Raw genomic sequence first — 112,948 nt, forward strand, 5'->3', positions numbered from 1 at the left:
GATCTGCCTGCCACCGTCGCATCTACGCCGCCCGGCCATCGGCACCGCACCCAACCAGGACAAGCCGCGACGCCGCCGCGGCCGCGCCAGGTGGTTGCTACGCGCGTAGACGCCCTTTCGCCCGACCTGGTGCGTGCATGCTGAGGCTGTCAAACCGCTTCGATGTCTGACCTGCCACCTGCAAGCAATAAGGCGATGGGCGCGCGCGCATCGAAGGCGGGAGAATTTCAGCCCTGCACCGCTATTGGAAATGGCCTGCGTCACCACCGCATCATGGCAGGGCGCGACGGCGGGTATCTCCGTCCAGCAATCAATGCGCGTTTGAGCAACGCCGGCGAACTCCAGCACACCATCTCCGATCTACCACACGGCAGCTTTCACGCGTTGCAGCGGCGGAGCGCCTCAACAACGACGCTGGGTCGGATTACGAAGTCCCCAACGGCAGATACAGTGTCATCGCACTCTCAGCAGCCTCACGGAATCCGTAGCTCTTGTAGAACCCGGCTGCCTTCGTATGCAAGGCATCCACCAGCAGCACCCGCACGCCCAACTGCTCTCGCAGACCCAAGCAGCGAGCGACCGCATGTGCCAGCAGGTAATCCCCATACCCCTTACCCTGCTCTGCTGATGAAACCGCCAAGCGTCCCATCCGGATCGCGGGCACCGGGTAGTTGGGCAGGCGCTTGCGATCCTGCTCCTGTAACGCTGTCAGCAAGAGCTGAGCCGCTGACAAGGTGGAGTAGCCCAGAATGTTGCCAGCAACCTCATCATTCGCCAGGACATGGGTCGTGCTGATGCCATCGCGATGGTGCTGCACCGCCTGCCGTCGCAGATAAGCATCCAGTGTCGGCTCCCCACAGCTGAAGCTGTTACGGTCATGCCGCTTTGCCTGGAGTTGCTCAACGATGAGCACGCACTCAGCCCTGTGCAACGCGGGCGAGCGCCTTCCTCAACTTGGCGTTGGGCTGGAAGGGTGCATCCAATGCTTTCAGGAATCGCCTGGACTCCTCTGCCGACAACGTCACCGTCAACTCGGCAGCCATGACGCTCTCGGCCTCGCGCATGACCGCATCGCGCACAAAGACCGAAAGCGGCACGCCACGCAGATCGGCGGCACGGGAAATCCGCGCCTTGTCGGCAGGGTCTAAGCGCAGATCGAGGCGGGCAGCGGCGTTGGCCATGGCAGGCTCCTATTTGTACGGAATATTACCGTACATGCCATTCATGTCAAATGACCTCCCTGCCCCTGGCGGGCGTTGTGGTTGACCTTCAACGACCTGGGCAGCTTGGACAAGACAGCAGACAAGCGTTGCGCGTGACAGCCGTTAGCGGCAAAAGGCGCTTCGGCCAACGCTTGGCACAAGAGTTGGGCGAGACGGCTGTCTGCGTTGAACTGCGCCGCGCGTGCTCGCTCGCCGGCTACAGCGTCCAGTCTGAAAGAGCGTCAGGCACGACCACGTCGTGCCGGAGATTCTCGAAATGAGCTACGCCGACTCCAAAGCTTTCCCGTTGACACGCGCCAAGAGCTGGAGCGAATATGCGTGTGTCGCCGCATATTCGGCGACCGGGATTGGTCTCCCGATTACTCAGGCGCACCAGCGCCCATCGATCGATGCAAGGCGCTTTTTTGTTGCCCAGCATCGCGCGGGGTGCGTGCTTGCCATCTTTATGGCGGGCGGTACGCGGGGGGCTTCGGCCCCGCCGGTCCCTGAGTCCGGTAGACCAACCCGTGCCGTCCGCCACCCCGCTTGGTCTCGGGTTGGCGGGCTCCAATTTACTCAGGAGTCCTACATGTTTTACGACACCCAAGAAACACCCGCACTTGCGGCGCGCGCGATCACCCACGATGTCGGCCTGATCGCAAGCACCCTCGAATGCAGGCATGCCGTGTGGCTAAGCCTGATGCCGCGCCATGAAAGTACAGGCGGGGCCATCTACCAGTTCACGTGTACCGACGATGATGCAGCAACCGCTGCTTTCGATGCTATGTCTGCGCAGGTGCGGCGATGAGTACGAGCAAACACTTCCGCGTCTGCACCGGCATCACCCTCAGCTTCGAGATCATGCAAGGCTACGTGCTGGCCATGCTGCATTCCGATGCGCAGCCCGATCTACCGCCGGTCCTCATCGCCTGCGAAGCAACTGGCTTTGATAACGTCTTGCCGGGCGGGGATGCGCAGAGCGTCGTGCTAGGCCGGCTGCATGTCTGCATGCGCGTGGACCCGGCAATCGAGGTCCTCACGTGGCTGCGCAAGCAAGCGCATCGCGCTGACGCGCGACGATGAACCCCGCACACGCACTCGCTCATCGAGAACACGCCGACACCGCGATCAGCAAAACAAAAGACCGTTTTCGATAGGTCTCCGACGGCTCCCGACAGTGTTCCGAAGGACACAAAAAAGGCACTTGGGCGGGCATCCCAAGTGCCTGCTATCTATTGGTGGGCCCACCAGGATTCGAACCTGGAACCAAAGGATTATGAGTCCTCTGCTCTAACCGTTGAGCTATAGGCCCTGCTGCGCAGCGCTCGCTGGTGCCGCATGCAATGCGTCGGGCCCACAGGAGTGGGGCAAGTTTACCTGTCTGCCAACAAGGTTGTCTGCTGGATGCCTGCTACTACCTGCTTACTTGCTGCATCCTTCGTCCGCTTCCGAGTGCTCTACCTAACTGCGCTGCACGCGAACCGCGTTGCACACGCCCGCGGAGATAGCCGGGCCGCTCAAGCTGTACGTGCTGGTCGATCGGCATACATCAGCTGGCGGGAAAACCATCACGCATCCGCAGTCTGCTGCTGCCTGTCGATCAGCTGGCGACCTTCGCGGAAGCCTTGCGCGATGGCGTCCTGGTAGGTGTCCCAGGTCTGAGTCCGGTCGTTGATACGGGGCAGGCGCGTGCTGCCTCCGTCCGCGTAGACGTCCACCCAGAGCGTCCACTTGGCCGTTGGCGTGGCCTGTTCGGCACGTACGCGGATCTCGTGATCGCGGTACGTGGTGGTTTCGTAGCGGCTTTGTCTACTCATCGGATGGCCTCGTTTCCTTTCGTGCACCAACTTAGAAGCGATGGCTGGAATACCACGTGAGATTGAAAGAAACATCCACTTAATAGTGCGTTGCCGTGCGGCTTCGTCGCCAAGGTGTGAAGCCGATCTCCTCCATCCAATGCAGACTGCAGCGGCGTCGCCGGGCCGGTGCCTGAAACGCAACAGCCCCGCGTGTGCGGGGCTGTTGTGGGACCACCGTAAGGACGCGACTGACAGGTCAGTCGATATCCAGGAACGAGCGCAGCTGTTCCGAGCGGCTGGGGTGACGCAGCTTGCGCAACGCCTTGGCCTCTATCTGGCGGATCCGCTCACGGGTGACGTCGAACTGCTTGCCTACCTCTTCCAGCGTGTGATCGGTATTCATGTCGATACCGAAGCGCATCCGCAGCACCTTGGCCTCGCGCGGGGTGAGGCCCGCCAACACGTCGCGCACCGTCTCGGAGAGATTGATGTTGGTGGTGTTGTCGATCGGGGACTCCACATTGGTGTCCTCGATGAAGTCGCCCAGATGCGAATCCTCGTCGTCGCCGATGGGGGTTTCCATCGAGATCGGCTCCTTGGCGATTTTCATCACCTTGCGGATCTTGTCTTCCGGCATGTCCATTTCCTTGGCCAGTTCTTCCGGCGTGGCCTCGCGGCCGAACTGCTGGAGCATCTGGCGGGAAATGCGGTTCAACTTGTTGATCGTTTCGATCATGTGCACCGGAATACGGATGGTGCGCGCCTGATCGGCGATCGAACGGGTGATGGCCTGACGGATCCACCACGTTGCATACGTGGAGAACTTGTAACCGCGACGGTATTCGAACTTGTCCACGGCCTTCATCAGGCCGATGTTGCCTTCCTGGATCAGGTCCAGGAACTGCAGGCCGCGGTTGGTGTACTTCTTGGCGATGGAGATCACCAGGCGCAGGTTGGCCTCGACCATTTCCTTCTTGGCCTTGCGTGCCTTGGCTTCGCCGTAGGCCATCGCACGGCTGATTTCCTTGATCTCGGCCAGGGTCAGGTAGTTGGCCTTCTCCATCTCGATCGAGCCCTGCTGCTCGGACACGATCTGGTCCTTGACGTCGCGCAGCGCCGACGACCACTTCTGCTTGCGCTTGAGTGCGTCTTCCACCCATTCCAGGTTGGTCTGGTTGCCTTCCCAGGAACGGATGAAGTCCTTGCGCGGCATGCGTGCCACGGTGGTGGCCAGGTGCAGCACCTTGCGCTCGTGATCCTTGATGCCGTTGACCACGCCACGCAGCTGGGTGACCAGCGCGTCGGTCAGCGGCAGCGGCAGCTTGAGCGTGGTGAAGATGGCGGCCATGTCTTCGCGCGCCTTGACCACCAGCTTGTGCTCGGCGCCGTTCTTGGCATAGATCTTCTTAAACTTGGCGTATTCGTTGGCCAGGTTCTCCATGCGCGTGGCGACTTCGACCGGGTCCGGACCGGTCGGGCCGGCCTCTTCTTCGGCCGCGTCGTCATCGCCGTCTTCGTCGTCGTCTTCATCGACGGCGTCTTCGTCCACGGCGACAGGGCCGGCGGCGGCCAGTGCAGCGGCGGCAGCGTCGGCTTCTTCGATCAGGTCGTTGAAGCCGACCACGATCTCGGCCAGACGCTTCTTGCCTTCCTTGTGCGCTTCGTAATCGGCCAGCAGCATTTCGGTCGACAGCGGGAACACGCCCAGTGCTGCCTGGACCTGGCTCAGGCCTTCTTCGATACGCTTGGCGATGGCGATTTCGCCTTCGCGGGTCAGCAGCTCGACCGTGCCCATTTCGCGCATGTACATGCGCACCGGGTCGGTGGTGCGGCCACCTTCGGTGTCGAGCGCGGTCAGCGCGGCGGCGGCTTCTTCGGCGGCGGTGTCGTCAACCTCGCGGTTGCCGGTGTTGCCATCGTTGAGCAGCAGGGTTTCGGCATCGGGTGCAACTTCATGGACATCGATGCCCATGCCGTTGATCATGCTGATGATGTCTTCGATCTGCTCCGGGTCGACGAGGTCGTCGGGCAGATGGTCATTGACTTCGGCGTAGGTCAGATAGCCCTGTTCCAGGCCCTTGCTGATCAGTAGCTTGATGTCGGATTGCTGGGCAGGACGTTCGTTGGCCATGAGTGCTCGCGCCACCGGCTTTGAGATTGGAAAGAGAACCTAGCATTATACCAGCGTGAAGCCCGGTCTGCCGGATTCAAGACGGGACCGCTGGTGGACGTGTTGTATCTAGGGTCTGAGAAGGAAGGTCACCGGGCCGTCGTTGACCAGGTCGACAACCATATGGGCCCCGAAGCGCCCGGTTTCCACCCCGCCGCGATGTTTTTCGCGGCAGATCGCCACCAATTGATTGAACGCCCGTTCAGCCTCCTGCGGCGGCGCAGCCGTGCTGAAGCCCGGCCGGTTGCCGGAGCTGGTGTCCGCAGCCAGGGTGAACTGGCTGACCAGCAGCAGGCCGCCGCCGGTGTCGGTGAGTGAGCGGTTCATCTTGCCGGCGTCGTCGCCAAATACCCGGTAGCCGAGCAGGCGCTCGGCCAGGCGCCGGATCTGCGCATCGCTGTCGCCGGGCTCCACCCCGACCAGGGCCAGCAGGCCGGGGCCGATCTGCCCGACGCTCTGGCCGTCGACGGTGACCGAGGCCCGGGTAACGCGTTGGATCAAGGCAAGCATGGGCATCCCGGGCAGCAAACTGTGCCGCGCAGCATGCCCAGCGCTGCCGGCCGTGTCACCTGCGGGTCTTCACCGGCCGCGCTGTTTAGAATTGCGCGGATGACACCTGATCTTCGCGCTCGCCTGCTGTATGCCACCGCCGCCACCGTGGGCCGCCTGCCCTGGCCGCTGCTCAAACGCGTGGCCGATACGCTGGCCTGGAGCTGGCGCAAGCTCAATGCACGCGAGGCGCGCGTGGCATGGCGCAACCTGGAGCTGGCGTACCCGGAGTTGAGCGCGGCACAGCGCGCGCAGCTGCATGCACAGGTCCTGCAATCGACCGCACGCCAGACCCTGGAAGTGCTGCGCACCTGGACCCGCCCGCCGGCAGACAACCTGGCGCGTCTGCAGCGCAATGGCCAGGAGCTCTACGACGCAGCCCTGGCCTCCGGCCGCGGGGTGATCGTGGCCGCGCCACACTTCGGCAACTGGGAGCTGCTCAACCAGTGGCTGTCCGAACGCGGGCCGATCGCGATTGTCTACCGGCCGCCGGAGTCCGAGGCGGTGGACGGCTTCCTGCAGCTGGCACGCGGCGGCGACAACGTGCGCCAGGTGCGCGCCGAAGGCCCGGCCGTGCGGCAGTTGTTCAAGGTGCTCAAGGACGGCGGCGCGGTCGGCATCCTGCCCGACCAGCAGCCGAAGATGGGCGACGGCGTGTTTGCGCCGTTCTTCGGCATGCAGGCGCTGACCATGACCCTGGTCAACCGGTTGGCCGAACGCACCGGCGCCACGGTGCTGTACGGCTGGTGCGAGCGCGCCGGCGACGACCTGCAGTTTGCGTTGCATGTGCAGCCGGCCGACCCGGCCGTGGCCGACCCGGACCCGGTGCGCGCCGCCAGCGCGCTCAATGCCGGCATCGAACAGATCGCCCGGCGCGACCCGGCGCAATATCAATGGACCTACAAGCGCTACACGCTGCGCCCGCCGGGCAGTGGCGAAGCCAATCCCTACGCGACCGAGCGGCATCCGCATTAGGCCATCGATCGCCAGTGGCCACTCGCCTTGCGAGACGGGCGCCGGTGCTGCCTGCACACCCGTCCCCATCGGCGCCCGGGCCGTCCCGGCGGCGGGGCACAGCTGCCGGGCGTGGATGGCGACGTTGTGCCACATGCCGTGCAGCCACCGAAACGACGCTGCAATCGGGTCCGGCGCATCACGCGTCCTGCGGCCCCGCACGCGCAGGCGAACGCGCCACGACGCGCTCGTCCATCAACCGCTTACGGCAGGTTCGCGCGCAGAACGTGTCACGCCGCATCACCACCACGCTCAATCGTCGTGCGGGTCCGCTGGCGTGGCCAGGATGCGCTGATAGAAGGCCAGATCCAGCCAGCGCCCGAACTTGAAGCCGGCCTCGCGCACGGTGCCGGCGTGGGTGAAGCCGAACTGTTCGTGCAAGGCGATGCTGGCCTGGTTGCTGGCATCGATGCCGCCCACCAGCACATGCACGCCGCGCTGCTCGGCCGCGGCGATCAGGGCCTGCAGCAGCGTGCGCCCCAGCCCCTTGCCGCGATGGTCCTGGTGCACGTAGATCGAGTGCTCGACGCTGTATTTGAACGCCGGCCAGGCGCGGAAGGTGCCGTAACTGGCAAACCCCATCAAGGTGCCGTCGTCGTCTTCCACGCCGATCACCGGGAACCCGCCGGCGCGCTTGGTGGCGAACCAGCCGACCATGCTCTCCGGTGGCCGTGGCCGGTAGTCGTACAGCGCGGTCGAATGGGCGATGGCCTCGTTGAAGATGTCCAGAATCGCACTGGCATGACGCGCTTCGCTGCAGTCGATAAGACGCATGGGATCTGCTGGGCTGAAAGATCGCCCGATTAGAAAGCATTGCCGGGCGCTGAACAACGCGGCCGGTGCGCAACCAACCGGCACCCGCGTGGTCACTCATGCGCGGCCGCTGGATGCAGCGTTCCAGCCGGCGGTGGCAACTGGCGGCGGCGAACCACGCGACAATGGCGCCATGCGTCCGGTCGCGGCGCGGCGGCGTCCGCCTTGAAGCGGCCGTGGCAATCCCCATCTGGAGTCGTGCATGAGCAGCCCCGTCCCCTCCCCCAGCGCACAGGCCTTCGGCGATCCGGCGGCGATCCGCTGCGAGCGCGCCGCATCCGAACTGCGCGCCGGCCGGCCGGTGCTGCTGACCGCCGCAGGCGGGCGGTCGCGTGCGGTGCTGGCGCTGGACAGCAGCACGGCGCAGTCGTACGCCGCCTTCGCACGCGCCGCGCAGGGCCGCCACTATCTGTTTGTCACCCCGACCCGCGCCCAGGTGCTGGGGCTGACCGCGCCGCAGGGCGCACGGGTTGCGCTGGCTGACCAGAGCTACGACCAGCTGGCCGCGCTGGCCTATCTGCGCGACACCCCGGTGCCGACACAGTGGACCGCCGGCGATGCGCTGGATGCCGGTGGCGCGGAGATCGCGCGGCTGGGTTTGCTGCTGCCGGCCATGCTGGCGGTGGAGCTGCGCGATGTGCACGACCATGCCGCCTTCGCCGGCTGCCAGTCGCTGGCCCTGGACGATCTGGGCAGCGGTTGCGCCACAGCGGCCGCCGCCGGCTTCGAGCTGGTCACCCGCACCCCGGTGCCGCTGCGCGGCCTGGGCATGAGCGAATTTGTGGTGTTCCGCGGCGGCGTGGCGCAGCGCGACCAGGTGGCGATCGTGGTCGGCCAGCCGGATCTGACCGCCGCCGTACCGGTGCGCGTGCATTCCTCCTGTCTTACCGGCGACCTGTTCGGCTCGCTCAAATGCGACTGCGGCGACCAGCTGCGGCACGGGCTGGCCAAGCTCAAGGACCTGGGCGGCGGTGTGCTGCTGTATCTGGACCAGGAAGGCCGCGGAACCGGCATTGCCGCCAAGATGCGCGCCTACGGCTATCAACACGCCGGGCTGGACACCATCGACGCCGACGCGCAACTGGGCTTTGGCCCGGACGAGCGCCGCTACGGCAGTGCGGTGGCGATGTTGCGCGGCCTGGGCATCGGCCGGATCCGGCTGCTGACCAACAACCCGGCCAAGGCCGAGCGCCTGCGCGCAGCCGGCATCGCCGTGGAGGACCGCATTCCGGTCACCGGCGACATCACGCCGGAAAACGAACACTACCTGCGCACCAAGGCCACCCGTGCCGGCCATGCGCTGGATGTGGATGCGCTGATCCTGGCGGCGCAGTAGCGCGCCCGGCGCCGGGTGCGCCTGCACTCGGCGCCCGGCTATGCTTGCGAACCGCTTCTGCAGGCCCGCCTCGTGCACGACGTTCCACCGCCGCACCCCGACATCCTGGTCCCCGACGCGCCTGCCCAGCTTGCGGCCGCGGACCACGCGCAGTGGCAGCAACTGCCGCGGCGTGGCGCTTATGTGGCGGCGGCCAACGGTGTGCTCGGCGGCGGATGTGCCGGTTTGATTGCCACCGGCGTTGCGCTCACCGCGCTGCATGCCTGGCGCTATTGGCCGGTGGTGCCGGGCGTGATGCTGGTGCTCGCGTTGCTGTGCGCGTGGCTGGCGGTCAAACGGCATCGGCTCACGCTGTGGAAACTCGACCAGCATGGTCTGGCGCTGCAACGTGGCCACCTGTGGCAAAGCGATACGCGGGTGCCGATCTCGCGCGTGCAGCACGTGGACCTGCGCCGCGGCCCGATCGAACGCGCCACCCGGCTGACCACGCTGGTGGTACACACCGCCGGCAGCCGGCTCAACGCCGTGGCGGTGTCCGGGCTGGATCAGGCCGATGCCGAACAGCTGCGCGACCGCCTGGCCCGCCAGCTCGATCACCACGACGACGCGCTGTGAGCGCAGTGCAGCGCTCCGGCGATGACGAGCAGCGCCTGCATCCGCTGTCGTGGGTGTTCGTGCTGCTGCAGCAGATCCGCCAGTTCCTGATCCCGCTGGTGGCACTGATCGTGTTCGGCAGCCGCGATGGCAGCCGCGACGTTGCCGACCACATCGCCACCGGCGTGGTGATGGCCGTGCTGGTGGCGATCTCGGTGCTGCGCTATTTCACCTATCGCTACCGCATCGGCGAAGACAGCGTGGCGATCCGCAGCGGGCTGCTGGAGCGCAGCCGGCGCGATATTCCGTTCGCGCGCATCCATAACGTGGTGGTGCATCAGTCGCTGCTGCATCGGCTGGCCGGGGTGGCCGAAGTGCGGCTGGAGTCGGCGGGCGGGCACAAGCCGGAAGCGGAAATGCGCGTGCTGCGGCTGGATCAGGCCCTGGCCCTGGAAGACCTGATCCGCCGCCGTGCGCAGCACCCGGATACTACGCAGGCGCAAATGCAGGCGCAGGACCGCAGCACCCTGCTACGTCTGCCGATGGCCGAAGTGATTCGCCTGGGCCTGATCTCCAACCGCGGCATGGTGGTGGTGGCCGCCAGTATCGGTGTGATCTACCAGATGATTCCGCGCCGCGTGGCCTCCACGTTCATCGAGACCAATGGCGAACTGGCCTATCGCTACGTCAGTCAGGTCCATCCGGGCGCAGCAGTCACCGCCACGCTGGTGGTGATCGCCATGCTGGCCGTGTTGCTGGCCATGCGCGCGCTCTCGGTGGCGCTGGCGATAACGCAATACCACGGCTTTCATCTCAGCGAATCGGAGCGGCGCCTGACCGTGGAGCGTGGTCTGCTGACGCGCATCCGCAGCAGCGTGGCATTACGGCGCATCCAGTCGTGGACGCTGTACGAAAGCCGTCTGCACCGGCTGTTTGGCCGCCGCCAGTTGCGTGTGGACACCGCGGTGTCCGGCACCGGCGACACCCACGACAGCGCGCTCAAGGAACTGGCACCCATCGCCCCACCGCAGCGCTGCGACGCCTTGCTGCAGCGCCTGTTGCCCGATATCGCCTGGCCGCCGCAGCAGTGGCAGGCCGTTGCCACCCATTGCTGGTGGCGCCTGAGCCTGCCCACGGTGCTGATGCTGGTGCCGCTGGTGGCCACGCTGGCATGGCAGATCGGCAGCCAGGCCGCATGGTTGCTGCTCTGGCTGCCGTGGAGCGGGTTCAAGGCGTATCGCCAGGTGCAGCGCATGGGCTATGCGGTGGACACGCGCTATGTGGCGGTGCGTGGCGGCTGGTGGAAACGCTGGTGGCGGCTGGCCGAACTGGACAAGCTGCAGGCGCTGCAATTGCGGCGTTCGCCGCTGGACCGGCTGACCGGCACCGCCACGCTGTGGCTGGATACCGCCGGTGCCAGCGCCACCGGCCCGGCGTTGCGGCTGCGCTTTGTGCCACTGGCGCAGGCGCAACGGCTGCAGGGGCAACTGGCCGCCGCACTGGCACGTCGCACGCTGCGCTGGTGAGTTGGGAATCGGGATTGCGATTGGGATTGGGTGAGGTGCTGGTTGGCAGCGGTATCTCGTCAACGCGCAACTAGCAGCGATCAGCGTTGCGCCGGGCCCCAGTATCCGAGCTCGCGGCGGATCTGCAGGCCGCGCCACACTGCGCCCAGCGGCTTGCGCCGCAGTGGACCGAGCTTGCCAGCGATGAAGTCCTCGGTCGCTGCAATCACCCGCTCTGACGATTGCCCGTCGCGGTACGGATGGATCGCATCGGCATAACTGGCCAGCGCACTGCGCAGCGCCGCATCCGGCGCCAACGCGCGCGCCAGCTGCTGCGGCAATTGCCCGGGCTGCTGGAAGTTCAGCATATGCGGCTGCGGCACGCGGTTGCGGAAGGTCACCACCGGTTTGTGCTGCACCACGAACTCGGACACGATCGACGAGGTATCGGACACCAGCACATCGGCCGCACGCTGCGCGGCAATCACCTCTTCGGGCTCGACGAACCGCGCGTTCGCACCGGCCAGCGCGCGATAGCGGTCGAACAGCTCCGGCGCGCATTTGGGATGCAGGGTGAGCAGCCAGTAGTGCGCACCGCGCACGATGTCGGCGGCGATCTCCTCGTAGAGCACCGGTGCTGCGCTGAGGCGCTCGGTGAAGGTGGAACCGAACAGCAGCACAGGGCGGCCATTGGCCGGCGCACGCAGCGCGGCGCTGTGCCCGCCATCGTCGCGGAACACCGGGTCGAGCTTGGGCCAGCCAGTTTCGGCCACGGCAAAATGCCCTTCGCGCTCGGCCAGTGCGCGAAACGGCGCGGTGGTGGCGGGGCCTTGCGTGCAATACAGATCGAACAGCCCGCGCACACGGAAGTGGCCGCGGTTGTCTTCGCGTTTCTGCACGTTGAAGCCATGGAACAGCTGCACCTTGGCACCGGCGATGAATGGCGGCACCCAGTTGGCCGCGCTGAACACCGCGCGCGGGCGCAAGGCCAGCGCATCGCGCAGTCCGACCTCACGCACCCCCGGCAGCACCAGCCCGCGGGCACCGCCTTCGTACCAGGCCGCCACGGTGTCGCCGCGGGCCTGTAATGCCTGCGCCAATGGCGCCAGAATAGGCAACGCGTAACGCTCCGTTGCGAACAGCAGGTAATCGGCCATCACATGTCCTCTTCGACCGCACCCGACGAACGGCCTCGCATCAGCGCCTGCATTATCGCGTTCAACGAGGCCGATCGCCTACGCGACTGTCTGACCTCGCTGGCGTTCTGCGATGAGATCGTGGTGGTGGATTCCGGCTCCACCGATGCCACTGCGGCCATTGCCGGCGCGCACGGTGCGCGCGTGGTGCAACGCGCCTTCGATGGCTACCGCAGCCAGAAGGCGTATTGCGTGCAGCAGGCCAGCCACGACTGGGTGCTGTGCCTGGATGCGGACGAGCGCATCAGCGAGCGCTTGCGCGCATCGATCATCGCCGCACGCGATGCCGGGTTTCCTGCTGCTGCCGGTTACCGCTTCGCGCGGCTGTCGGACTATTTCGGCCGCTTCCTGCGGCATGGCAACGCGTATCCGGACCGGGTGCTGCGCCTGTTCGACCGACGCCGCGGCGGCTGGCGCGGCAAGCGCGAGATCCACGAGGCGGCCAGCGTGGATGGTGCAGTGATCACGTTGCCCGGCGACCTGATCCACTACCCCTATCGCTCCTTGATGCAGCAGCTGTCCAAGACCCAGCGCTACGCACAGATGATGGCCGAGCACGATTACGCGCGCGGCAAGCGCGCCACCTGGAGCAAGCTGGTGCTGGCGCCGGCGTGGCGCTTCTGGCGCGGCTATCTGCTGCGCGGCGGCTTCCGCGACGGCTGGCACGGGCTGATCTACGCTTATGTGCGCGCCAACTACGTGCGCCAGAAGACCATCATGCTGTGGCTGTTGCAGCACCAGCAGCCGGTGCAGGACCCGCCACGCGCAGCGGAACCGCGCGGCGACTGAGTGCGCGGGCGCTGCCGGATCACACCCCGTTACGGGTGACCTGCAATCCCGGCGCGGCCTGCTGCGCCTGGCGCGCTGCCAGCCCCGCCAGCACGCCCACCATCGCGGTATAGAAACTGGCCGCCACCTGGTGCGCGAACATCGACTGGGTCAGCCCGCACATCACGTAGCTGATCACGAACATCACCCCGGCCGCGGCTGGTCCGCGGAACTGCACCTGCCCACTGCGCCGATGCAGGCGCACGAACAGCCACAGCGGCACGCCGTAGACCGCAATCAGCAACAGCAACCCGGGCACGCCCTGGGTGGCGCCCCACTCGGCCAGGTCGTTGTGCGCATGGCCCAGATGGCAACGAAACAGGGCGTTGTCGGCTGCGCACGCCGGCAACTCATGCATCGCATCGTCGAAACGGCCAACGCCGACGCCGGCGAGCGGATGCGCACGCAAGGTGTCCCAGGCCACGTGCAGGCGTTCGATGCGCGCACCGGCCGACGAATCGCTGTCGCCGACCTCATAACGCTGCAGATCGCGCTGCAACTCTCCCACGCGCATCTGGTCGGTCAAGGCGGGCACGCTGGCGATCACACCCACGGCCACGACCGCCCCGCCGACGAAGGTGAGCAGGCGTATGCGTGCGCTGTGCCAGGGCGCGCCCCAGATCAGGACGCCCACGGTTGCCAGCAAGGCCAGCCAGACCCCGCGACTGCCGCTGAGTACGATCACCACCACCGTGGCGATGGCCGCGCCCACCAGCCAGCGCACGGCGCCGGTGGGCCGGCAGAACGCCACCACCACCAGCAGCATCATTGCGATGTCGGCAAAGACAATGGCGTTGGTGAAGCCTTCGGCGCGGTCGGCGCCACGCATCACCTGCACGATCGCGATCACCATGGCCGCCGCCAAGCCGGCCAGCGCGCCGCGCCACAGCCAGATCTGGCGCGGCTGCAAGGCATAGGCCCACAACGCCGCCCACGGCAGTACCAGAAAGCGCGAACGGTTGCCTACATCGCGCAGGCCATGCTCGAACAAGGCGATCGACAGCAGCGACATCGCAATCACCGCCACCGTCAGCCATCCCAGCGTACGCAAGGTCACATCACGCGCGGCGATGCCGCCCCGCAGGCTGCGCCACCCCAGCAACGACCCAAGCAGCAGGCACAGGCCGAACGGCAACAGGCCGCTGGGCATGCTCACCACCAGGGCGGTGAGCGCAAACACGCCCAGCTCGGCCATCCCCACCCCCGCCCGTGATACGACGGGCGCAGTGATGTCACGCGAGGCAGGCGGGGTGTGCAAGGAAGTCATCGACAGATCGGCAGCAAAAGGGAGGTGGAACAGGCAGGGGGCGTCAGCGACGCCGGCCAAGCTAACGATGCGGCGCATGAATCCCTGCTAGACGGGCACCGGCGCGCGCATTGACGCAGCGCCTGCCGCACGGGCCGCGGGCATGCGCGCCTCACTCGACGTCCAGGTTGCCCTGCTCCTTTTCTTCGACCGCCTTCTCGGTGGAGCTGGCCACGCAGTCGCCCTGCACCGCATCGGCCGGCACCAGCCACCAGCGGCGGCGATTGGCCACGCCGACCAGTTGGCTGCGGCTGCGATCCACGCAGCCCAGCAAGGCGGTCTCCTGCACCATCAGCCAGCGCTGGCCCGGTTGCGCGGCCTGCCAGGCCACGCCGCGGCGCAGCTGTTCTTCCCACGGCACCTTGAAGCCGAAGGTCTGTGCCGGGCGGTCGGCCATCAGCAGGTTCTGCTCCTTCCAGGCCACCAGGCCGAGCTGTGCGTCCGGGCCGATGCGCCGGCCAACCTCGCGCATCACCGAACCGGCCGAACTGGAGTCGTTGAAGACGGGGTAGCAGACCAACCCGAACGCCACCCACCACGCGCCCAGCAGCGAGGCGGCCGCCAGCGCGGAGCGGCGCACGCGCAACAGCAGCAGGCTGGCCACGCCCCAACCGCCGACTGCCAGCAGCAGCCAGCCCAGCGGGTCGGTCGCTTCGCTGCCGACACCGCGGCTGTCCATGATCTTCTGCTCGAACCCCGGATGCCCGATCAGCATCGCCGCCCCACCCGCAGCAAAGGCCACCGTCAGCAGCACCACGAAGCCGAACAACAGCCGCTGCACGCCGGCCCGGCGCAGCAGCCCCGCTGCCAACGGCGCCAGCGCCAGGCAGAACATCGGCAGCGCCGGCAGGATGTAGACATCGCGCTTGCCGCTGGGAATGGTGAAGAACACCAGCACCAGCAGCCACCACGCCAGCGGCAGCAGATAACGCGCATCGCGTCGCCGCAACCGCCGCCGCCACGCCGGCACCGCCCACGGCAGCAGCAGGATGGTCGGCAGCCACATCGTGGCCATGCTCTGCAGGTGGTACCACACCGGCTGCGCATGGTCCCAGGAGCTGGCGTAGCGCTTGGCGGTCTGGCGCAGCAGGATGTCGTTGAGATACACGCGGTATTCGGGCTGGCCGGCAGTCAGCGCGGTGACCATCATGGGCACGAACCACAGCAAGATCGCCACGAAGAAGAACAGCGGCCCGAGCCAGAAGCGGCGGTCGCGCACATGCACGCGCACGCCCGGCCAGCCGCGCGCTGCGGCAATCCCGGCCGGGATCAGCATCAGCAGCGCGATGATGCCCACGCCCTTGGTGATCACCCCCAGCCCGGCGGCGAACCAGCCCAGCGTCCACCAGCGCCAGGCCGGGCCCATCAGCAGATGCCGCAGCAAGCCGTAATTGGCCAGGGTGATCCATAACACCACCAGCGGGTCGATCTGCGCCTTCTTTGCCTGGAAGGTGAAGTGCAGCGTGAACAACAGCATCCACGCCGCGTAAGCACCCACCCGCCGCGTCCACAACCGCCGGCCCAGGTCATAGACGCAGGCCAGGGTGCCCAGCGCCGCGAGCAGCGACGGCAGCAGAAACGCCACCCGCCAGTTGCCCAGCAGCGTGTAGAACAGCGCCTGCAGCCACATCAGCATGGGCGGCTTGTCCGAGTACAACTCGTTGCCGCGGTGCGGGAACAGCCAGTCCCCGCTCATCACCATCTGCTTGGCGACCAGGGCAAAGCGTGGCTCGTCCGACGGCCACGGGTCACGCAATCCGAGGCCGGCACCGATCACCAGCACAGCGGTGATGGCCAGCAGCCAGAAATCCTTCGAGGCACGGGTCTTGAGCATGGCGGGCAGCAGCGGGATGCGGGAGGGGGCGCCGGAACCGGCGCGCGATCAGGAGGCTTTTAGCAAACGTGCGTAGAAGAACCCGTCGCAGTGCTGCTCGCCGGGGAAGCGCTGCCGCCCCGGCCCCGCCGCGTGGCCGAACTGCGCCCCCAGCGGCTGTGCCTGTGCATCGGGCGTGCGCTGCATGAAGGCGTCGATCTGCGCCTGGTTTTCGCGCGCCAGCAGCGAGCAGGTGGTGTAGAGCAGTTGCCCGCCCGGCCGCAAGGTACGCCAGCTCGCATCCAGCAGGCGTGCCTGCAGCGCACACAGCGCATCGATGTCGTCGGCCCGGCGATGCAGCAGCACGTCCGGCTGACGGCGCACCACCCCGGTAGCCGAACACGGCGCATCCAGCAGCACCGCATCGAACGGCTGGCCGTCCCACCATGCGTCCGTATCGGCCGCGTCGGCCGCGTGCAATGCCACCTGCGCCGTCGGCACGGTGCGCTGCAGGGTCTGCTGCACGCGCTCCAGGCGGCGCGCATCCACGTCCAGCGCGGTGAGCTGCAGCGCCGGGTGCCGTTCCAGCAGATGCGCCGCCTTGCCACCGGGTGCGGCGCAGGCATCGAGCACGCGCGCCGATGGCGCCAGCGGCAACGCATCGGCCACCTGCTGCGCCGACCCGTCCTGCACCGAGACCTCGCCTTGGGCAAAGCCGGGCAACTGGCTGACCGGCACGGCCGTGGACAGGCGCACCGCATCCGGCAGCACCGGGTCGGCCTGCGCGGCGATGCCCGCGTCGGTCAGACGTGCCACATAGGTGGCCGGGTCGGTGCGCCCGCGATGGACCCGCAGCCACATCGGCGCCATCTGCGCGCTGGCGGTAAAAACGGCTTCGGCACGCTCGCCCCAGTCCGCGCGCAACTGCTTGCGCAGCCACGACGGCCAGCCGGCGTCGTCGGCCACCGCCGGAAATCCTTCGCGCTGGGCGCGCCGCAAGATCGCGTTGACCATGCCGGCCTGACGGGGCCGGCCCAGCGCGCGGCACGCCTCCACGGTGGCCGACAACGCCGCATGCGCGGGCAGCTGCAGCACATCGAGTTGCGCAAAGCCGGCCATCAGCAACGCCTTGAGTTCGGCATCGCGGGGCGGCAACGGACGTTCCAGCCATTGCCGCAACGCCACGTCATACGCCGGGCGCCGGCGAATGACCGCAAAGCAGATCGCCTCCACCAGCGCGCGATCACGTGGATCGGCCACGCCGGGCAAGGTGGCGGCCAGCTCGGCCTTCAACGAGCGGCCCTGGTCGAATACCGCCGTCAGCACGCGCGCCGCAGCCAGGCGCGAGCCAACGCCCGCCGCCACCGTATCGGCCGACATCAGCGCAGCGCCGGCAGGTCGCGGCGCGCGTTGAGGTAATCGGCGGCGGTAATCGCCTTGCCGCCCTCACGCTGCAACACGCGCACCCGCAGCGCGCCCTGCCCGCAGGCGATGTCGATACCCTGCTTGCTGGCGGCCAGCAGGGTGCCCGGCGGCTGTTGATGCGCCAGCTCCAGCGCCACCGCGCCATGCAGGCGCACCCGCTCGCCGGCCAGGACCGCCTCGGCCACCGGCCACGGGTTGAACGCGCGCACGCGCCGCGCCAGTTCCTGCGCCGGCTGCGCCCAGTCCAGCCGCGCCTGCGCCTTGTCCAGCTTGTGCGCATAGGTCACGCCCTCGGCCGGCTGCGGTTGCGCCACCGGACGGATGCCGGCGCGCAACAGACCCAGGCCGTCGGCCAGCACCTGCGCGCCCAGCGCAGCCAGGCGGTCGTGCAGCTGCCCGCCGGTTTCCTGCTCGCCGATCTCGATACGTTGCGACAACAGCACCGGGCCGGTATCCAGGCCGGCTTCCATCTGCATCAGGCACACACCGGTTTCGGTATCGCCGGCCTCGATGGCGCGCTGGATCGGCGCGGCGCCACGCCAGCGCGGCAACAGCGAGGCGTGCACGTTCCAGCAGCCATGGGTCGGCGCGGCCAGTACCGCCTTGGGCAGGATCAGCCCATACGCCACCACCACCATCAGGTCCGCATCGAGCCCGCGCAGCGTGGCCAGCGCCTCGGGCGAGCGCAGGGTCTGCGGCTGGTAGACCGGGATGCCGCGCGCGATCGCTTCCAGCTTGACTGGTGAGGGGGTCAGCCCGCGCCCGCGCCCGGCCGGCCGATCCGGCTGGGTGTAGACCGCCACCACTTCATGCCGCTGCGCGGCCGCGCGCAAGGAGGCGACAGCGAAGTCCGGTGTACCGGCGAAGATAATTCTCATAGGGCGGGGATTCGGGATTTGGGATTCGGGATTGGCAACGGCGGGGGTGCTGGCCGGGGCGGGAGTAGCGTGGAGCTGAAAGGCGCAGAGCGGGATTTACGCTGGAAGATTTGGCAAACCGGCGCCGGAGCCCGCGTGCCCCATCATCGATCGGGTGCGCTGAGAAGCGGGAATTGCATCCGGGACTCGAAGCCCGTAATAGGCAGCGGCTTGGCGGTCACGAATCCGCGCCCGAGGTTTCAAGGCCAACCCCCCGGGACTTGCCGCAATGGCAATGTGCCGGCATAGCCCTCAGATCGCACCGAGATCAGCGCTCAACGATTTGAAACCAGCCGGCTCACAGGCGTGCAAAAACCCGCCTTTACCAATCCCCAATCCCGAATCCCAGCCCTCAAGCCACATGCTTGCGCTGTTTGGCCAGCTTCTTGCGCACCATCTCGCGCTTGAGCGGAGACAGATAGTCCACGAACAGCTTGCCGTCCAGGTGGTCCATCTCGTGCTGGATGCACACCGCCAGCAGGCCGTCGGTGCTGAGCTCCTGTGCCTTGCCGTCGCGGTCCAGGTAACGCACGGTGATCGCATCGGCGCGGCTGACATCGGCGAAGATGCCCGGCACCGACAGGCAGCCTTCCTGGTACACCTGTTCGCCCTGGCGGGTGGCGATTTCAGGATTGATGAACACCTGCGGGGCGTTCTTCTCTTCGCTGACGTCGATCACCATGAAGCGCTTGTGCACGTCCACCTGACTGGCGGCCAGGCCGATGCCGGGCGCCTCGTACATGGTCTGGAACATGTCGTCGAGCAAGGTCTGGAACGCCGGGCTGGTGACCTCGGCCGCATCGACCGGCACGGCCTTGGTACGCAGCCGCGGATCGGGAAATTCGAGAATAGGGAGCAAAGCCATGGGGTTACCCGTCTGGGACACCGGCGCGGCGCCGGCAAGACGGTGTCATTCTAGCGCAATGCTTGCGTGGCGCCCCGGTTTCTGGACTATAGTGCGCGGACCTGTTGGGGAATCAGGCAAGAAGGCACTCATGTTGAACCGACTTCGTACGGTCGTCGCTGCGGCGATGCTGACCGTCGCGACCTACGCTGCCGCGCAAGCGGTGGGCGAGCATCCAGATACCTATGTGGTCCGCAAGGGCGATACCTTGTGGGACATCGCCGGGCGTTTCCTGCAAAAACCATGGCTGTGGCCGGAAATCTGGCAGGCCAATCCGCAGATCCAGAATCCGCACCTGATCTATCCCGGCGACGTGATCAGCCTGGCCTATCTGGATCGCGTCGGCAAAGGCACCATCCAGCCCGGCCCGCGCCAGGAAGCACCGATCAACGCCATTCCGCTGGCCGACGTCGAGCCGTTCCTGAAGAACCTGCGCGTGGTCGACGACTTCGATCAGCTGCCCTACGTGGTGGGCCTGGAAGGCGGCCGCACGCGCGCCACCACCGGCCAGATCGCTTACGTGGTCGGCCTGGAAAACGCGCAGCCGGGCCAGCGCTTTGCGGTGGTTCGCCCCACCGTGAAGTTCAGCCTGCCCAAGCACAACGAAGACCTGGACATGGCGGGCAACATCACCGCCGGCTCCGGCAACATCTGGAAGAACTTCATCGCGCCGAGCAAGCGCCGCGAGTTCCTCGGTTATGAGCTGGCGCAGGTCAACGTCGGCACCATCACCCGCAGCGCGGCAGGCGGCAATTCCAAGGCGGCAACCCTGCTGTTGCAGGACAGCGGCCGCGAAGTGCGCGCCGGCGATCGCATCGTCGCGGTCGAAGCACAGCCCTACGATCTGCAGTTCATCCCGCACCCGCCGTCCGAACAGGCGCTGCAGACCGAACTGCGCGTGCTGGCCATCTCCGACGCCTTCATCGTCGGCGGCACCCGCGACGTGATCGCCATCTCCGGCGGCGCCCGCGAAGGCATCAACAACGGCACCGTGTTCTCGATCTGGCGCAAGGGCCGCACGGTCAGCGACCGCGTCAAGCACGCGCGCTTCTCGCGGACCGATGACGATTTCAGCGGCCCGTCCGGCTCCACCGTCGGCCTGCCCGACGAATACGCCTCGCACGCGATGGTGTTCCGCACCTTCGACAAGGTCAGCTATGCGCTGGTGATGGAAAGCGTCAAGCCGACCGGCCTGGGGTATTTCGTCAAGCATCCCGACGCGCAGTAAGCGAAAATTCCGATGCATCAACGCGACGGCGCCCGAGGGCGCCGTCGTCGTTTGCGGCCTAGCCTGAATGCATGGCCCTGACTGCTCCCGACCTGCGCGCCCTGCTGATCCTGCTGCTGGCAGGCGGCCGTAGCCCACCGCGAAAGGCATTGCTGACAACCTTCGCGTCGGCGGCCCAGATGCTGGCAGCCGGGCCCGAGGCGTGGCGCTCCGCCGGCTGCGACGAGGTGCAATCGCAGCGCCTGCACGCACCCGACCAGCAGGCGCTGGATGCGGCGCTGCACTGGTGCACACAGCCCGGGCACCACCTGATCGGCTGGCACGATCCGGACTACCCGGCCCTGCTGCGTCATATCGCCAATCCGCCCATGGCCCTGTTCGTGGACGGCGACCCCAACGCGCTCTGGCACCCGGGCGTGGCCGTGGTGGGCAGCCGCTCGGCCACCGCCGCCGGCCGCGACCATACCCGCGCGTTCGCCTCCAGCCTGGCAGGCGCCGGGCTGAGCATCGTCAGCGGCATGGCCGCAGGCGTGGACGCGATCGCACACGAGGCCGCGCTGGCCCACCGCGAAGCCATCACCGTGGCAGTGGTCGGCACCGGCACCGACGTGGCCTATCCCGAGCGGCACCACGGTTTGCGCGATCGCATCGCCGCACGTGGCGCGGTGGTCAGCGAATACCTGCCGGGCACCGGCCCGGTGGCGGCGCACTTTCCGGCCCGCAACCGGATCATCGCCGGGCTGGCCCTGGGCACGCTGGTGGTGGAAGCGGCGATGCGCTCCGGCGCCCTGATCACCGCACGCCTGGCGGCAGAAGCCGGCCGCGAGGTGTTCGCCCTGCCCGGCTCGCTGCACAACCCGCTCGCCCGCGGCTGCCACCACCTGATCCGCCAGGGCGCCACGCTCGCGCAGGAACCGGCCCAGGTCATCGACGGGCTGGGCCTGCTGTCGGGCGAATTGGCCAGCGCCTTGCGCGAACGCCTGAGCGCCCCCACTCAGGAGGCCAGACCAGTGCGCACCGCCACTTCCGTGCGCTCGGACCCGGACTACCAGCGCTTGTGGCAGGCGCTGGGCCACGACCCAACCCCTATGGATTCCCTGGTGCAGCGCACCGGATTGACGGCCGCCGCGCTGTCCTCCATGCTGCTCATCATGGAACTGGAGGGAGACGTGGTCACCGAGCACGGTCGCTATACCCGCAATCCTTAGTTTCTTCACCTCCACAGCGTCGCGCGACGCAGGCCGAGGGCAATGAAAGAGAGCATTCTCGATGTACTGCTGTACCTGTTCGAACATTACTTCAGCGAAGACGCGGACCTGGTCCGTGACCGTGACTCGCTACAAAATGGCCTGATCCAGGCCGGTTTCAGCCCCGCAGAAATCAGCAAGGCCTTCGATTGGCTGGACGCGCTCTCCGAGCAGCGGCCCAGCGTCGCGCGCCCGCATGTCGACGGGCCGGTGCGGATCTATCACGGGCCGGAGCTGGACAAGCTCGATGTGGACTGCCGTGGGTTCCTGCTGTTCCTCGAGCAACACCGCATTCTCGATGCCGATCAGCGCGAGCTGGTGCTGGACCGCGCCATGGCGCTGGACCAGGACGAGCTGGACCTGGACGACCTCAAATGGGTGGTTCTGATGGTGCTGTTCAACCAGCCCGGCGCTGAAGCGGCCTATGCCTGGATGGAAACCCAGATGTTCCTGGACGAGCCTGAACCCGTACACTGAGCCTTGAAACCGCCACGGACGTGCGTGCAGGGGAACGGGGATGCGCAGTTGGTATTACGCCGATGGCAATCGCCATCGGCACGGGCCGGTGGCCGAAGACGCCTTGCTGGGTCTGTATCGCGATCACCTGATCGCCCTGGATACCTTGGTCTGGCGCGAAGGGATGGACCAGTGGCTACCCTTGTCCGCCTGTGCCGACACCCTTGGCCCGCCAATTTCCACTGATGTGCGTGCGGCATCGGTTCCGCCGCCATTGCCGCCCGCTGCGGCGCACGCTCCGCCGACTCATGCGCCCGCACCGCCTCTGCACCCACGCGGCAATACCACTGGCTGGCCGTTGATTGCAGTGCTGGGTGCGGTGGCCGGCGTCTTCGTCGTGGTCGGCGTGATCGGTATCCTTGCCGCGATCGCGTTCCCGGCCTACAACGACTATCTCAACCGCGCCAGGGTGGCCGAGGCGATTGGCGAGTTGGCACCGTTAAAGCCGCAGATCGCCGAATTTCTTGCGAGCGAAGGCCGCTGCCCGGTCAACGACGACGCTGGCTTCAAGCCACCCGAGCAGTACGCGAGCGAGCGCTTGAGCAGCGTGCGCATCGGCCGTTTCGAGACGACCGAGTGCGGCATCGAAGCGGTCATCCACGCGCCCAAGTCGGCCAGAATCGACGGCAAGGCGCTGTGGCTGGATCTGGATGCGGATGCCGGGAGCTGGAACTGCAGTTCCGAGATCGACGACGCCCAACTTCCGCCGCATTGCCGCGGCTGACCGCCTGCAGCACGCCAATGGCTACACGTTAAGGGGACGACATGACGCAGTGGTATTACGCCGACGCACAGCGGCAACGCCAGGGACCGGTGGACACGGACACGCTTGCCGCGCGCCTGTCGCAGGGCATCATCGACCGCTCCAGCCTGGTCTGGCGCGAAGGCCTGCCGCAATGGGTGGCCCTGCATGAGGTCGCCGCCGAACTGGGCCTCGACGGCACGGGGCCTGCGGTGCCCGAGGCCGTCGGGCCGCCGCGCGTGGAAATACCGACCGATGCACCGCTGTCGGCCGCCGATAGCGCCGACGGCGTGCCTGGCACGGCGTCGCCCGTCGCGGCCCGGCCGATCAATGACCTCGCTGCCACGTCATCGCCCGCGCAGACGGCCGTTGCCGACGCCAGCGGCAGCGCCGCCGCTGATGCCGCCGTGGCCACCGGTCTTGCCGGTCAATCTCCCTCGGTCGATTCCCCAGACCACCCGCCACGCGACCACGCCCCATCACCGGGCCGGCCGGCATGGTCTGCCCCGCCGGCAGACGCCATTACCCCACCGCAAGCCTCGGGCCCGAGCCTGAGCGAGACCGCCGGAGCGGCTTCGGCACCCGGAAACGCACCGGCAAGTGCGACGACGACGCTTCCCGGCGCCTGGGGTGACCCGGCCCTCGCCGCGCCCGCGGCAAGCGGTGCACTGCAGGATGCGCCGGTCGTCTACGCCGGCCTGTGGCGGCGCGTGGCCGCCAGCATCCTCGACAGCCTGATCACCACCTTCGCGGTGTACCTGATCGTGATCCCGCTGGTGTTCGTGGTGGCGCTGATGACCACCCGCGGCGACTCCGGTTCGGCCCTGGACGACGGTAGCGCGCTCGGCATTGCGATCCTGGTGATGTCCTACGGCATCGGCCTGGCCATTCCCACGCTGTACTTTGCCTGGATGCAGTCCAGCCGGTTGCAGGCCAGCCTGGGCAAGCTCGCCTGTGGCATCAAGGTGGTGCGTGCCGACAGCAACGGTGGCCGGGTCGGGTTCTGGCGCAACGTGCTGCGGTACCTGGCCTACATGCTGATCAGCGTCCTGACCTTGGGGATCGGCGCGATCGTGGCGGCCTTCATGGCCGGCATGACCCAGCGCAAACAGACCCCGCACGACAAGATCTGCGACACCTTGGTGGTGGACCGCTGGGCCTTCACCGACCGCCCGGAGCTGCAGTCGCGGGGCCTGGACACGGTCACGATCGTGGTGCTGGCCATTTATGCGGTGCTGCTGGTGCTCTCCATCGTGGTCGTCGCGATCATGTTGGCAACCATCGGAATGAGCCAGAGCTAGCAGTTCGCCGCGCCAGGCGCTTGACACGGCGGCGTCCGCCGTGATCTTTCTAATAAGACGACTGAACGCCCGGGAGTACTCCCCGGGCGTTAACGTGTGGGAAACGGCCGATCTGCTTCCCTCGACCGGCCAATTAGGCCACGCTACCCGCCCCCCCGGGCTCTGCCCCAAGAAGTTGCCACCATGCCCAAGCACCTGCTCATCGTCGAATCGCCCGCCAAGGCCAAGACGATCAATAAATACCTCGGCAAGGACTTCACCGTCCTGGCCTCGTATGGGCACGTGCGCGACCTCGTCCCCAAGGAGGGCGCGGTCGATCCGGACAACGGCTTTGCGATGCGTTACGACCTGATCGAGAAGAACGAGAAGCATGTCGAGGCCATCGCGCGCGCCGCCAAGGGCGCCGACGACATCTTCCTGGCGACCGACCCGGACCGCGAGGGCGAGGCGATCAGCTGGCACATCGCCGAGATCCTGAAAGAGCGCGGCCTGCTCAAGGACAAGCCGATGCAGCGGGTGGTGTTCACCGAGATCACACCGCGCGCGATCAAGGAAGCGATGCTCAAGCCGCGCGCGATCGCCGCCGACCTGGTGGATGCGCAGCAGGCCCGTCGCGCGCTGGACTATCTGGTGGGCTTCAACCTGTCGCCGGTGCTGTGGCGCAAGGTGCAGCGCGGGCTCTCTGCCGGCCGCGTACAGTCGCCTGCCCTGCGCATGATCGTCGAGCGCGAAGAAGAGATCGAAGCCTTCATCCCGCGCGAATACTGGTCCATCGATGCGCACTGCCGGCATCCCTCGCAAGCGTTCAACGCGCGACTGATCAAGCTGGACGGACAGAAGTTCGAGCAGTTCACCGTCACCGACGGCGACACCGCCGAAGCGGCGCGCCTGCGCATCCAGCAGGCCGCGCAAGGCGTGCTGCATGTGACCGACGTGGCCAGCAAGGAGCGCAAGCGCCGCCCTGCCCCGCCGTTCACCACGTCCACGCTGCAGCAGGAAGCTTCGCGCAAGCTCGGCTTCACCACCCGCAAGACCATGCAGGTGGCGCAGAAGTTGTACGAAGGCGTGGCGCTGGGCGATGAAGGCTCGGTCGGCCTGATCAGCTATATGCGTACCGACTCGGTAAACCTGTCGCAGGACGCACTGGCGGAAATCCGCGATGTGATCGCGCGCGATTTCGGCACTGCCTCGCTGCCGGACCAGCCCAACGCCTACACCACCAAATCCAAGAACGCGCAGGAAGCCCACGAAGCGGTGCGCCCGACCTCGGCGTTGCGCACACCGGCCCAGGTAGCGCGCTTTTTGTCCGACGACGAGCGCCGCCTGTACGAATTGATCTGGCGCCGCGCGGTGGCCTGCCAGATGATTCCGGCCACGCTCAACACCGTCAGCGTGGACCTGTCGGCCGGCAGCGAGCACGTGTTCCGTGCCAGCGGCACCACCGTGGTGGTGCCGGGCTTTCTGGCGGTCTACGAAGAAGGCAAGGACACCAAGAGCAGCGAGGACGAGGACGAAGGCCGCAAGCTGCCGCTGATGAAGGCCGGCGACAACATCCCGCTGGACCGCATCGTCACCGACCAGCACTTCACCCAGCCGCCGCCGCGCTTCACCGAAGCGGCACTGGTCAAGGCGCTGGAGGAATACGGCATCGGCCGTCCGTCCACCTACGCCTCGATCATCCAGACCCTGCAGTTCCGCAAGTACGTGGAAATGGAAGGCCGTAGCTTCCGCCCGACCGACGTGGGCCGGGCGGTGTCCAAGTTCCTGTCCGGGCACTTCACCCGCTACGTGGATTACGACTTCACCGCTAATCTGGAAGACGATCTGGATGCGGTGTCGCGCGGTGAAGCCGAATGGATCCCGTTGATGGAGAAGTTCTGGGGCCCGTTCAAGGAACTGGTCGAAGACAAGAAGGATTCGCTGGACAAGACCGACGCCGGCAGCGTGCGCGTGCTCGGCACCGACCCGGTCAGCGGCAAAGAGGTGAGTGCGCGCATCGGCCGCTTCGGTCCGATGGTGCAGATCGGCACCGTCGAAGACGAAGAAAAGCCGACGTTCGCGTCGCTGCGTCCGGGGCAGAGCATCTACTCGATCTCGATCGAGGATGCGCTGGAACTGTTCAAGATGCCGCGCGCGCTGGGCCAGGACAAAGATCAAGACGTCAGCGTCGGCATCGGCCGTTTCGGTCCGTTTGCGCGCCGTGGCAGCGTGTACGCCTCGCTGAAGAAAGAGGACGACCCGTACACCATCGATCTGGAACGCGCGGTATTCCTGATCGAAGAGAAGGAAGAGATCGCGCGCAACCGCGTGATCAAGGAATTCGAGGGCAGCGACATCCAGGTACTCAACGGCCGCTTCGGCCCGTACATCAGCGATGGCAAGCTCAATGGCAAAATCCCGAAGGAGCGCGAGCCGTCGTCGTTGACGCTCGCCGAGGTGCAGCAACTGCTGGCCGATACCGGCAAGCCGGTGCGCAAGGGCTTTGGCGCCAAGAAGGCCACGCTGAAGAAGAATGCGGTCAAGGATTCAGCCAAGGAAGCGAAGGACGCCGCCAAGAAGACCACGGTCAAGAAAACCGCCACCAAGACGGCAGCGAAGAAAGCGCCGGCCAAGAAGACCGCCGCCAAAAAAGCGGCCAAGCGCGTGGTCAAGAAAACCGTGAGCAAGGCGGCAGGCTGAGGCAGCGCATGGACCACACGCTGAGCCCGGACAGCGCAGTCGCTACCCTGCAACGGGGCGGCGTGATCGCCTACCCGACCGAAGCGGTCTGGGGCCTGGGCTGCGACCCGGCACAGGAAGCGGCGGTGCTGCGGCTGCTGGAGATCAAGCGGCGCCCCGTCGACAAGGGCGTGATCGTGGTGGCGTCCGCCATCGAGCGGCTGTACGACTGGATCGATCTCGATGCGCTGGCGCCAGCGCGCCGGCAGGACGTGCTGGCCAGCTGGCCCGGCCCGCATACCTGGATCCTGCCGGTCACGCCCCGCGCGCCGCGCTGGGTCACCGGCACGCACGACGGGCTGGCCGTGCGCATCAGCGCGCATCCGGTGGTGGCTGCGCTGTGCGCGGCCTGGGGCGGCCCGCTGGTGTCCACCAGCGCCAACCTGGCAGGCGAGCCCCCCGCGCGCAGCCGCGAGGCCCTGGACCCGGCCCTGCTGGCGACCATCGACGGCGTGGTGGCCGGCGATGTCGGCGGGCAGGCGCAGCCCACCCAGATCCGCGACGCACGGACCGGCCAGGTGCTGCGCGACTGAGCCACCGCCGGCCGAACAAGCCGGCGTCATGGTCCACTGAAAGCGCCCGTCTGGCGGTTGCTGCTCGCTGCCATGCAGGTCTGCATCAGGCGCGCGCCTGGCCCGGAGGCCTGTCCTCGCCGTGTTCGGTCCCCACGCCCCTCTTCGGTCTTCGACGGCTGTGCCCGCATGCAACGGAGCCAGCCAGCTGCGCCTGATCGGCACGTCCGCGGTAACGACCCGGCGCGGCAGGCCCTGAGCTCTCGGCAGGGTATCGATCAACGAGCGGTCTCCTGGAGCGGCCGGGTTCCGCCACAAGCAGCACCCGGGCACCTGCTGCAGTGCCCAGCCAGGCAAGCTCATCGCCTTGAGTGACGCTGCCATGCCGCGGCGCGACGGCGTCGCAGGCGACCGCCAGCCACTTGGCGGCGCGGCCGCCGAGCGCGCACACTCAGGCCATGCGTACTCCCCTGACTCTTGTGTTGCTGGCCTGCGCACTGCCCGCAGCGGCAGCGAGCACGGCCAGCAAGCCCGACCCCAACGTGCGCGTGTACCGCTGCGTCAGCAGCACCGGTACCGTCGCCTTGCAGGATGCGCCGTGCAGCGGCGGCCGCCAGCAGGTGCTGGACATGCAGCGTCCGCAGGATCCGCCGCCACGCCCGGCACGCGTTCAAGCGCCCGCCCCAGCCGCCGCCGCACCCGCACGCGAGGTGCGCATCGTGACCGTGCAACCGCCGCAGCCGATGTACGAGTGCACCACCGAAGACGGCCAGCGCTATACCAGCGACAGCCCCGAAGGCAATCCGCGCTGGGTGCCGACCTGGGGGCCGGCCTATGTGGGCAATGGCATCGCCCCGCCTCCGCCCCCCGCTGGCACCCTGCGCCCGCCGCTACCGGTGAGCCCGCGCCCGGCAATCTCGGTGCAGGGTGGTTCCGGACGCGGCAGCCTGCGCGGCAGCGCCAGCTTTGGCGGTGGCAGCTATCAAGGTGGCTATCGGGGCGGATACCACGGTGGCGACTATGGCGGCACCGTGATCGTGCCCTACGGCAATGTGCAGGTCCGCGACGAATGCCACGCCCTGCCGGAACAGGAAGTCTGCGCGCGGTTGGCAGACCGCCGCTGGGAGCTGATCCGCCGGTACAACAACGCACTGCAAAGCGAGCGCCAGGACCTCAGCCGCGAACAACGTGGCATCGAAGCGCGTCAGCAACGCGATTGCGGCGGCGCATGAACCGTACCCTGGTGGTATGCCTGCTGTTGGGCGGGGTGTGGGGCGCCAGCGCCCAGGAAGTGGCCATCTACCGTTGCACCGATCCCACCGGCGCGCTCACGGTGCAGAACATGCCGTGCCCGAAAGGCATGCAGCAACAGAAAAAGCTGATGACAGCCCCGGCCGCAGTGCCATTCGCGCCAGGCGGAGCGGCAACCGGTGCGCCTGCACGTGCCACGCAGCCACGCGCCGCTGCGCCAACCGCTGCATCGGCGCCTGCCGCGCCAGCCGCGACACCTCCCACCACGCCAGTACCGGCAGCGACCGCCACCTCGACACTGCCACCGCCGCCGCTGTTCGAATGCACCGCGCACGATAACGGACGCTACTTCACCGAAGACCGCGAACCGGCCACGCGTTGCCTGCCGATGCAGACCACCAATCTGGCCGGCGGGCCGGCCACCGGTGGCGGCAGCGCCTGCGAAGTGGTCACCGACCGCTGCGCACCGGTGCCGGACCAGAGCCTGTGCGAGGCCTGGCGCAAACGTGCCGAGCAGGCCGAATCCACCTGGCGCTTCTCCGATGAGGCGCAATCGGCCGAGCGCAAACAGCGCTATGACCAGATGCGGCGCGTGCTGGATGAAAGCCGCTGCGCCAATCCCGCCGCCACGCCCTGAGCGCGCGGCCTGATCACCGGCTGCAATGCGTTACGCAAACCGCGCTACGACCAGATGCGGCGTGCGCGGGATGGCCACGGCCGCGCCAATCCTGCCGTGATGCCGTCAGCGCTGTTCCGATCATGGGCTGCAATGCATCGATGAAGCGAACGTTGAGCGGCATATATCGACAGGTGCTGCCAGGTAGTCCGCGCGCTGCATCTCGATCAGGCGCGAGGCGGTGGGCTCGAATGCGCCGGCCAGGCACTGCGCGACGTGCCCCATCGCCCCCATGTGCACTGCCGCCGGGCGGAACCCGGGCGCCGCATAGAGCGCGACGCCGCGCAGCGACGCTGTGCCCTCGCCCGCCAGTGCAACGACCGGCAACGTCGCCCTGCCGTGGCGCTGTGCTCAGAACCCGTAGCGCAGAAAGCCGCCATCCACCGCGATGCATTCCCCGGTGATGTAGCTGGCCGCCGGCAGGCATAAGAAGCCCACTGCGGCGGCCACTTCTTCGGGTTCGCCGATGCGGCGCATCGGGGTGCGCTCGATCACCTGCTCGTAGTAATCCGGATCCGCTAACGGCCCGGAGGTGCGGCGCGTGCGGATGTACCACGGCGCGACGGCATTGACGCGGATGCCATCCTCGGCCCATTCCACTGCCAGGTTGCGCGTCATCTGCTGCAGGGCAGCCTTGGTCATGCCATACGGCGCACCGCTGCGCACATGGGTGATCCCGGACACGCTACCGACGTTGACGATGGCCGAGGCGGCGTGCCGGGTCAGCAACGGATGCGCATAGCGCGACAGTTCGAACGCCGAAAACACGTTGGTTTCGAAGATACCGCGCCACTCGTCCTCGGTGTAGTCGATCGCGGCGCGGGTGATGTTGCCGCCGGCGTTGTTGATCAGCACATGCAGGCCGTCGGCATGATCTTCCACCCAGTCCAGGATCGCGCGGCGCTCCTCATCGTCGGCCACGTCGGCCGCCAGGCCATGCAGCTCGCGCTCGGGAAATTCCTCGGCCAGTTCATCGCGTGCCTGCGCCAAGGCATCGGCATCGCGCGCCACCATCAGCAGATCCGCGCCAAAACCCAGCAGCTCGCGCGCAATGGCCAGACCGATGCCGGCACTGGCGCCGGTGATGAGCGCGGTCTGTCCATCCAGCCGCCAGCGATGCATTGTCACGTGGGTGATCCTCTTCAAGACGCTGGGAAACGGCCGCTGCAGCGCAGTTGACGCGCATGCGTGGGCCGAGCGTTAGGATACCGCCACCCCGAGCGAGGTCACGACGATGAAGACGCATTGGATGCTTGCAGCCTGCCTGGCGGTATCGCTGGGCGCCTGTCAGCGGCCGCAGCCCGCACCCACCGAACAGAAACCCGAACCGCAGGCCACCGCCTTGCGCGACCACATCCAGCAACCGCTGAACAAGGCGCACGCAGTGCAGGCCGCGACCGATCAGGCCGCCGAAGACCAGCGCAAGGCGATCGACGCAGCCACGCAGTAGAAACCACAACGCCGGCACAAGGCCGGCGTTGTCGATACAGCAATCGCTGTCCAAGCGCGACGGCTCAGAACCCGCAGAAGCAGTAGGCCAATGCCTTGACCGGCGTGCCGCCCGCCTTGCTGTCGTGCACGGCGCTTTCGACGAAGCGCAGCTGCGTGTCCACTTCCGGCAACGAGCGGGCCAGCAATGCACGTGCCATGCCCGAGTCGCCCAGCATCCACGCGCCCATGCGGCTGCCGGCGAACCCGCTCATGAACTGCGAAAACGGCGTCGCCGGTTTTTCCACATAGCGCACGCGGAACTTGCCACGGCCCAGCTTGGCGCGGTCGGCCGCATCGGCCACTGCGTCCTGCATGCCGCCGAAGGCATCCACCAGGCCATGTTGCTTGGCCTGCGCCCCGCTCCACACACGACCGCGCGCGACCTTGTCGATGGCCTCCACCGACTGGTGACGCGCCTGCGCCACCTTGCCGGTGAAGTCGGCATAACCCTTGTTGATCACGGCCTGGATCACCTGGCCGGCCGCCGGGTCCAACGGACGGGTGATGTCGAACGCACCGGCGAATCGCGTGGTACCCACGCCGTCGGTGTGCACGCCGATCTTGTCCAGCGCGCGGGTCAGGTTGGGCACCATGCCGAAGATGCCGATGGAGCCGCTGATGGTCGACGGATCGGCGTAGATGCGATCGGCATTCATGCTGATCCAGTAACCGCCGGACGCGGCCAGGTCGCCCATCGACACCACCACCGGCTTGCCGGCCTGCTTGAGCGCGACCACTTCACGGCGGATCTGTTCGGAGGCGAACACTTCGCCGCCGGGCGAATCCACCCGCAGCACCACCGCCTTGACCTCGTCGTCGTCGCGCGCCTGGCGCAGCAACGCCGCGGTGGACTCGCCACCGATGCGCCCGGCCGGCTGCTCGCCACCACTGATTTCGCCGGCGGCCACCACCACCGCAACCTGCGGACGGCTGTCCATCGGCGAGCGCTGCGCCTGCAACTGGCTCAGGTAATCGTTGTAGCCGATGTTGCGGAAACCGCTGTCGGCATCGCTGTCGGCCACGCCGCGCTTGGTCAGCAGGGCATCGACGTCTTCGCGGGTCTTGAGCCCGTCGACCAGCTTCTGCTGCAGCGCGAACTTGGCCAGGTCGCCACCGGCGGCCACCACGCCCTCCGGCAGGGTGTCGATGCCGGCGGCCAGCTGCGCGGGCGTTAGCTTGCGCGCGGCGCCGACATCGGCCAGATAGCGCTGCCACACATCGTTCATCCAGAACAGGTCCGCTTCCTTGGCGTCGGCCGAGGCCGCGTCGAGGATGTACGGCTCGGCTGCAGACTTGTATTCGCCGACACGGAACAGGTGCACGTCCACGCCGAGCTTGTCCTGCAGGCCTTCGCGGAAATACTGGCGATAGCGGCCAAGCCCTTCCAGCAGCACGCTGCCCATCGGGTCCAGATAGACCTCGTTGGCCTGCGCGGCCAGCAGGTACTGGCCCTGGCTCATGCTTTCGCTGAAGGCCACAATCTGCTTGCCGGAGGCGCGCAGTTTCTGCAGCGCGGCGGCCACTTCGCGCTGCGAGGCGAAGCCGGCCGGCTGCAGCTTGTCCAGGTTCAACAGCACCCGCTCGATCTTGCGGTCCTTGCCGGCCGCCTCGATCACCCGCACCAGGTCGCGCAACTGCACTTCTTCGGCGCTCTTGTCGCCCACCGCCTTGGCCAACGACCGGCTCACCGGGTCGGCGCTGAACTGCTCGACCAGGGTGCCTTCGGGGTTGATCACCAGGGTGGTGCGCTCGGCCAGTGGTTTGGTGCCGTCGCCGCGCGCGATCGCCACCACGAACAGCAGCAACAGCAGGAACAGAAAGCCAAAGAACACCAGGTTGAAGATCAGGCGCCGGGTGAAATTCATCACGTCCCACAGGCCGACGAAGAAGCTGGCGATGGGATTGCGACGCACGGGGTGGTTCATGGAAAACTCCGTCGAAAAGACGCTGCGTACAGATGATGGTGTGCAGCATACCGGCTGCGCTGCGCGCGCGGCATGCGCTGAAAGTCAGGGGGCCACGCGGGCGGTCAATCGCCGGCTGGTATGGCGGAAGCGCAAGCCCATCAGGACCGACGCCACGGTCAGGCCCAGGATCAACCCGATCCACATGCCCTGCGGCCCCCAGCCCAGCCCCAGGCCGAGCCCGGCGCCGATCGGCATGCCCACGCCCCAGTACGACACCATCGCCAGGAACATGGGTACGCGGGTGTCCTTGAGCCCGCGCAGCGCGCCGGCCGACAGCACCTGGATGCCATCGGGGAACTGGAAGGTGGCGGCAAACAGCAGCAACACCGAGGCCAGCGCGGCCACTGCCGCATCGTTGGTATAGACGCCAACGATGGCGTCATGGCCCAGCAGCAGCGCGCTGGCCGACAAAGCCTGGGTGCCCAGCACGATGGCGTAACCGGCCCAGGTGGCGCGCCGTATCGCCAATGGGTCGCCGCGGCCCACCGCATGGCCGACGCGCACGGTGGTGGCTTCGGCCACGCCCATCGGCACCATGAAGCACAGCTGCGCGACGTTGATGGCGATCTGGTGTGCGGCCGCTTCGGTGGAGCCCAGCCGGCCGATCAACAGGGCGGTGACGATGAACAGGCCGCCTTCCATCAACACGGTGATACCGATCGGCAGGCCGGTGCGCAACAGATCACCGATGGCGCGCCAACGCGGCCCTTCCAGGTGGGTGAACAGTTCCAGGTGCGCAAAGCGCCGCGCCCGCCACAGGTACAGCGCAAAGACACCGGCCTGCACCCACATGGTGATCGCCGAGGCCATGCCCAGCCCTTCGGCGCCATGCTCGGCCAGGCCCCATTTGCCGTAGGTGAGCGCATAGCCCAGCGGCGCCAGCACCAGCAGCCCGCCAAACCCCAGCAACATGGTCGGCAGCGTCCAGTGCATGCCTTCGCTGAGATAGCGCATGCAGAAATAGAACGTCAGCGCCGGCACGCCCCAGCGCACCGCATGCAGGAAGTCGGTGGCCCCCGGCACGATGTCCGGCGCAATGCCGAAGGTGGGCAGCAGCGGCGGCACCACGCTCAGAAACGCGAACATCAATGCGCTCAAGCCCAGCGACAGCCACAACGCCTGACGAAACAACGGGCCGATCTCGCGCTCGCGCCCGGCGCCGAGCAATTGCGAGACCGAAGCGGTCAGCGAGATCAGCGTGCCGATCGGCACCAGCATCGGCAGCCACAGCAGCGAGGTCCCGATGGTGACCGCCGCCAGCGTGGCAGTGCCGTGGTGGCCGGCGATGACGTTGTCGGTGAAGCCGATCAGGCCGGTGGAGACGTGGCCGAGCACCAGCGGCAAGGCCAGCAGGCCGGTGGTGCGCACTTCCGCGGCGAAGCCTGGCGTCGCGGACGTGGGTGCAGAAGGAACAGACATGACAAACCGATCGCTGCGCGGACTACGGCCGTACCGGGAGGCGCTGGCACCGGGTCGCGTGGGGCCGCTATCTTACGCGCAGTTTCCGACAGCGGCCTGACGCGCGCCTGGGTCACTGCCGCCGCGCTCGCTCGCGCATGCGGGGCAATACAATGCGGCACGCCAATCCCGGCCAGCCGCGCGATCATGCTGTACCGTGCGCGTGACATGGCCCTTCGGGTGGCCGTGCCAGCCGCTGCGGCCCATTGGAACCGCCAACAGGACCTGGCCATGCCCCTGCACCCGACCGCGCCGCACCCATCGGATTGCGAAAACTGTTCCACCGCCCTGCACGGTGACTTTTGCCACGCCTGCGGGCAGAGCGCCCACAACCCGGTGCGTAGCGTTGCGCATGCGGTGGAAGAAGTATTCGAGTCGTTCTGGCACCTGGACGGGCGCATCTTCCGCACCCTGCGCGACCTGCTGGTGCCCGGCCGCGTGGCACTGCGGTTTCTGAGCGGGCAACGCGTGCGCTATGTGGCACCGATGCGGCTGTTTCTGGTGCTGAGTCTGTTGACCTTCTTCATTGCACGCATCGCCGTGCACGCGTCCGACGAAGAGACCGATGTCGTGGCGGGAGCGGCACCGCACAGCGCCACCCCGAAGGACTTCGCGCATGCGCGCACGCCGGCGCAGGTGGAAGCGGTGCGTGCGCAGATGGTCGGTGCGCTGACCAGTACGCGCACGGTGGTGCCAGCCGGCATCGCACGCGACGGCGTGGATGCCGGCATTGCACGTGCCGAGAGCGAAGCGAGCAAGCGGCTGGCGCAACTGCACCAGGGCGCGCGCCTGAATAGTGCAGCCCCGGTGGTCGATGCACCCGACAACAGCACGTTCTTTTCGGTCGGCGGCACCCCCTGGGATCCGGTCAGCAATCCGTTGACCGTGGCGCCGTTGCCGCCGTTTGCCAACCGCTGGCTCAACACCCAGCTCGGCCATATCCGCGCCAACCTGCCGCGCCTGCGCAGCAACCCGCAGCTGCTCTACAACGCGTTCTTTGCGGCGGTGCCATCCACCTTGCTGGTGCTGGTGCCGCTGTTTGCGTTGCTGTTACGGGTCTTTTACCTGCGCAGCGGGCGGGTGTATCTGGAGCACCTGGTGGTGGCGCTCTACAGCCATGCGTTTCTATGCCTGAACCTGCTGGCGATGCTGCTGCTGTCGTTGCTTGGCGACGCAGTGGCGCAGGTTGCCAGCCCGATTGCCTGGAGCATCGGGCTGGTGCAGTTCGGGCTGGCGCTGTGGATGCCGGTCTATCTGCTGTGGATGCAGCGACGGGTGTACGGACAGTCGTGGCCGGTGACCGTGCTGAAGTATCTCGGCCTGGGCAGCGTGTACTTCGTCGTCGTCGCGCTGGCAGCCGCATTCCTGATGGTGGCGAGCCTGGCACGCCTGTGATCGAACGGCGTGCGTGACATCGCCATGGCGCTCTGGTTGCCCAAGGTCTGACGCAGCGACGGCGACCTGGCCGCAGACGGTTCCGAATGGCGAGCCGCGCATGGGCCGTACCGCCTCGGTGACACCCACCAAGCCGGGATAGCCCGCTGACTGTCATGCAGTCGCAAGGCGCAGGGCGAGGCAGGCACGCGTCGCCTCCCGGCGCCCTGCGGCGATCAGCGCGCCAGTTGCCGCTTCAGCCAGGCACTGCGGGTGGCCGGGGCTTCGGCCAGCAAGGCCTCGCGCAGGCCATCGCGCTCCTGCGGCGGCGTGCGTTGTGCCAGCACCGCCAGCTGCTCCAGCTGGCCGGCATCCAGGCTGCGCAGGACCGCCAGCACACGCTCGCGCTGCGCCACCGGCACATAGCCGATCAGCGGTTGCAACTGCGGGTAGAACGCCCCCAGCTGCGAGCCCAGACGCCAGCCGTCGCGGTGCAGGCGGTCCATCGCAGTGAACTGGGTCCGCAGCGCACGCTGCTGGTCGTCGGGCAGCCCATGCAGGCGCTCGCGCGCCTGCCGCAGCACCACCTTGTCGGTGGCGGTCAGATCCTTCCAGGCCGCGTAGCGCGCGCGCAGGTCGGCCTGTTGTGCCGGGGTCAGCGCCGCCCAACGGGCACGTTGCTGCGCGGCGCTGGGCGCGGCCGGGGCAGCCGCAGCACTGCCTTCGTCCAGTGCTGCGGGCAAGGCCTGTGCACAGGCAATGCCAGTCATCGCCAGCATCAACAGGCCGGACCACTTATTGATCGTCATCGACCGTCTCCAGTGGTGCAGAAGGCAGCTCGGCAGCGGTGGCATGCGCGCCGGACTCGTCCTTGGGGACCGGGTGGCCGGCGGCGTACCAGGCATAGAAGTCCGCCGAGCGCGCCAGCTCCAGGTCCGGGTCGGCCAGCATGGCCTGATCGCGCGGGTCCGGGCCGGCGGCCGCGGCGGAGTCCGGCAGGTCGGCGGCCGGAAGCTCCTCCACCAAGACTGGCGCGGCGTCGGTCACGTGGAGCACGCCGGCCGGCGCCTGCGAGACCGGCTCGGGCGGCAGCGCCGGCCGGCGGTGCGTCCACCACCAGCCCACCACCGCCAGCAGCAGGGCCAGTGCCAGCACGCCCAGGCCGATGCCGGCGTGGCGGCGGGTGACCTGCGGCCAACGCCACGACCGCTGTGCGCGCACACGCGACGGGCGCTCCACTGCTGGTGCGGTTCGTACCGGTGTGGCCGGGGGCTGCAACGGCACCCCGGCCAGGGCCGCATCGCGCAACTGGCTGAGCCGGGTCAGCTGGGCTGGACCGAGCTCGCGCAGTTCCTGCTGGGCCGCCTCCGCCAATATCCGCCAGGCCTGCGCGTCCGGGTTGCCGGCCGCATCGCGCGGGCAGGCCCGTGCCAGCGACTGCCGGTAGTCGGCCGCCGCGATGCCCTGCACCTCGCTGGCGGCATCTTCTTCCAGCCCGGCCACGATCCGCAGCAACAACGCCAGGCGGTCGGTCGTCTGCATCCGGCCCAGCGCGGTGAACGGCGGCAGCCAGGTGCCGGGCATGGGTTCGCGGCGCAGCGGCGGCGCGGTGGCCAGCAGGCTCCAGAAGCGCATCGGCCAGCCAGCCATCGGGCGTCCCGCCGCCTGGCTGCTGAAGGCGCGCAAGGCGGCGGCCAGCGCCCGCTCGGCGGCGGCCACGTCGCCGCATTGCAACTGCGCCAGCACCAGACCCCGGCGTTCCACGCCCCGCAGGAAGGCTGACAGCGCGGCAGGTGTCACGGGGGCGTCGGGAACTACGGTCATGTGAACTCCAGCATCGGCCGGCATGATACCGACGCAGGTCCGCCACGCCGACCGCTTGACAGATCGCGCCGCCGTTGCTCCGGTCGCGACCGCTGGTCACGCACGTTGTGCACAGCGGCAGGCATACCGATACGCCCCCGTCTGTCAACTGTTGTTTTTTCTTTGTTGCAATCGTGTTTCACGCCTAAGTGATTGATCCATATTGAATTTCACCGGATGGCGAAAAAATGTCCAAGAGGTTGCCAAGGCAAGTGAATCCGCCTTCACGGCGTGGAGCACGCGGTTAATTCACAGGTTTATCCACAGGCAGTGTGGATAAACCCGTTTCCTCAGTCCTCACATAGGTTTACGTCGTATTTATCACTTGGGTCACAGAAAGACGCTGCAAGTGATCACGCGGCCTTCACGCCCCAAATTGCGCAGGACAGGTCCACTGGACACAGTCGGTAGACTTGGCGGATGCCTTCGACTGTGCCCACCTTGCGCGTCGCCCTGCCGGTGCCGCTGCCCCAGCTGTTCGATTACCTGCCCCCGGCAGACGTGCCGGGCGCCGATCCGGCGCGGGTCGGTTGCCGGCTGCGCGTGCCGTTTGGCTCGCGCGAGCTGATCGGAGTGGTGGTGGAAATCGGCCGGCAGCCGTCGGCCGAGGGCCTGCGCCCGGCACTGGCCTGGTGCGACGACACGCCACTGCTGGTGGATGAACTGGCTCGCTCGCTGCAGTGGCTGGCCCGCTATACCCATGCCCCGCTCGGCGAGGCCCAGGCCAGCGCCCTGCCCGGCCCGCTGCGCCGCGGCGAGCCCCTGGCCGACACCCACGCCTGGGCCTGGCAGCTGACCGAGGCCGGGCACACCGCCGCCACCAGCTTGCGCGCCGGCAGCCGGCCGGCGTTGCTGGCCGGCCTGCTGCAGGCCGGCGCCGTGGGCGAAGAGCAGCTGGACCCGTTGCTGCCGCAGTGGCGCGAGGCCGCCCGCAGCCTGGCCAAACGTGAGCTTGCCGAACGCGTGGCAGTGCCGGCCAATGCCATCCCGGCCCGCCCCGGCAGCGGGCCGGCGCTCAACGACGAACAACAGGCCGCCGCCGCCGCGATCCGCGCGCACAGCGGCTTTGCCACCTACCTGCTCGACGGCGTGACCGGCAGCGGCAAGACCGAGGTCTACCTGCAGGCGATCGCCGACTGCCTGGCGGCCGGCAGGCAGGCGCTGGTGCTGGTGCCGGAGATCGGCCTGACCCCGCAGACGCTGGGCCGTTTCCGCGCGCGCCTGGGCGTGCCGGTGCACGCGCTGCACTCGGGGCTCTCCGATGGCGAACGGGCACGGGTCTGGGCTGCGGCCTGGCGCGGCGAGGCCAAGCTGATCGTCGGCACCCGCTCGGCGGTGTTCATCCCGCTGCCTAACGCCGGCCTGATCGTGATCGACGAAGAACACGACGGCAGCTACAAGCAGCAGGACGGCATCCGCTACCACGCCCGCGATTTCGCCCTGGTGCGCGGCAAGGCGCTGGACGTGCCGGTGATCCTGGGCAGCGCCACCCCCTCGCTGGAAAGCCTGCACAACGCCTATTCCGGCCGCTACCGGCACCTGCGGCTGTCGCGGCGTGCCGGCGAGGCGCGCCCGCCGCGGGTCCGGGTGCTGGACGTGCGCAAGCGCCCGCTCAAGGACGGACTGTCGCCGGAGGTGCTGGCTGGCATCGGCGCCACCCTTGCGCGTGGCGAGCAGGTGCTGGTGTTCAAGAACCGCCGCGGCTATGCACCGGTGCTGCTGTGCCACGACTGCGGCTGGACCGCCGCCTGCCAGCGCTGCAGCACGCCGCTGCACCAGACGCCCATGACCGTGCATGCCGGCGGCCGCCGCCTGCAATGCCACCACTGCGGCGCGCGCCAACCCGCACCGCTGGCCTGTCCGGCCTGCGCCAGCCTGGCGCTGCAGCCGCAGGGCATCGGCACCGAGCGGCTGGAAGAGCGCCTGACCGAGGCCTTCCCGGATGTCCCGGTGGTGCGCATCGACCGCAGCACCACCCAGCGCCGCGACGCACTGGAGACCCAGCTCGCGCGGCTCGGCAGCGACGCCGGCATCCTGGTCGGCACCCAGATCCTGGCCAAGGGCCACGACCTGCCGCGGTTGACCATGGTGGTGGTGGTCGGCATCGACGAAGGCCTGTTCTCGGCCGACTTCCGTGCCGCCGAAAAGCTGTCCCAGCAGCTGATCCAGGTGGCAGGACGCGCCGGACGCGCCGACCGCCCCGGCGAGGTCTGGCTGCAGACCCATCACCCCGAACACCCCTTGCTGCAGACCCTGGTCAATGGCGGCTACCACGCCTTTGCCGATGCCGAACTGCAGCAGCGCGAGGCCGCCGGCTTCCCACCGTTTGCGCATCTGGCGCTGTTCCGCGCCGAAGCCAAGGATGTCGCCGCCGCCAATCAGTTCCTGCTGGCGGTACGCGGGCTGACCGCCGACGAGAGCTCGGCGCAGTCGCCGGCGGTTGCGGCCGTGGAATGCTATGGCCCGATGCCTGCCCCGATGCCACGCCGCGCCGGGTTCCAGCGCACCCAGTTGCTGCTGTCCGCACAGCAACGCTCGGCGCTGCACCGGTTGCTCGACACCCAGTTGCCGGCGATCTACGCACTCCCGCAGGCACGCCGCGTGCGCTGGTCGCTGGATGTGGATCCGATCGATTTGTATTAGTGCAGACGTATCGCACACGGAGCTGACGCCAGACTCACGTTTTGCGCGGTGTGTTCACGTTTTGTAGGAGCGCGCTTGCGCGCGATGCGGCGTTACCGGCAATGCCCTCGCGCACAACTGCGCTCCTACAACAACGTTAGACCAACAGACCGCGCGATGTACGAGGCCCACTTCCTAGCAAGCAGCGTTCGAGGGCGGCGGCGACGCGTGGCGCCTGCAATGCATCACGCCGACCTGAGCGCTGACCCAAACTCAGGTCAGCGCCGTCATCACGCCACGCTGGTAGGCCGGCCGCGCACGCAAGCGCTGGTACCACGCCTGCAGATACGGCAGCGCGGGTCGCTCGATCGGCATTTCGAACCAGGCATAGATGAAGCTGCCCAACGGAATGTCGCCCATCGCGAAGCGCTCGCCAGACAGATACGGCTGCTGCGCCAACGCCGCATCGGCACGTGCCAGCAGCTCGCCCGATTGCGCCAGCGCTGCGGCGATACGTGTGGCATCGCGCTCGGCCTCCGGTGTGCGCAATACCCCCCAGAACAGATCGCGGAACACACCTGCAAACGTCGATGTAGTCCAGTCCATCCAGCGGTCGCCCAGCGCGCGCTCGGCTGGTGATTGCGGATACAACACCGGTGCGTACTGCGCAGCCAGGTAGCGCACGATCGCATTGGATTCCCATAACACCAGCGTGCCGTCCTGCAAGGTCGGCACCACGCCATTCGGGTTCAATGCGCGATACGCCGGCGTGTCGTTACCGCCGAATGCACCGCCCACCTCGATCGAGGTATAGGCCACGCCGGCTTCTTCCGCGCACCACAACACCTTGCGCACATTGCTTGAATTCCGACGTCCCCAAATCGTGATGGCGGGCATCGCGGCAGCGGGCATATTTGCGTCATGCGTCATGCTCAGCCCCCTGCTGCAGGTTTGGCTGGCGCGCGCGCCGGGCGCTTGGCAGCAGCCGCCGGTTGCGCCGTCGCAGTGGCGGGCTGCGTCGGTTTGCCGCGCCCACCCTTGGGCATATCGCGCACCCACAATGCCTGCTCGTCTTGCTTGATTTCGAACAGGCCGATCGCGCGCACCAGGTCGCTGAGTTTGCGGTAACCGTAATTGCGTGGATCGAACGAGGCCTGGTTGGCGACCTGCTTGCCCACCGCGCTCAGCAGCGCCCAGCCATCGTCTTCGCAAGCGCTGACGATCGCATTGCGCAGCATCTGCACCAGCCGCGTGTCGCTACGCAATGCAGTGGCGTCCTTGCGGCCGGCCGCGCTGTCGCTGGCGGCCGCAGCCTGCTCGCCGAGCGCTTCGACATAGGTGAACTTAGAACACGCATTGACGAACGGCGCCGGGGTTTTCTGCTCGCCAAAGCCATAGACCTTCATGCCGTCGGTCAGCAGGCGCATCACCAATGGGGTGAAATCGGCATCGCTGGAGACGATCGCAAAGCCGTCCAGATTGCGTGCATACAACAGGTCCATCGCATCGATCACCATCGCCATGTCCGAGGCGTTCTTGCCGGAGCTGTAGGCAAATTGCTGGATCGGCCTGATCGCGTAATCGTGCAACGCGGCCTCCCAGCCTTTCAGGTGCGGGCTCTTCCAGTTGCCGTAGGCACGGCGCACGTTGGCCACGCCATAGCGTGCCACTTCTGCCAGCACCACATCGATCTTGCCCGCCGGCGCGTTGTCCGCATCGATCAGCAAGGCGATCCGCTTGTCGGGATTGTCGGTCATGCTCATGGCTCCACTATTGTCTCAGGGGCGGTATCGAGTGCGGGATCGGCGTCCACTTCTGATGGGGTGTCGGGCGTCTCAACGTCCGTAGTCGCTGCCGCCGGCAAGGTGTACTCGGTGCCATCGCGCAAGGTGAGCAGCCCCTCGCTGAGAATCTCCTGATCGGCACCGGCACTGACCCAGGTCGCCGCGACGCGACCAGCGCCGCGATCGCCTTCCACGTCGAAGACGAACTCTTCGCCACCCGCTGCCATTCCGGTGCGCAGCAGATCCACGCGCATGCTGCGGATCTGCCCGATGTGTTCCTGCACCACGGCGTCTTCCTGCAGCGCAGTGCGCGCCTGGTCGGCAAACATCGACCAGCCGGTACCGACCAGCCACAGGCCCGCAGCAAGCACCACCATCCCGAACACGCTCGCACAGGCCAGGATGCCGATCAGGCCGATGGCCACGCCACTGCGTGGCTGTCTGACCGCAGCCGCAGGAGCAATGTTTGCTGCTGCGCTGTGCGCCGGGGCAGGCGGCAGCGGTGGCAAGGGCGGTGGCAGTGAAGACATGCAATGACCGTCGGCGGCAGATGCGACATGATGCCGCAGGCGTGCGACGCCCACGCGTCATGTTCATGGGCGATTTGGCATGCTGTCGCGCCCGCGTCGCACTCCATCGGACCTGACGATGACCTCTTCCCCCTCTCCCGCTCCCTTGCATCTGGTCGTGGTCGGCGGCGGCTTCGCCGGCTTGTGGGCGACCCGTGCACTCGACGACCCCGGCATCCGCATCACCCTGATCGATCGGCAGAACCACCATCTGTTCCAGCCGCTGTTGTATCAGGTGGCCACCGCCGGCCTGTCGGCACCGGACATCGCCGCACCGCTGCGGCACATCCTGCGCGAGCAGCGCAATGTCGAGGTGCTGCTCGGCGACGTCGCAGAGATTGCGCCGACCCGCCGGGAAGTGGTGCTCGCCGATGGCACGTCGCTGGGCTACGACATGTTGCTGCTGGCCACCGGCGCCACACATGCCTATTTCGGCAACGACCAGTGGGCCGAACACGCGCCCGGCCTGAAGACCCTGTACGACGCGCTGGTCCTGCGCCGCAAGCTGCTGCTCGCCTTCGAGCGCGCCGAGGCCGAATCCGACCCCGCGGCGCGCGCCGCCTGGCTGAGCTTCGCAGTCGTGGGTGGTGGCCCGACCGGGGTCGAGCTGGCCGGCACCCTGGCCGAGATCGCCCGCCACACGCTCAAGAACGAATTCCGCCATATCGATCCACGTCAGGCACGGGTACGCCTGGTCGAAGCCGGCCCGCGCGTGCTGCCATCGTTTCCGGAAGATCTCACCGACAAGGCGCGCAAGCAGCTTGAGCGGCTGGGGGTGGAGGTGCACACCGGCACGCCGGTCAGTCATATCGATGCGCTGGGCTATCAGCTCGGCGAGACCTTCGTGCCGGCGCGCACCGTGGTGTGGGCGGCCGGCGTCGCCGCCTCGCCGCTGGCGCGCACGCTCGGCGTGCCACTGGATCGCGCCGGGCGCGTGCTGGTTGAGCCAGATCTGAGCGTGCCCGGCCATCCGGAGATTTTTGTCGGCGGCGACCTGGCGTCGGTGCAGCAGGGCGGCCGCCCGGTACCGGGTGTGGCACCGGCGGCCAAGCAGATGGGCAAGCACATCGCCAAGGCCATCCGCGCACGCCAGCGCGGCCAAGCCGCGGCCGCCTTCCGCTATCAGGACTTCGGCAACCTGGCCACCATCGGCCGCATGGCCGCCATCGTGCATGTCGGCAAGCTCAAGCTGTCCGGCATCGTCGCGTGGTGGTTCTGGCTGGCCGCGCACGTCTACTTCCTGATCGGCTTCCGCAACCGCTTCGTGGTGCTGGTGAACTGGGCGATGGCGTACTGGAGCTACCAGCGCGCCGCGCGCATCATCTTCGGCGGCGCCACCGACGACCCGCCGCCCAGCAGCAAGGACGGATGACAGCGCCACAGGCCGTGCGCGATGCTGTGCGGCCTGATGCGACGACCTGACCGTGGCAACTGTCCTGTTCCTGCTGGATCTGCTCGGCACCTTCGTGTTTGCCCTGAGCGGTGCGACCGTGGCGGTGCGCAACCGCCTGGATCTGTTCGGCGTGCTGGTGCTGTCCTGCGCGGCGGCGGTGTCCGGTGGCATCGTGCGCGATGTGCTGATCGGCGCCACCCCGCCGGCCGCATTGGTGCACCCGCAGTATCTGCTCACGGCCTGCCTGGCCGGCGTTGCCGGTTTCTATTGGCATGCAGCGGTGGAGCGGTTGCGCAACCCGGTGCAGATCTTCGACGCGGCCGGGCTGGCGTTGTTTGCGGTCTACGGCACCAGCAAGGCGCTGGACTATCAGCTCAGCCCGCTCAGTGCCACGCTGCTGGGCATGCTCAGCGGCATCGGCGGCGGCATTGCGCGCGATCTGTTGGTCGCACGCACGCCAGTGGTGCTGCAGGCCGAGTTGTACGCCGTCGCCGCGCTCGCCGGTGGCGGTCTGGTGGCCATCGGCCATGTGCTCGGCGTGCCGCAGGCCTGGTCACTGGCGACCGGCGCCGGCGTGTGTTTCGGACTGCGCTTCATGGCGATCCGCTACGGCTGGCATCTGCCGGTGGCGCGCCTGCCCGACTGACACATTGTCGCGCAGGCGTGATCCTGGCAGCGGCGTCAGACGGCTGCTCGCACCCGCAGACACCCCAACGCAAACGGCCCGGATAACCGGGCCGTTTGTGCGACATGAACTGCGGAAGCAAAAGATCAGGCGACGAACAGCGCCTTCATCTTCTTCAGCGCGTTCGCCTCGATCTGGCGAATCCGCTCGGCCGACACGCCGTACTCGTCGGCCAGCTCCTGCAGCGTCACCTTGGATTCGGAATCCAGCCAGCGACGCTTGACGATGTCGCGCGAGCGCGTGTCCAGACCGGCCATGCCTTCGCGCAGCAACTGCAGCTGGTTGTCTTCGCTGTCGTGGCGCTCGTAGGCCTGCGACGGATCTTCGTCGTTGGCCACCAGGTAGCTCACCGGCGACGGCGGACCGTGGTCATCGTCTTCGTCGGAGGACGCGTCGAAACCGATATCGCGACCGGACAGGCGCGACTCCATCTCCATCACTTCCCGTTCGGAGACGTTCAGGTCCTTGGCGACCGCCGTCACCTCGGAGGCATTGAGCCAGCCCAGGCGGGTCTTGGACTTGCGCAGGTTGAAGAACAGCTTGCGCTGCGCCTTGGTCGTGGCGACCTTGACGATGCGCCAGTTCTTCAGGATGAACTCGTGCATTTCGGCACGGATCCAATGCACTGCGAAGCTGACCAGGCGCACGCCCATGTCAGGGTCGAAGCGCTTGACCGCCTTCATCAGGCCGATATTGCCTTCCTGGATCAGGTCGCCCAGCGGCAGGCCGTAGCCGTTGTAGCCGCGGGCCACGTGCACCACGAAGCGCAGGTGGGAATGGACCAGTTCGCGCGCGGCGTCCAGATCGAGCTCGTCGCGGAAGCGGCGGGCCAGATTCTGCTCCTCATCGACCGACAGCACCGGGATCTGGTGCACGGCACCGATGTAGGCGTCCAGCGAACCGAGCGCACTGGGAATCGGGAGATTGTTTGCCACGAGGGCAGTCGAAGTAGTCTGGTTCATAGGCACCATCTTAGCAGTCGAACTATTGGACTGCCGGGTATGGAAAGAGTTCCCAGCGTTCCATTTATAGGACGTTCGGGCTTCCATGCTTGCCGGCGTTCTACCGTACAGCTTCCCGAATTCTGACTCCAAACTAGCACCCCACGCCTGCGCAGACCGTGACAAAACGCGCGACGACGCGGCGCCCGGCCCGGGCTGTTCAGCCGGCGGCCGACGTTGTGTCCAACCCGTCGCGCGGCGGCAACGACCAGTCGATCGGAGGGAGGCCCCGGCGCTGCAGATGCTCGTTGGTCTTGGAGAAATGCTTGCAGCCCAGAAAACCGCGATGCGCCGACAACGGCGACGGGTGCGGCGCCTTGAACACGCGATGGCGCGCCTGGTCGATGACCTTGCCCTTGGACTGCGCGTAGCTGCCCCAGAGCAGGAACACCAGGCCCTCGCGCTCGCGGTTGAGGGTCTCCACCACATGGTCGGTGAAGCCTTCCCAGCCCTTGTTCTGGTGTGCACCCGCCCGGCCCTGCTCCACCGTCAGCACCGCGTTGAGCAGCAGCACACCGCGGCGCGCCCACGGCATCAGATAGCCATGGTCCGGGCGCGGGATGCCCAGATCGTCCTGGATCTCCTTATAGATGTTGAGCAGCGACGGCGGCACCGGCACGCCGGGCAACACCGAAAAGCACAGCCCATGCGCCTGGCCTTCGCCGTGATACGGGTCCTGACCCAGGATCACCACCTTGACCTGATCGAACGGGGTCGCGTCGAAGGCGGCAAAGATCTGCGGCCCTGGCGGAAACACCCGCGCCCCGGCCGCCTTGCGCTGGCGCAGGAAGGCCGACAGCTCCTGCATCTCCGGGCGCAGCAGCCAATCGCCCACCTTTGCCTTCCACGACGGTTCCAGCTGGATGCGCCCTTCCACTTCACTCATAGCGTGACGGCCTGATCCTCGAGACGTGCCAGGCGCAGCTGGAACAACACCTTGGTCACCAGCAAGCGCTCCTCGATGGGCTTTTGCACCAGGTCATTGGCGCCGGCGCGCAGCAGTTCGGACTGGTTGCGTGGATTGGTGTCGCCGGTCATCACCAGCACCGGCAGGCGGCGCTTGCCGTAGGCGAAATCGATGCGGATACGTTCGACCACATCGCGGCCGTTGAGCTCGCCTTTCAGGGTCACGTCGGTCAGCACCACGTCGATACGACGCTCGGTCCGGCCCAGCGATTCGGCGGTCAGCAGCGCAAAGGCATCTTCGGCGGTCAATACATGCACCACCTTCAGGCTCTGGCGCTCGAGCATGCGCTTGGTCGCCTCGGCCACCACGCGGCTGTCTTCGATATAGAGCACGGTCGCGCCGACCACCGGCTCGGGCTGCACATAGCCACGGATGAAGGTAGCCAGGGCCTCATGGCCCAGCGCCTTGTCAAAATAGTCGGTGACGTATTCGGTGAAGCGGCGCTCGACCAGGTGCTGCTGCGCATCGCCGGACACCACGATGACCGGCACATATGCCTGCCCGGCCGCTTCGCGCACGCTGCGCGCCAGGGCCAGGCCATCGCCATCGGGCAGCGACAGCGAGGTCGTCACCAGATCCACCGCGCCGGCTTCCAGCGCATCGCGCGCTTCGGCGATGCTGGCGCAGCCAATCACCTGCACGTTTTGCAGCTCGCGCGTGAGCACGTCGGCAATGAGCTTGCGCACCAGCTTCGAACCATCGACGACCATCACGCGCGGTGCGTCGCTGATCAGGTGTTTGAGATCTGGTGGATGCATGGCAGGCCTCAGGTCTCGGTGGGACGGGTCTGGCGAAGGAAATGGCCGGTCACCAGCCAGGCGCCCAGCCAGCCCAGGACCAGGGTGCCGATGAGCACCATCACAGAATGCAGCAGATCCAGCCCGTGCAGCGTAAACGAACTGCCATAGCTGTCGGCCAGGGTCGCCAGCGGCGCACGCAACGCCAGGCCCGAAGCGGCAATCAGCGCAAGCGCCACGGCGCCAGCGCCCAGCCCGTACCACGCGCCCAGGTACAGGAACGGGCGACGGATGAAGCCATCGCTGGCGCCGAGCAGCTGCAGCACGCCGATCTCTTCGCGCCGCGACTGGATGTCCAGCCGCACGGTGTTGCCGACCACCAGCACCGCACCGATGCCAAGCAGGGCCGACAGCACCTGTACCAGGCGCTCGCCGAAGTGCAGCCAGCCATCCAGGCGCTTGCGCCACAGCGCGTCGTGCTGCACCTGGTCGGTTTGCGGCAGGGCCTGCAGTGCGCCGGCCAGCTGCGCGTCGTCGGCCGTGTCGGCGGGCGTGACGATCAGCAGCGTGGGCAGCGGGTTTTCGCCCAGCGCTTCGGCAGCTTCATCGAGCTTGGCGCTCTCACGCAACTCGGCCAGGCCCTGTTCGGGGGTGCGCAGCGTGACCTGCGCCACATCCGGGCGGGCTCGCAGCTCGGTGGCCAGCGCCTGCGCGGCCTCGGCCGCGACATCGACCTTCAGGAACAGATTGATCTCCCGCGATTGCTGCACGCTGCCGGCCAGCAGCTTGACGTTGTCCAGCGCGATCGACAGCCCCAGCGGCAAGGCCAGCGCCAAGGCCATCACCACGATGGTCAGCAGCGTGGCCCACGGCTTGCGCATGGCGCGGCCCAGGCTGAAGGCGATGCTGTGCAGATGGTGGTCGATCCAGACGCCGAAGCGCGACGGTGCCACCGCTTCGGTATTGGCAAGCTTGCTCATTCGGCCAGGTCCTGCGGCGAGATGTCGTCGACCAGGCGGCCGTGGTCCAGGATCAGCACGCGCTTGCGCATCTGCTTGAGCAGCGCCAGGTCGTGGCTGACCACCAGCACGCTGGTGCCGCGCGCAGGAAGCTCGGCAAACAACTGCATGATTTCGGCCGCCAGCGCCGGGTCGAGATTGCCGGTGGGCTCGTCGGCCACCAGCAGGCGCGGTTCGCCGACGATGGCGCGGGCGATGCCCACGCGTTGCTGCTCGCCCGCCGACAATTGCGATGGCAGGGCTTTTTCGCGATGGGCCAGGCCGATGCGTTCCAGCGCCGAGCGCACGCGCTTGCCGATCTCGGCGCGGCGGGTGCCGCGCAGGATCAACGGCAACGCCACGTTCTCGGCAATGCTGCGGTCGTTGAGCAGGCGGTGGTCCTGGTAGACCGCACCCACCTGACGCCGATGCAGCGGAATCTGCCGGCCGCGCACCTTGAGCAGGTTGCGCTCACCCAGCAGCACCGCGCCCTGGCTGGGCCGCTCGCTGAGGTGGATCAATTTGAGCAAGGTACTTTTGCCGGCGCCGGAGTGGCCGGTCACGAACAGCATCTCGCCATCGGCCACCTCAAAGCTGACATCAGTCAGCGCCTGGTGGCCCCCGGCGTAGTGCTTGCTGACGTTGTCGAAACGCAGAACGGTCATCCGGCGATTATGCCGGAGCGCCCGTGCCTGCGTCGCATCGCCGCGTAACGGCGATGCGATTGCAGCGAAGCGATCGTCAGTTGCCCGAGACCAGCGACCGCAGGCGGCGACCGATGCGGCTCAGCAGCGACGGGCTGCCGCCCGGCTTGGCTGCGGCGCGCACCGGCTTGGCGACTACCTGTGTCGGCTTGCGCGGGGCAGCAGGTGCGGGCACCGGCGTGGACGCGACCGGCTCTGCACCGTCGACCGGACGGCCGTTGCGACGACGACGACGCTTGCGCGGTGCACGCTCGGCATCGGCCGCGATGGTGGACGGCGCGTCCACCGCTGCAGCGGCAACCACCGGTGTTTCGCTCGGTGCAGCCGTGGCAGGCGCCTGCCCTTCCACACGCGGCTTGCGGCGCGGACGCGGCTTGCCGTCGGCACCGGCGCTGGCGCCATCGCGGCGGCCGCCACCACTGCCGCTGCGCGAACCGCCGCCGGGACCACTGCGCCCGCCACCGCGACGCTGTTCTTCGGCGGCACGCTGCTCGCGCGCTTCGCGGAAGATCGTGCCCACGCTGTCGCCAGCGTCGTCGTCGGCCTCTTCGCCTTCCACCGGCACGCGTGCTGCACGCGGCAGCGGGGTCAACAGCTCGGTGGTCACCGGTTCGACCGGGATCTTCTGCTCGATGTAGGCCTCGATATCCGGCAGGCTCATCGCATAGCGCTCGCAGGCGAAGCTGATCGCATCGCCTTCTTCGCCCAGACGTGCGGTGCGGCCGATACGGTGCACGTAGTCTTCGGCGTCGAACGGCAGGTCGTAGTTGTAGACGTACTTGACCCCGTCGATATGCAGGCCGCGCGCGGCCACGTCGGTGGCGACCAGGATTTCGAGCTGGCCCTTCTGGAAGCGGTTGAGCAGCGACTCGCGCTTCTTCTGCGGCACGTCGCCCGACAGCACACCAACGCGGTAGCCATGGCGCTCCAGGGTGCGCGCCACGCGCTCGACGAACGCCTTGGTGTTGACGAACACCATGGTGCGCGCGCCTTCGCTACGCGACAGCAGACCCAACAGCAGCGTCTGCTTCTCTTCGTCGGACGGGAAGTAGATGCGCTGGCGCACCCGCGCAGCGGTGATGGTCTCGGTCTCGACGACGAGCTTTTCCGGCTCGTTCATGTGCTCGTAGGCCAGCTCCAGCACGCGGTGGCTGAGCGTGGCCGAGAACAACAGCGTCTGACGGGTGCCGCGCTCGGGCATGCGCCGCAGCAGGAAGCGGATGTCCTTGATGAAGCCCAGGTCGAACATGCGGTCGGCTTCGTCCAGCACGCAGATCTCGCAGGCATGCAGCGAGACCACCTTGTGCTGCTTGACGTAGTCGATCAGCCGGCCCGGCGTGGCGATGATCACATCCACGCCCTGCTGCAGCAGCTCGCGCTGCTTGTCGTAATCCACCCCGCCGTAGACCAGCGCAAAGCGCAGCCCCAGGTCGGCGCCGAACTTGACTGCGTCCTTGTGGATCTGGATCGCCAGCTCGCGGGTGGGCGCCAGGATCAACGCGCGCGGGTCTTCCGGCTTGCGGTCGGCCAGCGCCGGGCGGATCAGCAGGCGGTTCATCACCGCCACCAGGAACGCCAGGGTCTTGCCTGTGCCGGTCTGGGCCTGGCCGGCGACATCGCCGCCCGGCAGCGCGACCGGCAGGGTCAGCGCCTGGATCGGGGTACAGCGGGTAAATCCGGCGCTCTCCAGCCCGGCGATCAGCGCCGGATGCAGTTCGAACGAGGAAAAGGTCAAATCGGTCAGCGGTTTGTCGCTCATTATTCCGTCTTCGTAAGGCGCCCTGGGCAGCCCGGGCGCGGCTTGCATCGATGCCGACAGCGTCGCAAACTGCGGCAGTTGTGGCGGACAGCGCGGCTTCAGGACTGACACTTGATTCAGTCGCGCAATGCCCCAGTTTAACGCAATGTGGCGGCCTGCCCGATCGGGTGGGCCGTTTGGTTTCCAGGAGACCCAACGTGAGCGACAAGGTTCAACATGTCGGCGATGCCGACTTCGAGACAGCTGTACTGCAATCCGGCGAACCGGTCCTGGTGGATTTCTGGGCCGAATGGTGTGGCCCGTGCAAGATGATCGCACCGGTGCTGGACGATCTGGCCGATACATACCAGGGTCGGCTCAAGGTTGCCAAGGTCAACGTGGACCAGAACCGCGCCCTGGCCATCAAGTACCACGTGCGCTCGATCCCGATGCTGTTGCTGTTCAAGGACGGAGAAGTCCAGGCCAGCCAGATCGGGGCGGTTGGCAAGGGCCAGCTGACCCAGATGATCGACAAGACCCTGGGCGGCGCGGCCGCCTGAGTGAGCGGGCGTCCAGCGATGGGCGCCTGCCGTGGTAGGCCGGCAGTTAAATCCGGCCAAGGCCGATGCTTGCGCGGTTGCGCGCCGCGGTGATAGTGTCAGTTGGTCCGGCACACGTTCGTGCGCCGCCGTACCCCTCTAGAACCCTCTTCTAGACTCCCATCTACCAATAGTTCGCCCCCCAGCCGGGCGCTCGCACCTTAGCGAGGAATCACGCACTTGTCCGATCATCCTTCCTCCGATACCGGGAGCAGCGTCGACGCTCCCGTTGAGAAGCGCGTGCGCAAGCCGCGCGTGAGCAAGACCGCCGTCGCCCATGACGATGCCGGCGCGCAGCAACCCAACCTGCCCTTGCCCGCCAGTCCCGCACCCGACGCGCCACGCCCTCCGCAGGCACCGTCGCCCGCTGCCGAATCGGCACCGGCGCAGACGTCCGGCGATGGCGCAGGCACCAGCAGCGCTTCCAGCGCCAGCCAGGGCAGCGACAGCCACGGCGAGCCCCGCGAGGGCGGCCAGTCGCAGCAGCAGCGCTTCAATCAGGCGCAGCAACAGCAGAACCAGAATCAGGCGCAAAACCAGGGCCAGAACCAGGGCCAAGGTCAGAATCAGGGCGGCCAGAATCAGCAGGGCCAGGGGCAGAACCAGCAGGGCAATCGCCGCGACCGGTTCCGCAACCGTCGCGACCGCGGTCCGCGCGACCGCTTCGGCAATGAAGGCGGTGGCATGCCGTCCTCCGACGGTAGCAACGAGCCCTTCATCGCGCGGCCGCATCCGGCCGTGCCGGAAGGCTTCCCCGTCTATTCGCTGAGCGACCTCAAGCGGATGCCGGCGCAGAAGCTGCTGGATATCGCCGACCAGCTCAACATCCAGGAAGGCGTGGCGCGCGCGCGCAAGCAGGACGTGATCTTCGCCCTGCTCAAGGTGCTGACCCGTCACGGCGAAGGCGTTGCCGCCGATGGCGTGCTGGAAATCCTGCCCGACGGCTTCGGTTTCCTGCGTGCGGCCGAAGCCAGCTACCTGGCCGGCCCGGACGACACCTATATCTCGCCCAGCCAGATCCGTCGCTTCAACCTGCGCACCGGCGACCATCTGTCCGGCCGCATCCGCTTCCCGAAGGACGGCGAGCGCTATTTCGCGCTGTCGATCGTCGACACCATCAATGGCGAGCCGCTGGAAGCGAGCAAGAACAAGGTCCTGTTCGAGAACCTGACCCCGCTGTTCCCGCGCCGCCGCTTCCGTCTGGAGCGTGGCGATGGCTCCACCGAGGACATCACCGGCCGCATCCTGGATCTGATGGCGCCGCAGGGCAAGGGTCAGCGTGCGCTGATCGTCTCCCCGCCCAAGGCCGGCAAGACGATGATGATGCAGCAGGTGGCCACGGCCATCACCACCAATCATCCCGAAGTGCACATGATCGTGCTGCTCATCGACGAGCGCCCGGAAGAAGTGACCGAAATGCAGCGCACCGTGCGCGGCGAGGTCATCTCCTCCACCTTCGACGAGCCGGCCGCGCGTCACGTGCAGGTCGCCGAGATGGTGATCGAGCGGGCCAAGCGCCTGGTCGAGCACAAGAAGGACGTGGTGATCCTGCTGGACTCCATCACCCGCCTGGCACGCGCCTACAACAACGTGGTGCCCAGCTCCGGCAAGGTGCTCACAGGTGGCGTGGACGCCAATGCGTTGCACCGGCCCAAGCGCTTCTTCGGTGCGGCACGTAACGTGGAAGAAGGCGGCTCGCTGACCATCATCGCCACGGCGCTGGTGGAAACCGGCAGCAAGATGGACGAGGTGATCTACGAAGAGTTCAAGGGCACCGGCAACAGCGAAGTGCATCTGAACCGCCGTATCACCGAAAAGCGCGTGTACCCGGCGATCGACATCAACCGCTCGGGCACGCGCCGCGAAGACCTGCTGATCGAGCCGGAGCTGCTGCAGAAGATCTGGATCCTGCGCAAGCTGCTGCACCCGATGGACGAAATCGCGGCGATGGAATTCCTGCTGGACAAGATGAAGACCACCAAGTCCAACGACGAGTTCTTCAGCTCGATGAAGCGCTGATTCCGGTCTGCGTCAACGAGAAAAAAGCCCCGCATTGCGGGGCTTTTTTGTGGGTGTGCTGCCATAAGCTGGCGACAACGAGCACCGACAATGCCCGCCCATTTCAGTAACATTCGGCGGACCGGTATACAGACAGACCCATCAGGCGAGCCTGCGCGACTCCGCGTAGGGCGGCGTGTCCGGGTAATCGTCTTCGCGCAGCCGGGCCTGCAGGTTGCGCCACCATTGCGGGTTGAACAGCTCGGGGTGGATTTGCTTGACCGCTTCCAGTTGCGAGGGGGGCAAGCCCATGAACAAGGCGAAACGTTCGGGGAAGACGTCGCGCGGGCCGACGTGGAACCAGGGCTCGGCGGCCATCTGTTCTTCGTAGGTGGTGGGCGCGGGCCAGTCGCGGAACGTGCATTCGGTGATCAGGCACAGCTCGTCGTAGTCATAGAACACCGCGCGCTGGTGCCGGGTGATGCCGAAGTTCTTCAGCAGCATGTCGCCGGGAAAGATGTTGTTGCGCGCCATGTCCTTGATCGCCTGGCCGTAGTCCAGTGCGGCCGCGTGCGCGGCCTCGGGCAGCTGTTCGCGCAGGTACAGATTGAGCGGGCGCAGGCGCCGTTGCACGTAGCACAGCGCGATCAGCACATCGTCGCCATCTTCGCTCAGGCTCATCGCGCAGCTGGTCTGCAGCTCTTGCAGCAGCGCCGGTGAAAAGCGCGACCTGGGAAACCGCAGGAACCGGTAAGGCTGTGCATCGAGCAGGCGGCCGATGCGATCCAGCTGGAATACCAGCTCGTATTTGCCTTCCACCTGCGCGCGGCTCATGGTCTTGGGATAGGCAAAGCGGTCGCGAATGAGCTTAAACACCAGCGGATAACTGGGCAGCGTAAACACGACCATGACCATGCCGGGGGTGCCATCGGCGTGCACCAGCTGTTCGGACGGATGCGCCTGAAAATGGCTGAAAAACGTGCGATACCGCTCGGTCTTGCCCTGCTTGGCGCGGCCCAGCATCGTGTATAGCTCATCGACCGGTTTGTGGGTGAGCAGGCTGCGCAGGAACACCACCGCATCGCCGACCGTCGACAGGTCGGCCTGGAAATAGCTGCGCGAATTGCTGAACAATTGCGCGACATCGCTGCGCCGGGTCAGCACCGCTTCGGCGCGCAGGCCGGCATCGTCGTTGATCAAGGCGATCACGCACGGCGAAAAGCGATGCTCGCCGAAGACGCGCCCGACCAGATAGGCGCGGCGCTCGCGATAGAACACGGTCTCCAGCAGCTCCACGCTGCGTACCGGATGCTCGCCCCAGTGCGCAAGGTCGTCGAGCAGGCGCACCGCAATCGCAGCAGCGCAGCGGGTGCGATGCGCATACGGCACGGCGAATGCGTAGTCGCCCAGCACCCGCACCAGCATGTCGGTCAACCGGCCTGGCGAGACCGCATAGGTGTGCCGAGCCACCGGCACGGTAATGGCATCGGTGGGCTCGATATCCAGCGCAATGAACTCGATATCGGCGTCCACACCATGGGTGCCGAAGTAGCGGCGGGTCAGGGTGTTGTAGAAGGTCTTGTACAACTCCTGATCGATCAAGCCGCTCAGCAACGCGGCGTAATGATCGCGCGCGCGCATCCACAGCGCACGGTCGTGCGCCTGGCCCAGCAGTACTGCACGCAGACGCAGCATGCATTCGGCGATGTATTGATCGTAGAGCGCGATGCGTGCAACTGCGTCGTCGCGCGCGCCGCTCCAATCGCGTGTTTCGAACCGCTGTTTGGCGCGTGCGGTGATCTCGGAAAACCGCGCGTGATAGTCCTCGAATGCTTCATACACGGCCTGGGCGATCGCCAGCGCGCGGCGCTCGGATTGCGGCGGCAACGGTGGGTGGCTCATGGTTGCACTGTCCTTGTGCGCTTGCGGCCACGCGCGGCAGGTGGCACGGCGGTGGCCTGTTGCGCGTGCGCGGCGTGTTCGCGCGCCTGGCCCTGTAGCCACGTACGAAATGCGAGAAACCCGCCATGCGTACTGGAACGCGGCGGATACACCAGGTAATGCGACCAACTGGTCTTGAGCCGTTGCGTGGACAGCGCCACCAGTTGGCCGGACGCCAGCAACAGGCGCGCACGCGTCACGCGACCCAAGGCAACGCCGACGCCATCCAGCGCAGCGCGGTGGTGCGCCTCGGACTCGTCGAGCACGGCGACATAGCGCCGCGGCGCATCGCCGCCGAACGCGGCAAACCAGCGCAACCAGGCATCATCCGGGTCGCCCAGCAATGGCCAGTGGTGCAAGGGCGGCGCCTCCACGCCGCCCATGCGCGCGATCAGCGCCGGGCTTGCCATCGGCACCAGCCATTCGTCGAACAAGGGTTCGGCGATGACGCCCGCCCATTGCCCGGCACCGATGCGCATGGCGGCGTCCACCTGCTGCTGGCGTTCGAAATCCACCAGTCGCTCGCTCGACAGCAGGTTGATTTCGATGGTGGGATGGACCGCCAGGAATGCGCCCAGCCGCGGCACCAGCCAGGCCGATGCCATCGACGGCGTGATGCTCAGCGTCAGCGTGTCTTCGCGGCGCGCACCGAAGGGCTCGAACGCTTCGGCAATCGCATCCAGATGCGGTGCGATGCGATCGAGCAACTGCTGGCCCTGCGGTGTAGCGGTGACGCCACGCGCATGCCGCTGCAGCAGTGGATACCCCAGCCGTTGTTCAAGCGCGCGCATCTGATGGCTGAGCGCGCTGACGGTGAGATGCATTGCGCTTGCGGCGCGCGACAGGTTGCCCAGGCGCACCGCGCTGACGAAACCCTGCAATGCGTGAAGCGGAGGACGCGCCATGGCCAACCCTTGAATATGATTCAACACTCACTTGCAAAAGCATCGCTTTTACGCCCCCTAGCCTGCACCTACTGTGGGTTTCACTCAAGTGGAGGCCAGGGCATGCGCATCTTTACCGACTTGTTGTTCCAGCACGGCCACATTGCCGACGCGGCGCTCGCTCGATGCCTGGCAGAAGCCGACGCGCCAGTTGAATCGGCTGAATCGGTTGAGTCCGTGGAATCAACGACGCCCCTCGCGCCGACAGTGCAAGGCGCCCAGCTGACGGCCGAAGCACGCCAGCGCCTCCGGCGCGAACGGCGCATGGCGCGGCTCAGCCGACGCCTGCTTCGGGCCATGACGGCGCTGTCGCCGTTCCGTTGAAACGACAAGGCCCGCCTCTGACGAGACGGGCCTTGATGGCAGCGTGCTCCGCACCGACAGGCGGTGCGGGGACTCAGGCCTTCAGCGTCGCCAGCACATCATTGAAGGTCTTGCTCGGGCGCATCGCTTCGCTGACCTTGGCCAGGTCCGGATGGTAATAACCGCCGATGTCCACCGGCTTGCCCTGCGCGCCGTTGAGCTCGGCCACGATGGTGGCTTCGTTCTCGGTCAGGGCCTTGGCCAGCGGTACGAACTTGGCCTGCAAGGCGGTGTCTTCGGTCTGTGCGGCCAGGGCCTGCGCCCAGTACATCGCCAGATAGAAGTGGCTGCCGCGATTGTCGAGCTCGCCCACCTTGCGTGCCGGCGACTTGTTGTTGTCCAGGAACTGCCCGTTGGCCACATCCAGCGCCTTGGCCAACACCGTGGCCGACGGATTGTCGTAGCGATTGCCCAGGTGTTCGAGCGAGGCCGCGAGCGCCAGGAACTCACCCAGCGAATCCCAGCGCAGGCAGTTTTCTTCGACGAACTGCTGCACGTGCTTGGGGGCCGAGCCGCCGGCGCCGGTTTCGAACAGGCCACCGCCAGCCATCAGCGGCACGATGGAGAGCATCTTGGCACTGGTGCCCAGTTCCATGATTGGGAACAGGTCGGTGAGGTAATCGCGCAGCACGTTGCCGGTGACCGAGATGGTGTCCTGGCCCTTGCGGATGCGCTGCAACGAGAAGGTGGTCGCTTCCACCGGCGGCAGGATGCGGATATCCAGGCCGTTGGTGTCGTGATCCTTCAGGTAGGTCTCGACCTTGGCGATCACCTGCGCGTCGTGCGCGCGGGCCTTGTCCAGCCAGAACACGGCCGGCGTGTCGCTCAGGCGTGCGCGCTCCACGGCCAGCTTCACCCAGTCCTGGATTGGCGCGTCCTTGACCTGGCACATGCGCCACAGATCGCCGGCCTCCACTGCGTGTTCGAACACCGTCTTGCCATTGCCATCGGTGACCTTGACCGTACCGGCAGCGGCAATCTGGAAGGTCTTGTCGTGCGAGCCGTATTCTTCGGCCTTCTGCGCCATCAACCCCACGTTGGGCACCGAGCCCATGGTGGCCGGATCGAACGCGCCGTGCGCCTTGCAGTCGTCGATCACCGCCTGATACACGCCGGCATAGCAACGATCCGGGATCACTGCCTTGGTGTCCTGCAGTTTGCCGTCGGCATTCCACATCTGGCCGGAATCGCGAATCATCGCCGGCATCGATGCGTCGACGATCACGTCGCTGGGCACATGCAGGTTGGTGATGCCCTTGTCCGAATTGACCATCGCCAGGCCTGGGCGCTGTGCGTATTCGGCCTGGATATCGGCTTTGATCTGCGCCTGCTGGTCTTCCGGCAGCGTGCCGATGCGTGCGTACAGATCGCCAATACCGTTGTTGGGATCGAAGCCGACCGACTTCAGCGCATCGGCATGCTTGCTCAGCGTGTCCTTGTAGAACTCACCGACCACCACGCCGAACAGCACCGGGTCGGAGACCTTCATCATGGTGGCTTTCAGATGTACCGAGAACAGCACGTTCTTGGCCTTGGCATCGGCAATCTGCGCGTCGATGAAGCTGGCCAGCGCGCGTTTGCTCAACACGGCGGCATCGACGATTTCGCCGGCCTTGACCGCAACCTTGTCTTTCAGCACGGTGCTGCTGCCATCGGCAGCGACGAGCTCGATCTTCAGGCTGCCGGCCTCGGACAGCGTGGCGGACTGCTCGCTGCCGAAGAAGTCACCATCGTCCATGTGCGCCACGTGCGACTTGGACTCGCCACTCCACTTGCCCATGCGGTGCGGATGCTTGCGGGCATAGTTCTTCACCGACAGCGGTGCGCGGCGGTCGGAATTGCCTTCGCGCAGCACCGGATTCACCGCGCTGCCCTTGACCTTGTCGTAGCGCGCCTTGATGTCCTTTTCCGCGGCATCCTTGGGCTCGTCCGGATACGCCGGCAGTGCATAGCCCTGCCCTTGCAGTTCCTTGATCGCGGCCTTGAGCTGCGGCACCGACGCGCTGATGTTGGGCAGCTTGATGATGTTGGCTTCCGGCGTGGTGGCCAGTTCGCCGAGCTCGGCGAGGTCGTCGGCGATTTTCTGCTGCTCGCTCAGGTGCTCGGGAAACAGCGCCAGGATGCGACCTGCCAGCGAGATGTCGCGCGTCTCGACCACGATCCCGGCGGTGTCGGTGTAGGCATCGATGATCGGCAGCAGCGACTGCGTGGCCAGGAAGGGAGCTTCGTCAGTGAGCGTGTAGAGGATCTTCGGTGTCTTCGACATGAGGTGCGATGGCTCTTGTGGTCGGGAGGAGCGCCGACGTCCAGCGATGGCGAGGTTGGCGTGCGCGACGGGGGTCGGTGATGGCACGCCGATCGGCCAGCGCACTGGACGCGGCATTGGATCAGCACGGCATTGTCGCGTCTGAGCCGCGCCCGGGTAAAGCGACCACGGGCGGACGCTTCATCCCGTCACGTGGCCAATGGGATGGATGCAGCTGTAACGAATGCGACGTGCATGGAAAAGGCGCGACCTTGCGGTCGCGCCTTGTCTGGTGCCCTGCAGAACCGGGTGTCTGCTACGAAGGTGTGCAATACAGCGCTGCACACCATCCGATGCCTCAACCAGCGCCGCTTACTTGACGGTGATGGTCTGCGGATTGCCTGCAGGCTTGCCATCCACCATCACCTGCGCGGTGTAGGTGCCGGCCGGCCAGCCATCGGGCTTGCTGAAGCTGAGATTGGTGGTCTCGGCCCCGGACGTGGTCAAGGTGGCGTTCTGTTCGCCCGCCACCTGACCATCCTGATAGGTGAGCTTGGCCGATACCGGCACGTTGCTCGCACTGCCGTCGGTCTTGACCGAGACGATGATGGTGTCCTTGGTGCCGATGTTGGCAGATGGCGTCACTGTCTTGTCGGCGGCTGCCTTGGTTCCTACCGCAACGCTGGAGACGGTGACGGCCGCGCCGGTGCCCGTTGCGGCATCGGTGCTTGCAGCGCCGGTCGCGGTGCTCTGCCCGGCCTGGTCGCTGGCCGGCGGCGTCGCGGCCGGGCCCGGCATGGCGTCGGTGGCAGCGCCGGAGGTGGGATCCTTCGATACGTTGGAATCGTCGTTGGCTTCTTTACGGCAGCCCGACATGGCCAGCACGCCGGCAAGGGCGAGCACGAGGGAGCTGGAAACGGCTTTGCTACGCATGGATCGTTCTCCAAAGAGCGAATGGGTGGTGGCGAATGACTGGCCTTGTCTAAATCGAATGCATGAATGACGCGGTAGCTGCTTAAGCCTTCGGTGGCAAGTGCAGTACCTGGCCCGGGAAGATCTTGTCCGGGTCCTTGAGCGTTTCGCGGTTGGCTTCGAAGATACGCGGCCACAATGCGCCATCACCCAGGTGACGTTTCGCGATGCTGGATAGCGTGTCGCCTGCCTGCACGGTGACCGACTCGTCGACCAGCTGCGCTGTGCTTTGCACGCTGGTGCGCACGTTGGAAAAATCCGCTGCCGGCGTTACCTCGGCCGTGCTGTCGACCGATGCGGTGACGTTGGAAAAATCTGCTTTTTTATCGGCGCTCATTGCTGCAACCCTCGTGCCTCACGATGGCTGCAGGGTGCGCGGGCGGCTGTTAAGCGTGGATCGCGCCACCGTGAAGCCGGCGCGATCCTGTGCAGGCGCGACTTACTGGCGCAGGTCGCGGAAGATCGACAGCGGTGCTGGCACGCTGGGCGAGCTGCGCAGGGGGTTGATGTCCAACCCACCGCGACGTGTATAACGCGCTTCCACCACCAGCCACTCAGGTGCGCAACGGATCAGCACGTCATTGAAGATGCGCTCCACGCACTGCTCATGAAACTCGGCGTGGTCGCGGAAACTCACCAGATACCGCAGCAAGCCTTCGCGATCGATCGGCGCGCCGCGATAGCGCAGCGTGACGCTGGCCCAATCCGGCTGGCCGGTGACCGGGCAATTGGATTTGAGCAGCGCGGAGGTCAGCACTTCGTCCACCGCAGCGCCTGCGTGCGCACGCAGATAATCGGCATTGGGCGGGCCGTAGTCGTCGATGCTGACATCCAGCGTATCGATCGACTCACCCTCGCCCACCGCATCGATCGGCGGCAGACCGAACTCCACCGATACATCGGCACCTACGCGCGTGGACAGGTCGGTGGCGATGCGTGTGCGTACCGCTTCGGCGCTATTGAAGCGGGTGGCATTGAGCGAGTTGAGATACAGCTTGAGCGACTTGGATTCGATCAGCGATGGCGAGTCGCAAGGCACGTGCACGGTGGCCGTGGCCACGCACGGCTTGCCTTGCGCATCGAGCCAGCTCAACTCATAGGCATGCCAGCGATCACGGCCGATGAACGGCAGTGCGCCGGTCAGCCCGATCGCCTCGCGCCCGGCCGCACGCGGAATCGGAAACAGCAAGGACGGGTCGTAGCCGCTAGGGTAGGCAACCTCGCGACCAAGGGTGGAATCTTCTGGGGTATTCATGCCGCCATTTTAGGCCGCACGGGCTGGCCGTGAGGTGTATGGCGGCCGCTGGAACACCGAGCCGACAAAGGAGCAGCTGACCTCTTCACGCAGCCCATCGCTCTACTTGATCGCCAATGGAGTGGGGAATCGCGCAACTGCATCCGATTCCCCATTCCCCATTCCCCATTCCCGATTCAGCCAGCCTCACCCTGACGCAGATAATCCAGCGACACCTGCAACAGCGCACGCAAGCCCACATCCAGCGAGGACTCATCCAGCAGGAACTGCGGCGAATGGTTGCTGGGTGCGGTGGCCGGGTCGATGCCCTTGGCGGTGGAGCCGACGAAGAAGAACATCGACGGCACCTGCTGGGCATAGAACGAGAAATCTTCCGCGCCCATCTGCAACGGCGGCTCGTACACATTATCGGCGCCCACCACGGCCTGCAGGCTGGGCAGCATCCTGGCGGTCAGTGCGGGGTCGTTGACGGTGGCCGGGTTGCCGGGCTGGTCCGGCACCTGCGCCTCGACCTTGGCGCCATGGGCAGCGGCGGTGTGTTCGGCCACGTTCTTGAGATCGGCAAAGATCTGCTGGCGCATGCCCTCGTCGAAGGTGCGGATGGTGCCGACCATGTCCACGTCGTCGGGGATGATGTTGTAGCGGATGCCACCCTTGATCGCGCCGAAGCTGAGCACCGCCGGCTGCTTGGACAGGTTGGCGCGGCGGCTGATCACCGTCTGCGCGGCGCCGATCATGTCGGCGCTGGCCACGATCGGGTCGATGCCGTTCCAGGGCGCCGAACCATGCGTCTGGCGGCCGATCATCTTGATCGCAAACCGGTCCGAGGCCGCCATCAGCGGGCCGCTGCGCACCGCGATCTTGCCGGCCTGCACGCTGGAGAAGACATGCAGGCCGAACACCGCCTGCGGCTTGAAGTCGGCGAACAGGCCTTCCTTGAGCATCAGCGAGGCGCCGCCTTCCTCGTTGCCGGGCGCGCCTTCTTCGGAGGGCTGGAAGATCAGCATCACTTCGCCGGGCAGCTGCTCGCGCATGCCCACCAGCGCCTCGGCCACGCCGAGCAGGATGGCGGTATGGGCGTCGTGGCCGCAGGCGTGCATCACCCCGACCTGCTCGCCGCGGTACTCGGCGGTGGCCTTGGAGGCAAATGCCAGCCCGGTCTGCTCTTTCACCGGCAACGCGTCCATGTCCGCGCGCAGGGCGATCTTCGGGCCGGGCTTGCCACCCTTGATGATGGCCACCACGCCGTGATGGGCAATGCCGGTGCGCGGCTTGAGGCCCAGCTTGCGCAGCTGCGCGGCCACGGTGGCGGCGGTGCGCTCCTCGCGGTTGGACAGCTCCGGGTGCTGGTGGAAGTCGCGGCGCCATTGCACCACCTTGGCCTGCAGCGGGGCGGCGGCGGCCTGAACTTCGGGCCGTTGCGCAGTCTGCGCGGCGGCGAGCGTGGGCAGGGCGAGCAGCAGCGCGCTGGTCAGCAGGCGGGAGTGGCGCATCGGCAATCCTCTCAAGGTGGTTGCTTAATGTAGTGCAGGTGCGCGCCCGATGGGCTGCAGTGGGGCCCGATTCAGCCCGGCGGTCAACCGCAGCGGCCGTGGCGCGTTGCCGCTGCAGTGCCTCCATGACCGTTGCGGTCGTTTCGCCGGCCGAGCCGTTACTTCAGTAACGCTCAATTGGTGAAACGCAACGATATGCTGCGCATAGCCGCCCCACGGTCGCACCACGCGCCCGGCCCGCCATCAGGAGTTGTCGCATGTCGCGTTTTTGGAAGATCACACTGCTGGTTGTAGCGGTGCTTGTCGTGGTGTTCGTCGCAATGCGGATGATGGGTGGGGGCAACCAGGGCAAGCGCGCAGGCGCGCCGGACGGCACCGGCACCGAAAACAGCGGCCCGGTGCCGGTGACGGTGGTGGCCGCCACCACCCAGGACGTGCCGGTGTATGCCAGCGCGCTGGGCACGGTGACCGCGCTCAACACGGTCACGGTCAGCCCGCAGGTGGGCGGCCAGCTGATGAGCCTGAATTTCAAGGAAGGCCAGGAAGTGAAGAAGGGCGAGGTGCTGGCGCAGATCGACCCGCGCACGCTGCAGGCCAGCTACGACCAGGCGCTGGCGGCCAAGCGCCAGAACCAGGCGCTGCTGGCGACCTCGCGGGTGAATTACCAGCGCTCCAACGACCCGGCCTACAAGCAATATGTCTCGCGCACCGATCTGGACACCCAGCGCAACCAGGTGGCGCAGTACGAGGCCGCCGTGGCCGCCAACGATGCACAGATGCGCTCGGCGCAGGTGCAATTGCAGTTCACCCGCGTCACCGCGCCGATCGACGGCATCGCCGGCATCCGTGGCGTGGACGTGGGCAATATCGTCAGCACCAGCTCCACCATCGTGACGCTGACCCAGATCCGCCCGATCTACGTGTCCTTCAACCTGCCCGAGCGCGAGCTGCAGGCCGTGCGCAGCGGCCAGGCGGCGGCACCGCTGGGCGTGGCGGCGCTGGACCGTGGCGATGCGCATGTGATCAGCGGCGACGGCAAGCTGGATGTGATCGACAACCGCATCGCTGCTGACAGCGGCACCTTCGGTGCGCGCGCGATCTTCGACAACACCGACAACGCGCTATGGCCGGGCCAGTTCGTCAACGTGCGGTTGCAGCTGCGCACCATCTCCGGCGGCACCGTGGTCCCGACCCAGGCAGTGCAGCGCGGCCCGGATGGCGATTACGTCTACGTGGTGGGCAACGACAACACCGCACAGATGCGTACCGTGGTGCAGGGCGTGGAAGTGGACGACAGCCATGTGCAGCTCACCAAGGGGCTCAAGCCCGGCGAGCGGGTGGTGACCGAAGGCCAGTTCCGGCTCAAGCCAGGCAGCAAGGTCAGTGCGCTCAAGCCGGGCGAAACCCCGCCGGAGCCCACCGAAGCCGAGCTCAAGGCCGCCCAGAACAAGCAGGAGCGCGGCGGCGGCGGTGGCCGTCGCGGCGGCGGCCCGCGTTGATGCCGGCCTGACCGCTGGCGACGGGCCTGCCCCGTCGCCAGTGCGCGTCGGCGCCGTGTGCGCCGGCATCGATTGACGTCTTCAGCAAGGACACCCCCCGTGGGCTTTTCGACCATCTTCATCCGCCGCCCGATCGCCACCTCGTTGTTGATGGCGGGCGTCCTGCTGCTGGGCATCCTGGGCTACCGGCAGTTGCCGGTCTCGGCGTTGCCGGAAATCGACGCGCCCAGCCTGGTCGTGACCACCCAGTACCCCGGCGCCAACGCCACCACCATGGCCTCGCTGGTGACCACCCCGCTGGAGCGCCAGTTCGGGCAGATCTCCGGCCTGCAGATGATGACCTCCGACTCGTCGGCGGGGTTGTCCACGATCATCCTGCAGTTCTCGATGGACCGCGACATCGACATCGCCTCGCAGGACGTGCAGGCCGCGATCCGCCAGGCCACGCTGCCCTCGTCGCTGCCGTACCAGCCGGTCTACAACCGGGTCAATCCGGCCGATGCGGCGATCCTCACACTCAAGCTCACCTCCGATTCGCTGCCGCTGCGCGAGGTCAACCGCTACGCCGATGCGATCCTGGCCCAGCGCCTGTCGCAGGTGCCGGGCGTGGGCCTGGTGTCGATCGCCGGCAACGTGCGCCCTGCGGTACGCATCCAGGTCAACCCGGCGCAGCTGTCGAACATGGGCCTGACCATGGAGTCGCTGCGCAGCGCGCTGACCCAGACCAACGTCAGCGCGCCGAAAGGCTCGCTCAACGGCAAGACCCAGTCCTACAGCATCGGCACCAACGACCAGCTGGTGGATGCCGCGCAATACCGCGACACCATCATCAGCTTCGCCAACGGTCGCCCGGTGCGGCTGGCCGATGTGGCCAAGGTGGTCGACGGGGTGGAGAACGACCAGCTCGCCGCCTGGGCCGATGGCAAGCCGGCTGTGCTGCTGGAAATCCGCCGCCAGCCCGGCGCCAACATCGTGCAGACGGTGGAGCAGATCCGCAGCATCCTGCCGCAGCTGCAGTCGGTGCTGCCGGCCGACGTGCATCTGGAAGTGTTCTCCGACCGCACCGAAACCATCCGCGCCTCGGTGCACGAGGTGAAGTTCACCCTGGTGCTGACCATCGCGCTGGTGGTGGCGGTGATCTTCGTGTTCCTGCGCCGGCTGTGGGCCACCATCATTCCGTCGGTGGCGGTGCCGTTGTCGCTGGCCGGCACCTTCGGGGTGATGGCATTTGCGGGCATGTCGCTGGACAACCTGTCGCTGATGGCGCTGGTGGTGGCCACCGGTTTCGTGGTCGACGATGCGATCGTGATGATCGAAAACATCGTGCGCTACATCGAGCAGGGCAAGAGCGGGCCGGAAGCGGCGGAGATCGGTGCCAAGCAGATCGGCTTCACCGTGCTGTCGCTGACCGTGTCACTGGTGGCGGTGTTCCTGCCGCTGCTGCTGATGCCCGGCGTCACCGGCCGGCTGTTCCACGAGTTTGCGTGGGTGCTGTCGATTGCGGTGGTGATCTCGATGCTGGTGTCGCTGACGCTGACGCCGATGATGTGCGCCTACCTGCTCAAGCCCGATGCGCTGCCCGAAGGCGAAGACGCGCACGAGCGCGCCGCAGCCGCCGGCAAGACCAACCTGTGGACGCGCACCGTCGGTACCTACGAGCGCAGCCTGGACTGGGTGCTGGCGCATCAGCCGCTGACCCTGGCGGTGGCGATCGGCGCGGTGGCACTGACGGTGGTGCTGTATGTGGCGATCCCCAAGGGCTTGCTGCCCGAGCAGGACACCGGCCTGATCACCGGCGTGGTGCAGGCCGACCAGAACGTGGCGTTCCCGCAGATGGAGCAGCGCACCCAGGCGGTGGCTGCAGCGCTGCGCAAGGACCCGGCGGTGACCGGCGTGGCCGCCTTCATCGGCGCCGGCACCATGAATCCGACCATCAACCAGGGCCAGCTGTCGATCGTGCTGAAGACACGCGGCGACCGCGATGGGCTGGATGAGGTGCTGCCGCGCCTGCAGAACGCGGTGGCCCGCATCCCCGGCGTGGCGCTGTTCCTCAAGCCGGTGCAGGACGTCACCCTGGACACGCGCGTGGCGGCCACCGAATACCAGTATTCGATGTCGGATGTGGACAGTACCGAACTGGCCACCTGGGCCGGGCGCATGACCGAGGCGATGCGCAAGCTGCCCGAGCTGGCGGATGTGGACAACAACCTGGCCAACCAGGGGCGTGCACTGGAACTGAGCATCGACCGCGACAAGGCCAGCATGCTCGGCGTGCCGATGCAGACCATCGACGATACCTTGTACGACGCGTTCGGCCAGCGCCAGATCTCCACCATCTTCACCGAGCTCAATCAGTACCGGGTGGTGCTGGAAGTGGCGCCGGAATTCCGCAGCAGCACCGCGTTGATGAACCAGCTGGCGGTGGCCAGCAATGGCAGCGGCGCGCTGACCGGCACCAATGCCACCAGCTTCGGCCAGGTGACCTCGTCCAACTCGTCCACTGCCACCGGCGTGGGCGCGCAGAACACCGGCATCGTGGTCGGCGCCGGCAACATCATTCCGCTGGCCGCGCTGGCCGAAGCCAAGGTCACCAACACGCCGTTGGTGGTGAGCCACCAGCAGCAGCTGCCGGCGGTGACCATTTCGTTCAACCTGGCGCCGGGGCATTCGCTGTCGCAGGCGGTGGCGGCAATCGAGAAGGCACGCGAAACTCTCGAGATCCCCAGCCAGGTGCATGCGCAATTCGTCGGCAAGGCGGCCGAATTCACCGGCAGCCAGACCGACATCGTGTGGCTGCTGCTGGCGTCGATCGTGGTGATCTACATCGTGCTGGGCGTGCTGTACGAAAGCTACATCCACCCGCTCACCATCATCTCCACGCTGCCGCCGGCCGGTGTCGGTGCGTTGCTGGCCCTGATGATGTGCGGGCTGAGCCTGTCGGTGGACGGTATCGTCGGCATCGTGCTGCTGATCGGCATCGTCAAGAAGAACGCCATCATGATGATCGACTTCGCCATCGACGCACGCCGCGAAGGCGCCAACGCGCACGATGCGATCCGGCGCGCCTGCCTGCTGCGCTTCCGCCCGATCATGATGACCACCGCCGCCGCCATGCTGGGCGCGCTGCCGCTGGCGCTGGGCACGGGCATCGGCTCGGAACTGCGCCGTCCGCTGGGTATTGCCATCGTCGGCGGCCTGCTGCTCTCGCAGCTGGTCACGCTGTACACCACCCCGGTGATCTACCTGTACATGGAACGCGCCGGCGAGCGCATGCGTGCCTGGCGCGCGCGCCGTGCAGCGCGCCATGACGGCGCACCCCCGGCATCCACCTCGGAACGATCGGCATGACGACTGCTGACGTCTTCGCTGATCGCTGTGCCTGCCCACGGCATCGCCTGCCCACACGCACGCGTGGAGGCCGCGCTGGCTGTTGCCTGTACCGATTCCCGAATCCCGATTCCCGATTCCCGGCACCACACCCATGAACATCTCCGCGCCCTTCATCAAGCGCCCGATCGGCACCTCGCTGCTGGCGATCGGTTTGTTCGTGATCGGATTGATGTGCTACCTGCGGCTGGGCGTGGCGGCGTTGCCGAACATCCAGATTCCGGTGATCTTCGTGCACGCCACGCAGTCCGGTGCCGATGCCAGCACCATGGCCTCCACCGTCACCGCGCCGCTGGAACGCCACCTGGGCCAGTTGCCCGGCATCGACCGCATGCGCTCCTCCAGTTCGGAGAGCAGCAGCATGGTGTTCATGGTGTTCCAGAGCAATCGCAACATCGATTCGGCCGCGCAGGACGTGCAGACAGCCATCAATGCGGCGCAATCGGATCTGCCGTCCGGGCTTGGCACGCCGATGTACTCCAAGGCCAATCCGAACGACGACCCGGTCATCGCCATTGCGCTCACCTCGGACACACAGTCGGCCGATGAGCTGTACAACGTGGCCGACTCGTTGCTGGCGCAGCGGCTGCGCCAGATCACCGGCATCAGCTCGGTCGACATCGCCGGCGCCTCCACCCCTGCGGTACGCGTGGACGTGGACCTGCGTGCGCTCAACGCACTTGGCCTGACCCCGGACGATCTGCGCAACGCGGTGCGCGCGGCCAACGTAACCTCGCCCACCGGGTTCCTGTCCGATGGCAACACCACCATGGCCATCATCGCCAACGATGCGGTGGCCAAGGCAGCCGACTTTGCGCAGCTGGCGATCTCCACCCAGTCCAACGGACGCATCGTGCGGCTGGGCGATGTGGCCACCGTCTACGACGGCCAGCAGGATGCGTATCAGGCGGCCTGGTTCGACGGCAAGCCGGCGGTGGTGATGTACGCCTTCACCCGCGCCGGGGCCAACATCGTCGAAACCGTGGACCAGGTCAAAGCGCAGATTCCCGAGCTGCGCAACTACCTGCAACCCGGCACCCGGCTCACGCCCTACTTCGACCGCACGCCCACCATTCGCGCGTCGTTGCACGAGGTGCAGGCCACGCTGATGATCAGCCTGGCGATGGTGGTGCTGACCATGGCGCTGTTCCTGCGCCGGCTGGCGCCGACCTTGATTGCCGCGGTGACCGTGCCGTTGTCGCTGGCCGGTTCGGCACTGGTGATGTACGTGCTCGGCTTCACCTTGAACAACCTCAGCCTGCTGGCGCTGGTGATCGCCATTGGGTTCGTGGTCGACGATGCGATCGTGGTGATCGAGAACATCATGCGTCATCTCGATGAAGGCATGCCGCGCCTGGACGCGGCACTGGCCGGTGCGCGCGAGATCGGTTTCACCATCGTCTCGATCACCGCCTCGCTGGTGGCGGTGTTCATCCCGATGCTGTTTGCCAGCGGCATGATCGGCGCGTTCTTCCGCGAGTTCACCGTGACCCTGGTGGCGGCGATCGTGGTGTCGATGCTGGTGTCGCTGACCCTGACGCCGGCGCTGTGCAGCCGCTTCCTGTCCGCGCATACCGAGCCGGAAAAACCCGGGCGTTTCGGCGCCTGGCTGGACCGCATGCACGCGCGCATGCTTGCGGTGTACACGGTGGCACTGGATTTCTCGCTGCGGCATGCCTTGCTGCTGTCGCTGACGCCGCTGCTGCTGATCGCCGCCACCATTTTCCTGGGTGGCGCGGTCAAGAAGGGGTCGTTCCCGCCGCAGGACACCGGCCTGATCTGGGGGCGCGCCAATTCCAGCGCCACGGTGTCGTTTGCCGACATGGTCAGCCGCCAGCGCCGCATCACCGACATGCTGATGGCCGACCCGGCCGTCAAGACCGTCGGCGCGCGCCTGGGCTCCGGCCGTCAGGGCTCCAGCGCATCGTTCAATATCGAGCTGAAAAAGCGCGACGAGGGCCGCCGCGATACCACCGCACAGGTGGTCGCGCGCCTGAGCGCCAAGGCCGACCGTTACCCGGACCTGGACCTGCGCCTGCGCGCGATCCAGGACCTGCCCAGCGACGGTGGCGGTGGCACCAGCCAGGGCGCGCAGTACAAGGTGTCGCTGCAGGGCAACGACCTGGCGCAGCTGCAGGAATGGCTGCCCAAGGTGCAGGCCGCGCTGAAGAAGAACCCGCGTCTGCGCGATGTGGGCACCGACGTGGACACCTCGGGCCTGCGCCAGAACATCGTGATCGACCGCGCCAGGGCAGCACGCCTGGGCATCTCGGTGGGCGCCATCGACGGCGCCCTGTACGGCGCGTTCGGCCAGCGCTCCATTTCCACCATCTATTCCGATCTCAACCAGTACAGCGTGGTGGTCAACGCACTGCCCTCGCAGACCGCCACGCCCAAGGCGCTGGATCAGGTCTTCGTGCCCAACCGTGCCGGTCAGATGGTGCCGATCACCGCGGTCGCCACCCAGCTGCCCGGGCTGGCGCCGCCGCAGATCACCCACGACAACCAGTACACCACGATGGACCTGAGCTACAACCTCGCACCGGGCGTGAGCACCGGCGAGGCGGACCTGATCATCAAGAACACCGTGGAAGGCTTGCGTCTGCCGGACGGCATCCGCATCAGCGATGGCGGCGGCTTCAATGTGCAGCTGAGCCCCAATTCGATGGGCGTGCTGCTGCTGGCTGCGGTGCTCACCGTCTACATCGTGCTGGGCATGCTCTACGAGAGCCTGATCCACCCGGTGACCATCCTGTCCACGTTGCCGGCCGCCGGCGTCGGCGCGCTGCTGGCGTTGTTCCTGAGCAACACCGAGCTGTCGGTGATCTCGATGATCGCGTTGGTGCTGCTGATCGGCATCGTCAAGAAGAACGCCATCATGATGATCGACTTTGCGCTGGTGGCGCAGCGCGTGCACGGCATGGATGCACGCGCGGCCGCACGCGAAGCCTCGATCGTGCGCTTCCGCCCCATCATGATGACCACCATGGTGGCGATCCTGGCCGCGGTGCCGCTGGCAGTGGGCCTGGGCGAAGGCTCGGAGCTGCGCCGCCCGCTCGGCATCGCGATGATCGGCGGGCTGGTGTTCTCGCAAGGCCTGACCCTGCTCAGCACGCCGGCGTTGTATGTGATCTTCTCGTGCCTGAGCGAACGCTGGAAGGCGCGTCGCGCACGTGCGCGTGCACGCCGGGCAGAGCGCACGGCGGCACGGCGCCCGGCTGCGTCGTCGGCGCACTGAGGCGAGGCAGCACACCAGTCGCCGCCGCACCGCGCGGCGACGTACGCGGGTTCAGGCCACCAAGGCCTGCAGCGAGGCGCGCTCCAGCTGCGCGTATAACGCGAACTCGTCGTGCACCTGGGCGCCCAGGGCCTGTTCGAAACTGCGCTTGCTCGAATGCGCGGCATAGGCGCGCTGCTCGGCCCCACCCAGGTTGGACTGGAAGATGCCGGCCGCGCTGACCGGCAGGAAGTCTTCGTAGATGATCGAGTCGGCACTCACCAGCCCCAGCGCGATCGCGGTTTCTGCCGGCATCGCGGCCACCTGCGCCGGATCGGCACGGCCGGCCTCGGTCAGTGTGTAGCGGAAATAGCCCAGCCCTTCCTGGCGCAGCAGCGCCTCGTCATCGGGAAAGGCCACAAACGCGGTCTGCAGGCGGGTGGCGTAATCGCTGCCCGTGCTGCCGGCACCGTCGGCATCGCGCGCCTGCGCCAGCAGCGCGTCGTACAGCGCACGACCCTTGGGCGTCAGCGCAAGCCCGCGTTGCTCGATCTCGCCAAAGCGCGCGGTATGCGTGCCGTGTTCGGGCTGCCCGCCATCGCCGACAAACCGCACCGGCTCTTCCAGTGCCTTGAAACTGGTCTGGCGCAGCAGGATCGGCACGCGTCGACGCGGCGGGCCTTCGATCACCGCCTTCGCATCGATGCCGGCGCGCTGCATCTGCGCCTGCGCCGCATCGATATCCAGCGTGCGCGGAGTCAGATGGTTGATGTGCGGGCCATGGAAGCTCACCACATCGGCAATCAACTTGTGCGCCTCGCTCAGCGCGCGATAGGTCGGCAGCGACACCGTGGCATCGCCATGCCAGCGGAAGGTCTCCAGCGCTTCGGCGACGAACTGCTGCGCCTGTGCGGCGTCCAGGCCGCCTACCTGTTCGCAGTGGTCGATCAGCTCCAGCGCACCTGCGGTAAAGATCTGCCGTTGCTGCAGGATCTGCGCAGCCTGCGCGCGCAGCGCGGCATCCTCGATCAACTCCAGGCGCAGCAGCGAGGTGAACACACGGAACGGGTTGGCCGACAGCGCCGCATCGTCGATCGGGCGGAACGCGGTGGAATGCACCGGCACGCCAGCCACGGACAGGTCGTAATACCCCACCGGGTGCATACCCATCACCGCAAACAGCCGACGCAAGGTGGCCAGTTCTGCGGCCGTGCCGACCCGGATGGCGCCATGCCGCTCCAGATCCAGCCGTGCCCGCTCGTCGTTGCGCTGCAGCCGCGTTGCCAGCGCGGGATCGGCCTGCAACGTCTGCGCGTTGACCTGCGCCACCAGCGTCATCAGGTCGCCGTATAACGGCACCTCGGCGCGATACATGTCCGACATCGCCTGGGCGAACAGGCTGCGGATGTGATCGGGAGAGACAAACACGGTATCGCGCATGGGCTGGTCTTGGCAGAGGCCGGCCAACGCCGGCGTTGGTCGCATTCTCGCCGACCGTGCCCTGCGGCGACCAGCTGCATGGCAGCATCGCGTGCGCGCGTTGGCATGCAGACAGCCCTGCGCGAGGTGCGCGCCGCCGGCGTTACAACCCGGCCTGCGCCGCCGCCTCGGCCGCTTCGCTGGCCTGACGTGCGGCCTCCAGCCGCTGCGCATGGTCGCCGAGCTGGCGACGCAATAGCGCGTCCAGGGTGATCGGCCGCTCCCACCGGTCGTAGCTGGCAACGATGGCGTGCCGCAACGCGCGCATGTGGGCATTGTCCGGCGCCACCGCCAGTCGCGTGATCACGCCTTGCCACCCATCGTGATGATCGCGGCTATAGGCCCGCACGCTGTCGCGACACGACAGCTGCACCGTCTGCGCCCATACGCAAGCGAAGTAGATGTCTCCCGCGTGCCAGCCATGCACCTGCAGCAGCGCCTGCACGTAACCGCGCGGCGTGCCGGTGTAACGCGCCACCTCGTCGATGAAGCTGTCCGGGTAGCGTTGCGCGTAGCTGCCCATGTCGGCCAGATGCTGGTCCACCCACGCATCATCGGTGCCGGGCATCACCGCAGGCACTGCCGCGTCCTGCGCGCCGCCGGCTGCCGGCGCAGCGGCAGCCTGGGCAAGCGCCAGCGACGGAACCAGCAACGCGGCCAGCAACGGCAGCGATCGCAACAGCAAGTAGCGCAAGGCAGACATGCCGCGATGATGCCGCATGCCCGTGCCGGTGTCAGGCATGCAGAGCAGGTCAGCGCAGGTCGTAGATGCCAAGGTAGTGCACCTCGCGGCAGCCGTTCAGATCGCAGGCGCCCACATAGCCGGGCCCGAGATAACGCTGGCGTGCATCGCGGTTGTGCGGGCTGCTGTACGGATCCGGGCCATACAGGCCGTTGCCGTAATAGATCTGGCCGTAGGGGCGGTTGCGCGACGCACCCAATCGCAGTGCGGAGCCGTAACCGTAGCCGCTGTAGGCACCGACATTTCCCCCGTCGCGGTCGCCCACGAACGCAGTGCCGCGGTCACTTGCCCTTGGTCGCGACTGCAGGGTGGCAATGCTCTGCCCCTGCGCATCCACATAGCCTTGTTCGCGATCGAAGCGCACCGTGCGGAAATACACCACGTCATCGCCCACCCGCCGCGTGTGCAGGCGGACATGCTGGCCTGCATCGTCGTAATACGGCTGGCCATTGCGAAAGATCACCTCGCTGGGGTTGATGACTTCTTCTTCCAGTTCGGCAGCCGCCAGCGGCGCGATGCCCGCCAGCGCACCCAGCGCGACGGCCAGCCCTGCACGACGGATCACGGACAACATGTTCATGGGCATTCCCTCCAAGGTCGGCCATGCGTGCGTGCTGGCCGGAACGTCCTGTTACCGGGCGCCGTCGGGCGCCCGAATCGTCACTACATCAGCAATGGGCACTTCGCGCCAGAGCCGCCGGCCAGGCGCCATTCTTGCGCGGCCGGTCCGCCGACGTTGCACCTTGCCAGGCCGGCGCGACGGTGGCCGATGAAGACCACCGGCGTGGACATGCCGGCCCTGCCTCGGCCGCCTGATGCAGCCGCTGCAGCCCTCAGCCTGGCAGCTGCTGCCGCGCCACCGCATCCAGCGCCTGCACCGCCGCCGGCCAGCCTGATGCATCGGGCACCTCGCGCATGCGCGGCTCGTCTGCAGCGACACCGTGCTCCTGCTCATGCGCCCAGGTCACCGCGTACGGTGTGTAAATCCCCCAGCCGCCGATCGCCAGCACCGGCTCCACATCCGAGCGCAACGAGTTGCCGATCATCACGAAGCGCTGCGCCGGCAGGTCGAATTCGCCCAGCACGCGTGCGTAGGTCTTGGGGTCCTTTTCGGACACCACCTCGACCCGCGGAAACAGGTCGGCCAGACCGGACTGCTCGATCTTCTGCTCCTGGTGAAACAGGTCGCCCTTGGTGATCAACACCACCGCACAGTGGGCGGCAATGGCGCCAACCGCCTCGCGCACACCGGCAATCACCTCCACCGGGTGCTGCAAGGTGGCGCGGCCGATCTCCACGATGCGCTGGATGTCGCGCGCATCGATGCGCGCGTCGGTGAGTTCGATGGCGGTCTCGATCATCGACAGCGTCATGCCCTTGGCACCGTAGCCGAACACCTTGAGGTTGCGCCGTTCCACCGCCAGCAGATGCTGCTGCATGCGACTGTCGCCCAGGTCGAGATAGCGGGCCAGGATCGCTTCGAAATCCGCTTCGGCGGTGAGGTAGTAGTCCTCGCTTTTCCAGAGGGTATCGTCGCCGTCGAAGCCGACCAGTTGGATCGCCTGGCCGTCGCGCTGTGCAAGAGAAGTCATTGCGCAAGTCTAGCAGCGCGCTGACGCGCAGCTGCAGTCAGTCGCCTGCCGCGTCGCCGGGGCCGGGCTGATAGCTGGCAAATTCGTCACGCGACAGGCGCCCATCGCCGTTGCTGTCGAAGCCGGCAAAGTTCTCGCGCAGGATCGGGTCGGCGCCGGCTTCGGCCGGCGTCAGCGAGCCGTCGGCATCGCTGTCCAGGCTGTCGAAGCTGCGCGGCGCCAACGTGCCGGCGGTGGGCGCCCCCGACGGCGCAGCGCCCCCCTTGCCGCGAGACGGCCCGGACGGGTCGGCGGGCAACAACGGGGTCGTGGCAGGTGGCGGCGGCTCGATGGGCAAGGGCGCCATGCCCGCAGCGTTGGTGCCGCCGGTGAACGGTGCTGCCGTCTGCTGGGTGGCGGGCGGCAACTCCGGTGGCGCGGCAGACGCGAGCAGTGGAATGCACAGGACGGCGAACAAGCTGAGACGCGTTTGCAGCATGAAGACAGGACCAGAAACGACTGGCGTCACCGTAACGCGCGCCACGTAAAGAAAACGGGAGCGGCCCTGGCAGGCCGCTCCCGTGTGTCCATCCTGATCAGTCACGCGTGCCTGGCGTGCAGACCCGCGCTGTTGCGACGCCAAGCCCTTCGCTGCGCCGTATCCGGAGCGCTACGGACGGCGACGGCTTTCAACACACTCGATCAGTTACCTTGCGACCCCGTTGCGCCGCCGCTCTGCTGCTTGGCGACAAAGGCCTTGTATTCGTCCGGCGTCAGCTTGCCGTCGGTGTCGCCGTCGGCCTGGTCGAAAATCTGGACCAGCCCCGCGTTGACCTGCGCTTCCTGCTTGCTGATGGCGCCATCGCTGTCGGTATCCACGCTGGCCCAGGTCTGCCCGCCGCCGGAGCTGGCACCGCCCTGGGCAGAGGTCGCAGAGCTCCCCGACTGTGCCGGGGCAGCAGGACTGCCCGCCTGCGCTGCGGCGTCCTGCGAGGTGCTCTGCGCCATGGCCGGCAGCGCCAGGGCGGCGGCAAGAGCGGCGGTGGCAGCGAGCAGCGAGGTGCGGTTGCGATTCTTCATTTGGGTGGTCTCCTTGGGCGTTGGAATGCGCGGTGTCGCCGCACATGGCACTACCGTACCGATCGCAAATGAACGCCCAACCCGGCGCAATTTCCTGCAAAACGTCCTCTTAACCACAACCTGCAACGTTGCCGCTAGCCGGGTGTTAGGCATGGGTGAGTCAAACAGAAGCAGAGCATTCAACATGGAAATTTATGCGAACCACGCCGCCTTTTTTCAGCTATGGCTGTGCGCCGGGCGCCTCATCGTCCCAGCTTCCGGAACTGAACAGTTTCCAACCCACCACCACGCCTGCAAGTGCGCCGGCAATCTCGAGGATGACGCGCGAGCCCAGTTCGTTCGGGTCATGGATCCTGGCCAGTGCCAGACGTGCATACAACGGCGATTCCAGTCGCACGATGCTGGTGTACACCAGGTGCCAGATGTCGTAACCGGCGCCGATCGCCACCGCCAACAGACAGGCAATCCCCAGGATGTGGCCATGGGTGAAATGCAGACGCCGCCCGACATGTTCGATGATGGCGAAGATCAGGACACCAAGCACCAGCGCAATCAGGCCGGCCTCCAGCGAACCGAGCAGGCCGAAGTGCAGGGGCAGATTCATCGTGTTGATCCGGGCAGCTGGCGTGCCAGTCTAGCCGCTACGGCCATGGATCCGGCTGCAATCCAGATCGACGCACGAAGGCGCGAATGGGCCAGGCGCACTGGCCGCGCGCACCGCCGCACGACGACGCTCACGCCGGGGAACGAGCGCTGCACCATGCGCATGCAATCAACTGGAGGCCGTGAGGTGCGCCCTAATCGTCCTGCCCGCGCGCAGTCACCTGCGCCTCGCCCTCTTCATCCCAGCCCACGTTGACCGAGATCGGCTTGCAGCACACCTGGCAATCCTCGATGTACTGCTGATCACCGCCGCTCAGGTCCAGTGTCAGCGTGATCCACTCCCCGCAGTACGGGCAGGCGACATCCACAAAGCGTTCCGGATCGGACATGAGGGGTTCCTCGGCAGCGGGCAGGCCGGATCGGATGCGCCAGATCGGCAATCACGACACGGGAGCGCAAGTGTACGAGCGTTCGGGCAGGTGCAGGCATCGGGCGCGCGCGCACTGCAATGCGAGCAGGAAGGCCGCCGCGATCACTCCACCGGCACATCGTAGGCGGTGTCCGGCGTGGGCTCCGGCCGGAAGGTGAAGTGCCACCACTCCATCGGATAATTGGTGAATCCCTCGGCCGCCATGGCGCGCAGTAGGCGCCTGCGCTGGGCACGCTGCGCGTCGGTGATCTCGGGCGCATCGGTGTGTGCCCGCGTATCGAAAAAATCGAACGCGGTGCCCATGTCCACCGCCGCACAGGCGCCGTGCCGGCAGTCCAGCAGTCCAAGATCCAGCGTCGCGCCACGGCTATGCCCTGACGTCTCGGCGATGTAGTCGCCCAACAGCGCGCGCTTGTCCACGCGCGGGTAATACTGGGCCTTGGTCGATTGATCGCCCAGGTCCGCCGCCCAGGCCACGAACGCCTGCACGGCCCGCACCGGCCGGTAACAGTCGAACACCTGCAAGCGGTAGCCATCGGATTCGAGCCGCTGCGCCACCCGCGCGAGCGCTTCGGCAGCCGGACGCAGCAGATAGCACCGCGGCGCAAGATATCCAGGCACCACGCGCCCGGTAAAGTTGTTGCTGCCCGCGTAGCGCAGGTCCACTGCGAGGTTGGGCGCAAGGCGCTGCACATCGATCAACCCGGCTTGTGCAGCGGTCGTTGCGGGTGAGACGTGCGGCTGTGCCGCGCCCACACCCGACAGCAGCATGGCCAGAAGCACCACTCCGGCGCGGGCACTGGAGCGCGGCAGGCCAGCTGCACGCTGGTTGTGGTGGATGTGATGCATGGCTGCTCCTCTACCGGGCCAGACACTCTTGCCGTCGTGGCGCTATGGGCTCTCGCCCTCGCCTGATGCCACATTACCGGGTAACGGCGAGGGCCGCAGTGGCCCGGTCAACGCATGCAGGATCCGCAGATCCTCGGCATCCAGCGTGCTGGCACTGTTGCCGCGATAGTGATGGTGGAAGGCCTGCAGGGTGGCGGCAGGGTCGTCGAGGCTGTAGCCGAGCAGGGCAAGCGCCTGCCAGGGATCGAAACCTTCCGGTGCGGGTGGCGCATCGGCAGCCGGCCAGCGGCCAAAACCGGCGTCGGCCAGGCGCTTCCAGGGAAAGCGTGGGCCGGGGTCGTTCTTGCGTGTCGGGGCCACGTCTTCATGGCCGACGATCTGCGTGCGTGGAATCCGCAGGCGCGTGCACAGGTCTTCCAGCAGGACCAGCAGGCTGTCGATCTGCGCCGGTGCGAACGGTTCGCTGCCGTCGTTGTCCAGCTCAATGCCGATCGAGGCCGAGTTGATATCGGTGATGGTGCCCCAGCGGCCGGCGCCGCCATGCCAGGCGCGTTGCGCGTCGCTGACCAGCTGGTAGCGACGCCCGTCCTCGCCGATCAGGTAATGCGCGCTCACGCGCCCCCCGCTGTTGCGCCCACGCAGCGTGCCCAGGCTCTGCCGGACCGAGTGCTGGTCGGTGAAGTGCAGCACGATCAGGATCGGGCGCCGGGCATCGAAGTTCGGCGACGGCACCCACTCGGCCAGGGCGTTGCGCTGCGGCGCATGGGCGCAGGCACCCAGCGACAACGCCACCGCGCAGATGGTTGCGCGCAGCCAGGCCGATGGGCGTAGAGGGAAGCTGGACAGCATCGTTGTCTCCTGGAGGAATCGCGCGGCCCGCGCCGTCGCTGTTGGCCGCGCTACGTCCGGCGCGGCCATTATCTGCCGAGTGTCGCCGCTGTGGCCGGCAACGCGGGCCTGCGCGTGGCGACGCTGCAACGCGCCGATTGCGCCGTACCCGCATCGCCGTTGATGGCGTGGCCGTGCACTGCGTCGGGATATCGGCCAGCGGGGTCGGCGCCCGCATCCGCCTGCGCTGCGTTCGCAGCGCCAGGCGCCCCGCGTACACTGCGCCATGGTCGCCACCGCACAGTGCGGCCGTGCTGCCGCTTGCGTCACGTGCCTTGCAGTTCGCCAACGCCTGCCCTGATCCCGAGCTCTTCATGTTCCTGCCGCGCTGCCTGCTGACGTTGCTGTCGATCGCCCTTGCCCTGCCCTGCAGCGCAGCGACCACGCGTGCCAGCGTGCAGGCGCCGCCGGCCGCACCGTTTGCAGTCAGCGATGCGCAGCTGACGCCCGACTACTGGATCCAGCGCAGCCCCGACGCGCAGCGGCCGCATCTGAACGCTGCACAGATCGACGCGTTCACCACACGCTTGCTGCGCGACGATGCCTCCATGCGCGATCTGGCGCAGCTGCCCGCGCTGCTGACCGGCGCGACGGTGCGCGCGCAGATCGAGGCGCTGTCGGCGCCACCGACACGCACGCTCTACGCTGCAGACGGGCAGCTGATCCAGCCAGCGCAGTTGACGGAGCTGCGCCGCCTGCTCGCACTGGACACGCTCCCGGCCCAGGTCGCGCCGCGCTTTGCGCTGGTGGTGAAGCGCGCCGCGCTACGGACCTTCCCCAGCGCGCTGCGCGTGTTCAGCGGCCCCGACGAGCATGACATCGACCGCTTCCAGGAATCGGCGCTCTACCCCGGCACGCCGGTCGCGGTCCTGCACAGCAGTGCCGATGGCGCATGGGCGTTCGTGCTTGCGTCCAACTACGCCGCATGGATCGCCAGCGACCAGATTGCCGAAGGCCCGCGCGCGGACGTGTTGCAGTACGCGCAGCGCCGCCCACGCCTGATGGTGACCGGCGCACGCGTACAGACGGCCTACACGCCGGAGCTGCCGGCCGCCTCTGCCCTGTGGCTGGACATGGGCACCAGCCTGCCCTTGCAGCGCACCTGGCCACCGCAGCAGCCGGTCAACGGGCAGCTACCGCTGGCCGCCTATGTGGTGCAGCTGCCGCTGCGTGGCAGCGATGGCCGCTTGCAGTTGGTCCCTGCGCTGGTGCCACGCGGTGCCGATGTGCGCATGGGTCCATTGCCGGCCACCGATGAGGCATTGCTGCGCCAAGCGTTCAAATTCTTGGGCGAGCGTTACGGCTGGGGCAACGATTACCACGCGCGCGATTGCAGCGGGTTCGTACTGGATGTCTATCGCAGTGTGGGCATTGCGCTGCCGCGTAACACCGGCGACCAGGCACGCAGCCGCGTCCTGCGCGGCGTCGCGTTCACCGCCGACGCACCGCTGGAACAGCGGCTGCAACAGCTGGCGCAGTTGCGTATCGGCGACCTGATCTATATTCCCGGCCACGTGATGATGGTGATCGGGCACGCACACGGTGCGCCCTGGGTGATTCACGATGTCGCCGGTGCCAACTACCGCGCAGCCGATGGCAGCGTGCAGCGCGCGCGCCTAAATGGCGTGTCGGTGACGCCGCTGCTGCCCCTGCTGGCCACCGACGGCACCGCCTTCATCGACCACATCACCCGCATCCAGCGCATCGCACCGATCGATTCCCCATGAAGATCACCGGCTTCACCCTCGGCATGCTGCGCGTGCCGCTGCACACCCCGTTCAAGACCGCGCTGCGCACCGTGCACGCAATCGAGGACGTGGTGGTGGTGCTGCAGACCGATAGCGGCCACATCGGCCACGGTTCCGCTCCGGCCACTGCGGCGATCACCGGCGAAACCCACGGCAGCATCGTCGCCGCGATCCGGCAGTGCATCGCCCCGCGCCTGATCGGCCAGGACGTGGCCGATTTGAATCGCCTGTGCGGGCTGGTGCAGCACGCACTGGAACGCAACACCAGCGCCAAGGCTGCAGTGGAGATCGCGCTGTACGACCTGTGGGCGCAGGCCTATGACGCCCCGCTCTACCAGTTGCTGGGTGGCGGCACGCCACAGATCACCACCGACCTCACCATCAGCGCCGATGCCATCGACATCATGGTCGCGCAGGCGCAGCAGGCGCTTGCACGTGGCTACCGGGCGCTGAAGATCAAGGTCGGCAAGGACAGCGCCTCGGATGTCGAGCGTATCAAGGCGATCCATGCGGCCGTCGATGGCCGCGCGACCTTGCGCCTGGATGCCAACCAGGGGTGGACGCCCAAGCAGGCGGTGCGCAGCATGCGGACGTTGGAAGACGCCGGCATCGCGCTGGAGCTGCTCGAACAGCCGGTCAAGGCAGCCGACGTCGACGGGCTCGCGTTCGTCACCGCGCGCATCGACACCCCGGTGATGGCCGACGAAAGCGTGTTCTCGCCATCGCAGGTGATCGACCTGATCCAGCGCCGCGCCGCCGATATCGTCAACATCAAACTGATGAAGACCGGCGGCCTGTCCAACGCGATGCGCATCGCCGATATCGCGGCCGTGTACGACGTGCCGTGCATGATCGGCTGCATGATCGAATCCAGTGTCAGCGTGGCCGCCGCCGTGCATCTGGCCGTGGCCAAGGCCCACAGCATCACCCTGGCCGACCTGGACGCGCCGGCACTTGGCCAGTTCGACCCCACCGATGGCGGCGTCCGGTTCGACCACGCGCAGATCCACATCGACGATTCGCCGGGGCTGGGCATCCGCCGCATCCGAGGGCTGGAGCTGTTGCCGGACTAAGCGCGTCCTCGGCGAGGGTCGGTCATGCCGATATGGGCGCCCGTCAGCCACCAGCGCGGGCAGCGGGCAAGACGGGGCCGTGCCAGCCGCATGCCTGCCCGCGCGGCAAACCACGCGCGCACGATGCACGGGCATGCGCCACGCGGCCGCATTGCTGGGTACAGTAGCGCTCATCGGCACCTGCCCTGCGCGGTCTCTGCCTCGCGCGATCACACGGCGATCGGCACGGACGCACCGCGTTCGTCTCAGCTCACCCCCCAGCCTCCGGAGCCTGCATGCGTCTTGCCATCCTGTTGCGACCCACCCTGTTGATGGCGCTGACACTGTGCGGCAACGCCGCCCACGCCGGTGAACCGATGCAGGCGCTGCAGCAGGCACGTGCACTGATCGTGGTGACCACTCCTGACTGGAACAGCACCCAGGCGCGCCTGCAGACCTTTACGCGAGTGGACGGTGGATGGGCACCGGCCGCGCCGGCATTCGCGGTGGCGCTCGGCCGGCACGGCAGCGCCTGGGGCGATGGCCTGCACCCCGCCCAGCCGCAGGGCCCGCAGAAGCGCGAAGGCGATGGCCGCAGCCCGGCCGGCGTCTTCGCCATCGGCCCGGCATTCGGTGATGCGGCTCGTATCGACAGCGCCATGCCGTATCAGGCGATGAGCGCCACCCATTACTGCATGGATGTGCCCGACTCGCCGCTGTACAACCGCATCGTCGATGCCGCGCAGGTCGGCGAACGCGCCGTCGCCGGTTCCACCGAGCCGATGCGGCTGGACCTGCGGCAACCCGGCGATGCGCGCTACCGCGAGGGCTTCGTCATCGCGCACAACCCTAGCAACGTGCCCGGCCGCGGCAGCTGCATCTTCGCGCATCTGTGGCGCACGCCGGGCCAGTTCACCGCCGGCTGCACTGCGATGGCGCCTGCCGACATGCAGCACCTGCTGGCGTGGTTGAAACCGGAAGACCACCCGCTGTTCGTGTTGTTGCCGCGCGCCGACTACGCGCGCCTGCAGGCGCAGTGGCAGCTTCCCGTGCTGGCCGAGGCCGCACCATGAGCACGCCGCCCCCCGCACCCGATGCCACCGGCCTGGTACGGGTGGTCAGCCGTTGGCAGATCGTCGGCTTGTCGATCAACGACGTCATCGGCAGCGGCATCTATCTGTTGCCCGCGGCCACGGCCGCGCTGCTCGGTCCGATGAGCCTGTGGGCGGTGATGCTGGCCGGCCTGGCGGTCGCGCTGCTGGTGGTGTGCTACGCGCAGGCGGCGAGCTATTTCGATACGCCCGGCGGCAGCTATCTCTACACACGTGAAGCCTTCGGCCCGTTCGTCGGCTTCCAGATCGGCTGGATGATCTGGCTGACCCGCATCAGTTCGGCGGCAGCACTGAGCAATGGATTGGCCGATGCGGTCGCGCGGTTCTGGCCGACCGCGTCCACCGAGACCTGGGCGCGCACGCTGGTGGTGGTCGGCTCGCTGGGCGTGCTGACCGCGATCAACGTCATTGGCGTCAAATCGGCCGCGCGCACCGGGATCGCCCTGGTGATCGGCAAGCTGGTGCCGTTGCTGCTGTTCGTGGCCATCGGCCTGTTCTATGTGGACTGGTCGTGGGCGTTTGCCGGCACTGCGCCGGATCTGCGCGACATGGGAAATCTCGGCGAGGCCGCATTGTTGCTGCTGTTTGCCTATGCCGGCTTCGAGAACATCCCCGCCGCAGCGGGCGAATACCGCAACCCGCGCCGCGACGTCCCGTTCGCCCTGATCACCATGATCGTCACGGTCACCTTGATCTATGCCGCCGTGCAGGTGGTGGCGCAAGGCACGCTGCCCAACCTGGCCGCATCGCCCACGCCGTTGGCCGATGCGGCCAGCGGCTTCGGTGGCGAGGCACTGGCGCTGATCCTTACCGTGGGCGCCACCATTTCCATCCTGGGCACCACCAGCAACACGGTGATGCTGGGCCCGCGCTTTCTGTTTGCGCTTGCGCAGGACGGGTATGGGCCGGCATTTCTGGCCCGTGTGCACCCGCGCTTCCACACCCCGGCGGCGGCCGTGCTCACCCAGGGCGTGCTGTCGCTGGCACTGGCGTTGTCAGGCTCATTCACGCAGCTGGCGCTGTTGTCGATGGTCACGCGCCTGTTCGCCTACATCGGCACTGCCGCCGCCGTCATCGTGCTGGCGCGTCGCTATCGGCACCGCACCGACACCTTGCGCTTGCCGGGTGGCCCGCTCATTCCCGTCGCCGCGCTGGTGCTCTCGCTTGGGCTGCTGGCCAGCGCCAGCTGGCAGAATCTGGCTGCGGCCGGTGTGGCGGTGCTGGTGGGGTGGGCGTTCTACCTGTTCCCGCGCACACCTGCCTGACAGCTTCGCAATGCACTCGCGCCGCGCTCACGCACGCCTAACCGCGCACGCCCAACGCTGCGGCTCTCACCTGCCTGGGAGCTTGCGATGAAACTGCGCCGCGTCTACAGCACACCCGATCTTGAAAGCGCGCAGCGCGTGCTGCAGTCAGCACGCAGTGCCGGCATCGACAACGACGCGCTGTCGCTGATCGCGCGTGCCGATATCGAACTGCACGATGTCCCGGACGAGCGCAAGGACGCCAAGACCGATTTCGTTCCGGCTGCGGCACGTGGCGCTGCAACTGGCGGTGCTGCCGGTCTGGTGGCAGGGCTGGTGGCGGTCGCCGTGCCGCCGATCGGGTTGACCCTGGCCGGCGTGGGGGTCATGGCATTGGCGGGCGCACTGGTGGGCAGCTGGTCGTCGGCACTGGTCGGTGCCACCGTGCCCGACCCGGTGCGGCGTCAATTTGAAGATGAAATCGAATCCGGCCGCGTGTTGGTGGTCATCGACGCCGACGAGCAGACACTCCACGCGTCCGAGCCAGCGCTGCTGACCGCCGGAGCAACTCCCCTGCCGTATGAAGCAGCGTCTGCTGCGGTATGACGCCAATGCCGGGAGCTGGGCTGGCAACAAGGCGGCGGCTATCCGCTTGCGGTGCAGCGTTGCCTTGATCCCGCCGTCACCTGGCGTGCCGCGCTGTTAACACCTCGCTGCCTAAGTTGATCTGCACATTCGCATTGATGGAGACGAGCATGAACGTGCCGTACCAGATTCCGGGCCGCGCACCGGACGAAGACCGCAGCCAGAACGTATCCAACTATTGGCGCGAGCGCTTCACCGAAGAACCGTATTACACCGAAGGCGACCGTTACGAAGATTATGAGGGCGCCTACCTGGCCGGTCACGAAGCGCGAATTCGCGAAAACGCCCGCGCCTATGATCAGGTGGAAGCCGAACTGCACCGTGATTGGGAAGCCAAGCGCGGTACCGAAGGCCTGAGTTGGAGCAAGGCCCGTCACGCGGTCAAGCGTGCCTGGGAAAATGCAACCGACTTCGTCACCGGCGACAAGTCAAAACCGTAAACAGACACCGCCACCGTCGAGGTGGCGTTGTTTTTTTGCGCGTAAGAGCATCCCAGTCTTGGCGGCGCCACAGGTGAGTTGCACGTGGCGCCGCCGGCCTCGATTGCATCGCATTGCAGATGTCGTTTTGCACTGCTACTCCTGCGGGCAGATTCGGCACTATGCAGTGCATGAAATCTTGTTCTGCTCGGCAGCAAGATCGCATTGAGAGCCTCTCGCCAGCGGCACCCGCGAGATGCTCAGTGAGCCAGCAATCGCAGAACGCAGCCCGGCTGTTGGAATTTCATCACACGAGCACACGTTCTTGGTGCAACACAGGGGCACACAGGCCGAACCGGCATTGGACGAGGCCGTGGGCTTTTAACCAAGCAACACCATGCATTCCCATGCGGACCGAATCGGCAGCGTGATCGCGCAACGTGGCATGCAGCCGGACGGCAACAACGCATACAGGTTTGTACCGCTGTCAGAACTGCTTTATGAACTATCCGTTCGTGAACTACGATGTGCGACGTGCCTGCCCTGCAGAGAGTGATCTGCGACAAGGGTGAGCCGCGCAGCGTCGTGTAAGGTAATGAAAACCCGACGCGGAACACGTTGCGGGAGGGCTGCAGCGTGACCGTCCCACCCCTGGAGGACCTCATGTCTATCCGTCGTCTGCTTGCCTTGGCCTGCTCGGCCACCCTGTTTACCTCCGCCGCCGCGCTGGCCGCGCCTGACGCCGCACCGGCAGCATCCATTCCCAAGGCGCAATGGCCGTTCCAGGCCGCCACCGTTGCCGATTTCGACGAGCCCTGGGCGATGACCTTCCTGCCCGATGGCACGCTGCTGGTCAGTGAAAAGCGCGGCGCACTGATGCGGTTCGATCCAAAGACCAAGCGCAAGAGCGCGGTCGCCGGCGTGCCTGCGGTCGCCTATGGCGGCCAGGGCGGATTTGGCGATGTGCTCGCGCACCCGCGCTTTGCAAAAAACGGCCTGGTCTATGTGAGCTACGCCGAGCCGGGCCAGGGCGACACGCGCGGAGCGGCGGTTGCGCGTGCCAAGCTCACGCTGGATGCCACCGGTGGCGGCACCTTGTCCGGCCTGAAGGTGATCTGGCGACAGGAGCCCAAGGTTTCCGGCAACGGTCACTTCGGTCATCGGCTTGCGTTCGACTCGAACGGAAAGCTGTGGATCACCTCCAGCGAGCGGCAGAAGTTCGATCCTGCGCAGGACATGAAGGCCAATCTCGGCAAGCTGATCCGCCTCAACGACGACGGCAGCGTGCCGGCCGACAATCCGTTCGCCGCGCAGGGCGGTGTCGCTGCGCAGGTCTGGTCGCTGGGTCACCGCAATATCCTGGGCATCGCCTTCGACAGCAAGGGCCGCCTGTGGGAACACGAGATGGGCCCGGCCGGCGGCGATGAGCTCAACCTGATCCAGCGCGGTGCCAACTATGGCTACCCGATCGTTTCCAACGGTGACCATTACGACGGCACGCCGATCCCCGACCACAACACCCGCCCGGAGTTTGCCGCGCCCAAGATCAGCTGGACCCCGGTGATCTCGCCGGCCGGCTTTGTGATCTACAGCGGCAAGCAATTTCCCGCGTGGCGCGGTAACGGCTTCATCGGTGGCTTGTCATCGATGGCGCTGGTGCAGGTCTCGTTGGGCGACCAGCCGCGCGAGGTTGCCCGCTACGACATGGGCGCACGCATCCGCGAAGTGGAACAGGGACCGGACGGCGCACTGTGGTTGCTGGAGGACGAAGCCAGCGGCAGCACCGGGCGCCTGCTCAAGTTGACCCCCAAGAGCAAGGCAGCAGTCGAAAACGACGCGTAAGCATGGTGGAGTGCGGTCGTGCAACACGCACGGCGCGCATACAGGATTGCCTTGCAGCATCACCAGCGCTCGATGAGCGCTAGTGATGTCGATGCAGGCGCGTATACCTGCGTCAGCTGACGCGCCTCAGGCGTCCAGCAGCTCGAACGTGACCGCGTCACCGCTGGTAGCCGATGCACAGACCCACACATCGAACAGGCCCGGCTCTGCGCCGAACACGCCCTTGTGATTGGTAAACGCCAGCGCATCGCGCGTCAGCGTAAATGCCACGTCCACGCTCTCGCCCGGCTCCAGCAATACCTTGCGGAAGCCCTTGAGCTCGCGCACCGGCCGCACCCGGCTGGCCACGCGATCGTGCACGTACAGCTGCACCACTTCCTCGCCTGCCACCGCACCGGTGTTGGTCACCCGGGTGGTGATGGTCAGCGTGTCGTCCCAACCCAGTTTCACAGTGCTCAGTTGTGGCTGCGCGTAGACAAAGGTGGTGTAGCTCACGCCATGACCGAACGGATACAACGGCTCATTGGGCATCTCGCGCCAGCGCGCCTTGTACTCGGACAACGTCGGCAACTCCGGGCGGCCGGTGCGCAGATGGTTGTAGAAGTACGGCTGCTGGCCGGTCACCTGCGGAAAGCTGATCGGCAGCCGCGCCGACGGGTTGTAGTCGCCGAACAAGACATCGGCCACGGCGGTGCCGGTCTGGGTGCCCAGATACCAGGTCACGGCAATCGCATCGGCATCGCGCACGGCACCGCTCAGCGCCAGCGCGCGGCCGTTGCGCAGCAATACCACCACCGGCGTACCGGTCGCGGCCACCGCTTCTGCCAGCGCCTGCTGCGCGGGCGGCAGGGTGATTTCGGTCCGCGACTGCGCCTCGCCGCTGAAACGCTGCGGCTCGCCCAGGGCCAGCACCACCACATCGGCAGCCTGTGCAGCGTCGATGGCCGCCGAGATCCCGCCCGGCAATGCCTCTTCCAGGCCACAGCCGGCCACCACGGTCAGGGACTCGGCACTGACCACGGCGCGCACGCCCTGCTCCAGCGTCACATAACGCGCTTTGTCGCCGAACAGCGTCCAGCAGCCTTCGATATTTTCGCGGTCCTGCACGAACGGGCCGATCAAGGCGATTCGCTGGCCGTTCTTTTTCAGCGGCAGCACCGCGCCTTCGTTCTTGAGCAACACGATCGAGCGGCGCGCCGCATCGCGCGACAGCGCATCGTGCGCCGGCAGATGCGCGGTGTCGGCTTCGCGCGCCGGGTCCAGCGAGCGGTACGGATTGTCGAACAAGCCGATCGCTTCTTTCAGCTGCAGGATGCGTCGCACGCTGGCGTCCAGGGTGGCCATCGGCACCTCGCCGCTGTCCACCAGCGACGGCAGATGCGCGGCATAAAACCCGCTCTGCATGCTCAGGTCCAGCCCGGCCAGGAACGCCTTCTTGGTCGCATCGCGCTCATCGGCGGCGTAGCCGTGCGCGATCAGTTCCATGTCGGCGGTGTAATCGGAAATCACCACGCCGGGAAACTGCCACTCGCCGCGCAGGATCTCGGTCAGCAACTCGTGGTTGGCGCTGGCCGGCACGCCATTGATGTCGTTGAAGGACGACATCACGGTCAATGCGCCGGCATCGAAGGCCGCCTTGAACGGCGGCAGATGCACATCGCGCAGGGTCTGCGGCGCGATATCGACGGTGTTGTATTCCATGCCTGCGGCCACTGCGCCATAGGCGGCAAAGTGCTTGGGCGTGGCCAGCAACGCATCGTCGGCGGTGAGGTCGCTGCCCTGAAAACCGCGCACGCGCGCGGCGGCAAACGCCGCGCCCAGCACCACGTCTTCGCCGGCACCTTCGGCACCGCGGCCCCAGCGCTGGTCGCGCGCGATGTCCACGGCCGGTGCGTAAGTCCAATGCAGGCCGGCGGCGGTCGCCTCGATCGCGGTGGCGCGCGCGGTGCGCTCGGCCAGCTCCGGCTCGAAGCTGGCTGCCTCGCCCAGCGGGATCGGGAACACCGTGCGCATGCCGTGGATCACGTCCGCCGCCAGGATCACCGGGATGCCCAGCCGGCTTTCTTCCACGGCGACTTTCTGGATCTGCACGCCCAGGGCGGCACCCACGCCATTGAACAGCGAGCCGACCCGGCCCTCGCGCACCTGCTGCAACACCTCGTCGGCATTGCGCACATTGGCTTCGGGATTCACGTCCGGCGCAAACGGCCGCACCATGTCGGCGAACACACCCAACTGTCCGACCTTCTCTTCGACGGTCATCCGGGCAATCAGGGTTTCGATGCGATCAGCAGCCATGAGATCCTTGAGAAAACGTTTACATGGCCGGCAATTCTAGCCTGACGCGACTGCGGGGGGGCAAGTTTTGCAGGCCGGGATTCGAGATTCGGGATTTGTAGAGGCCGGTTGTACGGCATGTTGCCCGCCGGAGCGGCAACGGCGCAGCGCCTGATCCGCCGCGACCTCCGATGCTCCGGGATCCAGGCATGCAAGCCAGGCGGGCGGTTCGCGACAATCAGGCGGCGCGTCCCCGCTCGATGATCACGCCCACTGCCTGCGCGCCACGCACCGCACCGGGCTTGCTCAGCTTCAGCCGCAGCCACTGCACGCCGAATTCGTCCAGTACGATCGCCGCGCAGCGCTCGGCCAGGGTTTCGACCAGCCCGAAATCCGACGCCTGCACGAACTCGATCAGCCGCTTGCTCACTGCCTTGTAGTTCAGCGTGTCGGCGATGTCGTCGCTGGCGGCCGGGATGCGGTTGTCGAACCCCATCTCCAGATCGAACCGCAGCGTCTGGCGAATGCGCCGCTCCCAATCGTAGATGCCGATCAGCGCATCGATGTCGAGACCTTCAATAAACACTTTATCCATGGGAGCCGAGATTTGGGATTGGGGAGTCGGGATTCGCAAGAGCGCAACAGAAAGCAGGTGAAAGGGCTAGCTTCTACGAATCCCCAATCCCCACTCCCGAATCCCGCGCCGCCGCCAACAGCGGCAAGCTCGCCATATCCCAACGCGGCGTTACATGCACCGCCGCGTCGGCGCGTTCGCCGGCCTCCAGGCGCAGCGCGCCGGCGAAGGCGATCATGGCGCCGTTGTCGGTGCACAAGGCCGGCCGCGGGAAGCAGACCCTGCCACCACGGCGCTGCGCGGCCTCCTGCAGCTGCGCACGCAGGCGCTTGTTGGCGCCCACCCCGCCGGCCACCACCAGGGTGTCGCAGCCGGCCGCATCCAGCGCGCGCAGGCATTTGATGGCCAGCGTCTCCACCACCGCGTCCTCGAAGCCGCGCGCGATATCCGCCCGGGTAGTGTCTGACTGGTCGCTGTTGCGCCAGGCCAGCAGCACCTGGGTCTTGAGCCCGCTGAAACTGAAATCCAGCCCGGGCCGGTCGGTCATCGGCCGCGCAAACCTGTAGCGCCCCGGCGTGCCGGTTTCGGCCAGCGCCGCCAGCTGCGGGCCACCGGGATACGGCAGACCCATCATCTTGGCGGTCTTGTCGAAGGCCTCGCCGGCCGCATCGTCCAGCGTCTCGCCCAGCACTTCGTAGTTGCCCAGCGCCTTCACCGACACCAATTGGGTATGCCCACCCGACACCAGCAAGGCCACGAACGGCGGCTGCGGGGGGTCGTCTTCCATCAGCGGCGCCAGCAGATGACCTTCCATGTGATGCACGCCGATCGCCGGCACGTCCAGCGCCCAGGCCAGCGACCGCGCCACCCCGGCACCGACCAGCAGCGCGCCGACCAACCCGGGTCCAGCCGTGTAGGCCACGCCATCCAGTTCGTCGATCCGCAGCCCGGCCTCACCCAGGGTCTGGCGGATCAGCGGCAGCAGCTTGCGCACGTGGTCGCGGCTGGCCAGCTCCGGCACCACGCCGCCATACTCGGCATGCAGCGCAATCTGGCTGTAGACCGCGTGGGCGCGCAGCGCCGGCACGCCGGACAAGGCCGTGTCATAGACCGCCACGCCGGTCTCATCGCACGATGATTCGATCCCAAGGACTTTCACGGCAACTCGGCAGACAAGGAACAGGCCCGTATTTTCGCAGCTTTTGGGCTGCGCAGATGCGCCGACCCGCAGGTGCGCAGCCGCCGCGTGGGCTGCCGGGAAACGCGCGCCGACGCACGCTCTGCCGCACCGTTCCCGGCAATTTTCACCCGGGGCTTGCAGGCCGCTTGCAAGTCGTTATAATGCGCGGCTCGCCGGGGCAACCCGGAAATTCCGTCACGCGAGTCCGCTCGCACCCGCCCGGGGCTCCCGGACGGAAATCCCACTTCTGGAGAACACATGCCCAGCGTTAAAGTCCGCGAGAACGAGCCCTTCGAATTTGCGCTCCGCCGTTTCAAGCGCACCTGCGAAAAGGCCGGCGTGCTGGCCGAGACCCGCAAGCGCGAGTTCTATGAAAAGCCGACCCAGGAGCGTAAGCGCAAGGCTGCCGCTGCCGTGAAGCGTCAGCTGCGTCGTTCCTCGCGCGACGTCACCAAGCGCCAGCGCTTGTACTGATCGAACGCGGTTCCTTGCCGCCGGGCATGCGCTGTAGGCGCGGCCCAGCGGGATTGAACCCAAGAGCCGGCACGCGCAAGCGTCGCCGGCTTTTTGTATTGGCCTGTGGCCGTCCCGCCTACTCGGCGCGGGACCAGACGCCGCCGCCCCATTCCCTCTATGCCGACGCAGGCGCCCGACAGCGCGCGTCCACACCTCTCACCTGCCACCCAGGAGTCACCCCATGCCCCTCAAGCAGCAGCTCACCGATGACATGAAGGCCGCGATGAAGTCCGGCGACAAGCACAGCCTGGGCGTGATCCGGCTGATCAACGCCGCGATCAAGCAGAAGGAAGTGGACGAGCGCATCGAGATGGACGATGCCGCCGTCATCGCCGTGCTCGACAAGATGGTCAAGCAGCGCAAGGACTCGGTCACCCAATACGAAGGCGCCGCGCGCGAAGACCTGGCGCAGATCGAGCGCGAGGAAATCGTGGTGATCGAGCGTTACCTGCCGGCCAAGATGGGCGAAGCCGAGATCGTGGCGGCCATCCAGGCCGCCGTCGCCGAAACTGGCGCCAGCAGCCCGGCCGATATCGGCAAGCTGATGGGTGCGCTCAAGCCCAAGCTCGCCGGGCAGGCCGACATGGGCCTGGTCTCCACGCTGGTCAAGCAACAGCTGGCCGGCTGAGCCATGCCGTGTCGTGGTCGTTCGGCCGCGACACGGCACGATCGCCGCGACACTCGCCAGACGGTTGCAGGGTGCGCCTGCAATTGATGCGCAAGGCGTGATGCGCAGTGCACCTCTGCAGCTGATGCACGCGCCGTTGTAGCTGAGTGCCGACCTGCGCGCAGTCCACCGGCAGGCGCAGCGCAGTGTTGCCCCGCGGCTGCGTGTAGCGTTGCGCGTAGATCGCGTGCAGATTCCCTCACGGCTCATCCAGAACCGCCCCATCGCGACAATGCAGGCGCAGTGCAGTGGATCGACGCTGCCGTCTGCGCGCGCCACAGCCGCGACGTGCAATAGGCAGGTTGCAGGCATGCTTGCGTACGCACACAGCAACACCACTGCCGGCGCTTTCACCAGACCTTCGATAGTGCCCTGTTAGAACGGGTCGCCAGCGCAGACGCGGGCGAGGCATGCCGCACCCGGGACTGCCTGACGACCTCTGTGCGCATGACCGTCTGCCTCAAGGACCCTCGCCGGTGACGAAGCTCTCGACCGAACACCTGCAGAAACATCTGGGCCGCCTGCAACGCAGTCTGCCGATGGCGCTGCTCAATCGCTTTCTCGAAATCGACGTGATGACGCAGGCCGCGTCGCTGTCGTTCTATGCCTTGTTGTCGCTGGCACCGCTGCTGGTGCTGCTGTTGTGGCTGACCGCATCGCTGTATCCGCCGGCGCAGGAAGCACTGGTGCAGCAGATCGCGCAACTGGCCGGCGGCAGCGCCGCCGAAGTGGCCGATACGGTGATCCGCAACGCCACCGATCAACCCGGGGTCGGATCGTTGGCGGGTCTGTGGAGCACGCTGTTGCTGTTCGTCGGTGCCACTGCGGTATTCGCACAGCTGCAGAACGCCCTGAACCTGATCTTCCGTACCGACAAGCAGCGCCTGGAAGGGCTCATGGCGTGGCTGAAGAAGCGCGTCTTTTCGTTCGGCGTGATCCTGGCGCTGGGCTTCCTGTTGATCGTGTCGATGATTGCGACCACCGCATTGCAGGTGGTGTTCGCGCGGCTGCCCTCGGTGCTGCCAGCAGTGGGGTATGTCACCACGCTGGCGCTGTACTCGCTGGCCTTTGCGTTCCTGTATCGCTACCTGCCCGATCGCACCGTGAACTGGCGACAGGCCTTTGTCGGTGGCGTCATCACGGCCTTGTTGTTTGCGCTGGGCCGCTATGCCATCGGCGTGTACATCGCCAAGGCCGCGCCCGGCAGCGCCTACGGGTCGATGGGCACGCTGGTGATCCTGCTGGTCTGGATGTACTACGCCTCGGTGGTGTTCTTCGTCGGCGCATTGCTGACCGCGGTGATCGACGAGCGCGTGCGCTCGCATCGCAAGCTGCGCGAGGCCGGGGTCGACCCGGAGCATCCGCCGCAGGTCATTGCAACGCCGGATGCCGTGGTGCCGCCGAACCCGCCACAGGCAGCGCCGCGCCCCTGAGACCGCGCCGCACGCTGCCTCACGCCTGACTGCTGCGCCACCGGTAGACCGCTGGCGCCAGCCGGTGCCAGCTGCTGGGATATCCTAGCGGGATGGCCCGCATCCCCGACGCATTCATCGACGAACTGCTCGCACGCACCGACATCGTCGAGGTGGTGGGCGGCCGGGTGCCGCTCAAGCGCCAGGGCAAGGAATACTCGGCGCGCTGCCCGTTCCATGACGAGCGCTCGGCGTCGTTCACGGTCTCGCCCACCAAGCAGTTCTACCACTGCTTCGGCTGCGGCGCGCACGGCACCGCCATTAGTTTTCTGATGAATTACGACCGCCTCGAGTTTCTCGATGCGGTCGACGAGCTGGCCAAGCGTGCCGGCATGGACATCCCGCGCGACACCCAGCAGCGCACGCCGCAACAGCAGGACGACAGCCGCGAGCTGTATTCGGCACTGGAAGCGGCCACCAAGTTCTTTCAGCGCCAGCTCGAAGGCAGCGACCGCGCCCGCGATTACCTGGACGGGCGCGGCGTGGATGCCGACAACCAGGCACGCTTCCAGATCGGCTACGCCCCCGACGGCTACAGCGCCTTGAAGGACACCCTGGGCACCGATGCGCGCCGCATGAGCGTGCTCGAACGCGCCGGGCTGTTTTCCAAGAACGATCGCGGCCACGTCTACGACAAGTTCCGGGACCGGGTGATGTTCCCGATCTTCGACCGCCGCGGCCGCGTGATCGCCTTCGGCGGCCGCATCATGGGCGCGCCGGCCGACGGCCGCGACCCGGGCCCGAAGTACCTCAACTCGCCGGAAACCGCACTATTCCACAAGGGCCGCGAGCTGTATGGCCTGTGGCAGGTGCGCCAGGCCAACCAGAAGATCGAACGGCTGATCGTGGTCGAGGGCTACATGGACGTGGTCTCGCTGTTCCAGTTCGGCGTCACCCAGGCGGTGGCCACGCTGGGCACCGCCACCACGCCCGAACATGCCGAGCTGCTGTTCCGCAACGCGCCGGATGTGTACTTCTGCTTCGACGGCGACAATGCCGGGCGCAAGGCCGGCTGGCGCGCGCTCGAATCGGTGCTGCCGCGCATGAAGGACGGCCGCCAGGCGTTTTTCCTGTTCCTGCCCGATGGCGAAGACCCGGACACCATCGTGCGCAAGGAAGGCGCGCAGGCCTTCGATCAGCGCCTGAAACAGGCCACCCCGCTGTCGCAGTTCTTCTTCGACGAGATGTCGCGCGAGATCAACCTGCACACGCTGGACGGCAAGGCACGCCTGGCCGAACGCGCACGTCCGATGCTGGCGCAGATCCCCGAAGGCGCATTCGGCGATCTGATGAAGCAGGAACTGGCGCGCATGACCGGCGTCGGCGCGAGCACCGCTGCGCAACAGTCCCCGGCCAAAGCGCGGCCACCCGCGCGTATGGCGGCCCCCACGCAGAAACGCAGCCTGGTGCGTGCATCGATCGCGATCCTGCTGCAACAACCGTCGCTGGCGATGAGCCTGGAAGGCGACCACGATTTTTCCGGCCTGCGCCTGCCCGGCATCGAGTTGTTGATGGAGCTGCTGGCGCTGGTGCGGCAACGCCCGGAAATCAGCACCGGAGCGCTGCTGGAGCATTTCACCGACCGCGACGAGCTGCCGGCCCTGCAGAAACTGGCCGCGCAGGAGCTGCCCGGCGACGAGCACAGCTGGGCGATCGAACTGCACGACGTCGTTGCCCAGCTCGACAAGCAATTGCTGCGTCAGCGGGTGGAAGAACTGCAGGCCAAACAGCGCGCGCAAGGCCTGGACCACACCGATAAATACGAAATGCGCGAGTTGCTCAAGGCGCTCGCCGCACTGTGATGTCGTGGCTGCCGGCGTCGTGGCAGGCGACGCAGGGCGCATCACTGCACTGGCGCGCGTAGACGATGGTGACGCGGCGGCACAGGCTGCGCCCGCACGCGTCGTAGAATGGCCAGCTCCAGGCGCGTGATCGCGCGACACCTCCCACCTCGATGAAGAAGCTGCTGGCGCGGTTGCGCATTGATCCCTTCACCCTCGCGCTGCTGTGCACGGTCACGCTCGCCTCGTTTTTACCGGTCTCGGGCACGGCCGCTGCGGTCATGGACGATGTCACCGATGGGGCCATCGCCGCGCTGTTCTTCCTGCATGGCGCGCGGTTGTCGCGCGAAGCGGTCAAGGCCGGCGCGCTGCACTGGCGGCTGCATCTGGTGATCCTGGCCTGCACGTTTGTGCTGTTTCCGTTATTGGGGCTGCTGTTCAAGCCGTTGGCGCATCTTGCGCTGACGCCGGAGCTGTACATCGGCGTGCTGTTCCTGTGCGCGTTGCCGTCCACGGTGCAATCGTCGATCGCCTTCACCTCGATGGCGCGCGGCAACGTGCCCGCCGCGGTCTGTGCGGCCTCGCTGTCCAGCCTGCTGGGCGTGTTCTTCACGCCCTTGTTGATGGGTGCGCTGGTCGGCAGCCAAGGGGCCATGGCGCATCCCGCCGAAGCCATCGGCAAGATCCTGCTGCAGTTGCTGGTGCCGTTTCTGGCCGGCCATTTCCTGCGCCCGTGGATCGGTGGCTGGGTCGAGCGGCATCGCGCCGTACTGCGCTACACCGATCAGGGCACCATCCTGCTGGTGGTCTACACCGCCTTCAGTGCATCGGTGAATGAAGGCCTGTGGCAGAAGACCCCGCTGCCGGCATTGCTCGCCGTCCTGGGCGCCGCCGCGCTGCTGCTGGCGGTGGCGATGCTATCGATCACCTTCATCGCACGGCGCCTGCGCTTCAACCGCGCGGACGAAATCGCCATCGTCTTCTGCGGCTCGAAAAAGAGCCTGGCCACCGGCGTGCCGATGGCCAAGGTGATGTTCGCCGGCGGCGGTCTGGGAGCCATCGTGCTGCCGATCATGCTCTACCACCAGTTGCAGCTGATCGTGTGCGCCTTCGTGGCCGCCCGCTATGCGCGTACCGCGCCGGACCCCGCGCAGGGCCAGGCCGGCCATCATTGAGGATGCTGGGCGCGGCCCACTGCGCATTGCATGACACCGGTTCGCCTGGCCGGCTGCTGCCGGTTGTCAGCACAGATACAACGGTTATGACGCCCACGCGCCAGCGTGCGCTAGCGTAGGCGATCGACATTTGCCAACCCCACGGTGACTGCCATGACGTTGTCGTTCCGACACCCTTCCCCGCGCGCGATCGCGCTGCTGGCAGCACTGGCGCTCCTGGCGGGATGCAACAAGCCCGCGCCCCCGGCGGCACCGGCGACAGCGCCCAAGGCAGCCACAACGCCTGTTCCCGCGTCCAGCATCGCCTGGCGCGAGGGCGACGTGGACGATGCCTTCGCCGAGGCCAAGGAGAGCGGCAAGCCGGTCCTGCTGTACTGGGGCGCAGCCTGGTGCCCGCCCTGCAACCGCCTCAAGGCCACCTTGTTCAAGGACCCGGCGTTCATAGCGCGTACCCAGCAGTTCGTTGCCGTGCACCTGGATGGCGATTCGGAAGGCGCGCAGGCCTGGGGCGAGCGTTTCGGCATCAAGGGCTATCCCACCATCATCGTGCTGCGCCCGGACCGCAGCGAGATCACCCGCCTGGCCGGCGACGCCGACACTGCCCGCCTGGTCGACGTATTGCGTGTGGCTGCACGCAGCACCAGCACCGCCAGACAGCTGCTGGACACCGCATTGCATGCGCCGCAGACCCTGACTCCAGACGACTGGTCAGTGCTCGGCAACTACGCCTGGGGCACCGACGACCGCCTGCTCAAGCGCGAGGAGGCAGCGGACGTGCTGACCCGGCTGTCCAAGGTGGCGCCACAGCCGGCGTTGCAGCGCAGCTTTGCGCTGGCGGCACTCACTGCCGCCAAGGACCCGCCCGCCCCCGCTCCGGGCTATCGCACGTTGCTCGAGTCGGTGCTGGCCGATCCGGCAGAGGTGCGCGCCAATCTCGGCACGCTGAACTACATGCCGGCACGCCTGGTCGCTGCCGCCAGCGCCGATGCCGGCGAACGCGCCACCCTGTCCGCCGCGGTGGTCAACGCCCTGGACAAGGCCTACGCCGACCCCACGCTGCCGGTCTCCGACAGGCTCGGCACCGCGTTCGCACGCATCCAGCTGGCCCGCCTGGCGCAGGGCCAGCCAACCGAGACCGAGCCCAAAGATCCGCCGCCGCTTCCGCAGGAGCTGGTCGATAGCGTTCGCCAGCGCGTGCAGTGGGCCAGCGAAACCGCCAGGACCGATGAAGAACGTCAGTCCACCATCAGCACGGCTGCGGCCCTGTTGAGCGAGGTGGGCGACCACAGCGACGCCGAGCAGCTGCTGCTGGCAGAGCTCTCGCGGACCCGGACGCCGTACTACTACATGCCCGAACTGGCAGATCTGGCCGAACACCGTGGCGACAAGAAGACCGCGCTGGCATGGCTCAGGAAGGCCTATGAGGGCGCGCAGGGCCCGGCCACCCGCGTGCAATGGGGCGTGCTGTATGTCGATGGCCTGATTCGACTCAGCCCGGACGACACGGCAGCCATCGAGACCGCCGCCACGCAGGTGATCGGCGAGCTGGCCGGGCAACCGGACGGCTACCGCCAACGGACCCGGCAACGGTTCGACACGCTCGCTGCTGCCCTGAAAGGCTGGAGCAAGCAGCATCGCCGGGACGGCAGCGCGGTCCTGGCCAGGTTGCAGAAGAAGATGCAGTCCAGCTGCGACAGCAAGAATGCTAGCGACTGCGCCGGCTGGCTGAGCTGAGAGCGGATGCCTGCAACAGCCTGCTGCCTGCCGCCGGCGGGCTGCAGGCCTGGCGCATGCCCTTTAGCGCACCCAGGGCAGCAGCAGGTGATCGACCATCAGAAACGCGAACAGCGCCATCAGGTAGACGATGGAATACCCGAACATCTTCATCGAAAACAGCTCGTCCGGTGGGTCCAGCATGCGCCACGCATACCAGAGGAACACCGCGTTGAGCACCACCGCCCCGCCGAGATAGAACACCCCGCTCATGCCCACCGCCACCGGCAGCAGGGTCACGATGGCCAGTAGCACCGTGTAGACCAGGATCTGCTTGCGCGTGTGCGGCACGCCGTGGGTCACCGGCAACATCGGAATCGCGGCCTTGGCGTAATCGGCGCGCCGGAAGATCGCCAGCGCCCAGAAATGCGGCGGCGTCCAGATGAAGATGATCAGCACCAGCAACGCGGAGTTGATCCAGTCGGCGCTGGTCGGCAGCCCGGTCACCGCCGCCCAGCCCAGCATCGGCGGCGTGGCACCCGCCAGCCCGCCGATCACGATGTTCTGCGAGGTCGCCCGCTTCAGGTAGACGGTGTAGATCACCGCGTAACCGATCATCGACGCAAAGGTCAGCACCGCAGTGATGACGTTCACCCACACCACCAGAATGGTCATGGAGATCACGATCAGCACGCCGGCAAAGACCAGCACCTGCCACGGCCGCACCTTGCCCACCACCAGCGGCCGCCACGAGGTGCGCGCCATCTGTGCATCGATCTTGGCATCGAGCAACTGGTTGATCGCCGCTGCCGCCGAGGCGGCAAGCCAGATGCCCAGGAAACCCAGCGTTCCGGCGCGCACTTGCGCCCAGGTGGGCAGGCCGGGAACGGCCAGGAACATGCCGACCAACGCGGTGAACACGATCAGTGCCACCACTTTCGGCTTGGTCAGATCCCAGTAATCGCGTGCACTGACAGCCATGCTCACTCCGGCGCGCGCAGCCGCGCCAGCAGCGACACCAGCACGAACAGCAAGGCCACCGCGCCGCCGTTATGCAGCACCGACACTTCCAGCGGCAGCGCCAGCTTGACGTTGAGCATGCCCAGCGTCACCTGCACGGCCACCAGCACCGCCAGCGCGCTGGCCCACACCCGCATGCCCGGCGAGCGCGACAGACGCCACGCCAGCCACCACAGGTACAGCGCGGTCGCAATCGCCCATAGCCGGTGCGCCATCTGGATGGCGATCCGCGCCGCGCCATCGAGCACGCCGCCTTCGTAATCCACGCCGATGCCGCGCCACAGCGTGAAGCCCTCGCGGAAGTCATGCGGTGGCCACCACTGGCTGACACAGCGCGGGAAGTTGTCGGCCGACCAGCTGCCGCCACCGCAGGCCAACGCCGCATAGTTGGCACTGACCCAGCCGCCCAGCGCGATCTGCAGGCCCAGCACTGCCACACCCAGGCGCAGCAGCCATTTCAAGCGCGACGCGTCGGCCAACGTGATCGGCAGGTGCGTTGCGCGCCACGCCATCCACACCAGCAGCGAAAACATCAGCATGCCGCCGAGCAGATGGCCCATCACCACGATGGGCTTGAGCAGCAAGGTCACCGTCCACATGCCCAGCAGCGCCTGGAAGATCACCACCGCCAGCGTCAGCACGGCCGCGCGCGCCAGATCGATATTGCTCCAGCGCAGGGCCGCCAGCAGCAGGATCGCCTCACCGGCAATCGCCACACCCATCGCCGGGATGTGCCAGCCGGACATGTACAACGGGATCGACAGCGCCACCAGCACCGCGGCCGAGACCACCTGGGCGATGCCCATGCGACGTCGGCGCGCGGCCAGCAGCGACAGCACCAGCACCTCCACACCCAGCGCACCGGCCAGGAAGCGGTGCACCTGCTCACGCCAGGCCTTGTGCGATTCCAGCGGGCGGATCTTGCTGGCCACGTGGGTGTTGGCTTCGTCGGTGGTCTGCGGCCAGGTGACGCGGCCGTAGCAGGTCGGCCAGTCCGGGCAACTCATGCCGGCATCGGACAGGCGCACGAACGACCCGAACAGGATCGTGCTCGCGGTGAACAACGCCGCCAGCCAGGCCATGCGGTGGAAGTGGCGGAACAACGCCGGTGGCGCAAACAGATTCATCGGGCTCACATCAGTTTCAGCAGCTTGACCAGATCCGCGCGCAAGCCCGCCGGGGCGAACCCGGGGGCGTAGCGCAGGATCACGAAGCCATTGGGGTCGATCACATACACCGGCACGCCGGCGGCATCGTTGGCGCGCGGCAGCGCTTGCCGCAAGTGCGCGTCGTCGCGCAGTACACGCAGGGCGGGCATCGGCGGCAGGCCAGCCGGTGGCGCGCCGATCCACAGCACCTCCACCTTGTCGGCGCGATGCCCGAGCAATTGCCACACCTTGTCCAGCTCGGCGGCCAGCGCCACGCAGCGCTGCGCACAATCTGCCGGCGGCGCAAGCGCAATCCGCCAGATGCGCTCGCCCGGCGCCCACAGGTACGGCCGCCCGTCCGCGCGCAACGGCGTCATCGCCCGCAGGTCGGCAGGCGGATGCAGCAGTTCGCCGTTGTTGCGCATCGCCGCTGGCTGCCAACCGGAGAAGCGCAGCACGCCGGCCAGCAACATCGAGCCGAAGAACAGCACTGCCAGCGCAATCAGCATCCTGCGGCCGCGTTTGACCGAGTGCGGCGTGGCCGATGTGGAAGAGGTCATGGCGGCGATTTTCTCATGCCGCAGGCGTCAGTGCCCGCGCAGACGGCGGCGTCGCGCACGCCATGTCAGCAGCGTGGCCGTGGCCAGCACGGCAGCTGCCAACCCGAACCATTGCACCGCGTAACCCAAGTGCCGCGCGGGTGGCAGCGTGTTTGGCAGCACATCCAGATCGCGCACGTAGCCCACCGGCAACGCCGGATCCAGGCGCAGGACCTGCGACGAAATGTCGCGCCTGCCCAACGCATCGCGCAGCGTCTGCGTATCCAGGCGCGTGGCCAGCCAGGTGTGCGCTGTCGCGGTGGGCGCCAGTGCAGGACCGATGGCCAGGCCCGCCGATGGCGGCGCGCTCAACAGACCCTGCACTGCCTGCACCCCCTCATATGCCGCGATGGGCGGCAACTGCCGATCGGCCGGCAGCGGCAGCCAGCCCAGATCGACCAACAGCGTGCTGGCGGTGCCCTCTACGGCGGCCAGCTGATAGACGCGCAGGCCGGCACGCCCCGCATGTAACTGGTTGTCCAGCAACACCTGCGCCGGCAAAAACCGCACCCGACCGCTTACCCAGCACAACCCGGGCTGAGCCTGCACGGCCTGGCGCAGGGTCAGCGGCCTTTCGCGTACATGCGCGGCACGTTCCAGCAGTGCTTCCTTGCCGTGCATGCGGTGCAGCTGCCACTGCCCGAGCGCTGCGAATCCGGCACTCAGCAGCAGCGCCAGCACCCACCCGATCGCGGCGGTGTGCTTGCGCGTCATGACAAGCGGCGCAAAAAGGCGTGCAATGCCCACACCACGCCGACGACTCCCGGGGCTGCTGTGAACGATTCGCTCAAGACGCTGCTGATTGTCGCCTTCCTGATCGTGATCCTGTGGAACCTGGGTGCCGGTCTCTACTACCTGTTGACCGACCGCGGCCAGACCAAGCGCACCGTCAACGCACTCACCTGGCGCATCGGCTTATCGGTCGCGTTGATCGCCATCGTGATCATCGGCATCTACACCGGCTGGATCAAGCCGCATGGACTAGGCCGCTAGCGCGGCCGGGAATGGGGAATCGGGAGTAGTGAATCGTAAAAGCAAAAGCGGGCTTGCTATTGCTATTGCTATTGCTATTGCGATTCCCGATTCCCGATTCCCGATTCCCGACTCTCAAAGTACATACACGAACAGGAACAGCGCCAGCCACACCACGTCGACGAAGTGCCAGTACCAGGCAGCCGCTTCGAATGCGAAATGGTTGTCGCGGCTGAAGTGTCCCTTGGCAGCGCGTAGCCACATCACCGCCAGCATGATCGTGCCGAGCAGCACGTGCATGCCGTGGAAGCCGGTGAGCATGAAGAAGGTCGAGCCGTAGATGCCCGATCCCAGCGTGAGATTGAGTTCGGTATAAGCGTGGATGTATTCCTCGGCCTGCAGGAACAGGAACACGCAGCCCAGCAGCACGGTCAGGCCCAGCCACAGCAACAGCGCCCCACGCCGCCCACCCTTGAGTGCGTGATGGGCGATGGTCAAGGTCACGCCGGAGCTCAGCAGGATCAGTGTATTGATCAGCGGCAGGCCCCAGGCGGGAATGGTCTGGAATTGCCCGCCGATCGTACCCGGGCCATTGGTCGGCCACGCAGCGGAGTAGCCGTTCCACAACAGCTCATTGGTCATCACGCCATCGCCTTCGCCACCCAACCAGGGCAGCGTCAGCACGCGTGTGTAGAACAAGGCGCCGAAGAAGGCGCCAAAGAACATCACCTCGGAAAAAATGAACCACACCATCCCCATGCGGAACGAGCCGTCCACCTGGCGGTTGTAATTGCCGGCGTTGGACTCGCGAATGACATCGCCAAACCACATGAACAAGGTTGCCAGCAACATCGCCATGCCGGCGAAAAAGGTCCAGCGCCCCCAGGCCGCATCGTTGAGCCAGCTGGCCACGCCAATCATCATCACGAACATCGCAATCGAGCCGACAAAGGGCCATTTGCTTTGCGTCGGGACGAAATACGCATCGGCGTTGGGACTGTGATCGGCCATGGCGTTGCTTCCGTGTCGTGGAGCGGTGGATGAAGGTTACGGCGCCGCGCGCGGCGCGCCGGATGCACCGCCGCCCGGCAATTGCGAAGTCAGCGCGTCGTTGCGGTAGAACGTGTACGACAAGGTGATCGTGGTGACTTCCGGCGGCAACGCAGGGTCGACGATGAACCGCAGCGGCATGTCGCGCGTTTCACCGGCCTGCAGGGTTTGCGCGGTAAAGCAGAAACATTCGGTTTTGTTGAAATACCCGGACGCACGCGCAGGCGCCACCGATGGCACCGCGCTGCCGACCACCGCCCGCTTGCTGTCATTGCGCGCGAAATACAACGCCTCGTTGAGTTCGCCGGGCACCACATCCATCGTCATCTGCTCGGGATGGAAGGTCCACGGCAACTTCGAGTTGACCCCCGCATCGAACTCCACGCGCACCGTGCGCCTGCCCGGCACCGCGACTGCACCACCTGCGCCAGCAGCACTCGCGCGTGTACTGCCCGGCGCACGCTCCATGCGAATCCCGAACACCTTCTCGCAGGCGATGCGGTACAGCGGCACCAACGAAAAGGTCAGCACGAACACGCCCAACACCACGCCCAGCAGCTTGAACAAGCCCGCTGTTGGCACAGGTGCTGGCGCGCGCGCATTCATCGCCCGATGACTCCCGACGCGATGAAGCCCGCATAGATCAGCAACGCGATGATCCCCACCGTGATGGCAGTGCGGCGCACGGCACGGCGTTGCTGCGCCTGCCATTCGGCAGCCGACAGCAGGCGCGTCACCGCCGGCTCCGATGCAGACTCAGTGGCCGATGTCTTCATGCGCAAGATCTCCAGGCTTGATCACCGGCGGCACGGTGAAGGTATGCGCCGGCGCCGGCGATGGCACCGTCCATTCCAGCCCCTTGGCACCTTCCCACGCACGCGCATCGGCGCGGGTACCACTGCGCAACGAAGCGAATAAGATCGCCGCCATCAGGAACGGGGTGGCGAACATGCCGAACGCACCGATCGAGCTGACCAGGTTCCAGTCGGCAAACACCACGTTGTAATCGGGAATACGCCGCGGCATGCCGGCCAGGCCCAGGAAGTGCTGCGGGAAGAACAGCAGGTTGACGAAAATCATCGTCCACCAGAAATGCACCTTGGCCCAGGTCTCGTTGTACATCCGGCCGGTCCATTTCGGCCACCAGTAGTACACCGCCGCGATCAACGCGAACACCGCGCCGGTCACCAGCACGTAGTGGAAATGCGCGACCACGAAATAGGTGTCGTGATACTGGAAGTCAGCCGGCACGATTGCCAGCATCAAACCGGAGAACCCACCGATACTGAAGAGGATCACGAACGCCACCGCCCACAGCATCGGCGATTCGAACGTCAGCGAGCCCTTCCACATCGTGCTGACCCAGTTGAACACCTTCACTCCGGTCGGAATGGAGATCAGCATGGTGGCGAACATGAAATAGATCTCGCCGCCCAGCGGCATGCCCACCGTGAACATGTGGTGCGCCCACACGATGAAGCTCAGGAACGCGATCGCCGCAATCGCATACACCATGGCCTGGTACCCGAACAGCGGCTTGCGGCTGAAGGTGGGGATGATTTCGCTGACCACGCCGAACGCCGGCAGGATCATGATGTAGACCTCCGGGTGCCCGAAGAACCAGAAGATGTGCTGGTACATCACCGGGTCGCCGCCGCCGGCCGCGTTGAAGAAACTGGTGCCGAAGAACTTGTCGGTCAGCAACATGGTCACAGCACCGGCGAGTACAGGCATCACCGCAATCAGCAGGAAGGCGGTGATCAGCCAGGCCCAGCAGAAGATCGGCATCTTCAGCAGATCGATACCCGGCGCACGCATGTTGAGCACGGTGGCGATGATGTTGATCGCGCCCATGATCGAACTGACGCCGGCCACGTGGATCGCAAACACGCTGAAGGCCACGTTGTAGCCGCCCTGCAGCGACAGCGGCGGATACAAGGTCCAGCCACCGGCTGGCGCACCACCCGGCAAAAACAGCGTCAGCAACAGCAGGGTAAAGGCGACGGGCAGCAGCCAGAACGACCAGTTGTTCATGCGCGGCAGCGCCATGTCCGGCGCGCCGATCTGCAGCGGGATCATCCAGTTGGCCAGACCGACGAACGCCGGCATCACGCCGCCGAAGATCATCACCAACGCATGCACGGTGGTCATCTGGTTGAAGAATTCCGGCTTGACGAACTGCAAGCCGGGCTGCATCAGTTCGGCGCGGATCACCACGCTCATCGCCGCGCCGATGATGAACATCACGAAGGAGAACAGCAGGTACAGCGTGCCGATGTCCTTGTGATTGGTCGAAAAGAACCAGCGCTCGACGAAGCCGGGCTGGTGGTGTCCGTGGTGATCGACTGCGGTATGCGCCATGACGGAACGACCTCTACGAAGCGGTGCGGTTGCGAGCGGTGTTAGAGAGCGGCGGTCGGTGCGGTAGGTTGCGCTGCCGGCGCCGCGGCAGGCGCGGCTTCACCAGCAGGTGCGGCCGCTGGTGCAGCGGGTGTCGGGGCGCCCGCGGGCACGGGCGCTGCCGCGGGTGCGGTACCGGCAGCGCGGCGCGCCGCCAGCCAACGCTGGAATTCGGCCTTGGGCAACGCCTCGACCACGATGGGCATGAAGCCATGATCCTTGCCGCACAATTCGGCGCACTGGCCGCGATACACGCCCGGTTGCTCGATATTGGTCCAAGCCTCGTTGACGATGCCCGGGATCGCATCCTGCTTCCAGCCAAGCGCCGGCACCCACCAGGCATGAATCACGTCGTCGGCGGTGATGACAAAGCGGATCTTGGTGCTGACCGGCAGCACCAGCCGATTGTCGACATCCAGCAGGTAGTGCGGCTGCGAAGCGACTGTGGGCCGCTCGCCGCTCTGGCGGATGCGGTCCGACTCACGCGCCAGGCGGCTGGTGAATTCCACCCCCTGGCCCAGATATTCGTACTTCCACATCCACTGGTAACCGGTCACCTTGACGGTCATTTCCGATTCGCGGGTGTCGTACATCGCGATCAACTTGGCGGTCGCCGGCCACGCCATCGCAATCAGCACCAGCACCGGAATTACGGTCCACAATACTTCGGCCTGCGTGTTGTGACTGAACTGCGCAGCGACGGCCCCCTTGGACTTGCGGAACTTGAACATCGCATAGCCCATCGCCGCGAACACCAGCGCGCCGATCACCACGCACACCCACAGCGCCACCATGTGCGCCTCGTAGGCCATGCGCGCAGTCTGGGTGACGCCGCGCCCCATATTGAGCTGCCACTCCTTTGGATCGGCCGACTGCGCCCACACGGCGGGTGCGCACGACAGCGCCGCCATCGCCAGGCCAAAGCGTGAATACGTCGACTTCCAGCTGCTGCGTTGCGTCATTGCCTAGACCCTTACGTCATCGGTGACGGCCATTGGCGGCCGCGAGCAAGCGTTTCAGCGTATCTGCCAGTTCCACACGTTCGGCCGGCCCGAGAAAACTTCCGATCTCGATCTGCCTGCCGCTGCTCACCAGCAGCACCCTGTCGTCGCGCTCCATGCATAGCCGCACCCAGTGCGGATGTGCCTGAAACGCTGGTGGCGCCTGTCCGGACGAAAACACCTCAACGGCGGTCTCCCCCACCCGGATCGCTTCTTCGCGCTCGCCACTTCGCCACAACTGACGTAGCGCCAGCGCCACCACACCACTGTGCAACAGGGCGAATACCGGCGCGAATGCATTGCCGGTCCACCACCCCAGGCCCGCAAACAACCACATCGTTCCTGCCAGCACCGCAAACAACATCACGAATTGCCTGGCCGACAGCGCCCGCGGAGGCCGCAACCGCAATTGCGTCCCGACCCCTTCGGACATCAACGGCAGTACTTCGATCATGGCAACACGCAGCGGACTGCGGGAACAGCCCGATGGTAGACCCGCGCGAACGCATGCGGCAAGTATTTCCGGCGATCAAGAATTTGCTGCAGTGCAGCTAAAAAGACGCGTAAATCAATCACTTCCGAAAACCCACGACGGCACAACCCAACGACGGGGCCTGCGGTCACAGCCAGTGGCGACCTGCACAAAACGGCGGGAAAGCTGCCGCTTCCACACAAGTGCGCACGCACCCTCGCTCTCTAGAATGGGCATGGATCTCCAGGCATCTTTCGCATGAACGCTCAGCTCGACCCGCTTGCCTCCGCCGCCGTTCCACATCCGCTGCTCGCCCCCGAATTGCCGGCCGCATCCGGCGCCTTGCGCGCCGCCATCACCGCTGCCTGGCTCAAGGACGAGGCCGAACACGTCCGCGAACTGCTCGACCAGGCGCGCCTGCCCGCCGCCGAGCAGGCCAAGGTGCAGGCGCTGGCCGCCGATCTGGTCACCCGCGTGCGTGCACGTGCGCAGGACCAGGGCGCGATCGAAGCCTTCATGCGGCAGTACGATCTCGGCAGCGAGGAAGGCGTGCTGCTCATGTGCGTCGCCGAAGCGCTGCTGCGCATTCCGGACCAGGAGACCGCAGACAAGCTGATCCGCGACAAGCTCGGCGATGCGGACTGGAAAAAGCACATGGGCGGCAGCGATTCGGTGCTGGTCAATGCTTCGACCTGGGGACTGATGCTGACCGGCAGGCTGGTGCAGCTCAACGACCTCACCCGCGCCGATGTGCCCGGCGCCTTCAAGCGCTTGATCGGCCGCGTCGGCGAGCCGGTGATCCGCCTGGCAGTGCGTCAGGCAATGAAGATCATGGGCCACCAGTTCGTCATGGGCCGCACCATCGGCGAGGCGCTGTCGCGTTCGCGCAAGGGCGACAACGCCGACTACCGCTATTCGTTCGACATGCTCGGCGAAGGCGCGCTCACCATGAAGGATGCACAGCGCTATCTGCAGGCATATCGCGATGCCATCCATGCGATCGGCCGCAGCGGCAGCTTTGTCGGCACCGATGTGTTCGCTGCACCCAGCATCTCGATCAAGCTTTCCGCGCTCTACCCGCGCTACGAACACGCCAAGCGCGCGCGCGTCATGGCCGAACTGGTGCCCGGCGTGCTGGAACTCGCGCAGCTGGCCAAGTCCTACGGTATCGGCTACACCGTCGACGCCGAAGAGGCCGACCGTCTGGAGCTGTCGCTGGACATCATCGAAGCCACCTTCTCCGACCCGTCGCTGGAGGGTTGGGAAGGGTATGGCCTGGCGGTGCAGGCGTATCAGAAACGCACGCCGTACACGATCGATTTCCTGGCCGACCTGGCGCGTCGCGTTGGCCGCCGCATCCCGGTACGGCTGGTCAAGGGCGCGTACTGGGATGCGGAGATCAAGCGCGCCCAGATCGAAGGCCATTCTGGCTACCCGGTGTTTACCCGCAAGCAGAACACCGACGTGTCCTACCTGGCCTGCGCACGTCGCATGTTTGCGCACAGCGACGCGCTGTACCCGATGTTCGCCACGCACAACGCGCAGACGATTGCCGCCGTGCGCGCCATTTCCGCCGGCAAGACCTACGAGCACCAGAAGCTGCACGGCATGGGCGATGACCTGTATGCCGAAGTGATCCCGGCCGATCGCCTGGGGCTGCCGTGCCGTGTGTACGCGCCGGTCGGCTCGCACGAGGATCTGCTGCCTTACCTGGTCCGTCGCCTGCTCGAGAACGGCGCGAACTCCAGCTTCGTCAATCGTATTACCGATGAGGACGTTGCCATCGAAGACCTGATCCGCGATCCGGTCGAGGCTGTCGCGTCGTTCGCATCCATCCCGCATCCAAAGATCCCGCTGCCGACCGATCTGTTGCGCAGCCAGAACCAGAACAGGAAAAACTCCATGGGCGCCAACCTCGCCAACGACAACGATCTGCGGCAGCTGGCCGAGCAACTCAACGCCGCAATCAAGCCATGGACAGCCGCACCGCTGGTTCCAGGTGCGGTAATCAGCACGCCGCGCGAAGCCGTGCTCAATCCTGCAGATCGCCGCGAGACGGTGGGTCACTGGCAGCCAGCCGATGCGGCCACGGTCCAGAAGGCACTCGCTGCGGCCGCGGCTGCACAACCTGGGTGGAACCGCACGCCCGCGGCCAGCCGCGCCACCATCCTGGAGCACGCCGCCGACCTGCTGGAAGCGCGCATGCCCGAGTTCATGGCCATCTGCGTCAAGGAAGCGGGCAAGACCCTCCCTGATGCCGTGGCCGAAGTGCGCGAGGCGGTCGACTTCTTGCGTTACTACGCCGGCCAGGCGCGCGCGCAATTCGGCGCGCCCGAACGCCTGCCCGGACCGACCGGCGAATCCAACGAGCTGCAATTGCATGGCCGTGGCGTCTTCGTCTGCATCAGTCCCTGGAATTTCCCGCTCGCGATCTTCCTTGGTCAGGTGGCCGCCGCCTTGGCGGCCGGCAACAGCGTGATCGCCAAGCCCGCCGAACAGACCAATCTCATCGGCTATGCGGCAGTCAAGTTGCTGCACGACGCTGGCGTCCCGGAAGCCGCAGTGCAGTTCCTGCCTGGAGATGGCGCCACCGTCGGTGCAGCCTTGACCAACGACCCCCGGGTAGCTGGCGTGGCATTCACCGGCTCCACCGAGACCGCGCGCATCATCAATCGCACCCTGGCCGCGCGCGATGCGGCTATCGGCGTGTTGATTGCCGAGACCGGCGGGCAGAACGCCTTTATTGCCGATTCCTCCTCGCTGCCCGAAGCCGTCGTGAAAGACGCCATTTCCAGCGCGTTCATCTCAGCCGGACAGCGTTGCTCGGCCGCACGCGTCCTGTTCGTCCAGGACGACATCGCTGACAAGGTCATGACCATGCTGGCCGGTGCCATGGGCGAGCTGAAGATCGGCGACCCCGGCCTGCTCTCAACCGACGTTGGACCGGTGATCGACGCCGATGCGCTCAAGATCCTCGACGATCACGCGGCACGCATGGACCGTGAGGCGCGCCTGATCGGAAGTACCAAGCTGGATGACGCTACCGCCCACGGCAGCTTCTTCGCCCCGCGCGCCTACGAGCTGGGCTCGCTGGCCCAGCTGCAGCGCGAGATTTTCGGGCCGGTCTTGCATGTCATCCGATGGAAGGCCGGCCAACTCGATGCTGTCATCGATCAGATCAACGCGACAGGCTACGGCCTGACCCTGGGCGTGCATTCGCGCATTGATGAGACCATCGAGCGCATCACCTCGCGGGTTGCAGTCGGCAACGTCTATGTCAACCGCAACCAGATCGGCGCCGTCGTCGGCGTCCAGCCGTTCGGTGGCCAAGGCTTGTCCGGTACCGGCCCCAAGGCCGGCGGCCCGCATTACCTGCTGCGCTTTGCAACCGAAAAGGTCGTCACCGTGAATACCACCGCAGCAGGTGGCAATGCATCGTTACTGACCCTGGGCGATTGATCAAAAAAACCGCACACAAAAAACCCCGCACCAGGCGGGGTTTTTTGTGTGCGCGTAGCGGTGTGGACTCAGAGTGACTGACCAAAACCCACTCCCGCCGTCGAACAAGGGCAGATCCATGCACACTCCTGCCGATACGTGGCGCTGGGTCGCCATACGACACGGCGGTATACGGAGCGGACCGCATTGGGTGATGCATCGAGTGCATCGCTTGTGTCGCAACGGTAGCTACTTGCGCCGAAATGCAGCCAGCAAGGGAAAAGGAATAACTCGGCTGCCGCCCACTCCTTGCCAGAGAAGGTAACAGTGATCAGACCCGTGTGCTGGCACCAACTGCAAGCCATTCAGCGCTGAGATTCTCCGCTCACGACCTCCATCGATGCCCAATGTGCGCTGTAAACCGAAGCCCTAGCCCAAACATCGGGGCAAAAAGAAACCCTCAGTCCTGATGGACTGAGGGTTTCGGGTAAAGCCCCTGGCGATGACCTACTCTCGCATGGCTTGAGCCACACTACCATCGGCGCAGCTGCGTTTCACTTCCGAGTTCGGGATGGGATCGGGTGGTTCCACAGCGCTAATTTCACCAGGGAGACGGTTGGAGCGTCGCCAGTGTTTGCTTCTCTTCAAAAGTCTGCACATGGATGTGCAGGCTCTTGCGAAGGGAAGCGCGTACGGCGCCCAGTCTCGCATAGTTAACTTGTGACGTAGCTTGCATTTGATGATCTACCAACGTTCGTTGGGACCAAGGCAACTTGAGGTTATATGGTCAAGCCGCACGGATCATTAGTATCAGTTAGCTCAATACATTGCTGTACTTACACACCTGACCTATCAACCACGTAGTCTACATGGTTCCTTCAGGGGGCTTGTGCCCCGGGAAGTCTCATCTTGAGGCGCGCTTCCCGCTTAGATGCTTTCAGCGGTTATCGCTTCCGAACATAGCTACCCGGCAATGCCACTGGCGTGACAACCGGAACACCAGAGGTTCGTCCACTCCGGTCCTCTCGTACTAGGAGCAGCCCCTCTCAAACTTCCAACGCCCATGGCAGATAGGGACCGAACTGTCTCACGACGTTCTGAACCCAGCTCGCGTACCACTTTAAATGGCGAACAGCCATACCCTTGGGACCGACTACAGCCCCAGGATGTGATGAGCCGACATCGAGGTGCCAAACACCGCCGTCGATATGAACTCTTGGGCGGTATCAGCCTGTTATCCCCGGAGTACCTTTTATCCGTTGAGCGATGGCCCTTCCATACAGAACCACCGGATCACTAAGACCTACTTTCGTACCTGCTTGATCCGTCGATCTTGCAGTCAAGCACGCTTATGCCTTTGCACACAGTGCGCGATGTCCGACCGCGCTGAGCGTACCTTCGTGCTCCTCCGTTACTCTTTAGGAGGAGACCGCCCCAGTCAAACTACCCACCATACACGGTCCCTGATCCGGATAACGGACCTAGGTTAGAACGTCAAGCACGACAGGGTGGTATTTCAAGGATGGCTCCACTGCAGCTAGCGCCACAGTTTCATAGCCTCCCACCTATCCTACACAGACGAACTCAACGTTCAGTGTAAAGCTATAGTAAAGGTTCACGGGGTCTTTCCGTCTTGCCACGGGAACGCTGCATCTTCACAGCGATTTCAATTTCACTGAGTCTCGGGTGGAGACAGCGCCGCTGTCGTTACGCCATTCGTGCAGGTCGGAACTTACCCGACAAGGAATTTCGCTACCTTAGGACCGTTATAGTTACGGCCGCCGTTTACTGGGGCTTCGATCAAGAGCTTCGCCTTGCGGCTGACCCCATCAATTAACCTTCCAGCACCGGGCAGGCGTCACACCCTATACGTCCACTTTCGTGTTTGCAGAGTGCTGTGTTTTTGATAAACAGTCGCAGCGGCCTGGTTTCTGCGACCCTCTTCAGCTATAGCTCGCATGAGCCACCAAAAAGGGTGCACCTTCTCCCGAAGTTACGGTGCCATGTTGCCTAGTTCCTTCACCCGAGTTCTCTCAAGCGCCTGAGAATTCTCATCCTACCCACCTGTGTCGGTTTACGGTACGGTCTTCGTGAGCTGAAGCTTAGGAGCTTTTCCTGGAAGCGTGGTATCAGTGACTTCGCCATAAAGGCTCGTCTCGGTGCTCGGTCTTAAAGAATCCCGGATTTGCCAAAGATTCAAACCTACCGCCTTTCCCCGGGACAACCAACGCCCGGTACACCTAACCTTCTCCGTCCCTCCATCGCACTCACGCGAGGTGCAGGAATATTAACCTGCTTCCCATCGACTACGGCTTTCGCCCTCGCCTTAGGGACCGACTAACCCTGCGTCGATTAACGTTGCGCAAGGAAACCTTGGGCTTTCGGCGTGCGGGCTTTTCACCCGCATTATCGTTACTCATGTCAGCATTCGCACTTCCGATACCTCCAGCAGACTTCTCAATCCACCTTCGCAGGCTTACGGAACGCTCCTCTACCGCGCATAAAACAAGTTTTATGCACCCCAAGCTTCGGTTCACTGCTTAGCCCCGTTAAATCTTCCGCGCAGACCGACTCGACCAGTGAGCTATTACGCTTTCTTTAAAGGGTGGCTGCTTCTAAGCCAACCTCCTGGCTGTCTATGCCTTTCCACATCGTTTTCCACTTAGCAGTGAATTTGGGACCTTAGCTGTGGGTCTGGGTTGTTTCCCTTTTCACGACGGACGTTAGCACCCGCCGTGTGTCTCCCATACAGCCCGTCTCGGTATTCGGAGTTTGCAATGGTTTGGTAAGTCGCGATGACCCCCTAGCCATAACAGTGCTCTACCCCCGAGAGGATACATATGAGGCGCTACCTAAATAGCTTTCGAGGAGAACCAGCTATCTCCGGGTTCGATTAGCTTTTCACTCCTAATCACAGCTCATCCCCGTCTTTTGCAACAGACGTGGGTTCGGGCCTCCAGTAC

General features: G+C 66.4%; 99 protein-coding genes, 1 tRNA gene, 2 rRNA genes and 1 pseudogene (2 of these 103 cut by a window edge). 43 read left to right on the forward strand and 60 right to left on the reverse strand.

The features are described from left to right. Positions 1-109, forward strand: the 3' end of a protein-coding gene (locus RZV17_RS17730) for a universal stress protein (protein ID WP_047694692.1). The gene continues 806 nt to the left of window position 1, outside the view; the window shows 109 of its 915 coding nt (coding positions 807-915); its start codon lies off the left edge, out of view; its stop codon occupies positions 107-109. A 315-nt stretch (positions 110-424) separates the two neighbouring features. On the opposite strand, the gene RZV17_RS17735 is transcribed toward RZV17_RS17730, so the two are convergent. After that, on the reverse strand, positions 425-913 hold the full coding sequence (locus tag RZV17_RS17735; protein WP_047694690.1) for a GNAT family N-acetyltransferase: 489 nt from the start codon (positions 911-913) through the stop codon (positions 425-427). A gap of 4 nt (positions 914-917) precedes the next feature. Next, complete coding sequence (locus RZV17_RS17740) at positions 918-1,181, reverse strand: DUF1778 domain-containing protein (protein WP_047694688.1); 264 nt, start codon at positions 1,179-1,181, stop codon at positions 918-920. Between the two features lie 610 nt (positions 1,182-1,791). Here RZV17_RS17740 and RZV17_RS17745 point away from each other — a divergent pair. Beyond that, a complete protein-coding gene (locus tag RZV17_RS17745) occupies positions 1,792-2,010 on the forward strand; it encodes a hypothetical protein (RefSeq protein WP_355605357.1) in 219 nt (72 codons plus the stop codon). Continuing rightward, entirely contained in the window at positions 2,007-2,285 is a 279-nt protein-coding gene (locus RZV17_RS17750; RefSeq protein ID WP_047694686.1) for a hypothetical protein, read from the forward strand. Before RZV17_RS17745 ends, RZV17_RS17750 begins: the two co-directional genes overlap by 4 nt. A gap of 153 nt (positions 2,286-2,438) precedes the next feature. On the opposite strand, the gene RZV17_RS17755 is transcribed toward RZV17_RS17750, so the two are convergent. From RZV17_RS17755 to dtd, 4 genes are all read right to left on the reverse strand, one after another. Beyond that, positions 2,439-2,514 (reverse strand) — tRNA-Ile (locus tag RZV17_RS17755). 256 nt (positions 2,515-2,770) lie between these two features. After that, a complete protein-coding gene (locus RZV17_RS17760; RefSeq protein WP_355605360.1) occupies positions 2,771-3,094 on the reverse strand; it encodes a DUF6566 family protein in 324 nt (107 codons plus the stop codon). 163 nt (positions 3,095-3,257) lie between these two features. Then, on the reverse strand, positions 3,258-5,132 hold the full coding sequence (gene rpoD / locus RZV17_RS17765; RefSeq protein WP_039564462.1) for an RNA polymerase sigma factor RpoD: 1,875 nt from the start codon (positions 5,130-5,132) through the stop codon (positions 3,258-3,260). Positions 5,133-5,240: 108 nt separating this feature from the next. After that, the gene (gene dtd / locus RZV17_RS17770) at positions 5,241-5,681 is read right to left on the reverse strand and encodes a D-aminoacyl-tRNA deacylase (RefSeq protein WP_047694681.1); all 441 of its coding nucleotides are present in this window, start codon (positions 5,679-5,681) and stop codon (positions 5,241-5,243) included. Between the two features lie 99 nt (positions 5,682-5,780). Here dtd and RZV17_RS17775 point away from each other — a divergent pair, with 99 nt between their 5' ends. Then, complete coding sequence (locus RZV17_RS17775) at positions 5,781-6,695, forward strand: lauroyl acyltransferase (RefSeq protein WP_126946371.1); 915 nt, start codon at positions 5,781-5,783, stop codon at positions 6,693-6,695. A 291-nt stretch (positions 6,696-6,986) separates the two neighbouring features. On the opposite strand, the gene RZV17_RS17780 is transcribed toward RZV17_RS17775, so the two are convergent. Then, the gene (locus tag RZV17_RS17780; RefSeq protein WP_166749411.1) at positions 6,987-7,508 is read right to left on the reverse strand and encodes a GNAT family N-acetyltransferase; all 522 of its coding nucleotides are present in this window, start codon (positions 7,506-7,508) and stop codon (positions 6,987-6,989) included. A 241-nt stretch (positions 7,509-7,749) separates the two neighbouring features. On the opposite strand from RZV17_RS17780, the gene ribA reads away from it, so the two are divergent. From ribA to RZV17_RS17795, 3 genes are all read left to right on the forward strand, one after another. Next, positions 7,750-8,883, forward strand: coding sequence for a GTP cyclohydrolase II RibA (gene ribA, locus RZV17_RS17785; protein WP_039408488.1), 1,134 nt, complete (start codon positions 7,750-7,752; stop codon positions 8,881-8,883). Between the two features lie 105 nt (positions 8,884-8,988). Next, the gene (locus RZV17_RS17790; protein WP_355609479.1) at positions 8,989-9,498 is read left to right on the forward strand and encodes a PH domain-containing protein; all 510 of its coding nucleotides are present in this window, start codon (positions 8,989-8,991) and stop codon (positions 9,496-9,498) included. After that, positions 9,495-11,003 (forward strand): PH domain-containing protein, encoded by a 1,509-nt coding sequence (locus RZV17_RS17795; RefSeq protein WP_355605365.1) that lies wholly within the window; start codon positions 9,495-9,497, stop codon positions 11,001-11,003. The genes RZV17_RS17790 and RZV17_RS17795 overlap by 4 nt, the downstream gene beginning before the upstream one ends. 80 nt (positions 11,004-11,083) lie before the next feature. Here the strand turns inward: RZV17_RS17795 and RZV17_RS17800 are convergent, their stop codons facing one another. Further along, positions 11,084-12,142 carry a CDP-glycerol glycerophosphotransferase family protein gene (locus tag RZV17_RS17800; protein WP_355605368.1) on the reverse strand — a complete coding sequence of 353 codons (1,059 nt, stop codon included), beginning with the start codon at positions 12,140-12,142 and terminating at the stop codon, positions 11,084-11,086. Here RZV17_RS17800 and RZV17_RS17805 point away from each other — a divergent pair, their 5' ends adjacent. Beyond that, the gene (locus RZV17_RS17805) at positions 12,143-12,967 is read left to right on the forward strand and encodes a glycosyltransferase family 2 protein (RefSeq protein WP_166749416.1); all 825 of its coding nucleotides are present in this window, start codon (positions 12,143-12,145) and stop codon (positions 12,965-12,967) included. It abuts the gene before it with no gap. A 19-nt stretch (positions 12,968-12,986) separates the two neighbouring features. On the opposite strand, the gene RZV17_RS17810 is transcribed toward RZV17_RS17805, so the two are convergent. The 5 genes from RZV17_RS17810 to def form a co-directional block, all read right to left on the reverse strand. Beyond that, positions 12,987-14,273 carry an O-antigen ligase gene (locus tag RZV17_RS17810; protein WP_355605372.1) on the reverse strand — a complete coding sequence of 429 codons (1,287 nt, stop codon included), beginning with the start codon at positions 14,271-14,273 and terminating at the stop codon, positions 12,987-12,989. A 151-nt stretch (positions 14,274-14,424) separates the two neighbouring features. Continuing rightward, positions 14,425-16,146 carry a glycosyltransferase family 39 protein gene (locus tag RZV17_RS17815; RefSeq protein ID WP_355605375.1) on the reverse strand — a complete coding sequence of 574 codons (1,722 nt, stop codon included), beginning with the start codon at positions 16,144-16,146 and terminating at the stop codon, positions 14,425-14,427. A 48-nt stretch (positions 16,147-16,194) separates the two neighbouring features. After that, positions 16,195-17,505: a 16S rRNA (cytosine(967)-C(5))-methyltransferase RsmB gene (rsmB, locus tag RZV17_RS17820; protein ID WP_355605378.1), complete on the reverse strand. Its 1,311-nt coding sequence runs from the start codon at positions 17,503-17,505 to the stop codon at positions 16,195-16,197. After that, a complete protein-coding gene (fmt, locus tag RZV17_RS17825) occupies positions 17,505-18,428 on the reverse strand; it encodes a methionyl-tRNA formyltransferase (RefSeq protein WP_179456365.1) in 924 nt (307 codons plus the stop codon). The genes rsmB and fmt overlap by 1 nt, the downstream gene beginning before the upstream one ends. 391 nt (positions 18,429-18,819) lie before the next feature. Next, a complete protein-coding gene (def, locus tag RZV17_RS17830; protein ID WP_047694659.1) occupies positions 18,820-19,332 on the reverse strand; it encodes a peptide deformylase in 513 nt (170 codons plus the stop codon). 130 nt (positions 19,333-19,462) lie between these two features. Between def and RZV17_RS17835 the strand changes: the two genes are divergently transcribed. The 9 genes from RZV17_RS17835 (at position 19,463) to RZV17_RS17875 (ending at position 29,523) form a co-directional block, all read left to right on the forward strand. Beyond that, on the forward strand, positions 19,463-20,599 hold the full coding sequence (locus tag RZV17_RS17835) for a LysM peptidoglycan-binding domain-containing protein (protein ID WP_166752322.1): 1,137 nt from the start codon (positions 19,463-19,465) through the stop codon (positions 20,597-20,599). A gap of 71 nt (positions 20,600-20,670) precedes the next feature. Continuing rightward, complete coding sequence (gene dprA / locus RZV17_RS17840; RefSeq protein WP_166752323.1) at positions 20,671-21,807, forward strand: DNA-processing protein DprA; 1,137 nt, start codon at positions 20,671-20,673, stop codon at positions 21,805-21,807. A 42-nt stretch (positions 21,808-21,849) separates the two neighbouring features. Then, a complete protein-coding gene (locus RZV17_RS17845; protein ID WP_003484452.1) occupies positions 21,850-22,323 on the forward strand; it encodes a DUF494 family protein in 474 nt (157 codons plus the stop codon). Positions 22,324-22,363: 40 nt separating this feature from the next. Next, positions 22,364-23,086, forward strand: a complete 723-nt coding sequence (locus RZV17_RS17850) for a pilin (protein ID WP_179456361.1) — start codon at positions 22,364-22,366, stop codon at positions 23,084-23,086. 41 nt (positions 23,087-23,127) lie between these two features. Further along, entirely contained in the window at positions 23,128-24,405 is a 1,278-nt protein-coding gene (locus tag RZV17_RS17855; protein WP_355605384.1) for an RDD family protein, read from the forward strand. Positions 24,406-24,588: 183 nt separating this feature from the next. Continuing rightward, positions 24,589-27,084, forward strand: a complete 2,496-nt coding sequence (locus tag RZV17_RS17860; RefSeq protein WP_047694650.1) for a DNA topoisomerase I — start codon at positions 24,589-24,591, stop codon at positions 27,082-27,084. 8 nt (positions 27,085-27,092) lie between these two features. Further along, positions 27,093-27,656, forward strand: coding sequence for a Sua5/YciO/YrdC/YwlC family protein (locus RZV17_RS17865; protein ID WP_355605387.1), 564 nt, complete (start codon positions 27,093-27,095; stop codon positions 27,654-27,656). A gap of 437 nt (positions 27,657-28,093) precedes the next feature. Then, on the forward strand, positions 28,094-28,867 hold the full coding sequence (locus RZV17_RS17870; protein WP_355605390.1) for a DUF4124 domain-containing protein: 774 nt from the start codon (positions 28,094-28,096) through the stop codon (positions 28,865-28,867). Continuing rightward, on the forward strand, positions 28,864-29,523 hold the full coding sequence (locus RZV17_RS17875) for a DUF4124 domain-containing protein (protein ID WP_355605393.1): 660 nt from the start codon (positions 28,864-28,866) through the stop codon (positions 29,521-29,523). Before RZV17_RS17870 ends, RZV17_RS17875 begins: the two co-directional genes overlap by 4 nt. A 120-nt stretch (positions 29,524-29,643) precedes the next feature. Here the strand turns inward: RZV17_RS17875 and RZV17_RS17880 are convergent, their stop codons facing one another. Continuing rightward, complete coding sequence (locus RZV17_RS17880) at positions 29,644-29,889, reverse strand: hypothetical protein (RefSeq protein ID WP_355605396.1); 246 nt, start codon at positions 29,887-29,889, stop codon at positions 29,644-29,646. Positions 29,890-29,913: 24 nt separating this feature from the next. Beyond that, positions 29,914-30,690: an SDR family oxidoreductase gene (locus tag RZV17_RS17885; RefSeq protein ID WP_047694792.1), complete on the reverse strand. Its 777-nt coding sequence runs from the start codon at positions 30,688-30,690 to the stop codon at positions 29,914-29,916. 106 nt (positions 30,691-30,796) lie between these two features. On the opposite strand from RZV17_RS17885, the gene RZV17_RS17890 reads away from it, so the two are divergent. Then, positions 30,797-31,012: a hypothetical protein gene (locus RZV17_RS17890; RefSeq protein ID WP_039414920.1), complete on the forward strand. Its 216-nt coding sequence runs from the start codon at positions 30,797-30,799 to the stop codon at positions 31,010-31,012. Positions 31,013-31,076: 64 nt separating this feature from the next. Here RZV17_RS17890 and sppA read toward each other — a convergent pair whose 3' ends face one another. Beyond that, positions 31,077-32,978 (reverse strand): signal peptide peptidase SppA, encoded by a 1,902-nt coding sequence (gene sppA / locus RZV17_RS17895; RefSeq protein ID WP_104581298.1) that lies wholly within the window; start codon positions 32,976-32,978, stop codon positions 31,077-31,079. Between the two features lie 84 nt (positions 32,979-33,062). Then, positions 33,063-34,439, reverse strand: a complete 1,377-nt coding sequence (locus RZV17_RS17900) for an MATE family efflux transporter (protein ID WP_047694641.1) — start codon at positions 34,437-34,439, stop codon at positions 33,063-33,065. A 235-nt stretch (positions 34,440-34,674) separates the two neighbouring features. On the opposite strand from RZV17_RS17900, the pseudogene RZV17_RS17905 reads away from it, so the two are divergent. Then, a pseudogene (locus RZV17_RS17905) lies at positions 34,675-35,873 on the forward strand (DUF3667 domain-containing protein). 215 nt (positions 35,874-36,088) lie between these two features. Here the strand turns inward: RZV17_RS17905 and RZV17_RS17910 are convergent. Both RZV17_RS17910 and RZV17_RS17915 read right to left on the reverse strand, forming a co-directional pair. After that, positions 36,089-36,661 (reverse strand): DUF3106 domain-containing protein, encoded by a 573-nt coding sequence (locus RZV17_RS17910; protein ID WP_039564947.1) that lies wholly within the window; start codon positions 36,659-36,661, stop codon positions 36,089-36,091. Continuing rightward, complete coding sequence (locus RZV17_RS17915; RefSeq protein ID WP_355605402.1) at positions 36,648-37,676, reverse strand: hypothetical protein; 1,029 nt, start codon at positions 37,674-37,676, stop codon at positions 36,648-36,650. The genes RZV17_RS17910 and RZV17_RS17915 overlap by 14 nt, the downstream gene beginning before the upstream one ends. Before the next feature lie 459 nt (positions 37,677-38,135). Between RZV17_RS17915 and RZV17_RS17920 the strand changes: the two genes are divergently transcribed. Next, positions 38,136-40,358 (forward strand): primosomal protein N', encoded by a 2,223-nt coding sequence (locus RZV17_RS17920; RefSeq protein WP_355605405.1) that lies wholly within the window; start codon positions 38,136-38,138, stop codon positions 40,356-40,358. A 252-nt stretch (positions 40,359-40,610) separates the two neighbouring features. Here the strand turns inward: RZV17_RS17920 and RZV17_RS17925 are convergent, their stop codons facing one another. Genes RZV17_RS17925 through RZV17_RS17935 form a run of 3 tightly spaced genes read right to left on the reverse strand, consistent with a single transcriptional unit; the run spans position 40,611 to position 42,651 of the window. Continuing rightward, positions 40,611-41,234, reverse strand: coding sequence for a glutathione S-transferase (locus RZV17_RS17925; RefSeq protein WP_355609482.1), 624 nt, complete (start codon positions 41,232-41,234; stop codon positions 40,611-40,613). A gap of 35 nt (positions 41,235-41,269) precedes the next feature. Further along, positions 41,270-42,100, reverse strand: a complete 831-nt coding sequence (locus RZV17_RS17930) for an NYN domain-containing protein (RefSeq protein WP_166749434.1) — start codon at positions 42,098-42,100, stop codon at positions 41,270-41,272. Then, positions 42,097-42,651 (reverse strand): hypothetical protein, encoded by a 555-nt coding sequence (locus RZV17_RS17935; protein ID WP_355605409.1) that lies wholly within the window; start codon positions 42,649-42,651, stop codon positions 42,097-42,099. Before RZV17_RS17935 ends, RZV17_RS17930 begins: the two co-directional genes overlap by 4 nt. A gap of 118 nt (positions 42,652-42,769) precedes the next feature. On the opposite strand from RZV17_RS17935, the gene RZV17_RS17940 reads away from it, so the two are divergent. Then, on the forward strand, positions 42,770-44,062 hold the full coding sequence (locus RZV17_RS17940; RefSeq protein ID WP_166744119.1) for an NAD(P)/FAD-dependent oxidoreductase: 1,293 nt from the start codon (positions 42,770-42,772) through the stop codon (positions 44,060-44,062). Positions 44,063-44,114: 52 nt separating this feature from the next. Further along, positions 44,115-44,729, forward strand: coding sequence for a trimeric intracellular cation channel family protein (locus tag RZV17_RS17945; RefSeq protein ID WP_355605413.1), 615 nt, complete (start codon positions 44,115-44,117; stop codon positions 44,727-44,729). 125 nt (positions 44,730-44,854) lie between these two features. Here RZV17_RS17945 and rpoH read toward each other — a convergent pair whose 3' ends face one another. The 6 genes from rpoH to rhlB all read right to left on the reverse strand — a co-directional run bounded on the left by rpoH (position 44,855) and on the right by rhlB (position 50,934). Continuing rightward, positions 44,855-45,730 (reverse strand): RNA polymerase sigma factor RpoH, encoded by an 876-nt coding sequence (rpoH, locus tag RZV17_RS17950; protein ID WP_039564933.1) that lies wholly within the window; start codon positions 45,728-45,730, stop codon positions 44,855-44,857. 199 nt (positions 45,731-45,929) lie between these two features. Next, positions 45,930-46,655, reverse strand: a complete 726-nt coding sequence (gene ung / locus RZV17_RS17955) for a uracil-DNA glycosylase (RefSeq protein WP_166752337.1) — start codon at positions 46,653-46,655, stop codon at positions 45,930-45,932. Beyond that, positions 46,652-47,494: a response regulator gene (locus RZV17_RS17960; protein ID WP_039405267.1), complete on the reverse strand. Its 843-nt coding sequence runs from the start codon at positions 47,492-47,494 to the stop codon at positions 46,652-46,654. Before RZV17_RS17960 ends, ung begins: the two co-directional genes overlap by 4 nt. Positions 47,495-47,502: 8 nt before the next feature. Next, positions 47,503-48,453 carry a permease-like cell division protein FtsX gene (ftsX, locus tag RZV17_RS17965; protein ID WP_047694624.1) on the reverse strand — a complete coding sequence of 317 codons (951 nt, stop codon included), beginning with the start codon at positions 48,451-48,453 and terminating at the stop codon, positions 47,503-47,505. After that, positions 48,450-49,136, reverse strand: coding sequence for a cell division ATP-binding protein FtsE (gene ftsE, locus RZV17_RS17970; RefSeq protein ID WP_003484499.1), 687 nt, complete (start codon positions 49,134-49,136; stop codon positions 48,450-48,452). Before ftsE ends, ftsX begins: the two co-directional genes overlap by 4 nt. A gap of 76 nt (positions 49,137-49,212) precedes the next feature. After that, a complete protein-coding gene (rhlB, locus tag RZV17_RS17975) occupies positions 49,213-50,934 on the reverse strand; it encodes an ATP-dependent RNA helicase RhlB (RefSeq protein WP_355605417.1) in 1,722 nt (573 codons plus the stop codon). Positions 50,935-51,131: 197 nt separating this feature from the next. Between rhlB and trxA the strand changes: the two genes are divergently transcribed. Together trxA and rho are read left to right on the forward strand one after the other, a co-directional pair. Further along, positions 51,132-51,473, forward strand: a complete 342-nt coding sequence (trxA, locus tag RZV17_RS17980; RefSeq protein WP_039405310.1) for a thioredoxin TrxA — start codon at positions 51,132-51,134, stop codon at positions 51,471-51,473. 219 nt (positions 51,474-51,692) lie between these two features. Next, entirely contained in the window at positions 51,693-53,531 is a 1,839-nt protein-coding gene (gene rho / locus RZV17_RS17985; protein ID WP_355605420.1) for a transcription termination factor Rho, read from the forward strand. 141 nt (positions 53,532-53,672) lie between these two features. On the opposite strand, the gene aceK is transcribed toward rho, so the two are convergent. Together aceK and RZV17_RS17995 are read right to left on the reverse strand one after the other, a co-directional pair. Next, complete coding sequence (gene aceK / locus RZV17_RS17990) at positions 53,673-55,412, reverse strand: bifunctional isocitrate dehydrogenase kinase/phosphatase (protein WP_355605423.1); 1,740 nt, start codon at positions 55,410-55,412, stop codon at positions 53,673-53,675. After that, a complete protein-coding gene (locus tag RZV17_RS17995; protein WP_355605426.1) occupies positions 55,409-56,356 on the reverse strand; it encodes a LysR substrate-binding domain-containing protein in 948 nt (315 codons plus the stop codon). The genes aceK and RZV17_RS17995 overlap by 4 nt, the downstream gene beginning before the upstream one ends. Before the next feature lie 102 nt (positions 56,357-56,458). On the opposite strand from RZV17_RS17995, the gene RZV17_RS18000 reads away from it, so the two are divergent. Continuing rightward, positions 56,459-56,719, forward strand: coding sequence for a hypothetical protein (locus RZV17_RS18000; RefSeq protein WP_123137710.1), 261 nt, complete (start codon positions 56,459-56,461; stop codon positions 56,717-56,719). A gap of 73 nt (positions 56,720-56,792) precedes the next feature. On the opposite strand, the gene RZV17_RS18005 is transcribed toward RZV17_RS18000, so the two are convergent. The 5 genes from RZV17_RS18005 to RZV17_RS18025 form a co-directional block, all read right to left on the reverse strand. Continuing rightward, positions 56,793-59,024 (reverse strand): NADP-dependent isocitrate dehydrogenase, encoded by a 2,232-nt coding sequence (locus tag RZV17_RS18005; RefSeq protein WP_355605430.1) that lies wholly within the window; start codon positions 59,022-59,024, stop codon positions 56,793-56,795. Between the two features lie 351 nt (positions 59,025-59,375). Beyond that, on the reverse strand, positions 59,376-59,936 hold the full coding sequence (locus tag RZV17_RS18010; protein WP_355605433.1) for a hypothetical protein: 561 nt from the start codon (positions 59,934-59,936) through the stop codon (positions 59,376-59,378). Between the two features lie 82 nt (positions 59,937-60,018). Continuing rightward, positions 60,019-60,312 (reverse strand): LysM peptidoglycan-binding domain-containing protein, encoded by a 294-nt coding sequence (locus RZV17_RS18015; RefSeq protein WP_039564919.1) that lies wholly within the window; start codon positions 60,310-60,312, stop codon positions 60,019-60,021. A gap of 102 nt (positions 60,313-60,414) precedes the next feature. Further along, the gene (gene queF, locus RZV17_RS18020) at positions 60,415-61,230 is read right to left on the reverse strand and encodes an NADPH-dependent 7-cyano-7-deazaguanine reductase QueF (protein WP_355605436.1); all 816 of its coding nucleotides are present in this window, start codon (positions 61,228-61,230) and stop codon (positions 60,415-60,417) included. Positions 61,231-61,406: 176 nt separating this feature from the next. Further along, positions 61,407-62,723, reverse strand: a complete 1,317-nt coding sequence (locus RZV17_RS18025) for a M20 family metallopeptidase (protein WP_104581284.1) — start codon at positions 62,721-62,723, stop codon at positions 61,407-61,409. 257 nt (positions 62,724-62,980) lie between these two features. Here RZV17_RS18025 and RZV17_RS18030 point away from each other — a divergent pair, with 257 nt between their 5' ends. The 3 genes from RZV17_RS18030 to RZV17_RS18040 all read left to right on the forward strand — a co-directional run bounded on the left by RZV17_RS18030 (position 62,981) and on the right by RZV17_RS18040 (position 70,847). After that, positions 62,981-64,222 (forward strand): efflux RND transporter periplasmic adaptor subunit, encoded by a 1,242-nt coding sequence (locus RZV17_RS18030; RefSeq protein ID WP_047694605.1) that lies wholly within the window; start codon positions 62,981-62,983, stop codon positions 64,220-64,222. Between the two features lie 99 nt (positions 64,223-64,321). Continuing rightward, the gene (locus tag RZV17_RS18035) at positions 64,322-67,570 is read left to right on the forward strand and encodes an efflux RND transporter permease subunit (RefSeq protein WP_355605440.1); all 3,249 of its coding nucleotides are present in this window, start codon (positions 64,322-64,324) and stop codon (positions 67,568-67,570) included. 133 nt (positions 67,571-67,703) lie between these two features. Then, positions 67,704-70,847, forward strand: a complete 3,144-nt coding sequence (locus tag RZV17_RS18040; RefSeq protein WP_355605443.1) for an efflux RND transporter permease subunit — start codon at positions 67,704-67,706, stop codon at positions 70,845-70,847. A gap of 51 nt (positions 70,848-70,898) precedes the next feature. On the opposite strand, the gene RZV17_RS18045 is transcribed toward RZV17_RS18040, so the two are convergent. The 10 genes from RZV17_RS18045 to RZV17_RS18090 form a co-directional block, all read right to left on the reverse strand. Then, on the reverse strand, positions 70,899-72,266 hold the full coding sequence (locus RZV17_RS18045; protein WP_355605446.1) for a VOC family protein: 1,368 nt from the start codon (positions 72,264-72,266) through the stop codon (positions 70,899-70,901). A gap of 142 nt (positions 72,267-72,408) precedes the next feature. After that, positions 72,409-73,026 carry a hypothetical protein gene (locus RZV17_RS18050; RefSeq protein WP_355609485.1) on the reverse strand — a complete coding sequence of 206 codons (618 nt, stop codon included), beginning with the start codon at positions 73,024-73,026 and terminating at the stop codon, positions 72,409-72,411. Positions 73,027-73,057: 31 nt separating this feature from the next. Further along, complete coding sequence (locus RZV17_RS18055) at positions 73,058-73,627, reverse strand: hypothetical protein (RefSeq protein WP_166749446.1); 570 nt, start codon at positions 73,625-73,627, stop codon at positions 73,058-73,060. Positions 73,628-73,880: 253 nt separating this feature from the next. Then, the gene (locus RZV17_RS18060) at positions 73,881-74,639 is read right to left on the reverse strand and encodes an HAD family hydrolase (protein WP_355605450.1); all 759 of its coding nucleotides are present in this window, start codon (positions 74,637-74,639) and stop codon (positions 73,881-73,883) included. Between the two features lie 37 nt (positions 74,640-74,676). Further along, complete coding sequence (locus RZV17_RS18065; RefSeq protein WP_208413132.1) at positions 74,677-75,084, reverse strand: EF-hand domain-containing protein; 408 nt, start codon at positions 75,082-75,084, stop codon at positions 74,677-74,679. A 236-nt stretch (positions 75,085-75,320) separates the two neighbouring features. Next, positions 75,321-75,698 carry an EF-hand domain-containing protein gene (locus tag RZV17_RS18070; RefSeq protein ID WP_184384755.1) on the reverse strand — a complete coding sequence of 126 codons (378 nt, stop codon included), beginning with the start codon at positions 75,696-75,698 and terminating at the stop codon, positions 75,321-75,323. 220 nt (positions 75,699-75,918) lie between these two features. Then, the gene (locus RZV17_RS18075) at positions 75,919-76,302 is read right to left on the reverse strand and encodes a hypothetical protein (RefSeq protein WP_355605454.1); all 384 of its coding nucleotides are present in this window, start codon (positions 76,300-76,302) and stop codon (positions 75,919-75,921) included. A 193-nt stretch (positions 76,303-76,495) separates the two neighbouring features. Then, entirely contained in the window at positions 76,496-76,690 is a 195-nt protein-coding gene (locus RZV17_RS18080; RefSeq protein ID WP_039405377.1) for a CPXCG motif-containing cysteine-rich protein, read from the reverse strand. Positions 76,691-76,833: 143 nt separating this feature from the next. After that, positions 76,834-77,502: a M15 family metallopeptidase gene (locus RZV17_RS18085; RefSeq protein ID WP_355609489.1), complete on the reverse strand. Its 669-nt coding sequence runs from the start codon at positions 77,500-77,502 to the stop codon at positions 76,834-76,836. A gap of 120 nt (positions 77,503-77,622) precedes the next feature. Then, positions 77,623-78,429: an N-acetylmuramoyl-L-alanine amidase gene (locus RZV17_RS18090; RefSeq protein ID WP_355605457.1), complete on the reverse strand. Its 807-nt coding sequence runs from the start codon at positions 78,427-78,429 to the stop codon at positions 77,623-77,625. Positions 78,430-78,782: 353 nt separating this feature from the next. Between RZV17_RS18090 and RZV17_RS18095 the strand changes: the two genes are divergently transcribed. The 7 genes from RZV17_RS18095 to RZV17_RS18125 all read left to right on the forward strand — a co-directional run bounded on the left by RZV17_RS18095 (position 78,783) and on the right by RZV17_RS18125 (position 86,530). Further along, positions 78,783-80,195, forward strand: a complete 1,413-nt coding sequence (locus tag RZV17_RS18095; RefSeq protein WP_355605460.1) for an SH3 domain-containing protein — start codon at positions 78,783-78,785, stop codon at positions 80,193-80,195. Continuing rightward, positions 80,192-81,289, forward strand: a complete 1,098-nt coding sequence (locus tag RZV17_RS18100; RefSeq protein WP_355605463.1) for a dipeptide epimerase — start codon at positions 80,192-80,194, stop codon at positions 81,287-81,289. The genes RZV17_RS18095 and RZV17_RS18100 overlap by 4 nt, the downstream gene beginning before the upstream one ends. 275 nt (positions 81,290-81,564) lie before the next feature. Beyond that, entirely contained in the window at positions 81,565-82,341 is a 777-nt protein-coding gene (locus tag RZV17_RS18105) for a L,D-transpeptidase family protein (RefSeq protein ID WP_355605466.1), read from the forward strand. After that, positions 82,338-83,645 carry an APC family permease gene (locus tag RZV17_RS18110; protein WP_184441744.1) on the forward strand — a complete coding sequence of 436 codons (1,308 nt, stop codon included), beginning with the start codon at positions 82,338-82,340 and terminating at the stop codon, positions 83,643-83,645. Before RZV17_RS18105 ends, RZV17_RS18110 begins: the two co-directional genes overlap by 4 nt. A gap of 87 nt (positions 83,646-83,732) precedes the next feature. Next, positions 83,733-84,230, forward strand: coding sequence for a hypothetical protein (locus tag RZV17_RS18115; protein ID WP_039408598.1), 498 nt, complete (start codon positions 83,733-83,735; stop codon positions 84,228-84,230). Positions 84,231-84,379: 149 nt separating this feature from the next. Then, on the forward strand, positions 84,380-84,709 hold the full coding sequence (locus tag RZV17_RS18120; protein WP_047694578.1) for a hypothetical protein: 330 nt from the start codon (positions 84,380-84,382) through the stop codon (positions 84,707-84,709). Between the two features lie 642 nt (positions 84,710-85,351). Further along, positions 85,352-86,530 (forward strand): PQQ-dependent sugar dehydrogenase, encoded by a 1,179-nt coding sequence (locus RZV17_RS18125; RefSeq protein WP_166749453.1) that lies wholly within the window; start codon positions 85,352-85,354, stop codon positions 86,528-86,530. 126 nt (positions 86,531-86,656) lie between these two features. Here RZV17_RS18125 and RZV17_RS18130 read toward each other — a convergent pair whose 3' ends face one another. From RZV17_RS18130 to tsaD, 3 genes are all read right to left on the reverse strand, one after another. Then, positions 86,657-88,828, reverse strand: coding sequence for a glycoside hydrolase family 3 N-terminal domain-containing protein (locus tag RZV17_RS18130; RefSeq protein WP_047694574.1), 2,172 nt, complete (start codon positions 88,826-88,828; stop codon positions 86,657-86,659). A gap of 217 nt (positions 88,829-89,045) precedes the next feature. Then, positions 89,046-89,402, reverse strand: a complete 357-nt coding sequence (gene folB / locus RZV17_RS18135; RefSeq protein WP_039408607.1) for a dihydroneopterin aldolase — start codon at positions 89,400-89,402, stop codon at positions 89,046-89,048. A 73-nt stretch (positions 89,403-89,475) separates the two neighbouring features. Further along, positions 89,476-90,540 carry a tRNA (adenosine(37)-N6)-threonylcarbamoyltransferase complex transferase subunit TsaD gene (gene tsaD / locus RZV17_RS18140; RefSeq protein WP_355605473.1) on the reverse strand — a complete coding sequence of 355 codons (1,065 nt, stop codon included), beginning with the start codon at positions 90,538-90,540 and terminating at the stop codon, positions 89,476-89,478. Between the two features lie 279 nt (positions 90,541-90,819). Here tsaD and rpsU point away from each other — a divergent pair, with 279 nt between their 5' ends. The 6 genes from rpsU to RZV17_RS18170 all read left to right on the forward strand — a co-directional run bounded on the left by rpsU (position 90,820) and on the right by RZV17_RS18170 (position 97,906). Continuing rightward, complete coding sequence (rpsU, locus tag RZV17_RS18145; RefSeq protein ID WP_002808376.1) at positions 90,820-91,035, forward strand: 30S ribosomal protein S21; 216 nt, start codon at positions 90,820-90,822, stop codon at positions 91,033-91,035. 223 nt (positions 91,036-91,258) lie between these two features. Further along, positions 91,259-91,705, forward strand: a complete 447-nt coding sequence (locus RZV17_RS18150; RefSeq protein ID WP_047694570.1) for a GatB/YqeY domain-containing protein — start codon at positions 91,259-91,261, stop codon at positions 91,703-91,705. 515 nt (positions 91,706-92,220) lie between these two features. Next, positions 92,221-93,177, forward strand: a complete 957-nt coding sequence (locus tag RZV17_RS18155) for a YihY/virulence factor BrkB family protein (protein WP_104581268.1) — start codon at positions 92,221-92,223, stop codon at positions 93,175-93,177. Positions 93,178-93,269: 92 nt separating this feature from the next. After that, positions 93,270-95,018, forward strand: coding sequence for a DNA primase (gene dnaG, locus RZV17_RS18160; protein WP_355605478.1), 1,749 nt, complete (start codon positions 93,270-93,272; stop codon positions 95,016-95,018). Between the two features lie 152 nt (positions 95,019-95,170). Next, complete coding sequence (locus RZV17_RS18165) at positions 95,171-96,172, forward strand: bile acid:sodium symporter family protein (protein ID WP_355605481.1); 1,002 nt, start codon at positions 95,171-95,173, stop codon at positions 96,170-96,172. Positions 96,173-96,325: 153 nt separating this feature from the next. Then, positions 96,326-97,906 (forward strand): thioredoxin family protein, encoded by a 1,581-nt coding sequence (locus tag RZV17_RS18170; RefSeq protein ID WP_355605484.1) that lies wholly within the window; start codon positions 96,326-96,328, stop codon positions 97,904-97,906. A 63-nt stretch (positions 97,907-97,969) separates the two neighbouring features. Here RZV17_RS18170 and cyoE read toward each other — a convergent pair whose 3' ends face one another. The 4 genes from cyoE to RZV17_RS18190 are packed head-to-tail and all read right to left on the reverse strand — an operon-like array spanning position 97,970 to position 101,366. After that, positions 97,970-98,866: a heme o synthase gene (cyoE, locus tag RZV17_RS18175; protein ID WP_104581265.1), complete on the reverse strand. Its 897-nt coding sequence runs from the start codon at positions 98,864-98,866 to the stop codon at positions 97,970-97,972. Between the two features lie 2 nt (positions 98,867-98,868). Then, positions 98,869-100,032 (reverse strand): heme A synthase, encoded by a 1,164-nt coding sequence (locus RZV17_RS18180; RefSeq protein WP_039408698.1) that lies wholly within the window; start codon positions 100,030-100,032, stop codon positions 98,869-98,871. A 5-nt stretch (positions 100,033-100,037) separates the two neighbouring features. Then, complete coding sequence (locus tag RZV17_RS18185) at positions 100,038-100,613, reverse strand: hypothetical protein (protein ID WP_123137690.1); 576 nt, start codon at positions 100,611-100,613, stop codon at positions 100,038-100,040. Positions 100,614-100,640: 27 nt separating this feature from the next. Beyond that, positions 100,641-101,366: an SURF1 family protein gene (locus RZV17_RS18190; protein ID WP_123137689.1), complete on the reverse strand. Its 726-nt coding sequence runs from the start codon at positions 101,364-101,366 to the stop codon at positions 100,641-100,643. 60 nt (positions 101,367-101,426) lie between these two features. Between RZV17_RS18190 and RZV17_RS18195 the strand changes: the two genes are divergently transcribed. Further along, entirely contained in the window at positions 101,427-101,645 is a 219-nt protein-coding gene (locus tag RZV17_RS18195) for a twin transmembrane helix small protein (protein ID WP_123137688.1), read from the forward strand. Between the two features lie 114 nt (positions 101,646-101,759). Here RZV17_RS18195 and RZV17_RS18200 read toward each other — a convergent pair whose 3' ends face one another. From RZV17_RS18200 to RZV17_RS18225, 6 genes are read right to left on the reverse strand one after another with little or no spacing between them, the layout of a single operon-like run. Further along, positions 101,760-102,635, reverse strand: coding sequence for a cytochrome c oxidase subunit 3 (locus RZV17_RS18200; RefSeq protein WP_039408675.1), 876 nt, complete (start codon positions 102,633-102,635; stop codon positions 101,760-101,762). A 36-nt stretch (positions 102,636-102,671) separates the two neighbouring features. Beyond that, on the reverse strand, positions 102,672-103,280 hold the full coding sequence (locus RZV17_RS18205; RefSeq protein ID WP_047694553.1) for a cytochrome c oxidase assembly protein: 609 nt from the start codon (positions 103,278-103,280) through the stop codon (positions 102,672-102,674). Further along, positions 103,277-103,450: a hypothetical protein gene (locus RZV17_RS18210; RefSeq protein ID WP_355605493.1), complete on the reverse strand. Its 174-nt coding sequence runs from the start codon at positions 103,448-103,450 to the stop codon at positions 103,277-103,279. The genes RZV17_RS18205 and RZV17_RS18210 overlap by 4 nt, the downstream gene beginning before the upstream one ends. Next, the gene (gene ctaD, locus RZV17_RS18215; protein WP_166744094.1) at positions 103,431-105,035 is read right to left on the reverse strand and encodes a cytochrome c oxidase subunit I; all 1,605 of its coding nucleotides are present in this window, start codon (positions 105,033-105,035) and stop codon (positions 103,431-103,433) included. Before ctaD ends, RZV17_RS18210 begins: the two co-directional genes overlap by 20 nt. A gap of 41 nt (positions 105,036-105,076) precedes the next feature. Beyond that, positions 105,077-106,036: a cytochrome c oxidase subunit II gene (gene coxB, locus RZV17_RS18220; RefSeq protein WP_166749460.1), complete on the reverse strand. Its 960-nt coding sequence runs from the start codon at positions 106,034-106,036 to the stop codon at positions 105,077-105,079. Positions 106,037-106,052: 16 nt separating this feature from the next. Then, a complete protein-coding gene (locus RZV17_RS18225) occupies positions 106,053-106,529 on the reverse strand; it encodes a DUF2244 domain-containing protein (RefSeq protein ID WP_166744093.1) in 477 nt (158 codons plus the stop codon). A 276-nt stretch (positions 106,530-106,805) separates the two neighbouring features. Here RZV17_RS18225 and putA point away from each other — a divergent pair, with 276 nt between their 5' ends. Beyond that, a complete protein-coding gene (putA, locus tag RZV17_RS18230; protein WP_355605499.1) occupies positions 106,806-110,006 on the forward strand; it encodes a bifunctional proline dehydrogenase/L-glutamate gamma-semialdehyde dehydrogenase PutA in 3,201 nt (1,066 codons plus the stop codon). 473 nt (positions 110,007-110,479) lie between these two features. On the opposite strand, the gene rrf is transcribed toward putA, so the two are convergent. Together rrf and RZV17_RS18240 are read right to left on the reverse strand one after the other, a co-directional pair. After that, positions 110,480-110,594: ribosomal RNA gene (gene rrf, locus RZV17_RS18235) — 5S ribosomal RNA — on the reverse strand. A 174-nt stretch (positions 110,595-110,768) separates the two neighbouring features. Then, positions 110,769-112,948, reverse strand: a 23S ribosomal RNA gene (locus RZV17_RS18240); it runs 701 nt beyond the window's last position.

The sequence above is a fragment of the Xanthomonas cannabis genome (genome assembly GCF_040616535.1).
In the GTDB taxonomy this organism is placed as follows: domain Bacteria; phylum Pseudomonadota; class Gammaproteobacteria; order Xanthomonadales; family Xanthomonadaceae; genus Xanthomonas; species Xanthomonas cannabis.

What these genes read in the sequence shown, in the direction of transcription:
- RZV17_RS17740 (WP_047694688.1), bottom strand. Translation starts at nt 1,181, where the DNA reads ATGGCCAACGCCGCTGCCCGCCTCGATCTGCGCTTAGACCCTGCCGAC.
- RZV17_RS17745 (WP_355605357.1), top strand. Translation starts at nt 1,792, where the DNA reads ATGTTTTACGACACCCAAGAAACACCCGCACTTGCGGCGCGCGCGATC.
- RZV17_RS17750 (WP_047694686.1), top strand. Translation starts at nt 2,007, where the DNA reads ATGAGTACGAGCAAACACTTCCGCGTCTGCACCGGCATCACCCTCAGC.
- RZV17_RS17760 (WP_355605360.1), bottom strand. Translation starts at nt 3,094, where the DNA reads ATGTTTCTTTCAATCTCACGTGGTATTCCAGCCATCGCTTCTAAGTTG.
- rpoD (WP_039564462.1), bottom strand. Translation starts at nt 5,132, where the DNA reads ATGGCCAACGAACGTCCTGCCCAGCAATCCGACATCAAGCTACTGATC.
- dtd (WP_047694681.1), bottom strand. Translation starts at nt 5,681, where the DNA reads ATGCTTGCCTTGATCCAACGCGTTACCCGGGCCTCGGTCACCGTCGAC.
- RZV17_RS17775 (WP_126946371.1), top strand. Translation starts at nt 5,781, where the DNA reads ATGACACCTGATCTTCGCGCTCGCCTGCTGTATGCCACCGCCGCCACC.
- RZV17_RS17780 (WP_166749411.1), bottom strand. Translation starts at nt 7,508, where the DNA reads ATGCGTCTTATCGACTGCAGCGAAGCGCGTCATGCCAGTGCGATTCTG.
- ribA (WP_039408488.1), top strand. Translation starts at nt 7,750, where the DNA reads ATGAGCAGCCCCGTCCCCTCCCCCAGCGCACAGGCCTTCGGCGATCCG.
- RZV17_RS17805 (WP_166749416.1), top strand. Translation starts at nt 12,143, where the DNA reads ATGTCCTCTTCGACCGCACCCGACGAACGGCCTCGCATCAGCGCCTGC.
- RZV17_RS17810 (WP_355605372.1), bottom strand. Translation starts at nt 14,273, where the DNA reads ATGACTTCCTTGCACACCCCGCCTGCCTCGCGTGACATCACTGCGCCC.
- RZV17_RS17815 (WP_355605375.1), bottom strand. Translation starts at nt 16,146, where the DNA reads ATGCTCAAGACCCGTGCCTCGAAGGATTTCTGGCTGCTGGCCATCACC.
- rsmB (WP_355605378.1), bottom strand. Translation starts at nt 17,505, where the DNA reads ATGTCGGCCGATACGGTGGCGGCGGGCGTTGGCTCGCGCCTGGCTGCG.
- fmt (WP_179456365.1), bottom strand. Translation starts at nt 18,428, where the DNA reads ATGAGAATTATCTTCGCCGGTACACCGGACTTCGCTGTCGCCTCCTTG.
- def (WP_047694659.1), bottom strand. Translation starts at nt 19,332, where the DNA reads ATGGCTTTGCTCCCTATTCTCGAATTTCCCGATCCGCGGCTGCGTACC.
- RZV17_RS17835 (WP_166752322.1), top strand. Translation starts at nt 19,463, where the DNA reads ATGTTGAACCGACTTCGTACGGTCGTCGCTGCGGCGATGCTGACCGTC.
- dprA (WP_166752323.1), top strand. Translation starts at nt 20,671, where the DNA reads ATGGCCCTGACTGCTCCCGACCTGCGCGCCCTGCTGATCCTGCTGCTG.
- RZV17_RS17845 (WP_003484452.1), top strand. Translation starts at nt 21,850, where the DNA reads ATGAAAGAGAGCATTCTCGATGTACTGCTGTACCTGTTCGAACATTAC.
- RZV17_RS17850 (WP_179456361.1), top strand. Translation starts at nt 22,364, where the DNA reads ATGCGCAGTTGGTATTACGCCGATGGCAATCGCCATCGGCACGGGCCG.
- RZV17_RS17855 (WP_355605384.1), top strand. Translation starts at nt 23,128, where the DNA reads ATGACGCAGTGGTATTACGCCGACGCACAGCGGCAACGCCAGGGACCG.
- RZV17_RS17860 (WP_047694650.1), top strand. Translation starts at nt 24,589, where the DNA reads ATGCCCAAGCACCTGCTCATCGTCGAATCGCCCGCCAAGGCCAAGACG.
- RZV17_RS17865 (WP_355605387.1), top strand. Translation starts at nt 27,093, where the DNA reads ATGGACCACACGCTGAGCCCGGACAGCGCAGTCGCTACCCTGCAACGG.
- RZV17_RS17870 (WP_355605390.1), top strand. Translation starts at nt 28,094, where the DNA reads ATGCGTACTCCCCTGACTCTTGTGTTGCTGGCCTGCGCACTGCCCGCA.
- RZV17_RS17875 (WP_355605393.1), top strand. Translation starts at nt 28,864, where the DNA reads ATGAACCGTACCCTGGTGGTATGCCTGCTGTTGGGCGGGGTGTGGGGC.
- RZV17_RS17890 (WP_039414920.1), top strand. Translation starts at nt 30,797, where the DNA reads ATGAAGACGCATTGGATGCTTGCAGCCTGCCTGGCGGTATCGCTGGGC.
- sppA (WP_104581298.1), bottom strand. Translation starts at nt 32,978, where the DNA reads ATGAACCACCCCGTGCGTCGCAATCCCATCGCCAGCTTCTTCGTCGGC.
- RZV17_RS17900 (WP_047694641.1), bottom strand. Translation starts at nt 34,439, where the DNA reads ATGTCTGTTCCTTCTGCACCCACGTCCGCGACGCCAGGCTTCGCCGCG.
- RZV17_RS17910 (WP_039564947.1), bottom strand. Translation starts at nt 36,661, where the DNA reads ATGACGATCAATAAGTGGTCCGGCCTGTTGATGCTGGCGATGACTGGC.
- RZV17_RS17915 (WP_355605402.1), bottom strand. Translation starts at nt 37,676, where the DNA reads ATGACCGTAGTTCCCGACGCCCCCGTGACACCTGCCGCGCTGTCAGCC.
- RZV17_RS17920 (WP_355605405.1), top strand. Translation starts at nt 38,136, where the DNA reads ATGCCTTCGACTGTGCCCACCTTGCGCGTCGCCCTGCCGGTGCCGCTG.
- RZV17_RS17925 (WP_355609482.1), bottom strand. Translation starts at nt 41,234, where the DNA reads ATGCCCGCCATCACGATTTGGGGACGTCGGAATTCAAGCAATGTGCGC.
- RZV17_RS17930 (WP_166749434.1), bottom strand. Translation starts at nt 42,100, where the DNA reads ATGAGCATGACCGACAATCCCGACAAGCGGATCGCCTTGCTGATCGAT.
- RZV17_RS17935 (WP_355605409.1), bottom strand. Translation starts at nt 42,651, where the DNA reads ATGTCTTCACTGCCACCGCCCTTGCCACCGCTGCCGCCTGCCCCGGCG.
- RZV17_RS17940 (WP_166744119.1), top strand. Translation starts at nt 42,770, where the DNA reads ATGACCTCTTCCCCCTCTCCCGCTCCCTTGCATCTGGTCGTGGTCGGC.
- rpoH (WP_039564933.1), bottom strand. Translation starts at nt 45,730, where the DNA reads ATGAACCAGACTACTTCGACTGCCCTCGTGGCAAACAATCTCCCGATT.
- ung (WP_166752337.1), bottom strand. Translation starts at nt 46,655, where the DNA reads ATGAGTGAAGTGGAAGGGCGCATCCAGCTGGAACCGTCGTGGAAGGCA.
- RZV17_RS17960 (WP_039405267.1), bottom strand. Translation starts at nt 47,494, where the DNA reads ATGCATCCACCAGATCTCAAACACCTGATCAGCGACGCACCGCGCGTG.
- ftsX (WP_047694624.1), bottom strand. Translation starts at nt 48,453, where the DNA reads ATGAGCAAGCTTGCCAATACCGAAGCGGTGGCACCGTCGCGCTTCGGC.
- ftsE (WP_003484499.1), bottom strand. Translation starts at nt 49,136, where the DNA reads ATGACCGTTCTGCGTTTCGACAACGTCAGCAAGCACTACGCCGGGGGC.
- rhlB (WP_355605417.1), bottom strand. Translation starts at nt 50,934, where the DNA reads ATGAGCGACAAACCGCTGACCGATTTGACCTTTTCCTCGTTCGAACTG.
- aceK (WP_355605423.1), bottom strand. Translation starts at nt 55,412, where the DNA reads ATGAGCCACCCACCGTTGCCGCCGCAATCCGAGCGCCGCGCGCTGGCG.
- RZV17_RS17995 (WP_355605426.1), bottom strand. Translation starts at nt 56,356, where the DNA reads ATGGCGCGTCCTCCGCTTCACGCATTGCAGGGTTTCGTCAGCGCGGTG.
- RZV17_RS18000 (WP_123137710.1), top strand. Translation starts at nt 56,459, where the DNA reads ATGCGCATCTTTACCGACTTGTTGTTCCAGCACGGCCACATTGCCGAC.
- RZV17_RS18005 (WP_355605430.1), bottom strand. Translation starts at nt 59,024, where the DNA reads ATGTCGAAGACACCGAAGATCCTCTACACGCTCACTGACGAAGCTCCC.
- RZV17_RS18010 (WP_355605433.1), bottom strand. Translation starts at nt 59,936, where the DNA reads ATGCGTAGCAAAGCCGTTTCCAGCTCCCTCGTGCTCGCCCTTGCCGGC.
- RZV17_RS18015 (WP_039564919.1), bottom strand. Translation starts at nt 60,312, where the DNA reads ATGAGCGCCGATAAAAAAGCAGATTTTTCCAACGTCACCGCATCGGTC.
- queF (WP_355605436.1), bottom strand. Translation starts at nt 61,230, where the DNA reads ATGAATACCCCAGAAGATTCCACCCTTGGTCGCGAGGTTGCCTACCCT.
- RZV17_RS18025 (WP_104581284.1), bottom strand. Translation starts at nt 62,723, where the DNA reads ATGCGCCACTCCCGCCTGCTGACCAGCGCGCTGCTGCTCGCCCTGCCC.
- RZV17_RS18030 (WP_047694605.1), top strand. Translation starts at nt 62,981, where the DNA reads ATGTCGCGTTTTTGGAAGATCACACTGCTGGTTGTAGCGGTGCTTGTC.
- RZV17_RS18040 (WP_355605443.1), top strand. Translation starts at nt 67,704, where the DNA reads ATGAACATCTCCGCGCCCTTCATCAAGCGCCCGATCGGCACCTCGCTG.
- RZV17_RS18045 (WP_355605446.1), bottom strand. Translation starts at nt 72,266, where the DNA reads ATGCGCGATACCGTGTTTGTCTCTCCCGATCACATCCGCAGCCTGTTC.
- RZV17_RS18050 (WP_355609485.1), bottom strand. Translation starts at nt 73,026, where the DNA reads ATGCGGCATCATCGCGGCATGTCTGCCTTGCGCTACTTGCTGTTGCGA.
- RZV17_RS18055 (WP_166749446.1), bottom strand. Translation starts at nt 73,627, where the DNA reads ATGAACATGTTGTCCGTGATCCGTCGTGCAGGGCTGGCCGTCGCGCTG.
- RZV17_RS18060 (WP_355605450.1), bottom strand. Translation starts at nt 74,639, where the DNA reads ATGACTTCTCTTGCACAGCGCGACGGCCAGGCGATCCAACTGGTCGGC.
- RZV17_RS18070 (WP_184384755.1), bottom strand. Translation starts at nt 75,698, where the DNA reads ATGAAGAATCGCAACCGCACCTCGCTGCTCGCTGCCACCGCCGCTCTT.
- RZV17_RS18075 (WP_355605454.1), bottom strand. Translation starts at nt 76,302, where the DNA reads ATGAATCTGCCCCTGCACTTCGGCCTGCTCGGTTCGCTGGAGGCCGGC.
- RZV17_RS18080 (WP_039405377.1), bottom strand. Translation starts at nt 76,690, where the DNA reads ATGTCCGATCCGGAACGCTTTGTGGATGTCGCCTGCCCGTACTGCGGG.
- RZV17_RS18085 (WP_355609489.1), bottom strand. Translation starts at nt 77,502, where the DNA reads ATGCTGCTGTCGGGTGTGGGCGCGGCACAGCCGCACGTCTCACCCGCA.
- RZV17_RS18090 (WP_355605457.1), bottom strand. Translation starts at nt 78,429, where the DNA reads ATGCTGTCCAGCTTCCCTCTACGCCCATCGGCCTGGCTGCGCGCAACC.
- RZV17_RS18095 (WP_355605460.1), top strand. Translation starts at nt 78,783, where the DNA reads ATGTTCCTGCCGCGCTGCCTGCTGACGTTGCTGTCGATCGCCCTTGCC.
- RZV17_RS18100 (WP_355605463.1), top strand. Translation starts at nt 80,192, where the DNA reads ATGAAGATCACCGGCTTCACCCTCGGCATGCTGCGCGTGCCGCTGCAC.
- RZV17_RS18105 (WP_355605466.1), top strand. Translation starts at nt 81,565, where the DNA reads ATGCGTCTTGCCATCCTGTTGCGACCCACCCTGTTGATGGCGCTGACA.
- RZV17_RS18110 (WP_184441744.1), top strand. Translation starts at nt 82,338, where the DNA reads ATGAGCACGCCGCCCCCCGCACCCGATGCCACCGGCCTGGTACGGGTG.
- RZV17_RS18115 (WP_039408598.1), top strand. Translation starts at nt 83,733, where the DNA reads ATGAAACTGCGCCGCGTCTACAGCACACCCGATCTTGAAAGCGCGCAG.
- RZV17_RS18120 (WP_047694578.1), top strand. Translation starts at nt 84,380, where the DNA reads ATGAACGTGCCGTACCAGATTCCGGGCCGCGCACCGGACGAAGACCGC.
- RZV17_RS18125 (WP_166749453.1), top strand. Translation starts at nt 85,352, where the DNA reads ATGTCTATCCGTCGTCTGCTTGCCTTGGCCTGCTCGGCCACCCTGTTT.
- RZV17_RS18130 (WP_047694574.1), bottom strand. Translation starts at nt 88,828, where the DNA reads ATGGCTGCTGATCGCATCGAAACCCTGATTGCCCGGATGACCGTCGAA.
- folB (WP_039408607.1), bottom strand. Translation starts at nt 89,402, where the DNA reads ATGGATAAAGTGTTTATTGAAGGTCTCGACATCGATGCGCTGATCGGC.
- rpsU (WP_002808376.1), top strand. Translation starts at nt 90,820, where the DNA reads ATGCCCAGCGTTAAAGTCCGCGAGAACGAGCCCTTCGAATTTGCGCTC.
- RZV17_RS18150 (WP_047694570.1), top strand. Translation starts at nt 91,259, where the DNA reads ATGCCCCTCAAGCAGCAGCTCACCGATGACATGAAGGCCGCGATGAAG.
- dnaG (WP_355605478.1), top strand. Translation starts at nt 93,270, where the DNA reads ATGGCCCGCATCCCCGACGCATTCATCGACGAACTGCTCGCACGCACC.
- RZV17_RS18165 (WP_355605481.1), top strand. Translation starts at nt 95,171, where the DNA reads ATGAAGAAGCTGCTGGCGCGGTTGCGCATTGATCCCTTCACCCTCGCG.
- RZV17_RS18170 (WP_355605484.1), top strand. Translation starts at nt 96,326, where the DNA reads ATGACGTTGTCGTTCCGACACCCTTCCCCGCGCGCGATCGCGCTGCTG.
- cyoE (WP_104581265.1), bottom strand. Translation starts at nt 98,866, where the DNA reads ATGGCTGTCAGTGCACGCGATTACTGGGATCTGACCAAGCCGAAAGTG.
- RZV17_RS18180 (WP_039408698.1), bottom strand. Translation starts at nt 100,032, where the DNA reads ATGAATCTGTTTGCGCCACCGGCGTTGTTCCGCCACTTCCACCGCATG.
- RZV17_RS18185 (WP_123137690.1), bottom strand. Translation starts at nt 100,613, where the DNA reads ATGACCTCTTCCACATCGGCCACGCCGCACTCGGTCAAACGCGGCCGC.
- RZV17_RS18190 (WP_123137689.1), bottom strand. Translation starts at nt 101,366, where the DNA reads ATGACGCGCAAGCACACCGCCGCGATCGGGTGGGTGCTGGCGCTGCTG.
- RZV17_RS18200 (WP_039408675.1), bottom strand. Translation starts at nt 102,635, where the DNA reads ATGGCCGATCACAGTCCCAACGCCGATGCGTATTTCGTCCCGACGCAA.
- RZV17_RS18205 (WP_047694553.1), bottom strand. Translation starts at nt 103,280, where the DNA reads ATGAATGCGCGCGCGCCAGCACCTGTGCCAACAGCGGGCTTGTTCAAG.
- RZV17_RS18210 (WP_355605493.1), bottom strand. Translation starts at nt 103,450, where the DNA reads ATGAAGACATCGGCCACTGAGTCTGCATCGGAGCCGGCGGTGACGCGC.
- ctaD (WP_166744094.1), bottom strand. Translation starts at nt 105,035, where the DNA reads ATGGCGCATACCGCAGTCGATCACCACGGACACCACCAGCCCGGCTTC.
- coxB (WP_166749460.1), bottom strand. Translation starts at nt 106,036, where the DNA reads ATGACGCAACGCAGCAGCTGGAAGTCGACGTATTCACGCTTTGGCCTG.
- RZV17_RS18225 (WP_166744093.1), bottom strand. Translation starts at nt 106,529, where the DNA reads ATGATCGAAGTACTGCCGTTGATGTCCGAAGGGGTCGGGACGCAATTG.
- putA (WP_355605499.1), top strand. Translation starts at nt 106,806, where the DNA reads ATGAACGCTCAGCTCGACCCGCTTGCCTCCGCCGCCGTTCCACATCCG.